The organism is Pseudoalteromonas sp. 13-15, assembly GCF_001468205.2.
Lineage (GTDB): Bacteria > Pseudomonadota > Gammaproteobacteria > Enterobacterales > Alteromonadaceae > Pseudoalteromonas > Pseudoalteromonas marina.
In genome coordinates, this window is record NZ_CP019163.1 from 115343 (window position 1) to 230685 (window position 115343).

The following is a 115343-nucleotide window of genomic DNA, read 5'->3' on the forward strand; positions in this document are numbered from 1 at the left end:
GTTTATTTTCTGAGTTAACTAAAATGTGTCGGTTTTGTTTGTCGGTAGCTAAATAAACCATACTTTGATCTTGATATATAACTCGGCTACCAGCTAAAGAGGGTCCCACGTCAGCCACGTAAGACTTAACCAAATGTTGTGCATACAGATTTGGCGTGCGCAAATATAAGTCGGCCAAAGCTTGATAAAAACTTATGTGCTTTTTAGCAGGGGTATGAGTTATATTCATTGCTATTATATTAGCTAATGCAACAAGCGTAATTCCACCATCGTAAAGCATTGTTTTAGGCGTGTTTACAAGGGCTTGCTTATATTTATTTAGTTTAGCGAGTATATGTGTAATAGGGGCTGCGCTATTGCCGCAGCTCAACATTATTTTTGCTGCAAATTGGTGGCGAAGCTGCCAAATTTTTTTATCATTGGCACTAAATTTAGACTGTTCAGCTAGCTTATTTAACTGCGAACAAACACATATATGCTCCACAAGCGCAGCGCTAATATAAAGTTCGGTAAGTTTTTTATCGTAGTTTTGGCTAGCGCATAAGCCGGCGGTAATTACACATTGGCTTATAACTAAATTAGTCGAATAGCTGTATTGAGGATTAAATAACGTTAATTTAGACAACAGTGCATTAGGGCTGTGTTCGTATAAGATTCTATATTGTTCAGCTAATTTACAAGCCATAGGGTATAAGGCTTGCCATTGCTCTTTGTTATTATAGCCGGTTAAAAAACGCTGCGTATTTTCGTGCAGTTGCTTTAAACGATTCGCAAGAGGCTCATCCATTATGCCTTCACCTAACTTCTTCCTGATATTTACTGTACGCACTAGGTCCCCATAAAATGAGCTGGCCATTTTTAAATAATAAACCTGTGCATTCATCCATTGTCGTTATCCCGTCTGACGTAATATGCTGAGTACGATAAAAAATAATCTGTAATACTTGTTCGTTATCCCGCTTAGCAAATGTCAGGTCTGGGCTACCAAGATAATCAAGTACGGTATTGAGTGTAGTTTGAGAATCTAGCGAAAGTTTTTCAATGTAGCGCTTGTTAAATGACTCTCGATCTTGCCAAATCATAGCTTGAGGATCGTCTTTGTAAAAAGCAATCACCAAAGTTGCAATGAGCGCATATAGCCCCAATCCTAAAATTAAATACCGTATAAACTTTTTCAACACTATTTACCTTAAATACTACCACGGGTATTAGTATACGTTTTGCTATAAATACACGCTATTTACTTGCGACTAATTAAGCCTGAGCTGCTTTAAACTAAACCCTAAATTTATATCTGTTCTTAAACTAACCAATTGTTTGGAGATAACGTACATATCCATATTGGTTTCAAGTTTTTTGCGTAGTCCTGAATTAAGTAATTCATCACTCAATGCTTCATTTATAGAGGTGTAATTATTAACAAGCTGTTGAGCTGATTTTATACCAACGCCTTTAACACCAGGTATATCATTCGTTTTATCGCCTGCAAGCGCCCAAAAGTCGACGAGTTTATTCTTATCTACCCCAAAGCGTTCATGTATTGCAGGTTCATCTAAATGCTGCCTTTTAAAGTAATCGTAAATATGTATTTCACTGTTTAAATACGGTAAAAATCCCTTGTCAGTGGATACGATAGTACTCGTGATTTTATTATCAGCAGCTTTACAAGCAAGGGTAGCAATAATATCGTCAGCTTCATCATTTATTGGTTCAAAAACAACAATACCGGTTTCCTCTATTGCTGATTTAAAATGATGCAACGCACTTTTTAGCGTTTCAGGCATTGGGGCTCTTGAGTGTTTGTAATGTTCATAAAAGTGATAACGCCAACTTTTATCCCCATCAAATACCGCAATAGCATGTGTTGCATCCGTTATGCGAAGCATTTTTTTGCATGCTTGAGCTACACGCTCGCTGCAAGTAAGCACTAATTGCTCTTCGTTGATATGTTTTTGATTTGCGTCAACTGCGTAAATGCGCCTAATTAAATTAAGCGCATCAATTAATAATAAATGGGGTTTCAAACTGTACGACTCATGCTTTTATTTTGTAACACGGAATATACTTACTACCAGGAAGTTTCATACGACCTTGATCAACAAATGCTTGTAAAAGTACATCCATATCTTGCATTAGGGCAGGCTCGCCGCTGAGAGTGTAAGGTCCATGTTGTTTAATAGCGCTTACACCCTCATCTTTAACATTACCGGCAACAATACCTGAAAATGCACGTCGTAAATTTGCTGCAAGCTGTTGTTTTGGTTGATCCAAATGTAGGTCTAAGCTTGCCATATTTTCATGTGTGGGTGCAAAAGGCTGCTGAAAATCGTGATCAATTTTAAGCGTCCAATTAAAGTAATACGCATCGCCTTCACTTTTTCTATACTCGCGTACATTGGCCATTTTAGATTTTAGCTTTTGACCTACTAAACTCGGATCATCAATAATCACTTCAAATTTGTCTAATGCTTCTTTGCCGAGTGTCATTTCGATAAATTCACAGAGTTTTTCAAAGTAATCTTTACTTTGTTTTGGTCCTGTTAAAATAACGGGCAAACACTGCTTTTCGTTATCAGGATGCAATAAAATCCCTAGTAAATACAATAGTTCTTCGGCAGTGCCCGCACCTCCTGGAAAGATAATAATTGCATGAGCTGTGCGTATAAATGCTTCCAACCGTTTTTCTATATCTGGCAAAATAACGAGTTCGTTTACTATTGGGTTAGGGGGTTCAGCTGCAATAATGCTGGGTTCTGTTAACCCTAAATAACGATTGTTTTTAATACGTTGTTTAGCATGGCCAATGGTGGCACCTTTCATTGGACCTTTCATTGCCCCAGGTCCACAACCAGTACAAATATTCAATCCACGCAAGCCAAGTTCATAACCCACTTGTTTGGTGTACTTGTACTCAGTTTCGTTTATTGAATGTCCACCCCAACAAACCACCATATTAGGCTCGCTGTTTACACGAAGTGCATGCGCATTTCTGAGCATATCAAACACCATATGAGTTATGGCTTTTTGTTCTTGCAGGTCTTTTTCGTACTTTTGACAAATAAATAAAATATCGCGGATAACTGAAAATATGTGTTCGTGTATACCGGTGATTATTTCACCATCTACAAAGGCTGTTTTTGGAGGGTTTTCAAGTTCAATTTTTATACCGCGCTCTCGGCTGAGCAAGCGAATATCAAAATCTTTATACTTGTCGTATATTTGTGAACTTTCGTCTGTGTGGCTGCCTACATTGAGTACCGCTAACACACAATTTCTAAATAATTTATAACGTTCGCTGGTAGAAGATTGTTCTAATAAATCAACCTCTAACTGAGATAATAAATCTAATACACCAGTTGGGTTTAACTGTATTAACATGGGCGTACTCCTTGCTATTTATGTAAATTACTACTGAGTCATACATTTACAATATTTATAATCGAATGACATTATTTACTTATACAAAGGCGGTCTCTACCTGAATTTTTGGCTTCATACAGAGCGTCATCGGCTCTATCAAAAGCTTTAATTGGCGTATCACCTTTTTTTAATTGCGTAGCGCCTACGGAGATAGTTATTTCAATTTGCTTGTCTTTAAATTTAAACGGGATACTTTTTATAACCTTTCTGAGTTTTTCAAGCGGTGCAACTGCATTATCAACAGTGGTTTCGCTCATTAATAGCACAAATTCTTCACCGCCATATCGTGCTATAAAATCAGATTTTCGTATCGACTTTTGTAATGCTTTTGCAATAACTTGCAACGTTATATCGCCAGCTGTGTGGCCAAACCTATCGTTTATTGACTTAAAGTGGTCAACATCGATAACGACCAGCGTAACATTTGATTGCTGAACATTAAATAAATGCATTTCGTGATTGTAGCGTTCGTCAAAAGCGGCTCTATTAGGTAATTTTGTTAACCCGTCCAGCAGGCTTTTAAAACGTTGATCGTTTAAGCGTTTTTTGTATTTGGTAAGCTTTGTCTCAAGCGTGCCAATACGGCCATTAATCTCACTAAAACTAGATACAAGTATTTCTCTGTCTTCGCGTTCTAGTTTTTCTTTTGCCATAAAGTCTTGAGTTAACGACTTTAACTCATTATCAACAAGCTCTTTTAATGATGAAATAGAAGTCGCAGATTGTGTTTTTTCGTTTAAGCTTTCTATTTTACTTTTAATACTTTTATTTAGGTTTTCAAACTCAGTCCCCATTGAGGTTGAGTGCTTACTTGTAGCGACTATTGATTTGTGTAGTTCTTCAATTGTTTGGTTAAGCGACGATAAAAAGCTTTGCGCTGATTCTCGTTCTTTATTTATATTTTTAACAACAACAGTAATTATATTTATGGCCGTATCGAGCAAAGACCCTAAATTATCGCTTTCAGATATAATGCTCTTAATACGTTTAATTTCTACAGTTGCTTCATCTTCAAGAACTAAATCGTTAGCGAGTTCAAGCAGCTTTTGCGCTAGTGCAGGCGTGGCCTCACAGCTAATATTGCTATCAGCACGTAGCTTTGTGTTTAACGCCTGATGATAAAAGCTTATTAATTTTTCTAGTAGCGGAATAAAGTCATGAGTGGAGTGGACGTTATTCATTTCGTGATCAAGTAAGTTTCTTAACGAGCGGCGTGTACCCTCTGGCAAGCCTTTGGTTTTTTGTAGTTGTCTGCCAGCAGATAAAACACTTTCTTGCAGGTCACGTTGCTGCGATAGTTGTATGGCTTCTTGCTTTTTTAACAGCTCTATTGTTTCGTCGATTAAAGGGGATAAATCGTCAAAACCAACGCCTTTATTTAATGCGCTTCTAAAGTTAGCAAGTCTGTTATCAAGCTCCGTGTCTAGACCCTTACAGGCTAAAGATAGTTTAGATGAGAAAATAGAGAGGGTGTCTACTTGATGTTTTCGCGCGTCTTCAAGTGCCATGCGCGCACCAATTGCTTGTTTAAGTTTTTTCTCTGTAGCAGTAGATTTTTCTGACACCTAGGCAAGCCACCATGATTTGTAATTTTATTATTCTAAGTCTACAACAAATTTATATTAAGTGTAGTTATCTCGGTAAAAACTCTATAATTTTATTAACCTAGTGCGTACAAACTCGTATACATGAGTGTTTATCGCTTTTAATTCACATTTAAATGTACGCTTGTTAACCTTGAGCACAATTAAGGTCTTAATTAGGTTTCTATGAAAAAGTTATTAGTTTTATCAATTTGTGCTGCGTTATCTGCATCTGCATTTGCAGATGTTAACTATTCATTGAGTATTGACGAGCCCCAACACCATCTTGGTGATGTGCGCGTTCAATTCCCTAAATCAGCACAAGCCCATCTTGATATTAAATTACCTTCTTGGCGCACCGGCCGTTATGAAATACTAAATCTTGCCAATGGCGTACGTTACTTTAACCCAACAGATAAAGAGGGTAATCCTTTAAAGTGGGAAAAAATTGATCACAGCACATGGCGTGTTCACATTGATACACCAACAGAAGTAAGTGTAGGGTATCAGGTCTATGCAAACGAGCTTGGTAAACGTGCTCGCCATATTGATGATAGCCACGCTTTTATAGACGCTTCTGGCTTTTTTATGTTTAGCGAATCATTTCGACAAGAGCCTGTAACGGTTAATTTAGATGTTCCGAAACAGTGGCGTTCAGTATCTGGAATGGATAATTTAGATTCCACTCATTCGTTCAAGGCAGCTAATTACGATGTGCTTGTGGACTCGCCTATCGAAACAGGTACTAACCAACTTCACTCATTTAACGTTGATGGACGTGAGTACGAATTAGTTATTTGGGGAGAGGGTAACTACGACGTTGAATTAATGCTGCGTGATCTTAAAAAGCTAGTAACAACCGGTAATGTAATTTGGGATAGTTACCCATATGAGCGGTATGTATTTATGGTGCATGCTACTTCTGGCGCTGGTGGTGCAACCGAGCATTTAAATTCGACCATAATTCAAAGGCCGCGTGATCGATTTGGCTCTCGTGAAGATTATTTAGGTTTCATAAGCACAGCAGCTCATGAATTTATTCATACTTGGAATGTAAAAGCATATCGTCCAAATGGATTGGTACCTTACGATTACACCAATATGAATTACTCAAAATTACTTTGGATTGCAGAAGGCTCAACAAGCTACTTTGAGGATCATTTATTAGTGCGTTCAGGCATTGAAACGACAGATGAGTTTTTTAAAGGCCTAACAAAAACCATAAATCGACACTTACAAACACCAGGCAGAGAAGTTCAAAGTGCCAGTGAAACGAGTTTTGATAAATGGATTAACCAAGGTGGGGATCACGGACGCAACTACAGTACCAACATATATTCAGAAGGCTCATTGTTATCAATGGTACTTGATATTGACTTACTAGAAAAAACAGCGGGTAAAGTAAGTTACCGTGATGTGCATAAAGCACTATATAACAATCATAAGCTACCAGCGGGCTTTGATGAAAAAGACGTACTAAGCATTTTACAAAACCTGACAGGTCTCGATTATTCAGACTGGTGGGAAGGGCATGTGGACTCACCTGCAAATATTAATTTTGACGAGTTGCTTAATAAAGTAGGTTTGACTTTAGAGCGACCGAAAGGTGCTAAGGCTATTGCCAGCATAGACGCAGTGGCTAAAAATACCGGCCAGCTTTTAACATTAACGCATGTTCAACGCGGTGGTAGCGCGTGGAAAGCAGGCTTAACAACTAACGATAAAATTGTAGCTATTAATAAGCTCCATGTTGGTAAAGATTTAAAGTCTAGCCTTGAGACGTTTAAACCTGGAGATAAAGTGGTTATTGACTTTATTCGTCGTGATGCACTACAAAGCCTCACATTAGTATTAACTGAAAAGTTTGATAAACCTAAAAAGTTAACTGCTAATTTACAAGCAAGTGAGAAACAAAAAGCCCTTTTCAAAGCTTGGATGGGTGTTGAGCACCCCAATGATACTAAATAGCATTTAAAAATAATAAAAAAGGAGCTAAGGCTCCTTTTTTATTGTTCCAACAATTAAAAATAAACCTAAGCTTATTTTTTAAATATATGTGTATGGAAATTCAACAATTAACTTCTATTATAAAATAAGGAAATTTTAAAGGAGATAGTCACAGCATGACTGCCAACTCAATTGTGAATCAATTATCTAAACAGTTTGTAACTAACGATTCATTGCACCAATTATTTGAAAGTGTTAATTCAATCTCAGTGCAAGGTTATGATGATCAAAGACGAGTTGTGTATTGGAACAAAGGAAGTGAACTCCTTTATGGCTATAAACAAGAGGAAGCACTTGGAAAGAAGCTAGAAGAATTAATAGTACCAGCCCCTATGAGAGACATGGTAATTGAGGCTCATACAAAGTGGATCAATGAAGGCGTAGCAATCCCTGCTGCAGAAATATTACTTAAACATAAAAATGGAACTGATGTATACGTTTATTCAAGCCACGCAATGTTTGAAAATGAATTTAAAAACAAGCAAATGTATTGTATAGACATTAATTTGTCGGATGTAAAAAAAGCCCAAGCCATTGCCACATTTAAAGAACAAATGCTAAAAACCATTTTTGAAGCAATCCCAGATTTGCTTTTTTTAATGGACTATAACGGAATAATTATCGATTACCATGCTAATAATCAAGATGCCCTCTATGTCTCCCCTGACCAATTTGTTGGTAATAATATGCTTGATATTTTACCGAAGAGTGTTGCTAAAAAGTTTGAAGTTTACATAGAAAAAGCAATTGAACAAGATGAAATTGTAACGTTTAAATATGAGCTGTCCGTTCCTCAAGGGCAGGTGTATTTTGAAGCAAGAATTAACAAAGTTTTAAAATACGACCAAATAATGATAATTATTCGAGATATAACCGAACAACACCAATCAGAGCAACTCATTCGTAAACAAGCTTATTTCGATAGCCTTACACAATTACCAAACCGTTTACTCGCTCTTGACCGTTTATCACAGTTAACAGTTGAGGCGACTCGTAATGATGAAAAAGCAGCGGTATTTTTCTTAGATTTAGATGATTTTAAAAAAATTAACGATTCACTAGGTCATGAAGCAGGCGATAAAGTTTTAATTGAAACAGCCAATCGTTTACAAAGGGCATTAAGAAAAGCTGACACAATTGGTCGCTTAGGTGGCGACGAATTCATTATTTTGTCAAAAGGAATTTCCACTCAACAAAATGCTGTGGGTATTGCCGAAAAACTCCTGCAAAATTTTCGAGAACCTTTCACAATTGAGGGGCGAGAGTTAATGTTAACAATTAGCATTGGGGTAGCAATGTTTCCAGATAACGGAAAATCTGTGTCTGACTTATTAAGAAACGCCGACACGGCAATGTATCAAGCCAAAGCTCTGGGTCGAAATACATACTCGTTTTTTACTAATCAAATGAATACTGTAATCCAACGACGCTTAACAATAGAAGAGCAAATGCGAGGTGCATTGCAGCGCAATGAATTCATTCTTTATTACCAACCGCAATTTGATGTTAAAAAGAACGAAATTATAGGGGCAGAAGCATTACTCAGGTGGCTAAACCCTGTACTAGGCAGTGTGGCACCAGATGAGTTTATCCCTATTGCAGAGAAAACAGGCGTGATCATATCTATTGGTGAGTTTGTTATTAAAGAGTCACTTAGTTTACTCAATCGATGGAAGAACGTAGAACAGCTCAACAGAAATTTTTCAATTGCAGTAAATTTATCTCCTAGCCAATTTAAAGACCTGAGCCTGTTCAACTTTATCAAAACATCGTTATCAAATGCGAACATTGAACCTCAAAGTCTTGAACTTGAAATTACAGAAGGTGTTTTAATGAGTGGAGAGTCCAGCATTACTGACACATTAAACGATATAAAAAATTTAGGTGTTATATTGTCAATGGATGATTTTGGCACAGGTTATTCCTCGTTAAGTTATTTAAGGAAGTACCCGTTTAATGTACTAAAAATAGACCGTGGTTTTATAAATGGGATTACAAAAAATAATGAGGATTACAGTTTAGTAGAAGCAACAATTGCCATGTCACATGGTTTAGGGTTAAAAGTTGTCGCTGAAGGCGTAGAAACAAAAGAACAACTCACAATATTAAAAGAACTTGGTTGCGATCTAGCTCAAGGATATTACTTTAGTAAACCAATACCTGAGCAGGACCTCATTGATTTTTCGATACGTTTTTATAGTTAACTTGCAGTAAACCTTGTAACGGGTGCGATGTAACTACCGTGTTTAAATAACATTTTTTAAATGGTTTTCTAATTCAAACATAAATCGATTTAAGACTTCGTTTAATTTATTACTTCCATATACAGCAGCATGAAGGCGTATTTGTTGGGTTTTTACTGTGCCATGGCTCTTAAATCGGTCGAGTTATATTAGCACTTCACATTCAGCGTCTGCTATGTATTGAGGTGATAATTTAATAGACAATAAGAATTAACAAGTTTAGTTCATGCTCTAGTATTAGCTGGCAGGCACTCTAAAATAAAATTAACTAGTTTAATCTTAAATTGCGCCTTTATTGATTATATTATTCCTTAACTTTTGGTTTATATTTTTACGTGCATTTAATTACCCTTAAGTGGTATGTTTTAATAATTTACCAAAGGAATTAATTATGAAATTAGAGTCATTAGCACTGCACCATGGTTACGAGTCTGAAGAAACCACGAAATCAGCAGCAGTACCTATTTATAATACCTCATCTTACACGTTTGATAACACGCAACACGGTGCTGATTTATTCGACTTAAAAGTACCAGGTAATATTTACACCCGCATAATGAACCCTACTAATGCCGTGCTTGAACAGCGTATTGCTGCTATGGAAGGGGGCATTGGCGCGCTAGCGGTAGCCTCGGGCATGGCAGCTATTACCTATGCGATTCAATGCTTGTGTGAAGTAGGCACTAATATTGTCAGCACCAGTCAAGTATATGGCGGTACATATAACTTATTTGCCCATACATTACCCCGCCAAGGTATTGAAGCACGCATGATTAAAGCTGATGATTTTAGCGCCTTTGAAGACGCGATTGATGATAATACCCGCGCAGTATTTTGTGAGTCCATTGGTAACCCGGCAGGTAATATTGTTGATATTGAGCGTTTAGCTAAGATTGCTCATGGCAAAGGTGTCCCACTTATTGTTGATAATACTGTGGCTACACCGTATTTATGCCGCCCATTTGAGTTAGGTGCCGATATAGTAGTTCATTCACTGACAAAGTATATAAACGGACACGGTACAGCTATTGGCGGTATGATTGTTGATTCAGGTAAGTTTGATTGGAAAGCCAATGCCACACGCTTTGCAATGATGAATGAGCCCGATCCGTCGTATCACAATGTTGTTTATACCGAAGCCTTTGTTGAAGCAGCCTTTATTGGGCGTTGTAGAGTAGTGCCACTTAGAAATACTGGTGCAGCGCTTGCCCCTAAAAACGCATCTGACATTCTAATCGGCCTTGAAACCTTAGGCTTAAGAATGGATCGCCACTGTGAAAACGCGCAGCAATTGGCTGAGTATTTAGAAAATCACTCTAAAGTGCTTTGGGTTAATTACGCGGGTTTAACATCAAGCCCTTATAACGCAATGAGTAAAAAAATTACCAGTGGTAAGGCCTCAGGCATTTTAAGTTTTGGTATCGCGGGCGGACTTGATGCAGGCACGCGTTTTATTGATGCGCTAAATATGATCCTGCGTTTAGTTAATATTGGCGATGCTAAATCGCTGGCTTGTCACCCAGCGTCAACCACACACCGCCAATTAAATGATGAAGAGCTTGCAAGCGCAGGTGTGAGCCGTGATTTAATTCGCCTTTCAGTCGGTATTGAAAACATTGCTGACATAATTGCGGATGTAAGCCAAGCGCTCGATAAAGCATAGTTACCTCACAGCCTGTCATAAAAAGCTTAAAACATAAAAAGCGTTAGTTGAAAATATACTCTTGTTTTTTATGTTTTTCTAAAATCAATTAATAAACATACCTCCTTGTATTATAGGCCTTTATTATAAAACCTTCCTAAGGGCTTTATATTTCTACCGTTTATTTTTTATTCATATGACAATTTTGTATTGACACTTAGATTACTTACTACTACATTTGTAACAGTACAACTACAAATGTAGTAATAGGAGCGACAATGAAACTTAGTGATTTTGAAATGGATATTATGCAGCTGCTCTGGCAGGAAGAACCCTGTACTGCGAGTCAACTACATAAAGTACTTTTATCAGATAAACAAAAAGATAAAAAAGTAGCTTATACAACGGTTAAAACCATTGTTGATAGGCTAGAGCAAAAAGGTGCTATAGAGCGCTGTGGGCTTGAAGGGCGAGCTATCGTATTTAGAACAATCGTGACTCAAGACACGTTATCGGAGCAAGCTATGCCTAGTTTTATGCAAAGATTTTTTAAAGGTAATTCTCGTAGTTTAATTGCCCACTTTATCAAAGAAGAAAAGTTAAATGATGAAGATATAGAATACTTACAAACGCTTTTAAAAAATAAGAAGTTAGATTAAAGGAGAGGGTAATGACGGATTATTTACTAACTTGCACGCTTATTAGCTTATGTATTTTACTTACAGTAAAAGGATTAAAAAATGCCCCTGCACGATTAAACTTTTACATTTTAATGATTGCCTTGGCATGTTGGTTTGTCCCTTGGCAGTACTTTTCCCAGCTACCGTTATTTGAAGGGACAAATCGTTACACATTCAACGTGGCGCAATTAATTCCCGATGTTAAAGCATTAATACCAAACGCTGAACAAGTAGCAACTAAGGACGAATTACAAAGCGATATGGGTATATGGGACTTATTGCCATCACTTAGTAATGTTTTTATGGTTTTAGTTTTAGCCGGTTTTGGATTGTTTTTATTACGCATGGGCTTATATGTAAAGCTTATAAAAAATCTATACATTAACTCAAAGCCAAGTCCTGAACTTAAACACATCAACAATCAGTATCCAATTAGGCTAACAACCCATACGGAGCCAGCTTTTGCTACCGGATTAATAAAGCCTGTTATTTGGTTAGAGTCGACGATGATAAATCGTGAAGAATTAGATTCAGTCATTCAGCACGAGGCAACCCATTTACAACAAGGTGATATTTATTGGACGTGGCTTATTTGTTTTATAGAAAGCGTTTTATGGTGGAATCCTATCTGCTTAAAGTTAACTGGTTTAGCGCGAGAACAACTTGAACTGAGCTGTGACGAGTTGTGTATGCAAAAGCTAAAAGATAAATACCAATTAGATTTAGCCAGCTTATTACTTAAAAAGCAAAACGTTATAAGTAAAAACAACTTTTTTACCCCCCCACTTTTGAATATTGCTCATTCTAAGAGCTTTAATATTCAGAGGATCAAAATGTTAAACAAGGAAAAAACAATGAAAAGTAAATATTTGGTTATGGTCGCGGCGGCAATGTCTTTTAGTGCTTTAGCTGCAGCGCAAATTGTAGATGGTAATACGAGTAGTAAACAGCAAAGTAGTAAAACTTCTCAGGTACCTGTAAAAAGTGAAGCTTATAATCAACAACTTGCACAACTTCTTAAAAGTGCAGCAGGGGCAAAAAGTGATAACTCTGAACTGTTAACCCAAGCTGCGCAAGGCATTCAACAATGGCACTTAAATAGAGATAAACTTGCTGGTTTTGAAGAAGCTGAAATCAAACTACAAAGCTTTAGGCTGCTAAATCACGTTTACTCTAAACTCGAGCAATATGAAGATATATTGAGTGCTTACGAAAAATGGTATGAGCCTGGTAATAACCCGCCTTACTTTTTAAAAAATTCACTAGCAACCGCGTATATACAACTAGGGCGTTATGAGCTTGCAGTTGTAGAGCTTGAAGATTTATCAAAACAGCTTGGAGGGAAACTACATGTTGGATCTGCTGATAACTTAGCACTGGCATACATTTACCTTGCTGATTACGATAAGGCTTTAAAAACTCTAGAGCAGGTAGATGCAAAAAATGATGTATACGGAAATATCCTTAAATACTATGTTTATGATAAACAAAATAACCGCAAAAAAATGAACGAAATCAGTAGTAAAATCCCAGAAGTATTTGCAGTTACCCCTGCGTTATTACCGCAAACTGGCATACCAGGTTCTCAGCTTTTAAGGATGTTATAAGCGTTGAGTAATTAAACTTGGAGCCTTTGAGGCTCCTTTTTCATTATGTTTAAATTTTTTTACAAAGGCGCTGGTATAAACCTTATTAAAGATACAGCTTTTAATTTGTTGTGCTTTACGCCTCAAAAAAGCTTTTTTAACCTTGGTTTTAGTAGCGCAGGTTGCAATATCGCTCTGTATGTCGGTATTTTGTGAAACAGGGTATGGCATAAGCGAAAAACCATTTACGTGGGTTTCCCAAATATGTTGTAAGTCGCAATCTACAGGGCGGCCAAATTGAGCTGTGGCTTTAAGTAATCGCTTAGCGCCTTCATAGCTTATTGCTGTGGCGCAGCAGCCGGTCATTAGTTTTTTATGTATGACTAACTGCTGGTGGTTATTTAATTTTTGCTGATAGGCGATAGGGCGTGTGCGGTTTTCATAGGCTGCAAGTTTAATAAGCTGCCAGGGCTGCTGTAGCTGCTCAATATTTTTTATCGCATTATGAATGCTGTCATCAATATAAAAATCATCCTCTAGCACAATCGCGTATTTTAATTTCTCATCAACTATTTTTTGCCATGCTTTACGGTGGCTTAAATAGCAGCCAATTTGGCCATTGCTTAGCGGATAGTGATACTGTTGTTTATTCAATTGCGGGCTGTAATGTAGGTACTTTTGTAGTGTACTCAATTGTGCGCCATCTACGGCATCAATACGTTCAAAAGGCAAGCTAACACGTGCCAGTTGCGTTTGAGTATTTGCGAGTCGCTGCGTTGAGCGCGCTAAGTTTATTACAAATAATGCCGCCATGATGTTCACCCCCTAGCGTTTTCAGCAATACTAAAGAGGGGCTGTTACACGCAAATGGCAAATTTATGGATTTTTTAAGTCAGCTCGCGGCTGTGCTAAAATGGCGTTTTTTTCTTCTTGAGAGAGAATGATCCAATCAAATATTTCTTCATTAGTTCGACCGCACCCAGTGCAATAACCGCTGCGACGTTCACATATGCCTAAACAGTCGCTTTTTAATTTAGATGTGTTTTTATTCGTTTTTCGCATTATTAAAATCCTAACGGTGGAGCAATTTCAAAGCGAGTAGAAAACCCATTACCTTCTTGATTTGTAGACAGTGTAATAACCGGATTTTTAGTATCAAGTACAAAGGTGTTGTAAATTGAACTGGCTGTTTCTTTTTGGCTTTCAAACCAACCTGTTTTTGATAGGCATTGGCGTAACTGTTCAGCAAGTGTTTGATGCGAATTTACTGCATGCGTTTGCGCTTTAACAGGTGTTTGGCATTGGTAACTTACTTGCTCAGACTTATTTAAAGTAATTGTACAGGAAGATCCAATGATATGAGTATTAGTATGCCATTGGTTTGAAAACGGGTTATTCACATTATCTGTTTTGATTGAATTAAAACCAAACTCATAACCATTTATTAGTTTATTTATGCTGCTACATTCATCGGATGTGACTGTGGTTTTTACAGACTGATTCGTTGTAGTAGCTTTGGTTGTAGTCTGATTAGTTTTGCTTGTACAGCCCGCTAAAATAAACACGATAATAAGAAGGATAATATAGTTTTTCATAGTTCACAGTAACCGATAAATTGAGCCATGCACTATAACACACATCATTTATTCAACTAAAAGGGAAAATAAAAAGGCCCATAAAATATGAGCCTCTTTTTAATTTACTTTAGCAGGCGCTATTTATGGCGACCTTGTAGGCATTTTACAACGTCTTCTAGGGCTAAGCCTTGGCGTTGTAGTAATACAGTAAGATGATAAATTAAATCAGCCGATTCGTTAGTAAGCTCATCGTTATCGTGTTTCATTGCGGCAAGCGCTACTTCTACGCCTTCTTCGCCCACTTTTTGACAGCTACGGCTTAAGTCTTTAGCAAATAATGAAGCGGTGTAGCTTTTTGCTGGGTCATCATTTTTACGCTCAACAATCACATCTTCTAATTGTGCTAAAAAGCTTAGGCTAGGTTTTGCATCATCACCAAAGCAGCTTTGTGTGCCTAAGTGACATGTTGGGCCTTCTGGGTTAGCCAGTACTAAAATTGAGTCGTAGTCACAATCGGTATGCACCGATACTACGTTTAAGTAGTTTTCTGATGACTCACCTTTGGTCCATAAACGTGACTTTGAACGCGAGTAAAAGGTTACTTTGTTACTTTCAAGCGTCGCTTTTAGTGCTTCGCTGTTCATAAAGCCTTGCATTAAAATAACACCAGAGCGAGCATCTTGAACAATCGCAGGGATCATTTCGCTTTTAGCAAAATCTACTTGAGTTTGGTTTTGTTGTGTTACTTGCATAGTCTTGCTGCCACTTGGTTATCAGTTAAAAATTGTTTTAATTCGCCAATGTTAATCACATTTTTGTGAAAAACGCTTGCTGCTAATGCGCCATCGACTTCGCTTAGTTTAAATACATCAACAAAGTCTTGCATGCTGCCTGCACCGCCTGATGCGATTAAAGGAATATTACACAATGCGCGCATTTTACTTAGCTGTTCATTGTCGTAACCGTTACGTACGCCATCTTGGTTCATACAGTTTAAAACAATTTCGCCTGCGCCTAAGTCTTGTACGCGTTTAACCCATTCCTCGGTTTTGTAACGTGTACGGCTTGATGCATTAGGATCGCCGGTTAATTGATACACTAAATACTCGCCGGTCACTTCATCGTAAAAGCTATCAATACCTACAACAACACATTGCTTACCAAATTCATCGTGTAGCTCTTTTATAAGCTCAGGGCGGGCAATAGCAGGGCTGTTAATACTTATTTTGTCAGCGCCACGCTCTAGTACACGTGCTGCATCGGCTACCGATTTAATACCGCCAGCCACACAAAATGGAATATCGATGTGGCGGGCAATGCTCTCTACCCAATTTACATCAAGTAGGCGTTTTTCAACACTTGCGCTGATTTCATAAAAAACCAGTTCATCGGCGCCGGCATCGCTGTATGCTTTTGCCATTGTTAAAATATCGCCCACTATTTCGTGGCCTTTAAATTTAACGCCTTTTACTACTTGGCCGTCTTTTACATCTAAACACGGGATTATGCGTTTTGATAACATGCCAACGCCTCCTCAACACTAAATGCGCCATCAAGTAGTGACTTACCTAAAATAACGCCACCTACACCAAGCTCTTTAAGCTTTTTAATGTCATCAAGTGAACTTACGCCACCCGAAGCTTGCACTTTAATGCTGCTGTTATGGCGAGTTAAATCTTCGTAAAGCTCAAACGATGGGCCAGTCATGGTGCCATCTTTACTGATGTCCGTGCATAAAAAGTCAATAACGCCCAAGCTTACATAAAAATCTACAAGCTCAAGTAAACCAAACTCAGATTCACTTAACCAACCATGGGTTGCAGGAGCCCAGCCCGTGGCTGTTTTATTTACATCAAGGGCAATAACAAAGTGCTCTGCGCCAAATTGTTCAATCCAGGCTTTTACTTGCTCGCGTTTTTCTACCGCCATAGAACCAATAACAACTTGGTTAGCGCCGGCTTTTAGCCAATCGCTTACATCTTGCTCTGAGCGAATACCGCCGCCCACTTGGTACGGTACGTTAAGCGCTTTAGTTGCAGCTTGTATATGTTGCCACTGTTTTTTACTTGGATCGCGTGCGCCTTCTAAATCTACAAGGTGCAATTTACCTGCGCCGCTATCGGCGTATTCTTTTAAACGTGCGCCAAGCTCAAAAGGGTAAAACTGAGCAGTGTCGTACTTACCTTGGTATAAACGAACAATTTGATTTTGTAATACGTCTAATGCTGGGATAATCACAAATAATCTCTTTATTGTTGGTTAATGGGCCGTTTATAACTGCCAATCAACAAAATTTTGTAATAAACGAGTGCCTACTTTTGCACTGCGCTCTGGGTGAAACTGCATGCCAGCATAGTTGTCTTTTGCAACTATGGCTGAAAAGGTTTGGCCGTATTCGCCGCTTACAAGTGTTGCATCGTTTACGGTGTGCGCAAAGCTATGTACAAAGTACACTTGCTCGTCTTGTGTTAAGCCTTTTGTGAGTGCATGCTCTTTATTTACGCTTAAGTTATTCCAACCCATATGCGGCGATGTTAAATTGCCAACATCAAGGGCTTTTACTTGGCCTGGTATTTTACCTAAGCATTGAACGTTACCTTCTTCGGTGCTTTCGCACAGTAACTGCATACCTAAGCAAATACCCATAAGAGGGCGCTGGTATTCATTTATAGCTTGTTGCCAGCCGTTATCTACTAAACGCTTCATGGCAACAGATGCATGTCCAACGCCTGGTAATATAGCACGCTCAAAGCCGGCTAATTGCTCTGGCGAGGTAATGACCGTTGGCGTTTGACCTAAGCGTTCAAACGCAAAACGAACTGAATTTATATTGGCACACCCGGTATTAATTATAGCAATCATAAACATCCCTTAGAGCTGGCTGTTTGTTGGGTCGTGTCTTGTGCTACTGCCATACGAAGGGCACGTGAAAATGCTTTAAATAAGCCTTCTACTTGGTGATGACAGTTACCGTCGCTCACCGATAAAATAAGGCTAATAGCGGCATTATCGCTTAAGCTTTTGAAAAAGTGCTCCACCATTTGTACGTCTAAATCGCCTGCTTTTTCACGGCTAAAGTTAGCGTTTAATACAAATGAAGCGCGGCCCGATAAATCAATTTGTGCTTCAGCTTTACACTCATCCATTGGCAGTGCAAAACCATAGCGCGCTATTTGCGATTTAGTGCCAAGCGCTTGTTTAAGCGCGACACCTAGGGCAATACCTATGTCTTCAACAAGGTGGTGCTCGTCTATGTGTAAATCGCCTTTCGCTTTAATGTTTAAACCAATGTTGGCGTGGGTGCGAATTTGATCAAGCATATGATCAAAAAAGCCAAGGCCTGTTTCAATGCTGCCGTTTTTAGTTTGATCTAGGTTTATGGCTACATCAATTTGGGTTTCTTTGGTGTTACGCGTAACACGGCCTTCGCGATTGGCCGTGGTTAGCTTTGTAACAATGGCAGGCCAGCTGCCATCATACAAAATGCCTTCACAACATAAGTTTTGTGCAAGGCCAATATCTGTTTGGCGATCGCCAATTACATATGAACGTGCTAAATCAACTTTGCCAGAGCGCATAAGTTCAGTTAATAAACCTGTTTTAGGTTTACGGCAATCACAGTTTTGCTCGTCAAAGTGTGGACAAATTAATACCTCGTCAAAGCTAATGCCTTGGCTTTGCATTATGTCCATCATTTTATCTTGGGCTATGTCAAAGTCAGCAGTCGGGAAGCTGTCTGTGCCTAAGCCATCTTGATTCGATACCATAACTAAACGGTACCCTGCGGCTTGTAACTGTAATAAAGCCGGGATAACACCAGGTAAAAACGCTAATTTTTCTAGGCTGTCTACCTGTTTGTCGGTGATTGGCTCTTCAATTATGGTGCCGTCACGGTCAATAAATAAATAGGGGTTACTCATGATACTTCTTGTCCTGATAAAAGAGGTGAGGTTGCTGGCTTATCAAGGCCATCTAACCAAATTTTTACTTGCTCAAGTTCTTGCTCATTACCAATGGAGATACGTAGCCAATCGTCTTCACCGTATAGGGTAAACGCGCGCATCACTAAGCCTTGTTCAAGTGCTACTTTAAAGTAGTTTTTGTCGGCTAATTTTAAGGTAACAAAGTTACCTTCACCAGTGAGAATTTTTAATGCAGCAGGGGATGCGTTTAACCACTGGACAAGCTTAGCCTTTAAACTATTTAAAATAGTCACTTGGCGGCGCATTGATGTAATTGCATCAGGCGCTATGGCTTGTGCAGCAATACTTGCTACCACGCCCGATACCGGATACGGCGCAATAACTTTACGAATAGGTGCAAGTACACTTTCTTGTGCAAGTGTAAAACCGGTTCTTAGCCCTGCAAGCGCAAACGCTTTAGATAAAGTGCGCAGTACCACTACATTACTATATTTGTTAATCAGCGCTGTAGCACTTTGCTCAGGGCAAAACTCAATATAGGCTTCATCAACAATAACTAAGGCTTTACCGGCAAGCGCTGTTGCCAGTGCTTTTACTTTTTCAAGGGGGGTTAAGCTACCAGTTGGGTTATTTGGGTTACAAATAAACACCAGTTTTGAGCTGCCCACTGCCTCAACTATTTCATCAACACTGCCATCAAGTAATAGCGCTTGGGTTAAGCCATTGATTGCAACGTTATGCGTATCAGCGGTTACTTTGTACATACCGTAGGTTGGCAAAAATAACGCAATGCTGTCTTTTGCAGGTTCGCAGTAGGTACGTACTAAAAGCTCAATGCCTTCATCGGCGCCGCGCGTCATTAATACGTTTTCGCTTTCAAGCTCTGCATACGCAGCATAGCGGTCAATAACCAATTGCGGTTGTGGATCTGGGTAGCGATTTAAATCTTCAATACTCAGTTCAATATTTTTAGCGTACGGGCTTTCATTGGCATTTAACCACGTTGACCCTGTTAGCTTTTCACTTTTAGCAGAGCTGTAGGCAGCAAGGGCTGCAATATTTTGTGGTAATAAGCTAGTCGCTTGTGCGCTCTCATTGCTCATTTTTAATTGCCTCTAAACGAATTGAAACCGCATTTGCGTGTGCATCAAGGCCTTCTGCATCTGCTAGTGGTAAAATAGCTTTTGACAGCTGTGTTAGGCCACTTTTACTTATAGTTTGTACTGTGTAAGTGCGGAAAAAATCAAGCAAGTTTAAGCTTGAATAGGTTGCACTGTAACCGTAGGTAGGTAACACGTGGTTAGTACCCGATGCGTAATCGCCCGCTGATTCTGGCGTGTAGTCGCCAACAAATACCGAGCCTGCATTTTTTACTTTATCTAAGTAAGGTGTTGAATCTGCTAATTGCAAAATTAAGTGCTCAGGGCCATATTGCGCTGATACGTCAAATGCTTGCTCAACAGAGTCCACTAAAATAAGTGATGAATTAGCCAGAGCTTGCTCGGCTGTCTCTTTGCGGCTTAATTTAACAAGCTGACGTGTAAGAGCCTGCTGCGTTTGCTCAATGATACTTTCGCTGTTACACAATAAAATAACTTGCGAGTCTGCGCCGTGCTCAGCTTGCGAGAGTAAATCTGCCGCTATAAATTCTGGGTTTGCACGCTCATCTGCAATAACTAGTACTTCAGAAGGGCCTGCTGGCATATCGATTGCCATACCAGGAATTGTTTGCGCAACAAGCTGTTTGGCCATCGTTACAAAGCTATTACCTGGGCCAAAAATTTTGTTCACTTTAGGCACTGATTCAGTGCCGTAGGCCATTGCTGCAATTGCACCTGCGCCACCACTTTCAATTAAAGTTGTAATGCCACATAACTTAGCTGCATATAATATTGCAGGGTTAATGCTTTCATCACCTTGCACAGGGGTTGCAAGTACGACGGTTTTAGCACCACTTAATTGTGCAAGTACACCTTGCATAATAACAGATGATGGCAGTGGAGCACTGCCACCTGGTACATAAATACCCACAGCTTCGATGGCCTGATATTTCAGTTCACATACAACGCCAGGTTGGGTTGATAACTTAATATCTTTAGGCAATTGCGCTTCGTGAAAACGTTTAACGTTTGCATAAGCGGTGTCAATTGCGTATTTAAGCTCTGCGCTTAGTGCTTGCTCTGATGCGTTTATTTCATCAAGCGGTACACGTAAACGAGGGTTAGCTCTATTATCAAACTTTTTAGCCATATCAAGTAAGGCTTTATCGCCTTGCTCTTTCACATCGCTCATAATTGTTTGGCATATAGCTTCAACCTTTGCGCTGGCAGAAACCGCAGGGCGCATTAGCGCCGCTGCTTGTACTTGTGAAGATTCCTCATTCCAACGAAGCATGGTACTTACTCCATCATTTTTTCAATTGGCATTACTAAAATAGAGTTAGCGCCTAGGGCTTTAAGCTGCTCCATTGTTTCCCAAAATAATGTTTCGCTGCTTACCATGTGAAGCGCTACGTACTCTTCGTTACCAGCAAGTGCAAGTAGAGTAGGTTGGCCAGAGCCTGGTAAAATTTCGCAAATTTCATCAAGTTTAGTTTTTGGCGCGTGTAGCATAATGTATTTGCTTTCTTTAGCCTGTTTAACACCACGAAGGCGCGGCATAAGCTTATTGATTAGCGCTAGTTTGTCTTCATCTTGCAGGTCTTTATTTTGAATTAAACACGCGTTTGATTCTAAAATTGTATCACCTTGAATCAAGCCGTTCGCTTCAAGCGTTGCACCGGTAGAAACTAAATCACAAATTGCATCAGAAAGACCGGCACGTGGGGCTACTTCTACAGAGCCTGTAAGCATTACAGTGCTTGCATTAATGCCTTCGCGCTTTAACCACTGTGTTAAAATTTCTGGGTAGGTTGTTGCAATACGTTTGCCTTCAAACCAGCTTTTATCACGTGGACCAAGCTCTTGTGGCCATGCAAGTGCAAGGCGGCAGTAACCAAAGTCTAGTTTTGCTAGTTTGCTAACTTCGCTTGGTACACCTTGGCGTTCACGTTCTGCTTGTACTTCTACTAGTACGTTTTCGCCAACAATACCTAAATCACAAACACCGTCCATTACTAAGCCCGGAATATCGTCATCGCGCACACGAAGTACGTCAATTGGCATATTAGTTGAGTGTGCAATTAAGCGTTGCTCACGTAGATTTAATTTAACACCTAGTTGCTTTAGTAAATCTTGACAATCTTTAGACAGGCGTCCGCCTTTTTGGATAGCGATACGTAGACGATTTGTGTTATTCATTATTCATTTTCCTTTAATTTAAAAACTAAAAACCCCGAGGGGAACCTCAGGGCGAAAATGAATCAATGTGTTTTGAATCGCCAGAGGTTCCTTTTAGGAATAACCTCTCAGCGAAAGACCTGACAGGTTATTCCGGTGAATGGTGGTGATGATGTACTGTTGTCAGGTTTAAGCGCATTTTATTTCCTTTGTGCTGCTCGTTACTAACGTAACGCTCAACAAATATCTGTTTTAATAAATTTCGCGATTATAAAAACATATTATGCACCACTATGGCAAGTGTTTTTTAAGCTTAATTAAAGCATATCTTATAACTGCCGATACTATAGATGTAACCGCATTAGTTTGTATTATATCAATTGGTTGATTTTCACTCACAACGAGGCTTTGGCTTTAAGGATGTATTAATGGATATGATGATCCCTTATTTGGGTAGAATAACGCGACTGTCAATTGAAACTAAAGGGGCATTCCATATTGCAGGTGTGCAAAGTAGCGCGGCGAGTGAAAAAGTAGAACTTGAAAACAAAAAAAAGAGAGAATTACAGAAAAAGAAAAAACTAAACGGTTTAAGTGATGAGACTCAACCGTCAACCCATAAAAAAAGCGTTAATAAAGATGACGATGGTATTGAGCATTTAGACACATGGGCCTAAATGCTCATAAAATTAAAACTTATTATTCATTTTTACGCCACTTTGCGGGTGTTAGCCCTGTGTTTCTTTTAAATAGGCGGGTGAAGAAGCTGCTGTTTTCGTAGCCTACGTTAATTGATATTTCGTTTACGGTTTTATCTGTAGATAGTAATAGTTTTTTGGCTTTGTCTATTCTCACTTCTTGCACGTACCTATTTATTGATATACCGGTTACTTGCGTAAATCGCCTCTTTAAATTGCGCTCACTAAAATTAAAGTATTTTGCTAACTCAACGATTGTGATTACGCTGCTTGAGTGATTATAAATCCAGTCTTGCACTTCACTAATTTTTTCGTCTCTGTGGCTACTATATTTTGGTAATGCAAAATTTAACTTACCAGAGTCAGAAATAAGTAAATGTGTGGCACATTGCTGGGAAAAGCGATCGCCTTTGTCTTTTGCAACTATTTCTAGTAGTACACTTATTCCCGCCTCAAAAGAGCCCGTTGTATAGATACTTCCCATTTTTAAATACGATTTATGATTAATAAACTGGCAGTCGGGAAATAGTTTACTCAATGGTTTAACCAAACTCCAATGAGTTGCAATGGCTGTTTTATTTAACTCGCCTGTGGCGGCTAAAAAATAAGAACCAGTGCTTAAGCTGAGAATAGACGTACTACTATTGATTTTAGGTATTAACCATTCAATTATTAATATACTGCTAGAGGGCATACTCTTTAATTTAGAGCCCTCAATTGGTGGAATAATCACTAAATCATACGGTTTGTCAGAAAGCGAATTATCGGCAACAACAATTGAATTACTTGAGCTTGTTATAGGTGCACCGTCTGTCGTAACTATTTCTACGTTATAACTTTGAGGTAATGAATAATGCGAGTCAAGTAACGAAACAATGGTAAAAAAGTCTTTAGCTAATAATACGCTGACTGCCCAGCATCCCTCGTAGGCAATAATTGCTATATTTTTCATAATTTCATTTGGCCCAATCGGACTGTTAAAAGTACCCGTGCAGACATATTATTTTAATTTTTGTAAAAGTAACATTAAAACCTACTTTAAATAGCGGTTATTTTTTTAAGTGATTGTTTTAAAGTTGTTTTGTTTCATATTAAATGCATTTCAAATATTTTAATTTATAAAAATCAGAGTCACAAAGGGGAATGGTTTGCAGCAGTATATACAAAATGATGCTTATTTTAATCAAAAGCACAGTGAAATAAATAACTGGTTGAAAAATGTTAAAGGCCATGACGATCGCACTAAGGCCATTTCAATTTATTATCTTGTAAGAGATGGAATTAAATATGATCCTTTTACACTTTTAGATGGGGCAAAGTCACTTAGTAGTGACTATTGCTTAGACAATAAAGCAGCATACTGTATTCCAAAGGCATCATTACAAATTGCATTGAGCCGAGCTATTAATATTCCTGCCCGCTTGGGTTTGGCAGATGTTCGTAATCATTTAAGTACACCTAAGTTAGACAAGTTACTAAAAAATGATGTGTTTACAATGCACGCTTATGTAGAGCAGTTTATTGAGGGAAAGTGGGTGAAATCGACACCTGCCTTTAATAAAGAGCTATGTGACCTCGTTAGTATAAAGCCATTAGAATTTGATGGAGTAAACCACTCTTTATTTCATCAATTTACTGCTGACGGCGAAAAGCATATGGAGTATTTAAAAGATCATGGGCAATTTGATGCAATGCCAACGACACTTATTAACAAAAGTTGTGATCACTATTACCCGCATTTAGCTCTCGATTTTTCAAATATTGGTAAGTAAATATTTTATATGGGTTGCTCCTTTTGCAGTCTTTATTACTTAATTTTAATTTTTTATATTTTGTTAGGAGGGGGATTTGCTTGCCCTTGGTTACAGCCTTACGTAAAATCGCGCTATTGTTTTTAAAATGTGATTGCTGTTATCAAACAATTGTTTAGTGCAACCGGCCCCTTAGCGTTATCTTTTGATGGCTACACACCACGTCAACCGCAAATTGATATGGCCGTTGCAGTTGCCCAAGCGTTAAAAAACAGTTCCCAACTCGTTGTTGAGGCCGGCACAGGTACGGGCAAAACGTTCGCTTACTTGGCACCCGCGCTTAAGTCTAAGGGTAGAACAATTATTTCTACTGGCTCTAAAGCATTGCAAGAGCAACTGTATCATCGTGATTTACCTCAATTAGTAAAGGCACTCAGTGCTACAAAAAAAACGGCTTTACTAAAAGGTCGCGCTAATTACTTATGTACTTACAGGCTAAATCAACATGTTGCGCATGTGCCTACAGACGATCCCGATGTTATGCATCAACTTGCCATGGTTGCTAAATTTGCAAGTGAAACACAATCAGGCGATTTAGCTGATTGTATTGGTATAGAAGATGACGCAAAAGTTTTACCTTATGTGAACTCCACTGCAGATAATTGTTTAGGTAAAGAGTGTCCAGACTTTCAAGAGTGTTACATACGAAAAGCGCGTTTAAATGCTGCTGAAGCTGACGTTGTTGTTATTAATCATCACTTATTTTTTGCAGATATGGCTGTTAAAGAAAGTGGCTTTGCTGAATTGATGCCCACAGCCGACGCTTATATTTTTGATGAAGCTCACCAACTTAGCGAAATTGCCAGCGACTATTTTGGTGAAAGTGTAAGTACTAAAAAGCTGGTGGATTTAATTAACGATTTACGCGCGATATACCGAGCTGAAATTCCTGATATGTTACAACTTGGTAAAAGCTTAAATAAATTAGAGACCAGTGTAGCTGATTTACGCTTGCAGTTTGGTGTCGATGGCAGTAGAGGTGATTGGCGAGAAAAGCTTAGCGATAAGCAAATATGTGCAGCACTGCATCGTGTCATTAGCGATTTGGACTTTGTTTATCAAGTACTAAAGCTATGCTTAGACAGAAGCGATAAAATAGAACACCCGTTTGAACGGGCTTTAGTATTTAAAGGTCAATTAGAGCGGGTTTTTGATACAGCACAAACTGGTTTTAGTTACTGGTATGAGACAACACGGCGCTTTTTAACTATAAATATTACGCCGTTAAATGTATCGGCAAAATTTTCACAAATGATGCAAGACACCGGTGCTGCATTTGTGTTTACCTCTGCAACGCTTTCGGTTGATAATAAGCTTGACCACTTTAATGCAAGCTTAGGGCTAAAACCAGCACAAAGCATGATGGTTGACAGCCCGTTTGATTACCCAAACCAAGCATTATTGTGTTTGCCAAGATACTTGCCAGAATCGCATGCTGATAATATGCCTCATGCTATTGTAAAATTAACCCTTGAGCTTATAAAATCAGCGCAAGGGCGCTGTTTTGTGCTTTTTACAAGTTACCGTATGATGCATTTAGTTGCAGAGGGGCTCACAACGCAAATAGACTACCCCGTTTATATGCAAGGGCAAATGTCTAAGCGGATTATTTTAGAAAAATTTACCCGCCATGGTAATGCAGTTCTACTCGGTACGGCATCATTTTGGGAAGGGGTAGATGTGAGAGGCAGTACATTAAGCTGTGTTATTATAGATAAATTGCCTTTTGCAGCGCCAGACGACCCCTTGTTGCAAGCTAAAATGCAGGATTGCCAAATGCAGGGAAAAGACCCATTTGCACATATCCAATTACCACAAGCAGTTATTGCCTTAAAGCAAGGTGTAGGGCGATTAATTCGCGATAGCAAAGATAAAGGCGTGCTTGTTATATGTGATAATAGATTAGTAACACGCCAATATGGTCAAGTGTTCTTAAAAAGCTTACCTGCAATGCGTCGTACGCGAAGCTTAGAAGTCGCTAATACATTTTTACAACAAATTAATTAGAGTAATAAAATGATCAAAAGTAATATTCTTGCCCTTGATGCTTCAACAGAAGCACTATCACTTGTTTTACATTATAAGGGAGAGACATTTCATCATTTTGAAGAGTGCCCTCAGCAGCATAGTCAAAAAATTCTACCTTTGATTGATGAGTTATTGGCCAAAGCAAATTGTAAATTAAAAGAACTGGATGTTATTGGTTTTGGCCAAGGGCCCGGTAGTTTTACAGGAGTAAGAATTAGTGTTGCTATAGCTCAAGGGTTAGCGTACTCAACTAATTTACCATTGGTAGGTGTTTCTACATTGGCTGTTATGGCGCAACAAGCATACGAGCAAAACAACAGCTCACTTGTTTTTCCAAGTATAGATGCGCGTATGGGTGAAATTTACTTTGCACAATACCAAGAAAATAATGGTTTAATGGAATTAGTTAATAACGAGTGTGTTATTAAACCTGAACTTTTAACTAATGAGTATATAACGAGTAACGAAGCATCAGTTGCAGTAGGCACAGGTTTTAAAACGTACCCTGATGCATTAGCAAACTTTGGAAACATCACTATTAATACAGACATAACATTACCAGATGCACGTTTTATGCTTGCCTTTGTTGATGCCGCATTTATTGCAGGCCAGGGCGTTCAAGCAAGTGATGCCCAACCAAAGTACGTTCGTGATACCGTAACATGGAAAAAGTTACCAGGGCGCGAATAAAACAGTACCGCGTTAATTTGCAAATTGATTGTTTTTAAATCATAATTTTAGCTATGTTTAAGGTTGGAGAAGCGTGATGACGCTGCCTATTGGCTCAGGTTTTTTTACAGGTGATATTCCTGGTAGAGTAATCCCTGCTAAGGGAGTAACTGCAAGACCACAAGGTTTGGCAGATCAAGCTGCTGCTCAAAAAACAAATACTGATTATGTAAAAACCAGTGCCGAGGGCGTTGAGCTTGCTAATCGATTGTTCAAAACTAGCGCAAAGGGTGATAACTTCAGCCAAACAATTTACGACCAGCCTAGTGCAAAAAATAGCAAAGCCATTTCTACCTATACTGAGTTTGCAAATTTAGAACGCAGAGCTGAAGTACAAAATTTAATTGGGGTAGATATTTACGCTTAAAAGTAATCAACCTTTAATAAAAAAACCGAACATTGTTCGGTTTTTTTTGCTTTATACGTATTTTACTGTTCTATAAAGTGTATTAACTTATCAGCTATATCTGTATTATTTTGAGAGCCAACAAATTGTTCACTCCCTTTACCATAAGCAAAAACTTGTACGTCTACTGCAGTATGGCCACCCGTAGTCCATCCAGTAAAGCTTGTGTCACTAATAATACTTTTAACGGCTAAGTTGAGTGCTTTGTCACCCATAGATTTAGCTTGCTCAAGTTTTATTTTGTTTTCAGGGGTAAATGCAATGCTGGTATATTTATTCCACACTGATTTTAAATCATCAGACTCAAGTAAGTGTTGTGTAATAGTACCCGCTGTTGCTTTTACGCCATGCACAACATCTGCTTCCCACTTATATTGGCCGTGCGCACCCAATGTTAAGCCACCTGTAGAGTGATCAGCAGTTATAACTAATAAAGTATCTTTATTTTTATCAACATACGCTTTAGCTTTTTCGATAGCAGATGCAAAGTCATCCATTTCGGCCATGGCACAGGCTATATCATTTGCATGCCCACACCAATCAATTTGGCTACCTTCAATCATTACAAAAAAACCATCTTTATTTTGATTGTCTAGAAGGTCGAGTGCTTTAGAAGTAAGCTTAGTTAACCTTGTTGGGTTTTCGTCTAACGCAAAAGGTAAGCCTTTAGCGGCATATAAACCGATAGCTGGAAGTTGCGTAATTTGATTAAGGTTTTGAATATCGTCACCATACTGGTAACCCGCTGCTTTAAATTCGTCAACTAAATTTCTATCGTCTCGAATAAAGTATTTAGTACCACCACCCAGCATTAGGTCAACGGGTAGTTTGCCTGCAATTTTATTATCAATATAATCATTAGCAATTTCGTCGTAATTATTACGTGATTCATTATGAGCGGCAAAGCTTGCTGGTGTAGCGTGGTTTATTTGTGATGTAGCTAATAGGGCTGTAGTCATGCCTCGCTGTTTAGCGATTTCAAGCATTGTTTTAAGTGGTTTTTTATCAGTATCTACGGCAATTGCACCATTATAACTTTTATGCCCGCTGCTCAACGCTGTCGCACTTGCGGCGCTATCGGTTACAACTGTGTGATCGTCAGGGTAAGTACGCGCCATTCCTGTCAGCATGGTATCAAAAACGGTTTGCTCAACAGACTTTGTAGTGGGGTCATCTTTAAAATAACGATAAGCAGTAGTATAAGCAGGCCCCATGCCATCACCAATCATATAAATTACATTTTTAGGTGCAGTTTCGGCCATTGCACCAGATGCAGTGCACATTAGAGCTAACACACTTAATTGTTTTTTCATGTTTTATGTACCTTTTGAGTGTACTTTATTAATAGCTAAATTATTGTATACCTTAACTATGATAAATAAATTAATAGATTGCGACAAATGATGATTTAGCTATATATAAGCGATTATTGTGCGTAAAAATTATTGTAAAGCCGTTAAAATATCTATTAGGAAACACCAAATAACAAAAAATACACACATAATAGTCGAGCTAAATTAAAAATAACATTATGAATAAATGACGGTTTTTATTTATTCTTCTAGGTTGCAGTTGTAGCCTCAGCGACTAAAATAACAAACATTTAGTGAAACTATTTAGTGGTCTGACAACTTGTATGTTATATATTTACAAAAATAAAAAGAGGTTTATGTGCGGCCATTTAATATTCAAACACGTAATTTAGATATTCATGGTTTAAAAATAGGCTCTGGTGAAGAGGTAGTAATAGCACTTCACGGTTGGTTAGATAATTGTAAAAGTTTTAAGCCCATGCTTGATGGCCAAAAGCCAGAGCAAACTTGGTACTGTATTGATTTTTCTGGACATGGTTTAACATCGTGGCGCAGTGATGACGCACATTACTATTTTGTTGATTACATCGATGATGTTTATCAATTTATTGAAGCCATTGGTGCTGACAAAGTTCATTTAGTCGGGCATTCTATGGGAGCTATGGTCGCGGGTTTTTTCGCGAGTTGCTTTAGTCAAATGGTTAAATCGGTAAATTTTATTGAGGGTATTGGCTGCGTAACAACACCCAGCGAGGAAGTTACGGAGCAACTAAAAAATGCTGTGCTTAATCGTGCAAGAACGCATAATAAAAAAACAAGAATATATCCCTGTAAAAAAGATATTTACGAGGCACGGTCTAAAACAACCGACTTAGATGTTGAATTAATTTCGCTATTGATGGAACGAAATATCAAAGCAGTCTCTAAGGGTTTTGCACTAACAACCGATCCTAAGCTCAAAAATCATTCAGGTTTTAGGTTTGATGAAGTGCAATGTATTGGTGCAATAAAAGAATTAATTGCACCATGCCAATTAATTTTAGGTAACCAAGGTTACGTGTTTGTAAAACAAAATTTAGAAAAGTATATTAATTATTACAATGACTTGAGTGTAATTAATGTGGAGGGTGGGCACCATTGCCATATGCAAAGTAGCAAAGAATGTTATGAACACATTCAAGCATTTATGGTGCAAAGTGGTGCACGTTAATTGTATATTGACGTTAAATGTGGGATTATTCCCGCATTAGAGTATTTGCTCAATTGTTAAAGTGCCTTACTTAGATTAAGGTTAATAAAAATATAACTATAAACAGGGGCTAAGAGTGGAAAAAATCTGGCTTAAGCGCTACCCAGAAGGTATGCCTGAAACAATCGATCCTGAGCATTACAACTCGTTACTCGAAGTGTTCGAAAAAAGTTTTTCTGATTACAAAGATTTACCTGCATTCACAAACATGGGTAAAACGTTGTCGTATGAAGAAATAGACACAGCAACTAAAAAAGTTGCCTCGTATATTCAAAATGATTTGGGACTCAAAAAAGGCGACAAAGTTGCCGTAATGATGCCTAACTTATTACAAACACCTATTTCTATTTTAGGTATTTTACGAGCAGGGTGTGTGGTAGTTAACGTTAACCCTTTATACACTGTACGTGAGCTCGAACATCAGTTAAAAGATTCAGACACAAGCGCCATTTTCATTCTTGCAAACTTTGCAGATACTCTTGAAAAGGCTTTAGGTAAAACAGACGTTAAACACATCGTGGTTACACAAGTTGGTGACATGGTGGGTGGCCTTAAAAAGCACATTGTTAACTTTGTTGTTAAGCACGTTAAAAAAATGGTGCCTAAATACAACTTACCAAACACGATTAAATTTTCAGATTTGTTAAACGCTGACGAAAATGCTTACACACGCCCTGAATTAAATTTATCTGACCTAGCATTTTTACAATACACAGGCGGTACGACCGGTGTATCTAAAGGTGCTATGTTGAGCCATGGTAATATGGTGGGTAACCTTGAGCAGGTGTCTGGTTGTTTAGATAAGGTACTAAACCGTGGAACAGAAGTGGTTGTTACTGCACTTCCGCTTTACCATATCTTTGCACTTACGGCTAACTGCTTAACGTTCATGAAATATGGTGGTTTAAACTTATTGATTACTAATCCGCGTGATATGCCGGGTTTTGTAAAAGAGTTAAGTCAAACTAAATTTACAGCAATCACCGGTGTTAACACATTATTTAATGGTTTACTAAACACACCAGGTTTTGATGAACTTGATTTTAGCCACCTAAAAATGTCGTTAGGTGGTGGTATGGCGGTTCAACGTCCTGTTGCTGAAAAGTGGCAAAAAGTGACGGGGTCAAAACTGATGGAAGGCTACGGCCTTACTGAATGTGCTCCACTTGTTACAATTAGCCCTTACGACTTAGAGTCTTATAATGGTTCTATTGGTTTACCTGCACCAAATACTGACATTAAGCTAATGCTTGAGAATGGTGAAGAGGCAGCTAAAGGTGAGCCTGGCGAATTATGCGTTAAAGGCCCTCAGGTTATGCTTGGCTACTACAAGCGCCCAGATGCCACAGCCGAATGTTTACAAGACGGTTGGTTTGCAACAGGTGACATTGCTACATATGACGATGAAGGCTTCTTCTATATAGTAGATCGTAAAAAAGACATGATCATAGTATCTGGCTTTAACGTTTTCCCAAATGAGATTGAAGAAGTTGTTGCAATGCACGACGGTGTGCTTGAAGTGGCGGCTGTTGGTATACCTCATGATGTCAGCGGTGAACAAGTTAAAGTTTTTGTTGTTAAAAAAGACCCTTCTTTAACTGAAAAAGATATAATAAACCATTGTCGTGATAATTTAACTAATTACAAGGTTCCAAAACTCGTTGAGTTTAGGGATGAGTTACCTAAAACAAACGTAGGTAAAATACTCAGACGAGCCTTGAAAGATTAGAAAACTATAAAAAAGCCGGCATTAGCCGGCTTTTTTATTGTAGGAGACTAAGTGCAATATCAATTAATTCAAACACAAGTTCAGCTTAATACCTTTGTTGAGCAGATCCAAAATAAGCCTATATTAGCTATTGATACCGAGTTTATGCGTCGTCGCACTTTGTATCCAGAAGTTGCACTGATTCAGGTTTTTGACGGTGAGCATTTAGCACTTATCGATCCTTTAGCTGAGCTCTCGTTATTTGATTTTTGGCAGGTTTTAAAAGACCCCGCAGTTTTAAAAGTGCTTCATTCACCATCTGAAGACATTGAAGTATTTCAAAAATATGCTGGGTTTGTTCCTGCACCATTGTTTGATACTCAATTTGCTTTGCAATTGCTTGGTGAAGGAAACTGTATGGGGTTTGCCCTTATGGTTAAAACACTCCTAGGTATTGAAATAGATAAAAGCGAATCACGTACCAATTGGCTACAACGACCGCTAACTACTAAGCAACTTGATTATGCTGCCGCTGATACATTTCATTTATTACCGTGCTTTGAATTAATTATCGATCGCATCAACAAAGCTGACTTGTTTGAGATTGTGTTGGATGAGAGCGAATTAATTGCTAATAAGCGAGCTTTTCAAACACCGGATGAATTGCTCTATAAAGATATTAAAAATGCTTGGCAGTTAAAACCACATGAATTAGCTGTATTAAAAGAGCTAGCTATATGGCGCCGTAATAAAGCAATACGTAAAAACCTTGCTCTCAATTTTGTGTTGAAAGAACATAACATGACCGAAATCGCTAAGCGAGGGCCATCTAGTTTAAATTCATTGCGTCAAATACCGGGTGTAGAATCGATTGAAGTTAATCGCTCAGGGGTTGAGATTTTAAAGTGTATAGAAAAAGCTAAAGCAATTGCCGTTGACGAGCACCCGCAAGTGTTGAAGCGTTTAATAGATTTTCCTAATTATAAACAAACGGCAAAAGATATTAAGCAAAAAATAACGAAAGTTGCTAAAGCTAATAATATTCCTGAGGACGTTTTAGCATCTAAAAAACAAGTTAATCAATTAATCAGCTGGAATTGGAAGTTGACGGCAAAGCAAAAAATGACACATATAAAGCCAGATTTATTGAGCTCTTGGCGTTATAGCTTTATTAAAGAAGCTTTAAAAGAGTGGGATACCTAAAAGGTTAATATTTTAGTAGTTGTTAGTTATAAAGAGGGCGCTTAACGCGCCCATTCTTCAATTATTTCTTTTCTTCGTCAGGTAAAGTTACGTTTAGCTCTAATACAGCTAAGTCGTCTTCATTCTGATCAAATTGTACCTGCACTGCATCACTATTAACGTTCACATATTTTCGAATTACATCCAAAATATCTTGTTTTAATTGTGGTAGGTATTCAGGTGTTCCACGCTGAGAACGTTCGTGTGCGACAATGATTTGCAATCGCTCTTTTGCAAGAGACGCACTGTTTTTCTTTTCTGAGCGGAAATAGTCAAGTAACGACACATTAGCCTCCAAAAATCCGTTTAAAAATGCCTTTTTTCTCTACATCTAAGAAGCGAAAATCGACGGTTTCACCAAGTAAGCGGTTTATGGCATCAGCATATGCTTGACCAGCATCTGATTCGCCATCCAATATTACCGGTTGACCTGAATTTGATGCACTCAATACTGCTTGTGACTCAGGAATAACACCTAACAAATCGATAGCTAATATGTCTTGTACGTCTTCTACCGAAAGCATTTCACCTTTAGCAACACGCTCAGGGTTGTAGCGTGTTAATAATAGGTGTTCTTTGATATTTTCAAGGCCTTCTTCAGCGCGTTTAGATTTGCTATGCAAAATACCTAAAATACGGTCAGAATCTCGTACAGATGACACTTCTGGATTGGTGGTTACAATCGCTTCATCAGCAAAATACATTGCCATCATCGCACCCGCTTCAATTCCTGCTGGTGAATCACATACAATATAATCAAAGTCTTCTTTTAGCTCGTTTAAAACGCGTTCTACACCATCACGAGTTAGTGCATCTTTATCACGCGTTTGCGATGCTGGCAGTAAAAATAACTTCTCAACACGTTTGTCTTTGATAAGTGCTTGGTTTAGGTTTGCTTCACCGTTTATGACGTTTACAAAGTCATAAACAACGCGGCGCTCGCACCCCATAATTAAATCAAGGTTACGTAAACCGATGTCAAAATCGATAATAACCGTTTTGTAGCCTTTTAATGCTAAGCCTGTGCCTATTGCGGCACTTGATGTTGTTTTACCAACACCACCTTTACCCGAGGTAACGACAATTACTTTTGCCATGAGATTTATCCTTTAACCAAAGCTGAAATTTCTAATGATTCATTTTTTTGTTGTATTTGCACTGCACTGCCCCAAAACTCACCTTGTAGAGAGTCACTGATCCAGTAGTTGCCATTTATGGAAACAAGTTCTGCTTCTAGCTTTTGGCAAAATATATGTGCGTTTTCTAATCCTTTTGCGCCCGCTATTGCGCGACCACGAAGGGTTCCGTAAATATGTACGTTGCCATCTGCTATTACTTCTGCACCATGACTAACAGCGCCTAATACAATAAGGTCGCGGTCTTTTGCATACACCTGTTGACCCGAGCGTACAGTACCGTTAATTATTTGTGCTGGAAGTATAATATTTTTTTCGACAATTGAAGTGTTTGGTTGCTTTTCAACGGGCTCTGCTTTTACGTCTTGCGAATAATTTAATACTGAAAAGCCAGCTTTTTTGGCATTTGTATGCTGCCCATCAGAGCCATTGCATACACCCACTGCGTTGAAGCTCATTCGCTCGATAAGTGACTTTAAATGAACAAAGTCTAAAGAACTGCTTTTTACTTCTTCTAAATTGACAACAATAGGGGCTCCTTCAAAAAAACGAGGGGCTTGGGCTATTTTTACGTACAATTGTTCTGCTAAAAGGTTTATATCAGCACTATAAAGATGTAAAACTGATAACGTAAAAAGATTCCCTTTTAACTCAAAAATTTGGTCCGACATACACGCTCAATTGAATTGTATGATAAGAAATTATAATTAGATAAACACAGGCTGAATAAGGCCTTAATCAAAATTTCTAATCTAAATTTTCTAACTTATTATTACTCTCATGGTATAGTGTGCAGCATTGTTGTGCAAGAATTTATAGGGTCATAATGTTAACTGCGGTATATAAAAGTAAGAAAAAGACGGATACCTTCTTATTTGTTGAAAAAAGAGATGATTTTAGCAAAGTTCCAGAACCTCTAATGGCTATGTTTGGCAAACCTCAATATGTGATGCTCATCAACTTAGCTAAACGTGAGCACCTAGGTGGTGCGGATTTGGAAACCGTTAAGGGTGCATTAACCGATCAAGGATACTATTTACAACTTCCACCACCGGAAGATAATTTGCTTACTGAACTAAGAAAACAAAATGGAGCCGATCGTGATTAAAAAACTGGCAGTTGTATTATGTGGTTTATGCTTGAGTTCGTCAGTTGTTGCCAAAACACAAGCCGAATTTAAAGATTACTTAGTAAACCTAAAAGAAGAAGCAATCGCAAAAGGCTACGAAACGTCGTTAATTGATAGTGCATTTGCGACTGCGACGTATAAAGAAAAAGTGGTATCAGCTGATAAAAACCAGCCTGAAGTGAAAGAAACACTCGAGACCTATTTACCAAAACGTGTACCACAATGGAAAATTGACCGTGCTCGTAAACTTTATGCTGAGAACAAAGATATTCTTGAGCAAGTAGCTAAAGAGTTTGGCGTACAAGCACGCTTTATAGTCGCTTTATGGGGTCTTGAAAGTAACTTTGGTACTATTCAAGGCGGTCACAATGTTATTTCATCATTAGTGACACTTGCCTTTGATGGCCGCCGTGAAGCACTTTATAAACGTCAGTTGTGGGCGGCTTTAGACATTTTAAAATCGGGTCATATTACTTTAGACAAGTTTAAAGGTTCTTGGGCTGGGGCTATGGGGCAAACTCAATTTATGCCAACGTCTTTTAATGCTTACGCAATTGATTATAACAATGATGGTCGCAAAGATATTTGGACTACAAAAGAAGATGCGTTTGCTTCAATTGCTAATTATTTAAAGCAAGAAGGGTGGAACGACTCATTAACTTGGGGTCGTCAAGTTATGCTTCCTGATAACTTTGACAATAAATATATTTTAGTTCGTGGTACTAAAACACGTAAACAATGGCTTGAGTATTGGAATGATTCTGAACGTTCACTCGATGAGTGGCAGGCTTTAGGGGTGAGAAGAGCAGACGGTACTGCGTTGCCTAACGTTGATGTACGAGCAGCACTGGTTATGCCCGATGATATCAACGGCCGTATGTTTTTGGCCTATGATAATTACAAAGTGTTAATGCATTGGAACCGCTCTTATTACTTTGCAACGAGTGTGGGTTATTTGTCTGATAGAATCGGATACCCAAAAATATAGTTCAATAAAAAATAAAGCCGCAAAATGCGGCTTTATTCTTTTTTAAAAATTTTGTCTTTTAAATCGATGACCTTGCCAATTCCTGATCCCAGTTTCATAAGTTTGTTGAGCTGCTCGGGAGTTAAACGCTGTAACTCAGACGACCATTTAGTGACCGTTTCAAGTAGGTTGTGAATTTCTTCCATTTGCTTTTGGGCATACACTTCTTCTTCGTTATTCGCTTCGTCGAGTAAGTTATCTCGCAAAAGGCTGAGCGTTGGATCGATTTCACGTTTTTTTCGCTCTTCAAATACTCGATTAGCCATATCCCAAATATCGCCTGCAGGCGCATAATACTCTTTACGATCACCCGGAATGTGCTGAACTTTAATTAATTGCCAAGATTGCAGCTCTTTTATGCCCATACTCACATTACCACGAGAGATACTTAGTGAGTCGGCAATTTCATTCGCTGTCATCGGGTTTTTAGTAATGATTAGTAAACCACACATTTGGCCTATTGTACGGTTAAAGCCCCAACGGCTGCCCATTTCGCCACAATGCATCACAAAGGTAAAATTCTTTTCAGATAAAGTCATATCATTAACTTTCAGTAATTTCAGAAATTAAATGCTAGCATGTTGATTTGCGATAGCAAGGCATTAAGTGCACTAAAATAATCTTAGTTTGGCTTAAATACAATTTAAGCCATTTTATGCATAGTTTTTAAATATTAAGGGCGCTTGTAAATACAAGCACCCATAAATTTTAACCGCTAAAGTGTGTAACTAAAACTTAATTTAGCATTACGCTCTTCACCAGGCATACCGCCTAAAAACATCGCTTTAGAATAATACTGTTTGTTAAATAGGTTGTTTAAATTAAGCTGCATGTTCCACTGTTTAGTTGTATACGAAATTGCAGCATCGTACACAGTGTAGCCAGGTACATAGCCATCAGGAATACTAAATGAACTTGAGTTAGTACTTCTGTTATCAACGTAAGTAATACCCCCGCTAATATTAACTGACTCGGGTAAATTAAATATGTTTGCATAGTAAGTAACCCATGTGCTTGCAGTTACATAAGGCACCCCTTTTTGACGAGTGTCGTAAGCGCTACTATTGGGGTTAGATTTATCACGCGCGTCTTGATATACGCCGTTAACATTTATTTTCCACTGCTCATTTAAATACGCATTTAAATCAAGCTCAACGCCTTTGGTTTGCTCTTCGCCGTCAAAGTAGCTTTCTACTATATCAGGGCCAGACACACCAGCTTCATACAGTGGGTTACTGTATTCAAGATTTGTACGAGCGCTTTCAAACACAACTAAAGTAGCTAGTAGCTGGTCGTCAAATGCTTTATACCTAAAGCCTAAGTCATTACTTATTGATTCTGAGTCTTCTCTATCTGCTTCGTTACCAGCAACAGAGCCTAATACACTGTATGCGGTTCGGCCTTTAGAGTGATTAACAAACACAGAAAAATCTTCAGTAGGCTGATAAGTAGCACCTAAATTATAGGTTAAACCTGAATCAGATGTGTTTGCCTCAGGGGTTGGCTCTGCACGGCTTGAACTGTATCGTTCATCTACACCATTATGTTCGTAGCTCTGCTTAATACGGTTATAGGCGACTCCTATGCGTGTAGTCAGTGTGTCATTAATATAACCTACATGCTGAACGCCCATTCCCCATGCTTGAACCTTTTTATTATAATCACTCGTTTTTAGCGGGTCGTAATCGTCAAAGCCACCGATTGGCCAATTTGGTTGCCTCATGTCATAGATATAGGGCAAAGCACCTTGATAAAGCACATTACCAGCAGTGTCGTAAATTACTTTATCGCTGTCATAAATAGAGTATTGTTTGAAACCAATATCTCGGTCTTCATAATTTGCATTAACTAAGAGTTCGTTATCAATATCGCCTATCTCAAAGTCGTATCTTAAATCTAAAAAGTACTGCCATGATTTTTCATCTGCTTCTACTTGGCGATACTCTTGGCGCCTAGCTGCAAATGGATAAAGTACATCATTTTCAACTAAAGGAGCACGAGGGTCTTGATTAATAACGCCACTGCGAGTTGAGTACACGTAATTAAAAGCCCCTGTTTGACGAGCAAAGCTTGATGTGTAATTACGGAACTGTAGTTGCTGGTTTAAGAATAAGTCATCAGTAATAAAGTAATTATGCGTAAGCTTAAATCGTAATTCTTCACCTTCATTATCATCGGCCATTGGTGAAATAATCCCATTGGTACCAAAGTCATAGGGTGTTAAACCATCTGTTGCAGAAAGAGAGTTCGCTAATTGTAATTGCTGTTCACTTGTCAGTTGTAAGCCACTGCCTGTCGGATCGTTTGCTAAGTCTGCAGCAGTTACTTCACTAGCAGTTAAGCCATTCGCTGTCTCTGCGTTGTATATGCGAATAGGGTGGCCAATTGAGTCAACAGCAATTGAATCCTTAATATAGGCAGCAGAGAGCATAACGTCTTGTTTATCGTTTAACACATACTTAAGTGATGTATAAATTTCATCACGCTCTTCTTTTAAATCACGAAAGCCATCGCTTGATGCTGTTTTAGCCATTACGCGATACGCTAAGTTCTCGCTAAGTGCATTTGTGCTGTCAAACGCAAGAGAGTAGCTGTCCCATTGACCAAGCTCTAAAGCGACTTTATGCTTTTCTTCAAATTCAGGTTTTTTTTCAATTAAATTAATTACACCACCAGCGCTACCAATACCATATAAACCTGTTGCTGGGCCTTTTAACACTTCAACCGACTCAACATTGGTTAATGAGCGAGTTGGATTAAAGGTGTTTCCAAGTCCAGCTCCCCCATACATACCATCATAAGTGTAATTGGCGTCAAGACCACGAATAACCAGGTTATCGCCAATGCCATAATTATTACCCGCTTGGGTTAAACCACTCACATTACGGACAAGTTCTTGTAGGCTGTCTACGCCCTGTGATTCAATTAATTCACGATCAATAATAACAACAGGAGCAGGGGTTTCCATTAAGGACATATCTGACTTTGTGGCAAGGCCCGAACTCATAACAACTTGATTTTGTTTTTGATAAACACTTATGTGTTCAATATCTTGTTCTGCAGTGGTTGATGCTAAAGCGGCTTGTGCATTTAAACAAGCAAGGGTGAGGAGTGAGTATTTAAACTTTTTCATTATGATAACCATTCGCATTTATTTAATTGCGGTAATGGTAATGATTATTATTTGCAAAATATACTAAAAGTTCAATAAATATTAGATTAAAACAACTGTTTGCGTGTTTTTTATACAAATAGGCCGGCTTAGTTAATAAAAACCAAACAAATATAAAGAAGGGGACGAATTTGGCAATTAAGAAAAACAAATTGTAATATGATTTTCTTTAACAACTCTCCCAAATTAAGAGTAATAAACTAAAAGTGACAATAGAGATCAGGTAAAACAATGCTATTAAAGCTTTAACACATTGTTTTACTCTGCTTTTAATTTGAGTGTTTTTAGGATTGAGAATTAAAATTTAATGAATTTTAACGTTAAAAGTAAAGGCTAACACTATAAAGCCAGCCTTAACTTAGATTTAAATTTTATTTTTCAGTTTTATAAACAATACCTGCTTTCATCACAAACGGTATTTGCTCTAATATTGAAATGTTTTTTAATGGGTTTCCTTCAACAGCGATAATATCGGCGGCATATCCCGTTTTTATTTGCCCTAGTTTGTTATGCATTTTCAGCAGTTTAGCGCTGTTAATGGTAGCTGATTGAATGGCTTGCAGTTCAGTCATGCCAAATTCAACCATACGTGAAAACTGCTTTGCATTATCACCATGTGGGTAGATGGCAGCGTCGGTTCCAAATACCATGTTCACACCAGCTTTTACAGCTCGGCTAAAGCTATCTCTTTGTTTTTTAGAAACTTGGCGTTCTTTGTTTAGGTTTTCTTCGTCTACACCATTTTGTTCGCCAAAGCTTAATGTGTATTCTGTGTTGTATATATCCATAGAAAGCCAAGTGCCATGTTTTTTAGCCAGGGCTATGGCTTCATCGTCTAAAAAGCTTGCGTGTTCTACGCTGTCAACACCTGCAATGATGGCTGTTTTTATGCCGCTTGTGCCGTGTGCATGCGCTGCAACGGGTAGGTCGCGCATGTGCGCTTCTTCAACAATGGCTTTCATTTCTTCAAGCGAATATTGTTGTACACCTACTTTGGTACCCTTTGAAAAAACACCACCTGTAGCACAAAACTTTATAGCGTTTGCACCGTACTTTATATTTTCACGTACTTTTGTTCTAACCGCCCATGGCCCGTCTGCTACACCTGTTGAGGTATATTTTAGCTCAGGCGGTAAACGGTTATTGTCACAGTGCCCGCCAGTTATACCCAGTGAAGGACCTGCAGCCCAAATTCGTGGGCCTACAATGTCACCCGCATTAATACCGTCTCGCACCGCAATAACGCTATAACCATCTGCGCCCACATTTCTTACGGTAGTAAAACCTGCTTCAAGGGTCTTTTTAGCAAAATAAGCCGATTTAACTGCCATGCGTGGGATTGATTGACCCAAGCGCTCACTTCGAGAAACAGTAGGATCACTCGTTAAGTGTACATGCATGTCCATCAATCCAGGGACTAGTGTTAACTGTGGCAGATTAATAAGTTCATCATTTTTACCTAGTTTCGGCTTTTTATTACTCTCTATTGAGGTGATCACACCATCATCAATAGTAATTAATGGCGATTGAATGAGTGTGCCATTCTCTACATCTAACATGGCTTTTGCAGAAATGTAGGTGACTGCCTGGGCAGGTAGACTGCTCAAACATAATATGGCTATTGAGGCTGATAATAGGTGCTTTTTCACTTTTTAATTCTTTTATATGAAAGTTACGTTGTTTTGACTTTACCAAGCTCAAGTAAAAGTGCAATAAAATAACGACTAAGTTACTACTTTATTTAGCTTAATTTAAAGCTCATAATCGAGCTGAGTTTTTTATAAGGATTAATATGAAATTATTAAAATTAGCACTGGTCGCTTCTTCAGTGATCGGTGCGCTAATGGGCTGTAGTAGCACAACGTCTCAACAAAATAATAGTAAACCGGTTTCATCATCTATAAATGCTGTGGTTTCAGAATTATCGGCCGAGCAGCAATTAGACGTGCTTGTTGATCAATACTACAACGAGTCGCTTGCATTTTCGCCAATCAGGGCAACATATAGCGGTAAAAATGAATTTAATGATCAGTTCACGCCTGAAATTTCAGCGACAAATCGTAACAAAAAGGCGGCTTTTTATAAAAAGTATCAACAACGCCTTGCTTACATTGATTCACAACAATTAACAGGGCAAGCGCTATTAAGTTATGAGATTTTAAAACGTGACCTTGCACTTAACCTCGAGGGGATGCAATTTCCAAGCTACTTTCTGCCTATTAATCAAATGTCTGGAGCACATAATGTGTTTGCTGGATTTGGCTCTGGGCAAAGTGCACAACCTTTTAAAACAGTACAGGATTATGATAATTTTTTAAAACGTAGCGATGGCTATATCAAATGGCTTAAAAGTGTTGAGCTTTCTATGGCTGAAGGTATAAAACAAAATATTGTTTTACCTTTGCCACTTGCAAAAAAGTTAGCCCCACAATTTAGTGCGCATGTTGTAAATAAGCCTGAAGACTCACTGTTTTGGGGACCTATAAAAAACTTACCAAATTCGTTTACAGCTGAGAAAAAACAAGAAATAACAGCGCAATACCGCGATTTAATCATGAAGCAATTAGTGCCGGCTTATCAAAGCATGCACACATTTTTAATTAACGATTATATACCTAGTAGTCGTGTGTCAGTTGGCTACAGCGATTTTACCAATGGTAAAACTTGGTACGAATACCAAATAAAGAAAAACACAACGCTTAACTTATCTGCTGACGAAATTCACAATATTGGTTTAAGCGAAGTATCGCGTATTTTGAGCGAAATGAAAAAGGTAAAACACACCGTTGGCTTTGACGGCGATTTGCCTGCATTTTTTACTCACTTACGTGATTCAGATGAGTTCTACTTTAATACCGCTGATGAGCTTATTGAAGCGTACGAAAATGTGAAGAAAAAAATTGATGCCAAAGTACCGCAGTTATTTGATGTGGCTCCTAAAGCGCCTTACATTGTAAAACCAGTAGAAGCTTATCGTGCTCAGTCTGCGGCGGGTGCTTCTTATGCAGCCCCTGCACCAGATGGTTCTCGTCCGGGTATTTTTTATATCAATACCTTTAATTTAAAAGCACAACCTAAGTTTTTACTCGAAACACTCTCGATTCATGAAGCGGCACCTGGTCATCATTTTCAAATCGCTCTTCAGCAAGAAATAGACGGCTTACCTGATTTTCGTAAATTTGGTGGGTATACGGTTTTTGCTGAAGGGTGGGCACTGTATGCAGAAAGTTTAGGAAAAGAGCTTGGATTATTTACCGATCCTTATATGTGGTATGGGCGTTTGGCTGACGAGCAATTACGGGCAATGCGTTTAGTACTCGATACTGGTTTTCATGCAAAAGGGTGGACGCGAGAGCAAGGTATACAATACATGCTTGCTAATTCATCAATGGCTGAAAGCGATGTAGTGGCAGAGGTTGAACGTTATATTGCGTGGCCAGGGCAAGCACTTTCGTACAAATTAGGGGAGTTTAAAATTAAAGAACTTCGCGATTATTGTAAAAAAGAGCTAGGTTCTCAATTTGATATTAAGGCGTTTCATACGCAAATACTAATAGATGGCGCATTACCCATGCCTATTTTGGAGAAAAAAATAAAGCGTTGGGTGCAATCGCAGCGTTAATGAATAGCGCAAAGTGATTATCAAATTGAGGTATTCGCTTTGCGCCATTTAGTGCAATACGTTAGAATGCGCGCTCTTAAAAGGGCGCGAGTACACTATGTTTGATCAACAGTTAGCAAATACACAGTTTTGGCTTACAAAAAGCTTGAGCGAAATGAGCCAAAATGAATGGGAAGCTATTTGCGATGGCTGTGGTAAATGTTGTTTAAATACGTTTATAGATAGTGAAGACGAAGACGATTTTTCCCCCACAGATCAGCTACGTGAAGGTGAACAGCTCATTTTCACCAATATTGTTTGTCAGTATCTAGATAATAATACCTGCGGGTGTAGCGAGTACGAAAACCGCCAAACACTTGTCCCTTCTTGCGTAAAACTAACCAAAGAAAACCTTAAAGATATTTTCTTTATGCCGCAAAGCTGCAGTTACCGCCGCCTACATGAAGGGCGTGGTTTAGCTTCGTGGCACCCGTTATTAAATAACGGCGATAAAACACTTATGCATGATCTCAATATTTCAGTTAAAGATAAAACAGTCAAAGACAGTAATGTAAAATTAGATGATTTTGATTTATACATTGCTGAGTGGCCAACAAAGGACTGCGATTAATGAGCAAGTTAAAAGCGAGTATTGGTTTAATAAACCCGAAGAGCCCTACTAACGTTGGCGGTGTGTTACGAGCTGCTGGGTGTTACGACGCAAAGCAGGTTTATTTTACGGGTAATCGATATCTTAATGCGCAAAAATTTCATACCGATACTAAAAATGTGGTTGAACGTATTCCATTAACCTCTACTGATAGCCTAGAAAAAGTAAAACCTGAAGGGGCAACCGTTGTTGTCGTTGAGTTAATTGAAGGGGCTACACCGCTCCCTGAATTTAAGCACCCAGAAAATGCATTTTATATTTTGGGCCCAGAAGACGGTTCTGTTCCTAAAGAAGTACTAAAGTGGTGTGATGAAGTAGTTTACATTCCTACTATAGGGTGCATGAACTTAGCTGCAACCTGTAATGTAGTACTTTACGATAGGCTTTCTAAATTAGGTGGTGTTAAAAGCAGTGATGACACAATAATAAGTTCGCGCGATACCAATAATAAAATGAAATGGGTTAAACCTGCTTTATAACTTTTGTAATGCCAATTAAATCTGCTAGTTGGCATTAGACACTGTCTATATTCAATTTCACGTTCTACCAATTTTTCATTCTCTAGATTTATTTTTCCTTCAAAAGTGTAAATAACGCCTACACTTAACTGACTATTAGTTTGACGATAGCTTTATTATGCGCATTGTAGTCTTTTTGTTGTCCTTTATTAGTTGTTTTAGTTTCGCGAGTCAAAGCGTAACCTTCATTCATAAAAATAGCCTTAAAACTGTAGAAGGGCAGCGTTATAAATCGGGGCTTTTATATAGCGCCCAAAATAGTAAACGCACATTACATATTGTTACCTTAGATTGGCCGCCTTATATAAGTAACGACTTATGTAACAAAGGGTGGGTCTATCATTTTGCCGTTGCTGTTCTTAATAGTCAGGGTTACAGCGTTTATTTAGAATTTTTACCTTGGGCAAGAGCTGTGCGTAATGTGGAACTTGGAAAAGCCGATATTTTAATGCCTGAGTACTTTATTGAAGACACTGCGCCTTCAGACTATGTTAAAAATAAAATGCGAAGAGAGCTGCTTGGTATTTCAAATTCGTTTCAAGGTGGAAATATTGTATTTCTAAAGCGAAAAAACGCACCTGGTATTTTTACAGGTAATCTAAACTCATTAAAAGGCTCAACAATAGGTGTTGTAAGAGGATATCAAAACACGCCTGAATTTGATGCAATGATGGATAATGAAGAGTTTAAAGTTATTAGTGCGGTAAACGATTTGCAGTTAATGCAATTACTTTTTGCCAAGCGGGTCGATCTTATTATAGGCGATCCTTCCGTGTTAACCCATTCAGTTACGTTTTCTGAGCTTAACCAAAGTGAAAAAATAGCACTGCTTAATGCTGTTGAGCAAGATGGCAAACCACTACATTATAACTCATTGTATTTTGCTATAAGTAAGCTAACACCTAACTGGCTTGGAGTGCTAGATGATATAAATCAAGCCTTATATATATTTTCTAATAGCGGTGAAACTGAGCGTTTAATCAATACTGTTTCAGAAGAATGTGCAGTTTGAATATGTATGATAATTTGGAACGTTCTAATTACCTTGTGCCCAAACAACTTATTAACAATGTAGAATCAGTTTAACTTGTTAATGGAGTGAAAATAAAAATGAGCACACTGAACACACATCACGATTATGGCGTTAATAAACAGCACAACAAAAATTATCTGTTTCCCCTAACTGCAATGACAACCCTGTTTTTTTTATGGGGTTTTATTACAGTATTAAATGATGTATTGATTCCACGATTAAAAGGCGTATTTGATCTTAGCTACTTTGAGGCAATGCTAGTGCAGTTTTGCTTTTTTGGTGCCTATTTCATTGTATCTATCCCCGCTGGTATTTTAGTTAAACAGCTTGGCTATAAAAAAGGTATTTTAACGGGGCTTATTATTGCTTCGATTGGTTGTATGCTTTTTTACCCTGCAGTAGCAGTGCATGAGTATTGGTTGTTTTTAGGCGCATTGTTCGTGCTTGCTGCTGGTATAACCGTATTGCAAGTATCAGCTAATCCATACGTTGCGGCTCTTGGTCCTGATAAAACCGCCTCTTCACGATTAAACTTAGCACAAGCGCTTAATGCCTTGGGTACTACAGTAGGACCGTATGTAGGAGGCATTCTCTTTTTCGGTACTGCTGGTACATTGGCTGCGTCTGCTGCATCGGCAGAATCAGTAAAAGTGCCTTATTTAATGTTGGCTGCAGCACTTTTATTAATTGCCATTGTGTTTGCATTTATAAAGTTACCTGAAATTGAAGCCCATAAGGAAGACAGTACCGATACTGAAACTCGCTCTTTAATGCAAGCACCTCACCTTACTATGGGGGTTGTAGCAATATTTTGTTATGTAGGCGGTGAAGTAGCTATAGGTAGCTTTTTAGTTAATTACTTTGGTGAAGCACACATTGCTGGGCTTGAAGAGCATGCTGCCGCGGCACTTATTAGTTATTATTGGGGCGGAGCAATGGTTGGGCGTTTTGTAGGCTCTGCGTTGTTACAAAAAATTGCGCCTTCTAAAGCAATTGCCTTTAATGCTATCAGTGTTATTGCGTTGTTATTAATCACTATTTTTACACAAGGTGATGTCGCTTTGTATTCAGTATTGGCAATCGGGTTGTTTAATTCCATTATGTTTCCAACTATATTTTCTGTTGCGATTGAAAAATTAGGCCCGTTAACAAGTAAAGGCTCTGGTTGGCTATGTTTAGCGATTGTAGGTGGTGCATTAGTGCCTTTATTACAAGGGTATATTGCCGATACCGTAAATATTCAAGATAGCTTTTTCGTGCCTATGGTATGTTATGTATTTATAGCTTGGTATGGTTTAAATGCTGTTCGTTTAGCTAAAAAATGGTAAAAAATGTATTGAATAATAATGGCTGAATACGTATTCAGTCATTATTATTTTCTTTTGGTTTGGAACATTCCAAATCTTGTTATCTATTGAACATTATTTATGTAAAATTAATTACTTAAAATTTGTAATTAAGTTTGCCTAGTCCTTTTTTATTGTTTTTAGCTGCTATTTTCGGAAAAACCGAAAATAGCTAAGACAATGCTCACAATATTTGCTAAAACTAGAATGCTAAAAATAAATTAAAGGGCATTTATGTTTGGGGCATTCAAATTTACTACAAAAGTCACAATAGCAGCGTCTGTTGTACTCGTTTTGGTATTAGGGTTATTCACTGTAAATAACTACTTTACCTTAAAAAACCAAACACAAAATCAGCTTGCTCTCGTGTTGCAACAAAACTCAGAATCTGTTTCTCAAAATATAGCTAGCTGGTTAAATGCAAAGCTGGCCATTGTTAGCGCGTTTGCTAAAACCCACCAACCATCAGATCCAAATACGCTTACATTACTACAATTAAACACAGCAGGGTTAGCAGGTAGTTTTAAAAACACCTATATTGGCCAATCTAACGGTAATTTTATTTTAAATGATCAAAGCATCGTTTTACCGCCAGATTTTGATGCAACATCACGTCCTTGGTATAAGCTAGTCGAAAACAAAACCAATACTGCCTTTACTACTCCCTATATTGATGTAACAACTAACGAGTTAACTATATCTGCTGTTGTGCCTATAAACCAAAATGACCGTTTTGTTGGTGTTGCTGGTGCTGATATTGATATGCAAACGGTGACAGAAATTATTAATAATATTGATTTTTTAGGGCTGGGTTATGGTTTTTTACTCGATGACAGCGGCCAAATATTAAGTCACCCACAAAGCAATGTTAACCTAAAAAATATCGCTGAGTTATTTGGCACCAAGCCATTACTTAGTAGCGAGTTTGTTGAATATCAAATAGCTGGCGAAACTAAATTAGTTTCGTTTAATAAAATACGTGGTATTGAAAATGTTAATTGGTATTTAGGGGTTGTTATTGATCAACAAAAAGCATTTGCTAGTGTATCTAGTTTTGGTGAAACGGCATTTATTTACTTAATTGTGGGTACAATCGTAATTGTAATTTTAATGCAATTTTTACTTCGTTATTTAATGCGTCCAATGAATCGGTTAAATGACGCTATAAAAGATATTTCACAGGGAGAAGGTGATTTAACACGTCGTTTAGAGATAGAAAATAACGATGAGTTTGGTGAACTCAGCCATTCATTCAATGTGTTTATTGAAAAAATTCAATCATCAATCGAACAAGTTAAAGATACAACAATACTTCTTGATGACGTAATAGCCAGTCTGCTATCACAAACACATTCTTCACTTGCTATGTATGACGATCAAAGTATGCGTACTGATAGCGTTGCAGCTGCAATTAATCAATTTACAGGGATGACATCAGATATATTCAATAGTGCGTCTGACGCATCAACACTTGCAAAAGATGCGAATAAGCACTCTACACAAAACCAGGAAATATTAAGCACTAATGTTGCAGGGATCCATGAGCTATCTGCCAATATAGTGCAAGCTCAACAAACTATTAATAGCTTAAATGAACATACAGAAAGCATTGGTAATGTTTTAGAAGTGATTAAAGGTGTGAGTGAACAAACCAACTTACTTGCATTGAATGCAGCTATTGAAGCAGCTCGCGCAGGTGAAGCAGGGCGTGGTTTTGCAGTAGTGGCAGATGAAGTTCGACAATTAGCTCATCGCACCAAAGAATCAACGCAAGAGATTGAAGAAACAGTCATAGAATTGCAAAAAGGGTCGACTTTGGCTGTGGAGTTAATGAAAACAAGTTTACAAGGCAGTGAAAAAAGCGTGTCAGAAGCTGATGCAGTTGGAAAATTAATGCAGCAAGTTATAGAAGATATAAAACAAATAAGTGTTGCCAATCATACCGTTGCAGACGCTACAGAAGAACAAAATCAAGTTGTTAAATCACTAGATGCAGATATACAAACTATCAGTGAACTATCTATTCAAAGTAAAACCAACCTAAATAATACGCTAAACGAATGTACAAAACTGAGGCAACAATTCGGTGATTTAGAACAAATGGTCCAAAAGTTTAAAGTATAGATATGGAAGAGGAAAAATTAGCTAAGTCAAATTGGCGCAATTTAATTAACATAGATAGCGTTTACAATTCGGACAGGCAACGCCAAGCACTTTCATTATTTACAATGATAGCCTTTGCTATTCTTATATTGGGTTTTTTACTTCTATCTAATTATGATGTGTATTCGCCCATCTTAAGTGTGGCTTTGCTCGTTGCTAATATGACGATCATTGCCTGCACTGTTTACTTCTTCAAAACCGGTAAGCTAGAGGTTGTGTCTTTAATAACAATGCTAATCATTTTTATTATGTGTATTGCGCTTATTTACACAGGTGGTAAAGAGAACACAGCGTTGTATTGGCTTATGTTTTATCCAGTTGTTACCTTTGCTACTCTCGGTGTTAAATTAGGGTTATGGCTTAGTGGGTTTTTATTGGTTTGCTGTTTAGGTCTATTATACGGTCCTAATTTTGGGCAGGTCGATTACGGTTTTGTAGAAAAATCACGTTTTATGGCTTCGTTTAGTTTGGTGTTTATTTTTTCGTTGATTGGTGAATTTTTTAGATATAAAAGCCATCAATCTATTGCTGAAATAACTTTGGCACAAAAAAAGGATGCGTATACCGATCAGCTAACAGGGGCTGCCAATAGGCGTTTTGTTACATCTCATTTTTTTAAGCTGGTTAGCGATAATCCCGATAATTATTTACCGTTCTCAATTTTACTTTTGGACTTAGATCACTTTAAATCCATTAATGATAACTATGGTCATGATTGTGGTGATACTGTCCTAATAGAATTTACTAAAATGCTGGAGTCACACTTCAGTAGCGATTCAATAAAAGCGCGTTATGGTGGTGAAGAGTTTGTGGTTATTCTCCCAAAAGCGACTATTCAAATTGCAGAGCACATTGCTAACAACTTTAGAGAAAGTGTTGCCAATACAACACTTTTGAATGTTGATAGTAAAAACGTAGCACTTACCTGTAGCATAGGTGTAGCACAAGTAAATAAACTTTCAGATTACAATGATGCTTTAAAACAAGCCGATCGATGCCTTTATAAAGCAAAGGAAACGGGTCGAAATAAAGTTGTTTCAGCTTTTATGTAGGAGTTGTTATGTTTCAAAGTAAGTTAATTTATATACACGATCCAATGTGTAGTTGGTGTTGGGGCTATGCACCTACGTGGCTAAAATTAAAAGAACAACTTGAGCATAAAATTATTGTTGAATATAAAGTGGGCGGCTTAGCTGCCGATAGTCAGCAGCCTATGCCAAAAGCAATGAAAGAAATGCTTGAAGATACGTGGCACAAAATACAAAAGCAGTTAGGTACCCAGTTTAATCATGACTTTTGGCGTAATTGCGAACCTCGACGTTCTACTTACCCGGCTTGTAGAGCAGCTCTGATCGCGCGTAAAACCAATAAAGAAGCGCAAATGATAGAAGCAATCCAGCGTGCTTACTATTTAAATGCGCAAAACCCTTCTGAGGAAGCCACCTTGGTAGCGCTCGCTAAAAGCATTGGTCTAGATGAAGAGGGATTTGCAAATGAATTAGTCAGTTCATCATTAAATAATGAATTGAGTGACGAGTTGGCATTTGTTAATGCGTTGCCTATTAATGGCTTTCCTTCCTTGGTACTTATTCATAACAACAGCTATTATCCTATTGGCGTTAATTACACTGATTGGCAAAGTACTTACAGCCAAATTTTAAATATTATTGATTAGGCAGCGTTAATTTTAACGCTTCGACCGTCTTTATTCTGCTATAAGTCCTAATTATGACAGCTGTCATAAAAGCGACTTTTTTGCGCAACATCCTTGTCATCTTTTATCTATAAACTTCCCTTCATTGAATTATTCAAGCCACTAAAGCTCTGTTTATTGGCTTGAAATACAACCTAGCAAATCCGCTAATTAACGAGTAAAGGTGTATGCGATGAAAGGCGTTAAACCATTAATCTTAGCTGGTATTGTGGCCGCAAGTGCAGCAGTACACGCTAACGATTTAGATAAGGTTATTGATAAAAGCAGCGAAATTAATAAATCAGCTGCGCAATCACAAACAAAAATAGACAAGATTGCAGATTCAATGCAAGGACGTTTACAGCAATTTAAAACGCTCAATAAAGAGATTGACGGTTTAGCTGTTTATAACGCGCAGTTAAATAAACAGCTTAATAATCAAATTGAAGAAATGGAATCGCTTAACCTATCAATGGATCAGGTTTCTATTATTGAGCGCCAAATTACACCACTTATGATGCGAATGATCACAGGTCTTGAGCAGTTTGTATCGTTAGATATTCCCTTTTTGCAAGACGAGCGCGCTAAGCGTTTAGTATCACTTAAAGCCATGATGGACCGCGCTGATATCACCTCGAGTGAAAAATTTCGTCGTGTGCTAGAAGCTTACCAAGTAGAGGTAGATTACGGGCGCACTATTGAAGCTTACACCGCATTGTTAGATGTAAACGGTAAAGAGCGTGAAGTTGACTTTTTACGCATTGGTCGATTAGAGCTGATTTACCTAACACGTGATGGTAAGCAAGCTGGTAGCTATAACACAGAGACTAAAACATTTGAAACATTACCAGATTCAACAATTAGTCAAATCAATAAAGGTTTACGTATTGCGCGCAAGCAACTTGCCCCAGATATGCTAACTCTGCCAGTACACGCAGCAGAATAAGAGGTTAAAAATGAAATTGTTTACTCAAATGACAAAAATGGCATTGTTTGTTACAAGCCTCGGTTTTGCAGGCGTTAGCACTGCGGCAGAAACAATGGATCTTGATTCATTATTAAAAACATTAGAAAACGGCAAGACCGTTCAAAGTGCGCAAAATAAACAACGAGAGCAGGAGTTTACTTCTCGCCAAAACCAGCAAGTTCAAATGTTAAATGATACAACTGCAAAGCGTAACCAAATGCTTGTTGAATCAGAGCGCCTTGAAACACAATTTGAAGAAAACGAAGTTAAACTAGCAAACTTAACCGATACCTTATCTAAGCGAATGGGATCACTTAAAGAGTTATTTGGGGTATTACAGCAAGTTGCAGGGGACTCTAGCAATAAGTTCGCTACTTCGGTTGTATCAGCAGAATTACCGGGCCGTAGTGACTTTATGGACGAGTTAGCTCAAAAAATGGGTTCAACGTCTAAGCTTGCTTCAATAGAAGATATTGAAAAGGTGTGGTACGAGCTGCAACGTGAAATGACTGAGCAAGGTAAAGTCAGTCGCTTTAATACTTCAGTAATTGTTGAAGGTGGAAATAAAGCAGAGCAAGAAGTTGTTCGTGTTGGTGCCTTTAACTTAATTTCACAGGGTCAATACTTAGAATATAACCCAGGAACAAACACGCTGAGCGCGCTTACTCGCCAACCAGTGTCTCGTTATACCGCTACAGCTGCTGACTTACAAGATGCTAAAAGTGGTGTTGTACAGTTTGCATTAGACCCAACAGGTGGCTCTATTTTAGGCTTACTTGTTCAAGCACCAGATACATCAGAGCAAGTTCATCAAGGTGGTGCGGTTGGTTATGTTATTTTAGGTGTTGGTTTGCTTGCTTTATTAATTGCAATTGAGCGCTTTATTTCATTGTTACTTGTTGGTGGAAAAATTCGTCGCCAATTAAAAGATTCAGTAGCGCGTGACGACAATCCGCTAGGTCGTGTAATGAAAGTAAAAGACGACTACCCACATGTTGCTTACGACACGTTAGAGCTTAAATTAAGTGAGGCAATTTTACGTGAAATGCCAAAAATCACACGTAACTTAACGCTTATAAAAATCATCTCTGTTGTTGCCCCATTACTTGGCTTGCTAGGTACAGTTACCGGTATGATTAACACGTTCCAAGCAATCACATTATTTGGTACTGGCGACCCTAAACTAATGGCTGGTGGTATTTCTCAGGCACTAGTTACGACCGTACTTGGCTTAGTTGTGGCAATCCCAACAGTGTTTATATACACATTACTAAACACGCGTTCAAAAGGCTTACTGCTTATTTTACAAGAGCAAAGCGCAGGTATCATTGCTGAGCGAAGCGAGAAGGGAGAATAAACCATGGTGCTATTGATTGACTCAATCAATGCTATCCGTGATTTTCTCGACACCGGTGGCCAAGTACTCTTGGTCATTGGGGTGTTAATCTTCGCGATGTGGTTATTGATACTCGAGCGATTTATATACTTTTTCAACGGGTTTCGCGGATACAAAAATAGCATTAAAGGAACATGGTCAACCCGTAACGAACGCAATAGTTGGAATGCTGAGCAAATACGCCAAGCTATGATTTCGCGAGCAAGTATGCGTTTAAATGCAAACCTTCCGCTTATCAATGTCATGGTGGCTTTGTGTCCACTACTTGGGTTGCTTGGCACAGTAACGGGCATGATTGAAGTGTTTGATGTAATGGCTATAACAGGCACCGGAAGTGCGCGCTCTATGGCGTCAGGTGTATCTAAAGCCACAATCCCGACAATGGCGGGTATGGTAGGGGCGTTATCTGGTGTATTTGCCTCAACGTACTTACAACGAAAAGCCAAACGTGAAGTAGAACTACTTGAAGATAGCATGTTGCTAGATCACTAAATAAGTTTTATGAGCGGCTAAACATACCCGCTCATATCAGGAGAATAAAAATGAGAGCGCCTTTAGGTAATTTAATGCAAGAAGATGAAGCTGAAGAAATAAACATGACACCCATGCTAGATGTTGTATTTATTATGCTTATCTTCTTTATTGTAACAGCTTCATTTGTTAAAGAAGCAGGCATTGACGTAAACCGCCCTGAAGCCGCAACTGCGGTTAAAAAAGAAAGAGCCAATATTTTAGTTGCTATTTCAGATAAGGGTGAAATTTGGATTAACAAACGCCAAATAGATGTTCGCGCAGTGCAGGCGAATATTGAACGCTTAAAAGCTGAAAACCCACAAGGTAGCGTTGTAATTCAAGCTGATAAAAAAGCAACCACCGATACGTTAATTAAAGTAATGGATGCCGCACGCGCTGCAGGTGTGTTTGATGTTTCAATTGCGGCTCAAGAAGCGTAAGGGTAAGTAATGCGTTATTTAGTAGCATTAATTGTTGCCGGTGTAGTCACGTTTATGCTGTTTTTGGGCATGCAAGCACTTATAACCGGCGGTGAAGGGGCAATGAGCGAACCAGCTAAAGGCAATGTACTTGATTTTGTTCGTTTGAAAAAAGAAGAAAGTGTTCAAAAGAAAGAGCGTAAACCACAAAAGCCACCTACGCCAAAAGAGCCGCCACCACCAATGGAGTCGCCACAAATGCAAAGTAGTGATGCTAATGCCAACGCTAACAACTTTGACTTTGGTGCTAATGTTGATGCGGAAGTGAACCTGGCGGGTGGATTAGCACTGGAAACGAGCGATGGCGAATATTTACCCATTGTAAAAGTTGCACCAGTTTATCCGCGTCGAGCGCTATCGCGCGGTATTGAAGGGTATGTGATTGTTGAATTTACAGTGACAAAGCAAGGTACCGTTCGCGATCCGCAAGTTTTAAAAGCAGAGCCTGAGTCGTTATTTGATCGGGCTGCAATGGACGCTGCTCTTAAATTTAAATATAAACCGCGTGTTGTCAACGGTGAAGCTGTTGAAGTAGCGGGTGTTCAGAACAAAATATCTTTTCAAATTGGCGGATAGTAGCTAACTAGAAAAGACCGTGAGGCGATTATGAAATTATTAACCAAAACTAAACTTTTAAAAGTAACACTACTTTGTACCACTGCGATAGGGTTCAGTATTGTTACACCCAGTGCACTAACGTTGTTACCTGGCGTATCAATCGCAAGTGCTCAAGCGGCGCAGGAACAAAAAACAAAACGTGTTCCTGCGCTTCGTGAAAAAGTATACAGCCAACTGGCTCGCGCACAAAAATTGGCAGACGATGGCGATGTAAAAGCTGGACTTGAAGCGCTCGATAGCATTAATGAACGTTCTTCAAGTATGAACTCGTACGAAATAGCCATGATGCATAATTTTTACGGGTTCATTTACTACAATCAAAATGACTTACCAAAAGCGATAGCTTCATTTGAACGCGTTGTGGCAGAAGAAGGGATCCCTGAAACATTGCGTTTAAGCACCACTTTTAGTTTAGCGCAGCTTGCAATGGCAAACAGCGATTACGATAAAGTCATTGCCTTTTTGGATAACTGGGATGAGATTAACACTCAGCCAATACCTGAAGGGTATTACTTACTTCGTGCACAAACGTATTACCAGTTAAAAGACTATAAGCAAGGCCTAGACTACATCACTAAAGTTATTTCATTAAGTGATGACGAAGGTAAAACCCCAAAAGAAAACTGGCTTGTATTACAGCGCGCTATGTTTTATTCACTAAATCAAACTAACAAAGTGGTTGAAGTGCTTGAACGCATGGTTAAGCTTTATGATAAACCAGAATACTGGGTACAGCTTTCGGGTATGTATGGTGAAACAGGGCAAGAGAAGAAGCAATTAGCTGTTATTGAAGCTGCCTATCAGCAAGGGTTTTTAACATCAAGAGCCGACTTACGCCAACTTGCTCAAGTTTACTTATACAATGGACTTGCTTTTAAAGCGGCAGAAGTTATGAGTAAAGCAATAGATAACGGCATTGCCGAAAAAACAGCTAAAAACTATGCGTTTGTAGCCGAGGCGATGATCCAAGCAAAAGAAGATGAAAAATCGATAGAGTATTTTGTTAAAGCCGCCAATTTATCAAATCATGGGCAATACGATCAGCGTTTAGCTGAGGTGTATGTTAATACAGAGCACTATGAAGATGCTGCGGATTCAGCGCGTAAAGCGCTTGATAAAGGGGGACTTGATTTTGAGTCAAATGCCTTTGTTGCACTGGGTATGGCGCAGTACAATTTGCAAAATTTCGATGCGTCTATTTTAGCGTTTGAACAAGCTGAAAAACACAAAAAATCACAGCGTTTGGCTAAGCAATGGATTAAGTATGTTAAACGTGAAAAAGTACATGCTGAAACGTTAAGAACCGCTCTGCTTTAAATTTTAAAACAACAAGTCACTACTTCGTTGGTGCTTGTAATATCAATTTCATAATCGCACTACGCAAGCCGGCTCAATAATAATTGAGTCGGCTTTTTTTATTGCCTTAGCAATTAAGTTATTGAATTTTAATAATATAGTTTTGTCATGTTATGTTTATTAAAGTGTAACTCCAGTGTCATATAGCTCCCGTAAGGTAAGCCCTGCTGATAACTCAAGTGACCTTAACGCATTATTAAGTGCTTTAAAGTGACTTGAGTTTTTATAAAGCGCTAACAAAATAATTAAATACTTTAACGGAGTGAACAATGAAATTATCTGACTTATTCAAAGTTAGTTTGATTGCAACTGCAGTATCTTTAGCGGGTTGTGGTGGTGACTTAGTAGTATCTGAAGGCGACACAACAATTAACGAAGGCGATACAATAACAAACGTTGTTGAAGGCGGCTCAGACACAGGCGGTGAAACGTCATCTCGTGATGATTCACAAAACGGCACAACTGGTTTTCCTACCACAATTGATAACGCATTTGTTCAAGGCTTAGCCACAGACGTATCAAGCGAATTTCCGGAAATTACTGATAAGCCAGTGTATCGCCTAACAGCAGATACAACGTTCACTACCGATGCAACACTTACAAACGACGCGCATTGGATTGTAAATGGTCGTACAGCAGTAGGTAATGACCGTGCAGATAACGCAAAGCTTTATATTCAACAAGGCACAACAATTATTGGTGAATCTGGCGATGACTTTTTAGTCGTTCGTCGTGGTTCACAGCTTGAGTCGGTTGGTACGGTAAGCCAGCCAATTACTATGACCTCTATTCAAGATGTAACAGGTGGTGAAACAGCCATTGGTCAATGGGGTGGTTTAGTATTACTAGGTAATGCACCTGCTAACTCATGTGGCGACCAACAAGGTGAAGCAACAGCCGACGAGCTAGCTAACTGTGGTGTATCTGCTGAAGGTGACGCAGGCCAGTTTGGTGGCGATGTTGCAGATGATAACTCAGGTACATTAAAGTATTTAATCGTTAAGCAAGCAGGTAAAACTCTGGGTAATGGCGATGAGCTGAACGGTATTTCGTTTGCCGGTGTAGGTTCTGCAACAACTGTTGATTACATTCAAGTTCACGAAAACCTTGATGACGGTATCGAGTTTTTCGGTGGTACAGTTGATGTAAGCAATGTTGTATTAACCAGCATTGGTGATGATTCACTTGACTGGTCGTTCGGTTGGACAGGCTCTGCAACTAACGTATACATTCAACAAGCTGCAAACGTGGGTGATAATGCGATTGAAGCAGATAACTCTGAGTTTGATTCAAGTGCAACACCACTTACAATGCCAACTGTTTCAAACGTAACAATTGTAGGTGCTGAAGGTAACAACGGTATTCGTTTACGTGCAGGTACTGCGGGCGCATTAAGTAATGTATTCGTAACGGGTCCAGCTACTTATGAAAATTGTTTACGTGTGGGTTCAGACTCTGTACCACGCGCAGAAGACGGTTCATTAACTATCACTAATTCAGTTGTTGCATGTCAAACAACAGCTAACAACTTTGGTAGTGAAGCGATTAATGGCGGCGATGTTAAATCATGGTTTGAAGCTCAAGACGGCAACCAAACGCTAACTCCAGCAGATTTAATGCTTGATGATAATGGTTACACACCACTGCCGGGTTCACCGCTTATTGCCAATGGGCAAATTGGTGCATTTAATGGTACAACTAACTGGATGGAAGGTTGGACAGTAGGTATTAATGGTGGCTTCCCAACAGATATTTCAAATGCATTGGAGCAGGGTTTAGCGACCAATGTATCAAGTGAATTTCCACAAATTACCGATAAGCCTGTTTACCGTTTAACACAAGATACAACATTTACAGCCGATGTAACGCTTACAAACGATGCACATTGGATTTTAAATGGCCGTACTGCGGTAGGTAACGATCGCGCTGATGCAACTACACTTTACGTTCAAGCGGGCACTACGCTTATCGGTGAAACTGGTGACGATTTCTTAGTTGTTCGCCGTGGTTCACAAATTAACGCTAATGGTAATGCAACAGCACCTATCACTATGACATCTATTCAAGATGTAACGGGTGGCGAAACAAATATTGGCCAATGGGGTGGTTTAGTATTACTTGGTAATGCACCTGCTAACTCATGTGGCGACCAACAAGGTGAGACAACACCAGAAGAACTCGCTAACTGTGGTGTATCGGCAGAAGGTGATGCAGGTCAGTTTGGTGGTGATATCAACGATGATAATTCAGGTGTTCTTCGTTACATTGTTGTAAAACATGCTGGTAAAACACTGGGTAATGGCGATGAACTAAACGGTATTTCGTTTGCTGGTGTAGGTTCACAAACTAAGGTTGAATATATCCAGGTTCATCAAAACCTAGACGACGGTGTAGAGTTTTTTGGTGGTACAGTAAATGTACGTAACATTGTACTGACTGATATTGGCGATGACGCATTTGACTGGTCGTTTGGTTGGACAGGTCGTGCACAAAATATCTACATTCAACAAAGTGCTGTTGAGGGCGATAATGCCATTGAAGCCGATAACTCTGAATTTGATTCAAATGCAACGCCATTGACTAAGCCACTTATTTCTAACGTAACTATTGTAGGTGCAGATGGTACTAACGGTGTTCGTTTACGTGCTGGTACAGCGGGTGTGCTTCGTAATGTTGTTATCACTGGCCCAGATGGGTATTCAAACTGTTTACGTGTAGGTTCGGACTCGGTAGCAAATGCAGAATCGGGTGAGCTTTCTATTGAAAACTCAGTAGTAGCCTGTAATGAAGATAATAACTTCGGTAGCGAAGCAATTGCTGGTGGTAACGTTCAATCGTGGTTTGAAGGCCAAACAGGCAACCAAACACTCACGGCTGCAAACCTAAGCTTAGCAACTGATGGATATACACCTAAGTCGAGCTCACCTTTACTAGGTGCTGGTGTTGATACCTCTGGCCTTGATTCGTTCTTCACTAAAACCGATTACATTGGTGCGTTTGACGGTGATAATAACTGGATGGAAGGGTGGACCGTTGCTATTAAACCTAGCTTCCCTACAGATATCCAAAACGCATTAGAGCAAGGGCTAGCAACAGATGTGTCTGCAAGTTTCCCAGCTATTACCGATAAGCCTGTTTATCAGTTAAATTCAGATGTGGTATTCACAGCTGATGTAACACTAACAAATGATGCACATTGGATTTTAAAAGGGCGCACAGCTGTTGGTAATGACCGCGCAGATAACACAACATTGTATGTTCAGTTTGGTACAACATTAATTGGTGAATCGGGTGATGACTTTTTAGTTGTTCGTCGTGGTTCAAAAATTGAGGCCGTAGGCACAGCAACTCAGCCTATCACCATGACTTCTATTCAAGATGTAACGGGTGGCGAAACAACGATTGGCCAATGGGGCGGCTTAGTATTATTAGGTAATGCACCGGCTAACTCATGTGGCGACCAAGAAGGTGAAGCAACAGCTGATGAACTTGCAAACTGTGGTGTATCTGCTGAAGGTGATGCTGGCCAATTTGGTGGTAATGACCCAGAAGATAACTCAGGTACATTAAAGTATGTTGCTGTAAAACAAGCCGGCAAAACTTTAGGTAATGGTGATGAACTAAACGGTATATCACTTGCTGGTGTAGGTAGCCAAACAGAGCTAGATTACATCCACGTTCATGAAAACCTAGATGACGGCGTAGAGTTTTTCGGTGGCACAGCAAACATCAGCCACTTAGTGCTTACAAATATTGGTGACGACTCTTTAGATTGGTCATTTGGTTGGACGGGTAAAGCGCAATACGTACTTATCAAACAATCAGGCTCTGAGGGCGATAACGCGATTGAAGCTGATAACTCTGAATTTGATTCAGATGCATCACCGCTTACTATGCCTACTATCTCTAATGTAACCATTATTGGTGACGCAGGCGTAAACGGTATTCGCTTACGTGCAGGTACTGCGGGCATACTTAAAAACGTAGTGGTAACGGGTGGCGCAGATTACGCAAACTGTTTACGTGTAGGTTCTGACTCAGCACCACGTGCCGAAGACGGTTCACTTACTATCACTCACTCAGTGGTTGCGTGTGAAACAGCTAACAACTTTGGTACTCAAGCAATTGGTGATGGCAATGTTGAGTCTTGGTTCTTAGGTCAAGCTGGTAACTCAGTGCAAACAGCTGCAAGCCTTGCACTAGCGAGTAACGGTTACATGCCTTCAAGTGAATCATTACTACTCGGTGCAGGTTTTGATTCTTCTAGCCTAGATAGCTACTTTGATACAGTAGATTACATTGGTGCAATGGATGCACAAACAGACTGGACAGCGGGTTGGGTAAAAGTAGGTCTTTAACCTTAAACGCTTTAGGCCGGGCGAAAGCCCGGCTAATGTCTTGTTTTGTTTCGGAGTATAAAAATGAATTCTTATAAACCCTCTAAACTTGCCTTATCAACATTAAATTGCGCCGTTTTGGCTGCACTATTTGGTTGGTCGGTAAATACTGCTGCTGCAGAAGCCGACATTCAAGAGCAAGAAATAGAAGAAGTGGTTGCAGTAGGGCAACGACTCAAAGGGAGCGCAGGTGCAGTACTGCAAGAACGCCAAAATCAGGCGTTTGTTGCTGATATTATGGGTGCCGACCAAATTTCACGCACCGGCGATGGTGATGCTGCATCGGCTCTTCGCCGTGTAACAGGCTTAACCTTAGTTGACGGTAAATTTATATATGTGCGCGGTTTAGGTGAGCGTTACTCAAGTACACAATTAAATAGCATGTATGTACCAAGCCCCGATCCTACCCGCTCGGTTGTGCCACTCGATTTATTTCCATCTGAAATAATCGAAAGCTTAAGTGTGCAAAAATCATTTTCACCAGATATGCCTGCGCATTTTGGTGGTGGTAATGTAAACATTCGTACCAAGTCTATTCCGTCTGACTTTTTATTTAAAGTTCAAGTAGGCTCATCGTATAACACGTCAAATAGTGATTCTGGCTACTTTTACGAAGGCGGTGATGATGATTGGATGGGCCGTGATGATGGCACACGTGCGCTATCTAGTGTATTTACTACAGCACTTACCAGCGACGCAGGCCTTGAAGGCAATATTAATTCTACGCTTGAAGAGCGCAAAAACCTTATTCAATCGCTTGATTGGAATGCAGGCATTAGCAAGGAAGATGTTGACCCAGCTATGAGCTTTTCTGTTGCCGTGGGCGACAGACTAGAAAGCGAAATAGGCACCTTTGGTGTGCTTGCGGCTGTTTCTTATGACAACGAATGGGAAGTTGTTCAAGAACAAAGTGGTTCAAGCCTAGGTAGTTTGGGTTGTGAGAACAAATGTTTTGCACAATATTACGATGGTACATCGACTGAACAAAATGTTCGTTGGAGCGGAACGTTAAACCTTGGCTATGAGTTTAACTCAAACCATCGATTTGAGCTGACTAACATTGCATTACACGATATGAGCGATCGGGTTCGTAATCGTAACTATTACGATGCCAATGAAACCGAAGAGGGTGTGACTGAGCTTCGCCGTGTTGATATTAGCTACGAAGAACGTGAAATGTTTTCTTCTCAGCTTAAAGGCACGCATAACTTTCCAGAGCTAAATAATTTATTTTTTGATTGGTATGGTGGCTTAAGTAGAGCTAATCGTAACGCACCAGGCGGTTTAGATGTTGTTTTTCAACAAAACTATAACGACGGTGTATTTGAGTCAGAGCAGCTTCAAGATGTTGCAGCAACTAATATTACTCGTGAATACCAGGTACTTCACGATGACGTAGAAACATTTGGCTGGAACATGGGGTTACCTTTTTATGGGGACGGCTACGAGCTCGAACTTAAAATTGGCGGTGACTTTTCAGAAAAAAAACGTGATGCAAGCAATGTTAAATTTGGCATAACGCACCGTGGTATAAGCGATGAGTTTACGTTTGGTAATAACATTAGCGATATTTTTGCTGATGCAAACACATCAAATGACGCGTTTTACACAAGTGCTACGGGTTCAGGTATTTTTGATGATGGTACAACTGACGGTGACAAATACAGTGCAGCGCATAAGTTAGATGCTTATTACTTTATGGCTGACTACTTTTTTGAAAATACATGGCGTATTACCGGCGGTGTTCGCTGGGAAGATTTTAAACAAGTATCGATTGGCTATCAGGCACATTCAAACTTATTCGAAAACACGCTTGAAGAAATTCAAGACGTTGTCATTAACGAAGATACTTTTTTTCCATCACTTGCTGTTACGTACATCATGGATGAAGAAATGCAGTTTCGCTTAAACGTGAGTGAAACCACCATTCGCCCAGACTTACGTGATGTAAGTACCTCGTTTTTTGTTGACCCGCTGACTGAATTTTTGGTTCGTGGTTCGCCTAGCTTACAAAGCTCTGAGCTAACGAATGTTGACTTTAGGTTTGAGTGGTACATGCCAACAGGTAATAACCTGTCAGTTGCGTTGTTTTACAAGGACATAGAGAACCCAATTGAAATGGTTGAACTTGCAGGTGTAGGTGGTGCGTCTCCGCAATTACTTACGGCTAATGCGCAGTCGGGTAAGCTATCTGGTATTGAGGTAGATTTTTTAACTGACTTTGGTTTTATCAATAAAGATTGGTCGTCTGCATTTTTGTCGGGTAACGTAACGCTATCTGATTCGAGCGTCAATTTAGGTATAAATGACTCAGATAATGTCGATTCATTATTTGAAACGCAACTTAAAGAAGCACTCGAAGCCGATACCGTTTCAAACATTGTTACTAACAACAAACGCCGTTTAGTAGGCCACTCTGAATGGGTTGCTAACTTACAAATGGGTTACGATTCAGATGACGGCTTTCATTCAACATCGGTTATTTACAATGTGTTTGGGCCGCGAATTATCGTACCAGGTACGCGTGGAAATGAAGATGCTGAAGAAAAGTCATTTCACTCACTTGATTTAGTTTATTCTTACTTTCCTAACTTTAACTCTAAAGTTAATTTTAAAGTGAAGAATATTCTAGGCCAAGAGAAACAAATAGAGCAAGAAGGTTTAACCCTTTGGGGCCAAGAAACAGGCACCGAGTTTAGCTTAAGCTATAGTTATGAATTTTAGTTTTAGCTTGCGTTAAGCCTTGTAAATTCGCGCTATAAGCCCTGTATTAAATACAGGGCTTTTTTTATACCTTAATTTCGCATGAAAAATTTTTAAGTTCTGTTTTATTAACTAGTTTTAGCCGTCTAGCAGTGTTAGTTTGTTAACTTGAAAATTGAATCTCACGCAATGAATTTAATTTTTAATGTATTAAGGCATCTTTTATGAACAAAACAGTGGATAAAACAATGAAAAAAGTAGGTTTAGTCGGTTGGCGTGGCATGGTTGGCTCTGTGTTATTAGAGCGTATGGAAAAACAAAATGATTTTGCCAATATAGACACCACTTTTTTTACTACCTCACAAGCTGGACAACTTGGTCCTGATTTAGCGGGTGATGCAAAACCGCTACTTGATGCAAGCGATGTATCTGAACTTGCGAGAATGGATATTATTGTTACGTGTCAAGGGGGCGATTACACCAAAGCGGTTTACCCAAAGCTTCGTGAATCGGGGTGGGATGGTTACTGGATTGATGCAGCTTCCGCACTTCGTATGAGTGATGACAGCATTATTGTGCTTGACCCTGTAAATAAAGATGTCATTACTCAAGGTTTAGAGCAAGGCGTTAAAACTTTTGTTGGCGGTAACTGTACTGTATCGTTAATGCTACTTGCTTTAGGTGGTTTGTTTGAGAAAGACCTTATTGAATGGGTAAGCCCTATGACTTACCAAGCAGCCTCGGGTGCGGGTGCACGCAATATGAAAGAGCTGATTTCACAAATGGGCGCTATTCATTCAAGTGTTGCTCAGCAACTCGATAACCCAAGTTCAGCTATTTTAGAAATTGATAAAATAGTCAGTGAAAAAATGGCTTCAAGCGATTTACCACAAGATCAATTTGGCGTGCCATTAGCAGGTAGCTTGATCCCATGGATTGACGTGCCTATGCCAAGTGGACAATCAAAGGAAGAATGGAAAGCACAAGTTGAAGCTAACAAAATTTTAGGCTCTACCCAGCAGCCTGTACCTATTGATGGTTTATGTGTTCGTATTGGCGCAATGCGTTGTCATAGCCAAGCAATGACTATTAAATTACGCGAAGACATAAGCGTCGAAAAAATAGAAGAAATATTAGCTTCGCACAACGAGTGGGTTAAGGTTATCCCAAATGAGCGTGATATTACATCCACCGATTTAACGCCGGTTAAAGTAACAGGCACGCTAAGTATCCCAGTGGGACGTATTCGTAAGCTTGCTATGGGACCTAAATATATTAGCGCTTTCACAGTGGGCGATCAGCTTTTATGGGGTGCAGCAGAGCCACTTCGTCGTATGCTTCGCATTATTGTAGACGCTGAGTAATTTTAGTTTTTTAATTTGTTTATTTTATAGGGTTAGCATAGTGCTAACCCTTTTTAGTTTTTATTCCTTCCTTTTACACTCTTTTGTGGCTTTTAAATAACCTCCTGTGTGGCATAGCCATTGCAAAAGTTAAAATAGTATTTTGCGTGCACCCAGTAATTTAAGTACTTAACAGCGCAGTTGTGCTTATTTTTGTGTAGTTTTTACACATTGTCATGCTCATAATTACACAAATAAGGATGGTTATATGGCGTTAATTTCAAAGGTTCCTCGAGCTAAATGGTTTACTGGTTTTGTTTTAATCATTGTGCTTTTATTAATATTCCGTGTTGGTGCGCCCAATGCTATTCAATATTATGTTAATCAACAAATTAAACACACGCAGGGAATAACAGGCCACGTAGGTGACGTTGATTTATATTTGTACCGCGGTGCGTATGCTATTGACGGCATAAAAATTTATGCAAAAGAGGATAATTTAGCGGCTAAACCACTACTTAGCGTTGCAACACTCAATTTTTCGCTTTCATGGTCAGCACTACTGAAAGGGAATTTAGTGACAAATATGCAATTTACCTACCCTGAAATTGTGGTTTACGACAAAGCCCCTAATAAAACAGAGCAAAATAAACAAGTTAAAAATGAAACAACCTGGGTAGGGCTTGCTAATAATTTAGTCCCTTTTTCAATTGACACTTTAAGTATTGTTAACGGTAAAGTTTCGTTAGTAAATGCCACCAGCGAGGGTGATAAACCTACCTATATCTCAAATATTGATGCAGAGATTAAAAACATAACCAATGCTCAAAACCTTACAAAAACCTTAGTGACTTCGTTAAACGTTGAAGGGGATTTAATGGGCGAAGCTGCATTGTCTCTTAAAGGTCAATTAGACCCATTTAGTGAAAAAGCAAACTTTGACTTTAATGTAGAGGTTCAACGTTTTTCGGTTAAACATTTAGAAACGGTTTTTAAAGTGTACACCCCGTTTGACATTGAAGCAGGAGGCATTGATGGGGCAATGGAGCTTGCTGCAAAAGATAATGTTTTAAACGGCTATGCAAAGGCCGGTGTTTATGACTTGAGTGTTTTTTCGTGGCGTGAAGATATAGAAAAAGACGATGACGGATTGTTCACTGCTATTTTTGAAGGCAGCATAGATATACTCAGCGAATTACTTGAAAATGATGAATCTGAGTTAGTTGCTGCGCGTATACCGATCGATGGCACATTAAACAACACCGATATATCTACGTTTCAGGCAGTGGTGTCGGTATTAAAAAATGCGTTTTTAGAGGCGTTTAAAATGGAAGTGGACGACGTGATATCGTTTGAAACAGTAGAAAGTACATCAGATGAGTAACAGGCTAATTGAGTTTTAAGCCCCACAAACATATTTTGTGAGGCTTAAACTGTTACTTTTTACTCAGCAATGTTTTTAACTCTGCTATTTGCGCTTGTAATTCGTTAACTTGTCCTTGTGTTGCAGGAAGCGAGTCGTTATCGGCCTGTTCTTCTCGTGCATTTCGGTGTTCTTCACCCATTACTTCTAAAATTGCGCCAACCATCATATTCAAAAACACAAAGGCGGTTAAAAATATAAAGGTCAGGTAGTAAATCCAGCTTAGCTCGTACACCGCCATTGTTTCGTACATTATGTCGGTCCAATCTTCAAAGGTCGCTATTCTAAATAGCGTTAGCATTGAAATAGACACATCTTGCCAAAGTACGGGGTTAATGTCGGCAAACATCATACTGCCCATAGCGGCGTAAATATAAAAAATAACAAACATAAGTAGAGCTATGTAGCCCATTTGCGGGATTGCTTTGAGCAAGGAGTTAACGAGTAGTCTAAGTTCAGGGATCATCGACACTAACCTGAGCACTCTAAATATACGTAGTAAACGCGCTATTAGCATCGTAGAGCCCGCAGCGGGGTATAAACTACCCAATACAATAATGGTGTCGAATATATTCCAGCCCTTTGAAAAGAAGTCTTTTATGCCTTTGCTTGCAACAAAGCGAATAATCAGCTCAATTAAAAAGAATGCGGTTATGCCAATATCCATCCAGTTAAGTGCAAGCTCAACCGTAGGATGAAGACTATAGGTATGAGCGCCTACAGTAAGGGCAGAAACAATAATGACAGCTATAACAAATGATTGAAATATCTTGCTTTTGTCTATACGCTGAAACAAAGCTTGTAACTGCGACATCATAATAAGTGGTCCTGTAAATACGAAGATTTTTATGGCGCTAATATACAATATATTCGGCACAATTTAACGTCTTTTTAAACGCAATAGTGTAAGGAAATTTAATGGTTATTAATAAATTAAAAGTGTGTGCTGTATTTATAATCGGATTACCTATTTTAGCCGGGTGTAGTTCCGATGCACGCTTTGAACAATTACAATCAGCCCGCCTTAACGAATGTAATTACAAAGCCGATAAAGAATATTATGAGTGCCTTAAAGAGCAAGACTCAAATTACGAAGAATTTAAAAAACAACAAGCAGAAAAAAGTAAATAATCCTCCTCATGACTAAAACACAAAAACAACGAGACAAACAAATACGCGCAGCGCTGACTAAAGCCTGTGAGTCTATAAAAGACTCAGTGACCGATTTTGCATACCTTACTCACACTGTCGATTTAAATAACGAAGCTAACACCTTAAAAGTTAACTGCTATTTTGAAGATACTATAGCGCTTAATAACGCTGACTCTGAGATTGAACACCTTAAATCTATAATTATTACTCAACTAACGGGTATTAAATTGACGATAAAACCTTCACATATCGTGTTTTTTGCCAATTAAAATGGGTTTTGTTGGTTTGCCTGCAGTTGGGCGTTATAATTAAAAAAATTATATTTAGGGTTTAAATAATGGCTGTTCCTTCTCGTTCGCAAATATCACCAGGCACTGTAGTTAATATTGTTTTAAAAGAAGATCAACGAAGCGGTACATTAACCGAAGGCGTGGTAGAGCGTTTATTAACTAAATCACCAAACCACCCGCATGGTATTAAAGTGAGATTAGAAGATGGCCAAGTAGGCCGAGTAAAAGAGATTTTATAATGGCAGCGTTATCAGAGCAGGCTTTTTGGGAATTAGTGACTACACCCGACTTAGGCCTTGATCCGCAAAGTGTAAGCGACCACCTTAAAGCAAACCTAAGCAATTTAGACGATCAGCAACTTATTGCATTTGATAAGTTTTTTGGCATAAATATGCGTAAATGTTTTACATGGGATTTATTTGGCGCTGCGTTTGTTATGGCAGGCTGCAATGACGAATATGGTTTTAGTGAGTTTAGATGTTGGCTTATTTCACGCGGTAAAACAGTGTTTGATAACGCGCTCGTTAATGCCGACTCCATTGCATTATGTACACCTGTTTATCACTTAAATGAACAGCCTTACCCATATATTGATGAATACGACCTCATCGCCGGCTTATTATATGAAGAGCGCAACGAGGATGAATTACCCTTCGTGCCATCAGGCGATCAACCCGCAGGTAAACGCTTTAAAGACAAAGCAAAATTTTTAAAACAAGCCTACCCACAATTATTCTCAAAATATTGGCAGTAAATCTTATAGTAATGCGCTTATTTAGCGCATTATTTTAAATCGTTTTATTGTTCGATAACGTATCTTAAAGTGTGATAAATAATTACATGCCTTAATTTAGTTTTTTCTTTTTATATAGCCTTGTCTTCTAGTAGTAAATCTCTGTTATATTTAGCTATGTAATAAAGTTAAGCCATTTAGTATACGAACTAAAAAAATAATTAACGCATAAGGATACGTTTACTTAATGAAACACATCAAATTGACTTTATTCATGTTTGTTTTTGTCAGCGTCCACGTAGCCGCTGAGCCAAGCAATAAGGCACGCTTTATACCCCTTTTAAAATCAAAACTTGGTACATATAAGGTGGTTTCTGCTAATTCAGGGTTATGCGTAAACAGTGACTTGAGTTTAATTAATGCAAGTAACCCCAGTGAGGGGTTTAAGCTGGGTGAACAAATTGTGTTTGGCTCATTACATAACGGAACTCAAACTATACAAAAGCCAAACTTTTGCTTTATTACTAGTTCGTTAAAATATAAAAGTGATGGGCTTGATAATGGCTTACGAATGAGCCGTTGTGATGATCCAATAAACGAAAAAACAATTCGACAAAGCATTCGTTTTTTACCTAACGACATGCTTATTTACACATTAAGTTCAGCAAGTGTTGAGTGCAAGTTTAAAAAAGCTGTCCAGTAATATATCAACTATTAGCTAATCGCATTTTATTTTTGGTATATCTCGCCAACGGGTTGTGTACTGAGGCGATAAAAAATCTCTGTTCATATGCCAGCGATCGTTTAATTTACTACTTGCTAAGCCCAACATACCTTTGCCGTATCGGGTATTAATAGCATCTAAACAGCCCATTAACTTTGGGTTATCTTGTTGTGGTGCAAATAAGTCACTTTGCTGAAATTGCTCAGCAGTAAGTTCTAGTGCACCTACACCACATTTATAAAACCGCACGCCAGGTTGGTAAATTTTTTCAAACACCTCAGACACCGCATTGGCCATAACGCAAGTATCGTTTGTTGGCATGCTAAACTGATACATATAAGACTTTTTATAAAATACATCTTCATGAGATGAGCTAGATGCAAAAATATATAATTGCTTTGTTAGCGACTTTTGGGCTCTTAGTTTTTTGCCCACAATAGTGACATGGTTAATTAAAGCAGTTTTAAGAGCGGTTGGTTCATAAATACGCTCTCCAAAGCTACGAGTTGAGTAAATTTCGCGTTTATCTTGGCGTACATCATCCCAGTTTAAACATACTAAGCCATTAAGCTCGCTTACTGTGCGCTCTACCACCACACTAAAAGCGCGGCGCATAGTTTTTGGGTTTTGTTGTGCAAGCTGCCATGCGGTATTTATGTTCATTATTTTTAGCTTTTTAGCTAAGCGCTTGCCAATTCCCCATACATCTTGGCAGTCCATGCGCTGTAAAATAGCTCGCCGGCTTGCTTCGTCATTTATGACAGCAACACCGTCAAAGCCTGTTAATTTTTTAGCTGCATGATTTGCCGCTTTTGCAAGTGTAGGCGTTGGCCCAAACCCCACGCCAACGGGAAGTTTTGTTTCTCGCCATACGGTTCGTCTAATAAGGTGCCCGTAAGTATGCCAATCTTTTACAACGTTTTCGTAGCCGCTAAAGTGCAAAAATGATTCATCAATACTGTAAATATGCTGGGTGTCACAAAAGCGGCCAATCACACTCATCATTCGGTCGCTTAAATTAGCGTATAGTTCATAGTTACTGGAGCGTACAACCACATTGTTTTGTTCTAGTAACTGCTTAACTTTAAAATAAGGGCCAAATTTAGGAATATTTAAACGTCGCGCAATAGGGCATACCGCACATACGCAGCCGTCGTTATTAGTGAGCACAACCACAGGTTTTGAGCGAATGGCGGGATCAAATACTTTCTCGGCGCTGGCATAAAACGCCACGGCATCGACTAAGGCATACATGAAAGTAACTCAGGGCTTTGGCGATGCATACGAATTGACAAACTGACTACGCCTTCAAGCTGAAACTCATCGCTAGGCGTAATATTAACGGGTTGATATAAAGGCGAAGCCGATAGTAATCGAGCGTTTGTTTTATCAAGTAGCTTACACACAAATAAGCCGTTTAAATTAGCCACAATTACATCGCCATCTTTAGCGTGTTCTGCTCGGTCTACTACAAGTAAATCACCCTCAAAAATCCCTACTTCTTGCATAGAGCTACCCGACGCAATACCAATAAAAGTGGCATCAGGGTGCTTTATTAATAGCTCATCAAGGGAAACGCCAAGCTCAGTGTATTGTGCTGCAGGAGATTCAAACCCGCAAATACCTGCTTCTATATAAATAGGAATAACAAACATAAATAAATAACCAAAACACATATACTGTATAAGTGTACAGTATATGTGTTTTGTTTAACTTATGCCAAGTAATGAAGTAAAGATCATTGCATATTTTTGATCATTTGCTGAGCCGTGTTTAAAAAGTCATTGATTTGATTTGGGTTTAACGTTTTACACATTTGATCGTTTACATGCTTTTCAGCGGCCAGTAATTTTTCAAAAAGCACGGCACCCTGATCGGTAAACGTTAAAATAAAACAGCGCTTATCGTGTTCGCTGGCACACTTATTTATAAGCTTTAAAGCTATAAGTTCTTTTACAAGCCGCGCTATTTGAGCCTTATCTCGTTGGGTGTTATTCACAATGTCGTTTGCTGTGCACTGCGAGGTACTTGCAATAATATGTAAGCAACGTACATGCATTGCATTTAAACCGAGCTCGCTGGCATTAATGGCTTCGCGTATGGTTACCCGGTAGTTTTGCATTAACATAAATAGCGTATTGGCTAAAGAGGTGTTCATAATACATTCCAAATGGTTGACAAAGTCAATTAAATCTATATAGTTGATTTTATCAACCAATGGGGCGTTGTGCAATGTCTGCTTTATAAAGCAGTGATTTTTAATCAATGAGGTTAATTTATATGGCAAAAAAAGTACGCAAAGCAACAGTATTAAACACAAAGCAAATAACCCCGCATTTGCAACGTATAGTTTTAGGCTCTGAAGAGTTTACAGATTTAACTTCTGATCACATTGGAAGTTATGTAAAAGTGCTTATTCCAAAAAACGCTGTGGCCGACTTCAATTTAAAAACAGCGTGTATGCGTTCGTACACAATACAAAATGTAAATAAAAGTAATGGTGCAATTACGCTCGACTTTGTTATTAATATGCACCAAGGCCCTGCAACTAACTGGGCTAAAGCCGCTAAAGTAGGTGATGAACTGGCTATTGCAGGCCCTGGTCCTAAAAAGCTTGGAAATTACCAGCACTCACATTATGTGTTACTAGGCGATTTAACCTCAGTAAACGCTATAAAAGGCTACGTTAAGCAATTGCCAATAAACGCCAAAATTGACGCGTTTATTCACGCCCCGACTGAAGCGGATATAATCAGCTTAGACTCAACGCGCCAGGTCACTTGGTTAATAACTACAACGCCAGAGGTAGAGATGGCTAATGCATTAACCACACTACAGCATTATGAACAGCCGCCCATTGTATTTATGGCACTTGAGGCTGGGCTAGTGCGAGAGCTTAAAGAAGCATTAACTAACACGCTTTCTATACCAAGGGGCAACATAGTGGCATCAGGTTACTGGAAAAAAGGCTTAAATTCAGAAAACTACAAGTTAGAGCGCCAAGCTAATAAACAAACGGCTTAACTCTTTATAGCTAAGTAAAATAGGTTACTTAGCTATTTAATACACGCGTGAATACTCATTTTTATTTTAGTTAAGCAAGCGTACACCTAAGGCTTGTTAAAGTAGTGGCATCAATCAGTAATTTACAATTTAAATTAATTGATGTGATGCCTAAATATTTAAAATTAGAAATACGCATTAGTCATGATTAGTTAAATGTACTAATGGATGGTTTGCTGTTCTATTTTATCAATCAAACTGATTTAAACAATCAATTTTAAGGCATTACTTTAATTCTATAAAATGTATTTATTGAAACAAACATTATTTAATTAAAGGCAGGTACACCGTGAACTCTCTAAACAGCGCAACAGCTTCTTCAGTAACTAAAATAGCACAGCCTAAGGTTGCGTTAATTGCTGAAGGTGGCGGGCAGCGAGGGATTTTCACCGCAGGTGTACTTGATGCGTGGTTAGAACAAAACTACGACCCATTCGATTTATTTATTGGTACGTCGGCAGGTTCACAAAACTTAACAAGTTATTTAGCACGTCAAAAAGGTTACGCTAAACGCCTAATTAGAGGGCTGTCTCGTAATAAACGTTTTTTTCAACTAGGTCGCGGCCTAATGGGAAAACACATTGTTGATTTAGACTGGTACTTTGATAAAACAAAAGAAGTAAATAGAGCGATTGACTTTAAAACAGCTAAAACGTCTTTAGGTGAACGTGAGTTACTTATTACTGCTACAAACGCACGAGACAGAAAAGCGTATTACTTATCACCAACGGGTGAAGAGCATCAATGGAGAGAGCTATTAAAAGCGTCAAGTGCTTTACCATTTTTATACAAACAAGGTGTTAAATTAACGCCTTGGTTAAATGCGCAAGCAGCTAACGAAACCACGCAAATAAACAAAGCCCAAGAAGATTTTTTTCTTGATGGTGGGCTAGCAGCACCATTACCAGTACGCGAAGCGTATAACCGTGGGGCACGTAAAATTGTGGTTATTAGAACGGTAGATGCTGATTTTCAAGCGCAATCTGCATGGGTTCAAAAGCTTAGATCGCTTGCTACAGCTGCCGGTTACTGCCCAAAAACACTCGACTACCTAATTCAGCACGAACAAGCTTACTTAGACGAGCTAAACTTTATGGCAAACCCGCCAAGTGATGTAGAAATTATACAAATTTTTGCAGACGAAACACTGCACAGCAAATTATTAGGCAGTACAAACGACGATCTACGTAAAGATCATAAGCTTGGTGTAAAAGCAGGCCGAGAATACTTAAAAAGCCAAAATGCACGTATTGTAGATTATGCACACAGCTACGCCATGTAGCTGTGAAGCGAATAGTTTAGAAACAACCGTAAAATATTACGGTTGTTTAACTGAATAAGTCTTAGCTAAATCTGATAGTCACATATGTGCTGAGAGCAGACATTGAAGATTCTTAATGTGTGAAGTCAAGGTTTGACCGCATTCGCTTAAAGGAACTCATTAGTACAAACTTTACAAGAATGCTTTGCTGGAAAATAGTCGAAGCCTTCAGTGAAAGTTAGATGAAAATTTTTATCATCTTTTTCATAACAGACAGGGCAAAAAGGTACCTCATAATTCTCAGCCCAATACAGTTTCCCGTCAAATTTCAAAGATAACTTAGCTAATAACCTATTTTCCAACTCATTAATTTTATCATCTTTTGCTCTTAATTCATCTTGAAGCTCAGCTAACTCAAACTTCACATCTGTTAGAGCACTTATAAGTTCAGCAGCCTTTAATTTAGATTCAGCAGCAGTTAATGAAACATCACTATCTTTAATTAATTTAGCAATATCCGTTGCTGATTTTACACTTGAAATTATAGTACCTATTGAAGCTAGATCTGGCATTTTTCACCTGTAGTCGATAGAAATATAACGCATTAAATATGGGGATTTTAGGAGCGCTTTTTTAGCGAGTAAAATTCCCATCATTATTTTTTTGTTATATGCATTTTCGCTAATTTTATTTTTGATATTTCACAGCGCTATAAATAGATAAAAGAACAAATGTGACTAAAGCAATAAAAACGGGTTTATAAAAATCGAATTCATCTGTGGAGTTAAAAAAATATTGATAAATTGCATTTCCTGCTCCTACCCCCATAGCTAGGCTAAAGTTTTTAGTTAAATACTTTTTCATACTCAAACCTCAATGTGCTTATAACGAGACTGTAGAATAACTCCAACAGCCAAATTCAATTAAAAAACGAGCTCCTGTAATTAACTCTAAGCGCTTTTAAAGCATTAGGTTATGCATTTGGAACCCATAAAACACGCCGATTTTCTTTAAAAAGAGTAATTAAAATTGGTTGTACCTATGTTGAATATTAGATATTATCCTTTTAATTCAACTAGTTAGTTGTAAGGTAAGCTATTTATAAATGTTGTATATAGTTGTATAAGTTTTAATGCAGTGTGGTGGAATTGGTAGACACGCTAGATTCAAAATCTGGTTTCTTCGGGAGTGACGGTTCGAGTCCGTCCACTGGTACCATTAAAACTTTTTAAAGAACTTTTTCCGACAATCATCCCCCTAATAAGCCTTTTAATTTTAACGGGGCTTAAATTTGTAGTTCACTACCATATTATGAAAAACCGCCTTTGATGAAGTGACCCCAATAAGTTGGACTCATTTCTAAGCGGCAACCAAGGCCTGATTTCGATATTGTATCGGACTCAGGCCTTTTAGTTTTAGCTTAATGCGTTCGTTGTTGTAATAATCGATGTATTCTTTGATGTTTTCAATGAGTTCATTTGCGTCATTGAACGTCTCATTGTGATACATCTCAGTTTTTAATATGCCGAAGAAGTTTTCTGCAACGGCATTGTCTAAGCAGTTTCCTTTTCGAGACATACTTTGAATTAGCCCATGCTTTTTCAGGTGTTGTTGATATCGTTTATTTTGATATTGCCAACCTTGGTCTGAGTCGATGAGTGGTCTCTCATGCTTCAACAGCTTTGCTGTTGCGGCTTTAAGCATGTCAGTCACTAGTGGTAGCGTGACAGATGTCCTTACCTCATAGCTGACCACTTCTTGGTTAAATAGGTCTATTACCGGTGACAGGTATACCTTTTCTCTATTGACTTTAAATTCAGTGACATCGGTCACCCATTTTTGATTGGGCTTCTTTGCCGTAAATTCACGTTTGAGAACATTTTCAGCGATTCTACCGACTTCACCTTTGTAAGAGGTGTAGCGTTTAGGTCTGACTTTTGATTTCAAGCCAAGTTCGCCCATCAAGCGTTGCACGCGCTTATGATTAACCATCAAACCCATTGCTCTTAGCGTGCAAGTTACCCTACGGTAGCCGTATCGTCCTTTGTGCTTGTGATAGATATCACGTATTGTTTTGCATAAGTCAGTGTTGGAACAGGGCTGAACCAGTGTATTACGATGGTAATAATACACACTCTTGGGAAGCCCTGTGACCTTTAATAAGTGTTGTAAGCTGTATTTTGCCTTGAGCTCTTCGACAACTATCGTTTTGTCTTTGCTTTTTTCTTTCTGGCCTGAGCCAAGGCTTCTAACTTTTTTAAGACTGCGTTCTCTGCACGTAGATAATCCAATTCTTCCCTGAGCTCTTTTTCAGACATGTCTGCTGATGGTTTAGGAGTTGAAGAATGATTCGTCACGCGAGGCCTACCTTTTTTCTGTGGTTTTAGTCGGGTTATACCCCCGTGAGCATAAAGCTTTTGCCATTGAAATAAAATACCTGGGGATGATAAGTCGAAATAGGCGCTAGTATAACCCAAAGACCAATCATTAATTTCCATCGTCTCGAGCACATGAATTTTGAACTCGCCTGAATAAGGTAACTGTTTATGGATAAAACTCTTTGACCCATTAAGCAGGTAGACCTGAAACCAATAACGAATAAGCCGAGCGCTAATATTGTACTTTCTACTTAATGCTTCAGAGTTTTCCTGCTCAGCAAGTTGTGCGAGCTTTAACTTAAATATTCTTTTGTGCTTGGACATAAAAAGACCCCCAGTAATTGGATTGTCCAACTATTGGGGGTCACTTCATGATAGGCGGTTTTTTGCTTTCTTGCATTTAAAAATAATTATTGCCTTGCCTTGCCTTGCCTTGCCTTGCCTTGCATTGCCTTGCATTGCCTTGCCTGTATAATACTTTCGAGATTATTAATTTTTTGGTAGCGAGTAGGATGATGAATAAAAGATTTGAGGCATTGGATGCTTTTCGAGGAATATGTGCTTTATCAGTGGTGTTATATCATATGAACGTACTTGGTTCTGTCACTGAACTGGATTTCTTTAATAATAGTAGTATTTTCGTCGAGTTCTTTTTTGTTTTAAGTGGATTCGTCTTGGCTCACGGTTATGGGTCTAAAGAAAACCTTAATTTCAATACGTTTATGAAAGCGAGGTTTTTCAGGTTGTATCCATTGCACTTCTTTATGTTTTTGGTGTTTGTTATTCTAGAGTTTGGTAAGTTGTTTGCGTATAAGTTTGGTGGTTTTGTTTTTAATAATGAACCTTTTACTAATTCCGCTGCAGTTAGTGAAATGATACCTAATTTATTATTAATTCAGTCATGGACACCGTTCACAGTAAATATTAGCTTTAATGCACCTTCGTGGAGTATTAGTATTGAGTTTTATATGTATGCTTTGTTATATATATCTATTGTCTTATTTAAATCTAATCGAATAATATCTTGGTTTGCTATCTCATTCACTGCCTTTCTTCTTATGTATTTAGGTTCTGAAATATTAGTATCATCTGTGTTGAGAGGGCTTTCTTGTTTTTTTGGTGGTGCCTTTACTTATGTAATGTATAAAAAACTATCACATTTCAAACCATCTTATATTTTGGGAAGCATCGTTGAGACGTTACTACTTATATTGGTTGTCTTAATTGTTCAATCTACTTTTGAATATCGCTCAATTATTGCACCAGTGTTATTCTTTTTTACTGTATTATTTTTTGCTTTTGAGTGTGGTATTTTTTCACAATTATTAAAAATAAAACCATTGCAATATGCAGGAAAGCTATCGTATTCAATTTATATGACTCACTATGCAATACTTTTTTGTTTGTTATCTACTGCTATGGTACTTCAAAAAATTACAGGTATTGAAATGGCACCTATGATTGAAACAATAAGGTTTTTAAACTTTGGTGGTGCTATGATAAATAATTTAGTTGTCATTGTCATACTTGCTATAGTTATTTATATTTCAAGTCTAACTTATAAATATATAGAGATTAAGGGACAAAAATTAAACAAAAAAGTAGGGGCAGATAGTAGTACAGAGCAAACTAGAATCAGCGCTACTAGATCTTAAGCTTATTGCTTTTTGATGTATTCTATTAGGTCAAACTTCTCATTTAATCAACTTTTCTTACAAGCCTATCTAACGGGTAGGCTTTCCTTAAAACCTATCTAAAAAAGCAACTTAAGATACATTAGCTTTAATCTCATATTCTATTGCTCATTGAGCAAGCTCAATGAGCCGAACCAGAAAAGCGAGCTTGCTCGCAATGCTCTTCAAAATACTTTTTTAATAAAAACAAATCTCAATTCCGCTCTTTATTAAAGAATATATATTAGTTTTTAATATGTATTAATAGGGTGTCGAATTATGGGGTTTTAGAAAGCCTAGGGTCAAATCTTGACTTCAGACATTAAGATTTTGACTAACTACTTCTTGCTAATAGCTGTCTGCTAAATGAGGTCTAAATCTAATTACTTAAACTGTAAGATCAGACATGAGCAAGGCGATATTAATATTCACGTGTTAACATTAATGCTTAAGTAGATGATAATAATATACTGGTTTCGCTATTTAAAATGCCTTCTATTTCGCGCACTTGCCTGAGTACGCCATCAAACTCACCTAAATTTGCCGCCTGTATTTCTGCTACTAAATCCCAAGCGCCGTTAGTGGTATGTAATTTAGTGAGCTCTGGTATGCCGCGCAGAGTTTTAATTACCTGCGATGTAGATTTACCCACCACTTCCACCATCATTATTGCACTTACAGCCTCGGTTTCTATGTGTTCGTGTACACGCACCGTAAAGCCTAATATCGCGCCCGATGAAACTAAACGGTCTAAGCGATTTTGTACTGTCCCGCGCGACACCTTTAAAACATCGGCTAGGGCTGAAATAGAAGCACGGCCATCTTTTCTTAATTCGGCTATTAAGGCGTTATCTAAGGAGTCGTAAATGTAAGGGATCATTCGCTTACCTCTAATTAATTTCATACAAAATACTAAAACTTTACATTTATGCATAGCAAATTGATAAAAATTACTACTATTTGTATAAAGTATTGCCATATTAAATGGCATCTGTAGTCGATAAACTTATTTTAATTAGTTCATATTATTATTACAGAGGTAGTCATGAGTCATTTTATAGCAGAGCCAAAACAAGGCGTTCCATTTGTAAGTGTTCAAGCTATGGCTAAGCTAATAAATACAATAGGAATAGAAAACGTATTAGTTAGCCTAACTAAAACGTTAAAACACGACTTTGCTCGGTGGCATGAGTTTGATAAATCGCCGCGTTATGCAGCTCACTCTCCGGATGGTGTAATAGAGCTTATGCCGGTAAGTGATGGAAAAATGTTTAGCTGTAAATATGTCAATGGCCATCCAAAAAACACGTTTAAGGAGCTTCAAACGGTTGCGGCTTTTGGTATTTTGTCAGATGTTGATAGCGGCTACCCGGTAATGATTAGCGAAATGTGCTTATTAACCGCACTACGCACTGCTGCAACATCAGCGCTGGTGGCTACTTATTTAGCACCAAAAAACTCAACAACCTTAACTCTGATTGGCAATGGGGCTCAGTCAGAATTTCAGGCTTTAGCATTTAAAGCGGTATTAGGTATTACGCACATTCGTTTATACGATATAGACGAAGCAGCTTCTCAAAAAGCATTTAATAACTTAAGCAATAAAGGCTTAACCGTGACTATCTGTAAAAGTGTAGAGGAAGCAATAAAGGGCGCGCACATAATTACCACATGCACGGCCGATAAAACCAACGCAACCATTTTAACAAACGATATGATCCCACAAGGTGTTCATATTAATGCGATTGGAGGCGATTGCCCTGGAAAAACTGAGCTTGATTCAGCGTTGTTGGAGCGTGCTAATGTATTTGTAGAGTACGAACCACAAACTAGAGTAGAGGGCGAAATTCAACAAATGAGCAGGTGTTTTGCTGTAACCGAATTTCATAAAGTAATTAATAAACAGCACCTTGGTCGTACATACGAAAAAGAGCTTACTATTTTTGACGGTGTAGGCTTTGCAAGCGAAGACTTTAGCGCGTTAGTGTATATTCGCGAGCAGCTTATTAAGTCAGGAGAATACGAAATACTTGACCTGATCACTCAGCAGGGCGACCCGCGCAATTTATTTTCAGTTCTTGAAATACCGCATAAAGATAAAGAGAATGCAGCATGAGTCTAACACAACAAGCACCGAGCGCGGTTGTTATGGTTCGTCCGCATCACTTTACTTCTAATCCACAAACCATGCTCGACAATGCATTTCAAAGCGAATGTGCAGCAAAAAATGAAAGCGAGCAAGCATTTAAAGAGGTGACCCACGCGGTTGAGTTACTACAAAGCGAAGGTGTAACCGTTCATTTATTTGAAGATGAGCAAACACACACACCCGACTCGGTTTTTCCAAACAACTGGTTTTCTACCCATCAAAATGGGCAATTAATTATTTACCCAATGTTTGTTGAAAACAGAAGATTAGAATATCGTAAAGATATAATTGATTTTTTAACGGATCACTATAAAGTGGCGGTAGTGACTGATTATGCGCATTTAGCGAAAGAAAATTCATTTTTGGAAGGTACCGGATCACTGGTGCTCGATCACCAATATAAACTTGCCTACGCGGTAGAATCTAAACGCACAACAAGGTCGGTCGTTAATACGGTGTGTAATTTACTTTCGTTTAAGCCGGTTGTGTTTAACGCAACTGACGAGCAAGGTATAGCGGTGTATCACTCTAATGTACTAATGTGTGTGGCTAGCAAGTTTGTAATGATTGGCTTAAATATGGTGCCTGAAGACCAACGCAGTGAGCTGGTAGGGCATTTTTTACAAAGCCATCACGAAGTAATTGATTTGTCGGTTGAGCAAATAAATAACTTTTGCGGGAATGCCATAGAATTACAAGGTAAAAATGGCCGAATTTTAGCGCTGTCACAAACTGCTTATAATGCGCTAACAACCGAGCAAATTATTGCAATACAAAAAACGGCTAAACTGGTCCCTTTGCCCATACCTACCATTGAATCTGCTGGTGGTTCAGTAAGGTGTATGATTGCAGGGGTACATTTACAAAGCAAATAAGAAAAGCTAAAGGCAACATGGTTGCCTTTATAACGAATAAAATATTAAGCGTTGCCAGTACATTTTAAAATGCCTATGTTAAAGCGCATAACTATAAAAATATAATAAGGAATCTGCAATGTTCGATACGGTAGTAAAAAGTGTAAATAACCTTTTGTGGGGAGAAGGTCAGGTACTCATTTATATTTTACTTTTCACCGGCGTATGGTTTTCTGTGCGTTTAAAAGCAATTCAAATAGTTAAATTTAAGCATATGTTTAGCCTATTAAAAGGCAGCAGTAAATGTAATAAAAACGATATTTCTTCATTTCAGGCATTGTGTACAGGGCTTTGTGCTCGGGTAGGTACGGGTAATTTAGCTGGTGTTGCAGTCGCTATATCGCTTGGTGGCAGTGGTGCAATATTTTGGATGTGGGTCATTGCTATATTGGGCATGGCAACCGGATTTGCAGAAAGTATATTAGGCCAAGTGTATAAAATTCGCGATAGTAACGGCGAATTTAGAGGTGGCCCTGCGTATTACATTCAACAAGGGTTGGGAAGCCGTGCCTTTGCAATTGTATTTGCCGCGTGCTTATTTTTAGGGTACGGGTTTACTTTTAGCGCAATGCAAACCAATACAATTACTGATGCCCTAAACTACGCATTTGAAGTACCCACGTTTTACTCAGGTATTGTTATTACAGTCCTTGCAGGCTCAATTATATTAGGCGGCTTTAAAGCCATTGCCCGGTTTGCAGAGCGCGTAGTGCCCATTATGGGCATTATTTTTGTATTAGCCGCCGTTATTATTACCGTTATAAACTTTACTCAAGTACCGGCCATGCTTAAAGATATATTTTTGTCAGCCTTTGGATTACAAGAAGCGGGCGCAGGCGCGATGGGGGCTGCCATTAAAAATGGTATTCAACGCGGTTTATATTCTAATGAAGCGGGCGCAGGGAGTGTTCCGCATGCCAGTGCAAGTGCTAGCCCTATTCCTAATCACCCTGTAACACAGGGCTACATACAAATGCTTGGTGTATTTTTCGATACAATCGTACTGTGTAGTTGTACAGCCGTCGTTATTTTATTAGCCGATATAGACATAAGCGGCGAAATGGAAGGTATACGTTTAACACAAAGCGCTATGACCGCGCATTTGGCGCAAGGTGGCGTGTACTTTGTAGCTGCAGCCATTACGTTATTTGCCTTTACTTCGGTGGTAGCTAACTACGCCTACGCTGAAAGTAACTTACATCTATTTAAGCTTGATAACAAAGTAGGGCGTGGTATTTACACCTTACTATATTTATCAATGATGTTGTGGGGCGCATCGGCCACATTAAAAGAAGTATGGGATTTAGCTGATATTGCGTTAGGGTTAATGACAGTCGTTAACGTAATCGCTATCATACTGTTAACACCTACTATTTTGTCTGTAACGCACGACTACCACACGCAAAGAGACAAAGGTATAGAACCCGAATTTAAAGTAAAAGATGTAAAAGTTCAGGGAAAATGCGAAGACGGCATTTGGGATTAATTCATGTATTTTAGCTAACTTTAACTACAAATAGCGGTTTTATGGCAGCATAAAACCGCTTTTTAATTTTGCATAACTATTCATATTTGTAGCGCGTTAAAGAGTTAAAATACATATATAAAAGGTAAAAATACAGACATGATCGACATTGTCGCAGGGAAGAACGCAGCAAAAATAATAAACGAGCAAGGCTTTAAGCCTGAGCTATTTACTTCATTTTTAGGCGCAAGTGGTGGGCCTAAATGGTTTACTTTATTTGGATTAGACAAATATATTTTTGGTGAATTTTTTAAAAACCGAACCCAACCGCTTAATTTAATTGGCTCATCAGCTGGCGCATTTCGCTCTGCGTGTTTTGCACAAAACGACCCTGTTGCCGCCATTGAGCGTTTAGCAACATCGTATTCGCAAACGCGTTATTCAAGTAATAAACCAACACCTGCTGAAATTACAATTAAAGCCCGCGCATTACTTGAAGATGTATTTGGCGATAATGGCGTGACCGAAATAATAAATAACCCCGTATTTAAAGCACATTTTATAGTCGCTAAATCTAATGGCTTTATTGCCAGCGAAAATAAATTAATTCAGCTTTTAGGTTTATCAAAAAGTTACATGCTAAACCGCGTAAACCGAAAATTATTAGGCTCGCAGTACGAGCGATTTATTTTTGGCGCGCCAAATAGTAATTTATCAATAACCGACAGTTATAATTTTAAAACGCAAAACATAGCACTTAACCAAACAAATTTAAAAGATGCCTTACTTGCGTCGGGCTCTATACCACTTGTAATGCAAGGTATAAAAAATATTGCAGGCTCGCCACAAGGCATGTATCGCGATGGCGGAATAATCGACTACCACTTTGATGTAAAAATTAATAACCCTGGCTTAATTTTATATCCACATTTTAACAGCGACCCAAAAGCAGGGTGGTTTGATAAAAACTTAAAACGCAAAGTAGCACCACAAAATTACGACAACGTGGTGATGATCACCCCATCAAAAGAATTTGTAGCCGGTTTACCTTTCGGAAAAATTCCAGACAGAAACGACTTTACCGATCTCGATGCCGACACGCGTATTAAATATTGGAATACCGTGTTTAGTGAAACTAAAAAATTGGCTGAAGCTTTTGATAAAAAATTGACCGCAAGAGAAAATTTTTAAACAAAGGCTATAAAGTCATACATTACGATATATAGATATAAAAAAGGGCGATAAGCCCTTTTTAATAATAGCTTACATTTTTGTCGGTGGTGACATTTTGGTTTAGTTACTACCTTTTAGATTAAAAACAGATATTGAAGAGTTAGGTGCTTTTGATGATCTTTCACAATCACCTTACATCATTGTTTTATTTCTATCTGTACGAGATACCAATTATTCATTAGACCAATAAGTGCATATTTCATTATTAGTTTTTTCGAGCATTATTGATTGTTTCTTGTTTTGAGGGGTTCTGTTTTGCAGTAGCTGCTTGATGGGTTCTTTTTTTAAAGCTTCGGTTTTTGCTCTTATTGCGGCATTATTACTTTATAACTATAAATTAGGCATAAAAAAACCGCAACAAGCGGTTTTTATAAAAAATATATACTAAGTAGAGGCAATAAATGTTGACTTCATTCTAGCTAAAAGATCTGTTTCTTTATCAGTGACAGTTACTTTATAAGGGCTTACAGAGTATTGACCAAGCTGATTCAGCTGCTGAATTTCTAAGCACGCGTCTACAGGGCTAGCGCATACTGCACCTTGGGCTTTTGCACTTTTATCCATTTCATCCATAATTTGTACTTGTTTCGCTAAAACTGTACGAGTTGCATTTTTACTCATGTTAATTTTCCCTCCAGTAAATAAGTCACCACCTTTATTTTTACAAGCCCAAAATACTTTATTCGACTCTTCAGGCGTAAGCTTATTGGATAGCACTTTGTTGGTTAACTCTACCATATCTCCTTTTTTTAATCCTGATAAATTTGCATTTATAATAGATCTTATAGGAATTTGAGCACTAGAATTACGTCTATTCTTTTTATACTGTTTACTATATTTTCCAGAACCAATTGCATAATAGTCTTTATCAATTATAGGATCTTTTGAAATTCTAAAAATTTCGCAAGGAACGGATGAGTCAGGATTTTGCGGAGAATAACAAAAAAGCCTTAATTCATCTATTTCATATCTAATTATAAAAAACTGAACTCTGTTTTCCTTAGCAAAAAGAACTAAAGTATCTAAAAGCTGTATTGAAGTGTCTCTTGATTCATAATATTGTAAAAACATTTTGAACATAACATTTGTACCAGCAAAACCATACATTACATCATCAATTGTAATAGTTTTTAAATAATCGTCAGAATCAAACCACTTATTTGGTATATTGCTTCCAGTATCTATCCACGATACTCGGCTATCACTAGCCATTTGCGCCATTTTTTTATTCTTTCTGAAAATCGTAGTAGTCAAAAATTACATCCATTTAAATATAAAAAAACATTTTACAATTAATTAGCGAAGATGTAAAAATTAATAGTTAGTTGCTTATAAGGATTAGTGATGCGTGTTTATGCTAACGCAGGTTTCACGTTTAGCAAGTAAAAAAAGAACGTACTTGTTTATATTAATTACCCATAAATTACGTTATGTTAAATTAAATCATTAATAATAAAGCGAGCGTGATTATACAAATCAGCCCGCTTTTAGGAGAGTTATTAACGGTTAATTTAGCTCAGAATCTACCCAAAATTTAGTCCCTTTTAGAATAGCTTGTAGAGCAAGTCCATTTTCGGTTACAGAATAGACAGTAACTTGGTCTGCAATGGCTTCGGCCACCAATGCTCCACCTTTATCTTCGTATTTTGCTGCAGCATCTGCGTTCCCACCAAATGCCCAACCGTGTTCAATAAATCTATTTACTGCTGCTTGAGTATGAAAAACCATAACTACATTAAAATCTTTAACGCCTAAACCTAACCCTAAACCAGCTTCACCCATGTTCATGTAAGTAGATTTACCTGTTAGGTTATTTTTTACTACGCCATAACCACCACCAAAACTAGCAAGAATAACGTTAACATTCGCGTTATCAAAAACAGCATAACCAGCAGAGTTTGCTATTTGCGTTTTAACATCTGGCTTTTTAGTATAAAGTTTACTAAGTGTGTTACTTTTCATACTTTGTACTAAAGAACGTTTTTCACTAGGAGATGCACTACCAGTAGTCGCACAACCTGTGAGTATTAACGAGAGTGTAAGTAAAAATAATATACTAACTTGTTTCATAACTTTTCCTTAATAAGGTTTGGCATGGCCATTTAAGCATAGTCAAAATAAACAGTTATTTCCTATGTCCAATACTAGACAGTATCGGACTTAAAGGTTATTCTGTAACTAACTTATTTAATTGAATATTTATATACTATGCTTGTTGCGTTGGTCGATACGTTAAAACAATTAAGATATCAAATTGCTCATCTTGATGACGGTACTCTTAATTCGGAATACCCAGAACTTGCAACCTTTATACAGCAAGTTGCCTTGACTGTAACTGAATCAGAATCGGATCTTAAATTTTTATATCAATTTTTATATGTCTATGGCCGAAAATCAGAAGCAACATACAGTCGATTTAGAAACGAACTTGAACGATTTTATTTGTGGTCGTGGTTAATTGCCGAAAAGTCAGTATTCGAATTAAAACGTGAAGATATTGAAGCCTATGTTGATTTTATGGTTGAACCCGATAAAAAGTGGGCATCAACTTCTGTTCAGTGGCGTTATAAAGACGAGCAAGGGATTCGCCGATTAAATCAAAATTGGCGCCCTTTTATGCTTAAAGAATCTACAGCTAGCCAACAAACATTGTCGGCTATGTTCACAGCGCTTAATGTATTTTATAAATTTTCATTACTTGAAGAAAAAACGTTTGCTAACTTTGTACCAGTAGTGAAAAAAAATAGCCCGTATTTAGTTGTGCAATCTCAAATTCAGATCCCAGACACATTAAGCGATATACAATGGGAGTATGTGTTTGGAGTAACTCGCGATTTATGTGAACAAAACCCAGATTTAGAACGAAACTTATTTACCCTAGCGTGTTTAAAGGGATTGTATTTAAGAATTTCTGAATTATCGGAGCGACCTCAGTGGTCACCGGTTATGTCTCATTTTTGGCAAGATAACGACGGCTTTTGGTTTTTACGAATAATGGGTAAAGGTAACAAGCTACGAGATGTTACGTTAAGTGATGATTTTGTTGAATATTTAAAACGTTATAGATTATACAGAGGACTGCCTGCCCTTCCCCGCGTTGATGAAGCCGAGCCACTGGTTCATAAAATTAGAGGCCAAGGTGGTATGACTGTGAGGCAAATTAGGCGATTAGTTCAACAAAGTTTTGATTATGCGCAACAATCATTGTTGGATGATGGTTTTAAAGATGATGCGGAACAACTAGGTGCAGCAACTGCCCATTGGCTGCGCCATACGGGAGCAACACACGACGCGCAAACGCGACCACTTAAGCATTTATCTGAAGATTTAGGACATGCAAAAATTGCGACCACCGATCAAATTTATATTCAAACAAATATTAAAGAGCGAGCAAAATCCGGAGCTAAAAGGAAAATTTAATGACCTACTTAGTGATAGCGTTTATAGGCGCTTTGTTTTTAATATATTCATTGACGCTTCGCCAACTAGAAAAAACAGAAGTAACTGGCCCAATGTTTTTTGTTATTGGCGGTATTACATTAGCCAATTTAGTGCCTAATAATGGTGGTGAGTTAAAAGCGGGCGTTGATTTATTACTGCCGTTTATAGAATTAACTTTGAGTATATTTTTATTTTCGGATGCGGCTAAATCTAAACTAAGTGTATTAAGGCATAGTTTTCAATACCCTGGCTTATTATTATTTATTGCCCTCCCCTTAACATTATTACTGGGAATTGCGGTTGGTTTATTTTTGTTTGCTGAGCTTTCGTTAATTCAAGCGGCATTAATTGCTATTATTTTAACGCCAACAGATGCAGCACTTAGCAAAGGGTTACTATCAAGCAGTGAAGTACCCGAAAAAATTCGTGAAGGGATCAATACCGAAAGCGGATTAAATGATGGATTATGTGTACCCGTATTTTTAATATTTATTTTATTGGCAAAAAATCCTGAGTCAGCAATAACTACCTCTCATGTAGTGAGTGTATTTTCAAGAGAGTTAGGTATTGCATTACTTGTTGCTATAACGAGTATTTCGATTTTTATTCCGAGTTTAAATTTTGCAATGAAGCGGCATTACTTTGCACAAAACACTAGCCCATTTTTGTTATTAGGTTTTGCAATGGCGGTATTTTCTGTTACCCAATATTTTCATGGCAGTGGCTTTATTGCTGTGTTTGTAGCGGGTTTATTGTTTGATAAGTTTTCAACTAAAACAGTGCGTACTGAATTAATAGAAGATTCAGAACATATTGCTGACTTTACGTCTCTGATGATTTGGTGTTTATTCGGTTATGCGTGTGCTTATTTAGTCTTGCCAAAATTAAATTTTGAAATAGTAACGTATGCATTATTAAGTACTACATTGATAAGAATTATACCTGTAATGTTGTCACTACTTTTTACATCTTTAAACTTAAAAGAGCGTTTTACTTTTGCATGGTTTGGGCCAAGAGGATTGGCCTCAATTGTGTTTACGCTTATGGTGATTGACGAGCAAATAGAAAATAAATTTCAGATTGCGAGCATTGCCATGACTACAATTTTGTTTAGTGTATTTATTCATGGCATTAGTACAAAACCGATTGCTGATAGTTTTAAAAATGCAAAGTAAAATAAAAAAGGCGTAACTAAATTTAAGTTACGCCTTTTAAATATGTTTAAAAAAATTTTTAACTTAGTACATGGGCAAGTAATTCGATAGGATGTTTAGGCTTAAACTTTTCATAGCGTTTTACTTGGCTACGGCACGAAAACCCAGTTGACAAAAGTTGCTCTGATTTAGTTTTTTCAACTATGGGTTTCCAACTCATTTCGTAAAGTGCGCGTGAGTTATCTTGATTTTGTGCTTCATGTCCGTAAGTACCCGCCATACCACAGCAACCGGTATTAGTTGTATTTAAAGTTAGTCCGATATCTGTAAATATAGTTTTCCAAACATTAGCTGCTTTTGGCAAAGATGTAGTTTCTGTGCAGTGACTTAATAATGTAAATTCAGTTTCATCATTATTATTTGCAGTTAGCCCTTTAAAAGATTGCGTTTCTAACCATTCGTGAGCAAGTTGTACGTTAAAATCGCCGCGGTTATTTTCTAAAATTGTGTTGTATTCATCGCGATAACACATAACCAAAGACGCATCTAATCCCACTAGTGGCGCATTAATATCGTTTAACTGATTTAAAAATTCTGCGGCATTTTTGGCAGTCACTTTAAATTCGTGCAAAAAACCTTTTACATGTTGCGGTTTACCATTGGGTTTAAAGGGTAACAACATTGGCTTTTTACCAAGTTGAGCAATTAAGGTTATAAAACTTTCAACTAGTTCGGCTTCATAAAAGCTAGTGAACGGGTCTTGAACTATTAAAACGTATTCACTTTGCTGTTCGGCGGTTAAATTATTTAAAAATTCAAAATTAAATTGCTGTGCTTTGTTTATCCGATTTGCTAGTGACGGAATACTAAGTTGTGGTGTATCAACATAACCCACCGTGTTTTTAATTATGCTGCTAACAAATTTTGTTTTAACAATTGGATTTATTATTTTACCGAATTTAGCCATAAGTGGCGCGCTACTTTCAATGTTACCCACTAAGTAGTCTTTGAGTGGACGCGCATAATAACTGTGATAATAATTTAAAAAGCGGGCACGAAAAGTAGGTACATCTACTTTAATAGGGCAAGCAGTTGTACATGCTTTACAGGCTAAACATTCATCCATAGATACTTTTACTTCGTGTGAAAAATCGTAAATGCCTTTCTTTTTTTCGCGGCTATGTACAAACCTTTCCCACCAGGTAATTACTTCACCTTTATTTAATTCTTTTTCTACACCCAGTAGATCTATGTTTTTAGATTCTTGAAGGCGTAGCCATTCACGCATTAAACTTGCTCGCCCTTTTGGTGAGTTACGGCGATCGCCAGTTACTTTATACGACGGACACATTGGCGAGTTTTCATCATAATTAAAACAAATACCATTTCCGTTACAGGTCATGGCGTTGTTGAAACTCGTTTTAACATCGATTGAAATTTGTTTGTCGAACCACGATCTTTTTTGCCCATCAACACTAACTAGTGAGTCTTCACTATCGATAGGTGTGCATATTTTCCCTGGGTTTATTCGGTTATATGGGTCGAACGCTGTTTTAATTATGCGCAGTTGGGTAAATAAATGTTCACCAAAAAACTCAGGTCCATATTCACTGCGGTAGCCTTTACCATGTTCGCCCCACATTAAACCGCCGTACTTGGCTGTGAGTTTAACCACTTCATCTGAAATGGTACGTAAAAGTTTTTCTTGTTCAGGATCGCACATATCCAGTGCGGGTCTTACATGTAAAACACCGGCATCAACATGGCCAAACATACCATATTGTAAATTATGACTGTCGAGTAAGGCTCTAAACTCAACTATATAGTCGGCTAAATTTTCAGGCGGTACTGCAGTATCTTCTGCAAAGGCCAATGGCTTTTGGCTGCCTTTTACGTTTCCAAGTAAACCAACTGACTTTTTACGCATTGCGTAAATTTTTAAAATGTCACTTTTATCATTTGTTAGCTGGTAGCCTATTACACCATTGGTTTGATTGGCTACACATTCATCTAACAATGTACAAAGCGTGTCTACTTTGTCTTTTATATCGTCGGGTGATACTGCATTAAACTCAACCATGTTGAGCCCTTGCATATTTTTATTTGGTACATCGGTTATTAAGTCCGATACTGAATGCCAAATGATATCTTCGCGAGCTAGGTTTAATACTTTACTATCGACAGTTTCAACTGAAGTTGCACGGGCATCAACTAAAAATGGAGAGTGTCGAAGTGCTGAATCAAAACTATCGTATTTAATATTTATAAGTGTTTTATATTCGGCAATCGGTGTAAGGTTTAATTTTGCCTCGGTGACAATACCTAGTGAACCTTCTGAACCTGTTATTAAACGGCTCATATCAAAAGTAAGTAAGTCATCACTTAGGACGTGTTCTAAGTCATAGCCGGTTAAAAAACGATTTAACCTAGGAAACTTATTTAAAATAGCATCACGTTCATCAATGGCTATATTAAGTACAGTTTTATATATTGTGCCAACTAACGTGTCTTGCTCTGCAATTATTTTTGCCTTTTCGACGTTTATTGGAGCGGTACTCATTGGTGTACCGTCTACTAAATAGGTTGTAAGGCCTAAAACATGATCACTTGTTTTACCGTAAACAAGTGAACCTTGCCCTGAAGCATCGGTACTGATCATACCGCCTATAGTTGCACGATTACTGGTAGATAAGTCGGGAGAAAAGAAAAATCCATAAGGCCTTAAAAAGTCATTTAGCTGATCTTTTATTACGCCAGTTTGAACCCGAACCCACCCTTCTTCGACATTAATTTCGAGAATTTGACGCATGTAGCGGGATAAATCAACAACGATACCCGGCGTTAAAGACTGACCATTAGTGCCAGTTCCACCACCGCGTGGTCCAAATGTTAATGATAAAAAAGGGTCCCGTGATGCAGTTTGCAAAGCAAGTTGAATGTCTTTTTCGTTTTTGGGAAAAATGACACCTTGAGGCAATTGCTGGTAAATACTGTTATCGGTTGAAGCGGTAATACGTGTTGCATAACTTGCATCGGTATCACCGGTAAAGCCTTGCTTTTGTAATGTATTTAGGTAATTTGCGACAAGGTCTGACGCGGCATCTTGCTGAGTAATTGTTGCGATCATAACGGCATACTTTTAGACATTTGGTTAATTATATCATGCTGATTGCTAATAGAAATTGAAGAATTTACAGTTTGTAACACTCTTTTTGCCGATTTAAGCACTGCTGTAATTATAATCAAGTTAACTACATGAGAGGTCATTTATATGAAAAAAATTGTATTACAGATCATGGGTGCGTTATTTATTTTATTAGGATTAATATTTGCGGTTGTACCGGGTCCATCACTTATATTTTTTATGGCTGGTTTATTGTGTTATTCGTTTTATTACCCAAAAGCGCGTTATTATTTGACCCTTTGCCAAAAAGCACTGACTAAATCTTGTCAGTATTTAGATAAAAAATTAGCACGCAGTTAAAATAGATTGACCAACAAAAAAGCCAGCAATATATGCTGGCTTTTACATAGCTATAACAGGTTACTTAGCTAATTTTTTAGCTAAGTATAACCAAGTTTCGATTACTGTATCTGGGTTTAATGATACAGAGTCTATACCTTGGTCAACTAACCATGCAGCAAAGTCTTCGTGATCTGAAGGACCTTGTCCACAAATGCCTACATACTTTCCTTTTGCTTTGGCTGTTTGAATTGCCATAGAAAGAAGCTTTTTAATTGCTGGGTCACGCTCGTCAAACAAATGAGCAATTAAACCAGAATCTCGGTCTAAACCTAGTGTTAACTGTGTTAAATCGTTAGATCCAATTGAAAAACCGTCAAAGTGTTCTAAGAACTCTTCGGCAAGTAATGCATTTGACGGAAGCTCACACATCATAATTACTTTAAGACCATTTTCGCCACGTTTTAGGCCATGCTCTTCTAGTAATTCAATTACACGTTTACCTTCTTCAAGTGTACGTACGAATGGAATCATGATCTCAATGTTAGTCATGTCCATAGTATTGCGTACACGCTTGATTGCTTCACACTCTAGTGCAAAACAGTCGCGGAAGTCTTCAGATATATAACGCGCTGCACCACGAAAACCAATCATTGGGTTTTCTTCTTCAGGTTCGTATTGTTGCCCGCCCACTAAGTTAGCGTATTCGTTTGATTTAAAATCAGACATACGAACAATTACACGCTCGGGAGCAAATGCACAACCTAGCGTTGAAATACCTTCAACAAGTTTTGAAATATAAAACTCTACTGGTGAATCGTAACCAGCAATCATGTCGGTTATTTCTTCTTTAAGGGCATCTGTTTGTGCGTCGAAATTTAATAATGCTTTTGGATGCACGCCAATCATGCGGTTGATGATGAATTCAACACGTGCAAGGCCAACACCTGAGTGAGGCAAACGTGCAAAGTCGAATGCGCGGTCCGGGTTACCCACGTTCATCATTACTTTCATTGGTAGGTTTGGCATTTCGTCAACACGTGAAGTAAGCACTTCAAAATCTAAAATACCTTCGTAAATGAAACCAGTATCGCCTTCGGCACATGATACAGTGACTTCTTGACCAGCTTTGATTAGGTCGGTTGCATTGCCACATCCTACAACTGCAGGGATACCCAGTTCACGAGCAATGATTGCTGCGTGACATGTGCGGCCACCACGATTTGTAACAATCGCTGCTGCACGCTTCATGATAGGTTCCCAGTCTGGGTCGGTCATGTCGGTGACTAAAATGTCACCAACTTGCACTTGATCCATTTCATCAATCGAGTCAAGAACACGTACAACACCGCTACCAATTTTATGACCAATTGCACGACCTTCTACAACAACGTTACTTGAACCGTTTAACTGAAAACGCTCCATTACATTTGTATCTTCGTTTGAACGCACAGTTTCTGGACGAGCTTGTACTATATATAGTTTGCCGTCATTACCGTCTTTTGCCCATTCGATGTCCATAGGACGACCGTAATGTTTTTCAATGATTACAGCTTGCTTGGCAAGGTCTTGTACTTCTTCATCTGTAATCGAAAATTTGTTAGAAAGTTCAGGGTTTACGTCAACTATTTCTACTTGTTTACCATGTGCTTTGTCGTTTGAATAAATCATTTGAATGGCTTTAGAGCCAATATTACGACGCACTACAGATGGCTTATCTTTTAGTAATGTTGGTTTATGTACATAAAATTCGTCTGGGTTAACAGCACCCTGTACAACCATTTCACCTAAACCGTAGCTTGAGGTTACAAATACAACATCTTCAAAGCCAGATTCAGTGTCGATACTGAACATAACGCCAGATGCTGATTTATCAGAGCGTACCATACGCTGTATGCCTGCTGATAATGCAACACCACGATGATCGTAACCTTGGTGAACACGATAAGAAATTGCGCGGTCGTTAAACAAAGATGCAAATACATGCTTTATAGCAACCATAACCGAATCGATACCAACAACATTTAAAAATGTTTCTTGTTGGCCTGCAAAAGATGCGTCTGGCATATCCTCAGCGGTTGCTGATGAACGTACAGCAAATGACACATCAGCTGATGTATCACCATGAAGTTGGCTGTATGCATCGCGAATTGCTTGGTCTAAATTTGGTTGGAATGGTGTATCGATTATCCATTGGCGGATATCGGCACCTACTTTGGCGAGTGTATTTACATCATCAACATCGAGTGTATCTAGGATGTCATGAATTTTGGCATTGAGTCCTGATTGATCTAAAAACTCATTAAAAGCATCGGCGGTTGTTGCGAAACCACCCGGTACTTGTACACCAGCGTTAGCTAGGTTAGAAATCATTTCACCAAGAGAGGCGTTTTTACCGCCAACTCGAGGAACATCTTGCATACCAAGCTCTTGATACCAGAGAACGTATTCTTGCACGGGTCTTTCTCCAAAAAACAAATTGTAGTTGAAACTGTGAGAGTTAAGAAAGAAAACCTTTTATAAAGGCCACCTTCATTCTACACTGGCAACAGTCCTCGCGTAAACCGTGAGTAACCCATTTTAGGGATTAAAAGTAACAAAAAGGTTAATTATGAGAACTGCATTTTATATATCTGATGGAACAGCAATTACATCAGAAGTGTTTGGGCATGCAACGTTATCTTTGTTTCCAATCGATTTTAATCACAAAACTATTCCTTTCGTAGAAACAGAAGAAAAAGCACACGAAATTAAAGCGTTAATAAATGCAACAGCTGCAAAAACGGGTGAAAAGCCCTTTGTGTTTTTTACATTTGTTAATCATAGTTTGAGCGAAATCATAAAGTCAGCGGATGCTATCCCATATGATTTTTTGACCACGTATAGCGAAAAAATTGAAAAAGAATTACAGGTGGCACCTGTACCAAAAATGCATCGTACACACTCTATACATGAAAAAAGTTATGACTTTAGAATAGACGCGGTGAATTATGCTTTAATGAATGACGACGGCGGCAATATCAAAAACTTTTCCGAGGCTGATATTATTTTAATAGGTGTGAGCCGAAGTGGTAAAACCCCAACGAGCTTATATTTAGCGTTGCAATATGGCATTAAAGCAGCAAACTACCCTATTACCGAAGAAGATTTAGAAAGCGAAGGCTTGCCTAAATGTTTAGTACCTTATAAACATAAATTGTTTGGTTTAACTATTGACCCAGAGAGACTTGCTGCAATTAGGCATCGTCGAATGGCCAACTCTAAATATGCATCTATAAGGCAGTGTCGTATTGAAGTACGTGAGGTTGAAATGCTTTACAAGCGTCATAAAATTGCCTACTTCAATTCAACCCATCATTCGGTTGAAGAAATTTCTGCAAAAATATTGATGGATACGGATTTAGAACGTCGTAAGTACTAACTTAGTTAAATGTTTACGCCACAAAAAAGCCGCTGTTAAGCGGCTTTTTATACGTAAGAGTCTTTATTTACGTGCGTCTTTTAATAAATCAGCAACTAAAAACCCTAGCTCTAATACTTGGTCTGCATTAAGACGTGGGTCACACTGTGTTTTGTAGCGTTGTGCTAAATCGTCGTCTGATAGACCATACGCTCCGCCGGTACACTCTGTAACATGCTGACCGGTCATTTCTAGGTGAACGCCACCTGCATATGAACCTTCTGCTTTGTGAACAGAGAAAAACTGGCTTATTTCGCGCATTATATTGTCGAAATTACGCGTTTTGTATCCAGAAGTCGCTTTTTCAGTATTGCCATGCATTGGGTCTGAACTCCAAATTACCTTACGCCCTTCTTGTTGTACTTTACGTACGAGTGCTGGTAATTTCTCTGGCAGTAGATCTGCCCCCATGCGTGTAATTAAGGTTAATCGTCCTGGAATATTGTCAGGATTTAATGCATCAATTAGGCGGATTAATTCATCTGGGTCCATACCAGGACCTACTTTTACACCAATTGGGTTTTTAATTCCTTTAAAAAACTCAATGTGTGCGTGGTCTAATTGACGTGTGCGCTCACCGATCCAAACAAAATGCGCTGAACAGTCATACCAGTCGCCTGATAAGTGATCGCGTCGCGTTAGTGCTTCTTCATAGCCCAGTAACAATGCTTCGTGAGATGTGTAGAGATCTGTCTCTTTAAGGCTTGGTGCTATAGTAGAATTAATACCGCACACTTCCATAAACTCTAGTGCGTCTTGAATTTTATCAGCAAGCTGTTGGTACTTTTGCTTTTGAGGATTGGCGGCTACAAACCCCATGTTCCAGCGATTGACCTGGTGTAAATCTGCAAGGCCACCTTGTGCAAATGCACGTAGTAAGTTTAATGTAGCTGCACTATGGTGGTAAGCGGTCATTAAACGTTGCGGATCGGGTATGCGGGCTTCAGCTGTGAAGTCTATGTTGTTAATTATGTCGCCTCGGTATGATGGAAGTGAAACACCGTCAATAGTTTCTAAATCAGCAGAACGGGGTTTTGCATACTGTCCAGCCATACGGGCAATTTTTACAACTGGGCATTTACCGCCGTAGGTTAAAACTACAGCCATTTGTAAAATTGTTTTAAATGTGTCGCGAATGTTTGCTGCATTAAAATCACTAAACGATTCTGCACAGTCTCCACCTTGAAGTAAAAATGCACGGCCTTCACATACATCTTCAAGTTGCTTAAATAAACTACGAGTTTCTTCTGCAAAAACTAATGGGGGTGCAGTTTTTAATTGGCCTTCAACAGATTTTAACACGTCTTGATCTGGGTATTGTGGCTGCTGCAGTATTGGCAGCTCTCTCCAGCTATTTGGGTTCCACGATTGCATATTCTTTCCTCATTCCTACTTTACCTGATGTACTGAAATTAACGTATGCACGTACCTGTGTTCAAGTACTAAATTCACTATTTACTAATTATTTTGTTATGGGCTAGTTATAAACACCAATTAACAACTTTCCATATGTATATATTTCATAAATTAGCTTAATCAAACTATTATTAAAACCATTTATTATCAGTTAATTACACCTATAAATGTTAATTTCATAGAGTTCGAGAACACTAAGCTTAATACCAGATATTATATACAGAATAACAAGGAACACATCATACTTAACTTACAACAATTGTATTCTAAACTTTACAGTTAGATTTTAAAAATTATAATCATGAGGATTGTATTTATATTTATATATGCTATCGGAGCACAACCTAGTTTAAGCGGCCGAGCTATAATATTAATAATATCTAATATAAATAATAGCTTATATGCCAAACAGCAAAGAACACATCATACTATATTTGTAATCAATGTTTATCTTAGCAACAATAAATTTTGTAAAGATATAGCTAAAAAGGCAAAAGGTTAGTATCATTTCTGATTAAAGTAAGATGTGTTCTTGGTGTATGATGGTCTCTAAAATAAAAATAAGAAGTCAGTTTGATTTAATGAGTGAGCTTACCTCATTGTTAATTGATGAACTCAAACAATGTGAATACTCAAAAGCTGAATACTATAAATTGCCTGAGGTTCTTACTAGTGAAGAAAATAATGTCCCGCAAAGTATATCCGTTTCAAAACTAACGGGAGATAATGCCCTACGAGCTATTCTTAATTCATTTACTGATATGTATACAAAGTCAGGGTTAAGTAGCCGAGTACTTAAAAGGCATCCTGGTTTGTTAGTTATAAAAAATGCTAATAAGCAGGCACTCAATGATAGGATTAATCAGGTTAATAAAGCTAAAGCAGCATTTAAGGAATGTATTCTAAGTATTGATAACAACGACGCTCGTTTTGAAGCTGTTCATAATGCAGTACCAAATTTAATTACTTTAGCTGCATACAGAAAAATACACAGTGAGAGTGAATCACCTTTTTCTGTTAGATTTACATGGATGCACAAACATGCAACTAAAACCCTCACTAAAAAGATGGCTCTTGAAATGTTGAGTAAATCTGCAGGTTATACAAATCCAAGAATGATCGATCAGCAAAAGTGGCAATCTCTAGTCGCTCAAGAACAAATGAGGATTGCTAGCTTAGGTGAGAAGGAAAAACTAAGAATAAGACGCCCTACTCGAGTTAGTCCTCAAGTAAATATCAGATACACTGCACAAAATCGTTACCACGTTAGTGCTGCATTACCATTTATATTAATAAACCCAGAGCCCGATGTTAAAATAGGAACCTTACCAGATTACGAAAAGCCAGAAAGTCATCCTCGAAAACGAGATTATGATTTCCTGGTTGATAGGCTTTACCTTGAACAAGTAACAAATTAATTATGTTAAAAAGGCCACATTTAGTGGCCTTTTAGTATTTGTATAGCAAAGATAAATAATAAACTATTTTTCGACTATTTCTTCTATTTTATCTTCATCTATTAAAACGGCATTTTCAACTATGCGTTTACCGCCTTGAATTTCTATACGTTTGTTATGCTTATTCAATGTAAGTATTTCATCACAAAATTGATCTGACGGATGCATTTCATAGGTGTAATCTATAATATTACCGGTCTTATCGTCTTTAACATTGGTAATGCTGTATTCTGAAATGGCACCCTTTTCTATAAGGTCTTTCATGGTAGTTGTCATATCACGACGTAATGCTTTTAATTTGTTTTCTGTTATGTTGTCGGTTGAATATATCGAACCATATTTTTCCATAATAGAAAGTAATCTAAAATGATATGTTTTACCTGGTGCCGCGTAGCGCCATAAATGATACAAACGCAGCATCATCCAACGTGATAAACCACGCTTTAGTTCTTGTGCACTGTTAAAATAATAACCTTTATATTCTAAGTTATCGATCATGTTATGAACGAAAGCATTTAAACAGGCAACACATTTAACATTACCGCCCTGACCTTTTTTCCCACTAAAATGCAAAGACGATAAAAAATTCATGTTTGACTCGTAGAATGAATCATCAATATCTGAATTTTTAGTATCTGTTGCAGAGTATTTAAATGAAAGTTTTGACCCTTGAAGTGCTTCAAGTGATTCTTTAATCGCAGGATATGGCATGGACTGACCAACGGCTTTAAGTTCTTGTGCTAATTCGTTCATCGAAAAAACAACGGCATATTGAATACCGGACTTAAAATTTATTTTTACTATTTTACCTTTTGAGGCTAAACGGATAAGAGCTCGTTCTACTTTTTCTTCTCTATCTGATGGCCATACTAGGTATTCAATATCTTCACCGTCTTTGCGGGTACTAACAACAGCGGGTGTTATTTTTATTTCGCCATCGTATAAAATACCATCTACTTTTTCTGATATTTTACGTGTAATGATTGTTTTTTTAGGCGCTTCTTCTAATGGAAGTTTTTTATGACCCGATCGAACAAAACGTCCCCATAAATCGTAATGATTAAATGTATTTGAATAGGCACGTAAACCATGAGCTGCATTCTCAATAGAAATGCGAACATCTTTGTTATCTGTAAATAGTGCTAAACTTTCATTATCAACTGCACTCTCCACCCCGTGAATTTGGCCTCTTAGTGTATCAGGCAAGTTATCTACCGAGATGTTGACCTTTCGGCTCATTGTTCTTATTTCCATTTATTATTGCGACAGCTAATAACAACACATAAAACAAAAAAAGTTAAATGTTTAAGTTAGTATAAAAGTGATCTGGCTCTAATTAATCTCCTCAGATCAGTTTTATACTAAGTACTAGCATTTTTCTTTAATTTAAGATCATTATTATACTAACACGTGCATTTCAAATCTCATTTTTACTAACTCAGTTATAAATTTGTCCACTGCTATGCTAAATTTAGACTGCAAAGCACGACAAATTTGCTCTTTTTCATACTAGCCTGTGGATAAGGACTTAGTTAGTTAGCATAGATCTGATCTGTACTTACTACAGATCAGATCTATACCAATTGATTACTGCTTTTTCTACATTGAACGGTGCATAACATTCTAATTTACTTAGTAAAAGCATGATCTTAATCGACCTATTTGTTCATAACCTTAAGGGTAAGCTGTGCATAACTATAAAATTTATTTAGCAGTTAATAAAATGCTGATCTGTTAGTTATTAAAGATCTGATCTTAACCACGTATAATGCTGATCTAACTTTTTATAGTTTATTTATATTTATCATATAGTTAAACTACACTTTTAACCTCTTAACCTTTATTACCTTATATATTTAACCACCTTTAAACTTCTTTATTTATACTAAGCAATATTAAAGGTGTAAATTTATATTATGATGTCTTCTTTTTAAAAGACATGTCGTCATAAATAGTTGTTTACAGGTATTTGAATGGACATTATACTAATTGCTTAACTTTGAGGAAGGAAAGTATGTCAATTAACAATAATGCGCTTGATACCTATCGACTCTTAAAAGCAACTGCCGAAGTTGCTGAAAAGTCATTAGAAGGACGTATTCAACATTATCGCGCTCATCTTAAATCAGAAGAAAAAGAATTAAGAACATACACCCAAAAAGCAGCCGCTGATTTATTAGGATGTAACAATCGTACACTAAAACGTCGTCATGATAATGGCGATTTTGACGATTTGAATATTAAACGGGGCGCTAACGGCCATTATGCTTACACATTGGTTAATATATTTGCAATGGCAGATATTATGGACATAAAGCCAGATCACCGTTCTGATAATGATAAACTACAAGTTATTGTTATTAATTCACTCAAAGGGGGCTGTGGCAAAACAACCAGTATGGTTAATATTGCAGCGGCACTTGCCACCACTAATATTAAGCGATACCGAATTGGGATTATAGATTTAGACCCTCAAGGTTCTTCATCTAGTTTTTTCCCATCGAGTGAGCACGATCCCATTACTGTCGGAGATCTAATGCGCGATTGTATCGACTTAGACGACGGTGAAACCTGGCCAGAATTTGTTTCAAGTTCATTTTTACCAACACATATTCCTAATATTCGTGTTTTACCTTCAGGTATGGATGACTTTTACTTTGAACACGAAACCGCAACTTTACTCAAAGACACATCAAATTATGAAGAAACACGTCATTATCATAAATTACTCGAAAAAGTAATTGATCCGGTAAAAGACGAGTTTGACATATTACTAATCGACACTGCCCCTACCCTCAACTTTATGTTTTATAATGCATTAATGGCATCTACAGCTATGTTAATTCCTGTTCATCCAGAAGCTGTTGATTTTGATGCTAATAATAAATATTTAAAACGTTTAGGTGAGATTTATCATACTGTTGCCGCACTTGGCCATGAAGGTTGGGACTTTATGCAGTTTTTAGTTACTAATTACGTAAAAGGTAACCATTCACAACGTGACATTGTTAAAGATGTACGTAGTGCTTTTGGTCGCCAAGTAATGAGTTACCCAATTAACCATAGTTCAGCTATCACGGCGAGCTCATCATCGTTTAATACCATTTTTGATCAAAAAGCATCAGACAGTTTAGCAAGTCGCGAGTCTCTTATGCGAGCACAAGAAAATATTAAAGACGTTGTTGACGAACTTGAAATGCTGATCCGATCAAACTGGCAGTCTACTCAATCAAAATTAAATACACCTAAGTAAGGATGTTAAATAATAATGGCTAAAAAACGTAAAAACGACACCCGCTTAGACCCATTTGCAACAGCTGTAGGAAATAGCAGTCTTGATGCGCTTTTAGAACAAGCTAATGCTGGCGATGTAATTAAAATGCCAGCACCGAGTGATTCTTCGCGACAAATTACCCTTGTTTGTAAAGTAATCTCACATGCTGATATTGAAAAAACGACTCATGTTTATGGCAAAAACCGTCGTGTTCAGTCGCTTTTAAACGAAAAATCGGTGTCGGATATTCTTCCTGCTATTCGTGAAGACGGACGAAATCAGCATCCTGCTCTGCTTTGGGAGCAAGGAGATACAAGTTTAGTACTCGCTGGTTCTCGCCGCAGAATGGCGTGTATTTTAGGTAATGCAGATTATCTTGTTTTAAGTTCAAGCGATTTCACAGAGCAAGATGCTAAAATTTTAGCTGTTTCGTCTGACCAATATATAGCACCCAGCTTGTGGGAATTAGGTCAAGCTTATCAACAAACCAAAAACGAACTTCTTGAACAAGGTAAAAAAGGATCGTATCGCGAAATTGCAGCCATTGAAGGTGTATCCCACACAGCAATTGCAGATGCAATAAAAGCGTATGAGCAAATACCGTCTTCTGTTATTGCTTTGTACCCAACAGCAAATCACGTTGGTAGAGAAGTCGCTAAAAAGCTTGTTATTGCCAAGGAGCGCGATGCTGAGAGCTTTAACCAGTTAGTAGCTAATGTTGCTAGTAACACTGAGGTAAACGCCATCACAAGTGACGACAAGCGTGCTATGGCTATCACTAAGTTATTGACTGCTGAACCTCAAGCACCTTCAAAGAAAGAAGCGGTGTTGGAAAACGAGTATGTAATGTTGCAACGAAATTTAAAAAGTGGCGATGTATCGATTAAAATTAATAATAAAGTGATGACAGACAAACGTTTAGAGCAGCTGACTAAGTTATTAAGTGCATTTAATTAGTTAGTAAAATAACGATCTGCTAGGTCCTGTCAGTTAGTTAAAACATGATCTAGCAGTCTGTCTAGTTAGTAAAAATTTGATCCATGTTCGTGTTGTCATAGCGATTTTACTTAAATAGCATTAATGAGATCATTTTTTTACTAACTATTTTCCACTTCCCAGTATTTTTTCTGTCATTAGCTTATCTCTTAGTAAAATTATGATCTGTAAAGCCCCTACGCTGTGTGTAAGGTGTTTATATTTTGTTTGTTATTTGTGGGTTACTGTTTGTTTTTTTATTACGCTGCTGTTTAACATCATAAACCGAATTTTTACTAACCTATCAACTCCAACCAGTTTACATTACAGTGAATAGTGCTTTAGCTCAGCGCTTATAAGGCATATACTGGGAAAATTATTTTAAAAAATTAATCCTTTGAGTGACATGTCTGCTAACTTATCAAAAAATGATTTACTGGCTATTTTTGAAGAAATTAAAAATGAGCAGGCTACCCAGTTTCCTCTTTCTGAGCGTTTTATAAATAAACTGTTTAAGCCAAATGTGTTGGCAAAGGGTAAAGCGTATTATAAAAATGGTAAAATCGCCTGGTTAGAACATAACAGTGACTTTTCGGTGATAGACTCAACCGTTCAAAGTGATACCGGCGCCTCTTATAATCAGCGAATTGAGATCAGTAAATTACCAACGGGTTATTCTGTTGATACCCACTGTACCTGTAATATCAAATCAAAATGCCTACACCTAGCAGCCATTTTGTTAAAGCTTAAAATTGAGCACTCCGGTGAGTATGGCGAAGACTATTTTATAAATGATTGGTTCAGTGAATTAAGTACACTCAAAAGTACCGAATCAACAACACCGTCTCAAGTATTACTTTTTGTGTTAAGTGTTGAAAATAAAAAAGTATTTATATCTCCTAAAATAGCTAATTTCGATAAAGATCAAAATTATACCTTAGGGCGCAATCTAACAGACCAGCAATTAAATAGCTTTATAACGCCAAATGATTTACTTGAAAGCGACTTTAGACTTTATAGTTGGATTCGTTCACAAAATGCAGTTGGTAGTCTCGAGTTAAAAGGTCAATGGGGATTTAGTGCGTTACAGCAGTTGATTGCAACCGAGCGCTTATTTTTGCATCGTTCTCGAACTGCAATAAAGCCTCAAAGTGGCCAGGCGCTTAGTTTTAATTGGCAACAAGAAAAAGAGCTTACAAAATTAGTCGTTAATTTAGAACAAAGTAAAAACTGGGCGGTACTCAAAACTACACCTCCTACATACCTAGACCTTGACCACTTAAAAGTTGGCCGTATACGCACACCGTTAAGTGGCGATGAAATAGCCCACTTACAAACCATGCCTGCAATACACAGCCCTAATTTCGACCGTATTTATAAACAGCTTGCAGATAACTTTGGTGCGGGTGTTATTCCCCATCCGACCAATACGCAATCTGTTTTACCGCATACAGCAAGTAATGCAGTAATTAAAGTTTCTATGGAAGAGGCTGGTTTAAGGCTATCTTTATCATTTAAGTATAAAAATAAACATTACCCCGCAGGTACAGCGCCAAATAATTTAATTAACAGCGCGTTTGAAAACACAGTAACCAATGAGCTTGTTAATTTAGGTTTTGAGTTTTGTAAAGGGGGTTTACAAAGTGAGTTTACTTTTAATAAGCAATCAGCAATTCATTTGCACTGGTTAACTTACGAGGTATTTCCGAGCTTTAAAGAGCATGGTTGGAAAGTAACTGTTGGTAAGATGGATATCGTCAATCCGCAAAGTGAAGTTACACTGATTGCTAATAGAGCTGCAGGGCATCAAATGCACTGTAAAGTGCTTATTAACAGCAGTAAGCTTGCACAATTGTTTAGCAACGAAGATTCACTTTATCAATCGTTAAATCGACAAAGTCAGTTATTTCATTACTACCCTGTTGGCCGCCAATTTGGTGTTATTAATAAGTCAGCCATGAACGTTTTGTCTGATTTTAAGCAACGTTTTGAGTTTGTAAAAACACGTGACGAATTCAATATACCGCTTTCGTACTTGCCAGAACTTGTAAAACACACTGCAATTAATGTTGAGCTGCACGACGACTCACTCGAGCTCTATCTTGAGGAGCTTAACAATACACATAAAACAATGCCGAGCGTATCGTTGCATGGTTTAAATGAGTCTGTCGAACTTAGAGAGTATCAACAGCAAGGTGTTGATTGGCTTAGTTTTTTAAAACGCCACAAACTTGGTGGCATCTTAGCTGACGATATGGGGTTGGGTAAAACACTGCAGGTCATTGCGTTTTTAACGAGTACGTACAATCGTCCGCAGGCAGGTCCTACACTAATCGTGTGTCCAACCAGTTTAGTGAGTAACTGGCAAAACGAAATACTTAAATTTACCAAAGGATTAAAGGTAACCACCATATTTGGGTCTAATCGTAACGAGCCACTGCAACACCTAGCGCAAGCACAGTGCATACTGACTACTTACCCTTTGTTAAAACGGGATATAGCTTATTACTCACCGCTTTTTTTTGAAAATATAGTGCTAGACGAAGCGCAATATATTAAAAATGACACGGCGCAAGTATCTCGATTGGTAAAACGACTTAATGCTGATTTTAAATTGTGCTTAAGCGGTACCCCAATCGAAAACAACTTGCTTGAACTCAAGTCTTTACTCGACTTTGCTATGCCCTCTCTTTTAGGCTCTCAGGCTCATTTTAAACAACATTTTCAAACGCCTATTGAGCGTGAGGCCGACATGCAGCGTGCAGAGCAATTAAAAGCACTCATAATGCCGTTTATACTGCGCCGAACAAAAGCACAAGTGGCGCAAGAACTGCCGCAAAAAACAGAAATAACTAAAGAGTTTGAGTTTGAGCCTAAACAAAAAGAAATGTATCAAGGGATAACACGTGCCCTTGAAGAAAAGCTCATTGATCTATTTGCTGAGCAAGGCGTTCAAAAAAGTAAACTTGCCTTTTTAGAGGCTTTACTGAAGCTAAGACAAATTTGTTGTCATCCAAAGCTCATTGAACCCGACACACAAGCCGGGTCTGCCAAATTAGAATGGTTATCTACTCACCTCCCTTTAATGCTAAGTTTGGGGCGTAAAGTAATTATATTTAGCCAATTTACATCAGCATTAGATTTAATTGCAAAGCAATTAAGTGAGTTGGATATTAACTTTAGTTTATTAACAGGCCAAACTCGCCATCGCGATAAAGTTATAGATGAGTTTACCAGTGGCAAAACGTCTGTTTTTTTAATTAGCTTAAAAGCAGGCGGCACTGGGCTTAATTTAACGCAAGCCGATACGGTTATTCATTTCGATCCATGGTGGAACCCCGCAGTAGAAAAACAAGCCACCGATCGTGCCTATCGTATTGGGCAAACAAACCCAGTTTTTGTTTATAAGTTGATTATGAGTCATTCAATTGAACAAAAAGTATTTAAAATGCAAGAAGATAAACAAGCACTTGTTGATGCATTATTTACAGACAAATCAATGAGTTTTACACAGTTCGATGAGCAACAAATGCTGTCACTTATAAAAAATTAATTTATTTTAAAATTAGTGCGATCTTTTTTGAACTTATTTAACTGCAGGGCGTCTACTATTACGCTTGTTGATTAATTGCAGTTAACACAAGTTTTCATGTTGATTCCCTATTTAGTTACTAATTTTTAGTAATGATTAAGCCAGTTCATTTTGAACTGGCTTTTTTTATGCCTGTTTTTAGTGTTTAGTTGGTTATTAGTCGGGGCTTAAGTTATTTAAATTAATTTGATCTTTTTTTTGAACTTATTTGAACGCACGGCGTCTACTATTATGCTTGTTGATTAATTGCAGTTAACACAAGTTTTCATGTTGATTCCCCCCCATTTAGTTACTTATTTAGTAATGATCAAGCCAGTTCATTTTGAACTGGCTTTTTTTATGTTTAATTTTTACCGTTTAATGCTTTATTTGCCAAAGATCAGTTTTTTAAAATAATTTGATCTTTTAATGAACTTAATTCAAAACAGGGCGTCTACTATTGTGCTTGTTGATTAATTGCAGTTAATTCAAGTTTTCATGTTGATTCCCCTGTTGTGTTACTTATTTAGTAATGGTTGAGCCAGTTCATTTGAACTGGCTTTTTTTATGGCTGTTATTTGTTACCCCCTACTTCTACTCAAACTTATTCGTTATGATGGCATGTCCATAAATTTTATAAGTTTATTTTATGATTACTCAAATACTCACCCAAATTGATTGGGTAAGCACAGCAGCAGGGTTTACGGCAGGTGTTGTGCTTTATAGTGTTATTGGTATTTTGCCTCGCAGAAAATTAAAAAAAACAATTAACGAGCAACAACAGCAACTCTCTTTATTACAAAGTCAGTTCGATAACAAAGCTGAGCAACTTAGCGCCTTACAAGATGAACATGAGTTGCTTGAGCATAGCCACCAAGAACAACGCGACGAAGCGCAGCATTTTAAAACGCGCTGCAGTGAACAAGAAAAACAAAGCATGCAATACAATCAGTTTTGGCAAAAAGCCGAAACCGAAATAACGCAGTTGCGTGCACAATATAATCAACGCGATGTAGAGCTTAACTCCATGCGAACTATGCTTGAGCAAAAGCAGCAAAGCTTTACTGAGCAGTTAGCTCAAATAGAAGAAAGTAAAAACGTACTTAAAAAAGAGTTTGAAAATTTAGCCAATAAAATCCTCGATGAAAAAACCCAAAGCTTTAAAGTGACTAACCAAGAAAGTATTGAACAACTGCTTAAACCCGTTCAAGGTGAGTTAAAAGGCTTTAGAGATAAAATGGAATCAATTCATGTTGAGGACTTAAAACAGCGTGCACAATTAAAAACTGAGCTTTTACATTTACAAGCCAAAAGCCAATCCATCACAGAGCAAGCCGATAAGCTAAGTAACGCCTTACAAGGGCAAAAGAAAACCCAAGGTAACTGGGGCGAACTCATGCTTGAAAACGTGCTTGATAGCGCAGGCTTACGCGCGGGTACCGATTACAAACGCGAGGTCTCGTTTAATACCGAGGACGGTCGTTTGCGCCCAGATGTTGTAGTGTACTTACCACAAGAGCGACATTTAGTTATAGATGCAAAAACATCCCTTAATGCCTACACCCGTTATGTAAATGCTGAAAATGAACTTGATGCTAATCAAGCTATTAAAGAGCATGTAAATGCAGTTACGGCTCGAATAAACGAACTAGCCAGTAAATCATATGACCGCCTCCCGGGATTAAATTCACCAGAGGTTGTCATTATGTTCGTACCTATAGAGTCAGCCTTTGTAGAGGCGCTTAAATATCAAAGTGATATTTATCAACAAGCGATAGAAAAAAATATTCTGGTCGCTACTCCCACTACGCTGTTAACCAGTTTAAATATTGTTAAACAGCTGTGGCGTTTTGAAGAGCAAACTAAATATTCAAAGGAACTGGCAAATCGTGCAGAGCGCTTTTACAACAAATTAAATGGCTTTTTACTCAGCATGGAAGGTGTTGGTAAACAATTAGACCGAGCAAAAGAAAGTTACGACAAGGCCTTTTCTCAGCTTTACAGAGGTAAGGGAAACTTAATTAAACAAGCCGCCGAATTTAAAGAGCTTGGTGTATCTGTTCAAAAAGAGTTGCCCAACGAGAGCGTAGAGCGAGCACAGTTAGAGTTAGATTAGTCCTTTTAGCTTTATAAAAGCGCTTACAAATTGTAAGCGCTATTGCTCACATTTTTTTCAGGTCAATACACCTAATTATTTGGCTAAAACACACATACAAAAATCAATAAAAGGAACAACGCGAATGAACGCTAAATTTATTATTTTTGCCTTAAGCCTATTAAGCTTTTTTGCTCAAGCTTCAAATGAAAAAGCGTATCAGCCAACAGAAGCTGATTATAGTGAAGGGGAAAAGTGGGTATGGAAATATAAAGGGGTAACACCTAGCAATGAAATACGTGCACAAGGCACCGATACTAAAAAAATAGTCAGCAAAAATGGCGCACTTAGTATGTTAACGGCTAAGGGATCTACGTTACTAAAGGTATTAACAAAACCAAATAACAGCAAAACCTCGCGTTATTATTGGCCGTTATATGTAGGCAAAACATGGGTATTTGAAGAGCACTGGGAAAGCGAAGATGGCACCAAAGGCTCAACAATTCAAAACGCTAAAGTTGTCTCTTTTAAAGATGAAAAAGTAGAAGCTGGCACATATAAAGCCTACACCATTGAGTACACGGGTAAAATTACTAATTCGAGAGGCTATTCAGCCGACACACAAGACATACACTTGTATGCACCAACACTAAAAACATTCATTAAGTTAACTCAGCGTCAAAAAGGGTATTTATACGTTGAAGAGCTAATTGAATATACCAATTAATAATTCATTTTTCCAATCGCTGCAGTATCTAAAAATAAATAAGTGAAATTAAAATGATCACTCAACTAAAAAATGCAGTTCCTTCTGTTGCCGAGCAAATTTATAACGTTTTTCAATGTGCTTATAAAACAGAGGCCCTGTTAATAAAGGCTGAACATTTTCCTCCTCTTAGCAGAACGCAGCATGCCATTGTGCGCAGCAACGCGCTATTTTATGGTTTTTATTATGAGAGTACGCTTGCGGGGGTTATAGAAATTACAGTAAAAAATAAGTGCTTAAGTATCGAAAGCTTAGCAGTGCACCCTTACTACTTTAAAAAAGGAATCGCAGGTAAGTTAATTGCTCATGCGCTTACTTTGCATACGTATAATAAAGCTATAGTAGAAACTGCTGTAGCAAATACGCCAGCAATAAATTTATATAAAAAACATGGCTTTTCTGAATATAAACAATGGTTGCCCGCACATGGTATTTTAAAAACAGCAATGCAGCTTGAAGTTCACTAACAAAATATGTGATTAAGTTTTCCGCTTTAATTAATAAGCCTGATAGGAAGAAAAAATGACAAAAAATAAACTAATTAAATTGGGTTTTATTATGGCTGCAGCCATGAATATAGGTGGTGTTTTACTGTTCTCACGGTTATTTACAAATTCCATAATAAACGAACTAGACCCTGTTGTTATGTCTAACTTTGGTTTGTTAATGATTGTTATATGGGGTTTAGCATATTTGGCTAGTGCTTTTATTACCTCCAATATAAAGTGGTTAGCTGGCGCTTTCGTAATTGAAAAACTGGTTTATGTTGTTGCTTGGTCATTATGGTTAGCAAACAATAACCTTGATGACGTTTACGATAAAGATTTATTCGCGGGAATTTTTTACAGTATTTACGGTATCAACGATTTTGTGTTTATGCTGTTTTTTGCTTGGGTATTCTTAACACACATCAAAGCGCCTAACCGTTAAAACTGAACCTCATCCAATAAATCACTCATTTGTTGTTGTGTTAAACATTGCCCATTTGACCAGCTTGCATTTAGTTGCGTGACTAAATCACCAATACGCTGCGACTTTTTTTGCAGCTGAGCAATCAGCGCATTCGCTTCGTTTTGCTTTTGCTGCAAACGCTCAATAATAACAGTGTGATCCAGATCGTTTTCTGGCGTTTTTAATGTTGGTATCTCCTCTAACGAAAACCCTAAACTTTGTGCAAACTTAATCATTTTTATTTGCTCAATGCTTGAATGCTCGTATTGCCTATAACCATTACTGTTGCGGCTGCCTTTTGGTAATAAACCTTTGCCTTCGTAATAACGAATTGTACTGGGGGCAACGCCAACAAGTTTTGCAAGCTCACTTATTTTCATAGTGGTCCTAAATTAGTTATAAATACTGCCTTGACCTTAAAGCTGACTTTAAAGTTATAGTGGCATTAATGTCAATTTAAACGGTTACTAACATGCCAAAAAATCAACAACAGAGCGTATTTACATCGGTTACTTTACCTAGCGGTTTAGTATTAAAAAATAGGCTAGTAAAAGCGGCCATGGAAGAAAACCTAGCAGATGCCGATCTCACACCCTCTCAAGTACTTAAAAATTGTTATAACGCATGGGCTAAGGGCGGGGTTGGTTTAATTATTACCGGTAATGTAATGGTTGATCACTTAGCTATGACTGGCCCCGGTGGCCTTGCGCTTGAGCATAATACCGATATAACGCCTTTTGCGGAGCTTGCGCGTTTAGGGCGGCAAAACGACAGTAAAATTGTGATGCAAATTAATCACCCAGGTCGTCAAGTGTTTAAAAAAATGGGGGGAAAGGTTCTTTCAGCCTCCAACGTGGCATTAAGCATGGGAAAACACTCTCATTTATTTGGCCAGCCAAAAGCAATGACACACAATGAAATTGATGATGTGATTGAGCGATTCACAAATACGGCATTACAAGCACAAAAGGCAGGGTTCGATGGCGTGCAAATACATGCGGCTCATGGTTACTTATTAGCACAGTTTTTATCGCCTTTAACCAATAAGCGTGATGATAAATACGGTGGTAGCCTTGAAAATCGAGCGCGTTTACTCACAGAAATAACGCAAAAGATTAAGGCTAGTTGCGCAAATAACTTTTCGGTATCGGTTAAGCTAAATTCGGCTGATTTTCAGCGCGGTGGATTTGAACCTAGCGACGCCCAAGCAGTAATTACCCTATTAAGTGACTTAAATATAGATTTTGTTGAGCTTTCGGGCGGTAGTTACGAAGCACCCGCCATGCAAGGTAAAACGGCCGATGAACGTACACTCGCTCGTGAAGCGTACTTTTTAGAATTTGCCAAAGCAATTAGTGAACAATCAAGTATTCCTATTATGACCACGGGTGGTATCAGTCGCCTATCAGTGGCTAATAATGTTATTGATTCTGGCGTAGCTTTGGCCGGTATTGCAACGGCACTTGCGTATAAACCTGATTTAGTCAGTATTTGGCAAAAACAACCCGAGTTTATTCCCGCAGCGCCAAACGTTCAGATTAAAGATAAAACCATAGCAGGCCTTGCCACCATGGCATTAGTAAAAAGGCAAATTCGTCGTATAGGCCAAGGCAAAGGTGCGAAAGAAAATGCATCAGCAGTGTTTACTTTAATTTGCGACCAAATTAGATCTCTCAAATTAACAAAGCGCTATAAAAAACATTATATTGAATAGTCTGAAACTTAGTTGATTAGAAATAGTCCCCATAGCCGCCGTTGTAGTCTCTATTAATTAGGTTTCTTAATTGTTAAAAATACGCTAAAGTTTAATTAGCATATTTATATGATAAAAAAATTAAAGGAGAACAGGATGCGGCTTAAAGGTTATCTAAAAAAGCTTCTATGCTTTGGGGGACTTTATTTATTAATAACTAGCTTGCCAAGCATTGCAATAGAACAGCAAGTTGCTCAGGCTTGGCAGGATCCAAGTATATTTAGAGTAAATAAACTCCCACCCCGCGCGTTCTATTATCCTACAGCAAATGAGCAAAACGCATTTACACTAGAGCCTTGGCAGTTAGATAGTTATAAATTACTAAATGGGCAGTGGAAGTTTAACTGGGTTGACTCGCCTAGTAGAAAACCAAATGGATTTGAAAAAGTAACCTTCAATGACGCAAGCTGGGATGAAATAGCCGTCCCTGCCAATTGGGAGCTAAATGGTTACGGTTCTCCTTTTTATCACTCTCACTACTGTTTAATACCTAATACTGAGCAAATTGAGCTGCCGCGTTACTATAATCCTGTTGGCTCATACCGAAAAATAATTAACATCGACGAAAGCTGGAATAACAAACAAATCCTTATTCATTTTGGGGCGGTAAAGTCTGCGTTCTATATTTATGTAAATGGTCAGCAAGTTGGTTATTCAGAAGATTCTAAAACTGCCGCCGAATTTGATATTACGCCATACGTTTCTAAAGGTGAAAATACTTTAGCATTACAAGTTTACCGCTATTCAACAGGGTCTTACTTTGAATGCCAAGACATGTGGCGTATGAGTGGTATTGAGCGCGATGTATATTTATATGCAGCGCCAAAAGTGCGTATAAGTGATTTTGAAGCTAATACCACTTTGATTGACAATTACACAAACGGTGAACTAACGCTAACCACAACAGTACAAAACCACACTAAGCAAACCCAAATTAACTTTGACTTACTTGTTTCACTTTTAGACGCAAACGATAAGGTAATGAGTACTAAAACATTGTCAGTTCCTAAAATAAAAAAACAACAAAGTACGCAAGTAAAAACAGTGTTTAAAGTAAATGATGTACTGCCTTGGAGTGCTGAAATTCCTAACCTTTATAAATTAAAAATAGGCTTACGTAATAGTAATGATAAGGTTGTTGAGTGGATTGGAAAATCAATAGGCTTTAGAAGCAGTGAATTAAAAAATGGTAATATTTTAGTTAACGGCAAACCAGTTTTATTTAAAGGTGTAAATAGACACGAGCACGACCCAGAAACAGGGCACGTCGTTTCTAAAGAGTCTATGGAAAAAGACGTTGCATTAATGAAGGCCTTTAATATTAATGCAATACGAATGGCTCATTACCCGCAAGATCCGTACATTTATCACCTTGCAGACAAATATGGCTTATACGTTATGGACGAAGCTAATATTGAGTCACATGGAATGGGAGCCGCAAACCAAGGTAAGTACGACCCCTCGGCACACTTGGTAAATAAGCTTAGTTGGCAAAATGCATACATAGATCGCATTTCAAACATGTATCACCGTTCTAAAAATAATCCATCGGTTGTAATGCGCTCACTGGGTAATGAATCGGGCGATGGTATTAATTTAGAAGCGTCGTACGATTGGCTAAAGCGTCAAGCCCCAGGGTTTCCAGTTGTATCTGAACAAGCACAGTTAAGGCGCCACACCGACGTATACGGTCAAATGTATGCGCCAATCCAATCGGCTATTCGCTATGCTAAAACAATGCATGATGTATCAAGACCCATGATTTTAATTGAATACGAACACGCAATGGGTAATTCGTTAGGTAACCTTGAAGAATATTGGCAGGCCTTTGAAAAATACTCACAGCTACAAGGCGGTTTTATTTGGGACTGGGTCGATCAAACTTTTGCCATGAAAAACAGTAAAGGTGAGCTTTTTTGGGCATATGGTGGTGACTTAGAGCCTCCATTTGCAGTAAGCGCAAAAAGTTTTGCTGCAAATGGGTTAGTTTACGCCGACAGAACGCCCTACCCTTATTTGTGGGAGGTTAAACAAGTACAGCAAAACATCGACTTTGAGTTAACGAGCAAAACACCTTACGAAATAAATATAATTAACAAACAGTTTTTTGCCGACCTGTCTGACTTTACTTTGTCATGGCAGCTAATGGCCAACGGTGTTGAAGTAGAGCAAGGTGCTAACCTTGGTATTAATGCCAAACCACAAACATCTCAGCGTGTTAGTTTGCCAATTAAAACAAAACTAAAAGCAGGAATTGAATATTTTTTAAATGTACAAGCCGTTCTCAAAAACGCTAAAAATACATTGCCAACGGGTCATGTGGTTGCGTCAGAGCAACTAGCATTAACAGGCTTTGCACTGACTAATAATACAAAATCAGCCTCGTTAAAAGTAAAGGATTCTGAAAATTCTTTAGCTTTTTCTACTAAAAACGCTCAATTTACGTTTAACAAAAAAACAGGCTTATTAAATGAAATTAATGTCTTTAGAAAGCCATTACTAGCCAATAGTGTAGACCAACCTGTGCAGCCTAACTTTTGGCGTGCGCCTACCGATAATGATTTACCGCAAAAGGGATATGGTGACTCGTTTGCTGTGTGGCAACACGCGGGATCAAATACAACACTGACTAGTTTTAGTAGTAAAAAAGTATCCTCAACACAATACAAAGTCGAAACAGAGCACACATTAAATAACGTTGAAAGTCGGTACTTCACAACATACACAATAAATGGCAATGGCGTAGTTGATGTAGATGTTTACTTTTATGCTGCACCTCATAATTCGTACTCAGCCTTACCCAGATTAGGTATGCAGTTTGTTGTGAACGAGAACTTTAAAAACGTACAGTGGTATGGCCGAGGGCCTCACGAAAACTACGACGATCGTAAGTCATCGGCTTTTGTTGGCTTATATCAATCTGACGTTGACTCTTTACGTGTACCGTATGTTCGCCCGCAAGAAAACGGTCACAAAACGGATGTACGGTACGTTACGTTTTATGATGATAAAGGAATTGGTGTTAAGTTCTCTGGCGATCCCTTAATTGGCTTTAATGCATCTTTCTACGATATGCACGACTACGATAAGAGTACTGAACAAGTTAATAGGCGCAATATGCACCCATCAGATTTAACCAAAGCCCCGTACATTTTTGTAAATATAGATTACAAGCAGCGTGGTGTGGGTGGAACGGATTCGTGGGGTAGTAAACCCTTGTACGAATATGAGCTCCCATGGTTAGACTACAAATACAGCTATAAAATTGAAGCTGTTAAGTTAAACGCTAAAAAATAGCTATACATAAAGCTTTAAATGACTACCCTAAGCCCGCTTTTTCCCCTTAAATAGTGGGCTTTTTTTATGTAAAACATGCTAATTTAAACGTTTGAAATAGAAGGAACGCTAAATGAACATAGGTATTTATATATATGATGATGCTGAAGTACTCGACTTTTCAGGCCCATTTGAAGTATTTAGTACTGCTCAACGTTTAGCTAAAAACGAGTGGAATATATTTTTAGTCGCGCAACATAATCAGCCTGTCAATGCGCGAGGTGGTTTTAGTGTAAACCCCCATTACAGTTTTGCTGATCATCCTCCTATAGATTTATTGTTAGTGGTTGGCGGTGTTCACAATAATGAGCTTACTAAAGCACCTGTTATTGATTGGATAAAGCGCACAGCTCAGTTAGCTCCTGTCGTTGCATCGGTTTGTACTGGCGCATTTTTATTAGCAAAGGCAGAGCTATTAAATGGTAAAAATGTAACAACTCACTGGGAAGACATAAACGACCTAGCTGTGATGTTTCCTTTACTCAACGTAATAAGTAATAAGCGCTGGGTTAAGCATGATAAGTTTACAACCTCGGCGGGTATTTCGGCAGGTATCGATATGAGCTTACATTTAGTCGCTGAACATATGAGCCCTGAACTTGCAAAACTTACAGCAAAGCAAATGCAGTACACATGGCACAAAAATATTTAAATACGCCTTAACTCCACATTACTGCCTAACCAAGGCTGATAAGTTAGTCAAAAGTGAAATATTGTTTATTATTAAAAGCAAAACGGCTTAAATGTACCTATTTTGCGATAAGTGTGCTGATATAAAGCCAATAATTTTGATAAATTAAGGTTAGTAGTACGAGTATGTATTACTAAATCAACTTATTGCAAAACTCATAAAATAATAGCGGTAAGTAAATACCACTTTAGGGACTCACATGAAATTACTTAAAACCTCAGTGCTTGCTTTTTCTATATTAGCGGGGCTGTCTTTATCTGGTTGTTCTATGACTCAAAATACCTCATCTACTTTAGCCTCGTCTGAAATAGACACGCCACTTTCACTCGCGCAAATTTATAAAGATAAAGAATTTAAAACCCAGCGAAGCACTTACTTTAAGTGGCTAGACGATGGTACCGGCTACACCGTACTTGAAGAGCGCGAAAGCGAAAAAGAAAAAGCAGACGATAACAACGCCGATGACGAAAAAGAGCACGGCGTAAAAGGCAACGACATTGTATTTTACAATGCTGACGGCACAGGCCGTAAAGTATTGGTTGAGTTTGAAAAGCTATTGCCAGAGGGCGCAGACGAGCCATTTGCAATCGAAAGTTACCAATGGTCTAAAGACGGTAAATGGCTGATGGTATTTACCAACAGCGAGCAAGTTTGGCGCTCACGCAGCCGAGGCGACTTTTGGTTACTTAACCTTGAGAC

At 38.2% G+C, this 115343-nt stretch carries 101 protein-coding genes (2 of these 101 running past the window's edge); 61 read left to right on the forward strand and 40 right to left on the reverse strand.

From position 1 onward, the window contains the following. The 5 genes from ATS72_RS16060 to ATS72_RS16080 form a co-directional block, all read right to left on the reverse strand. A protein-coding gene (locus tag ATS72_RS16060) for a hypothetical protein (RefSeq protein ID WP_058429240.1) crosses the window boundary here: on the reverse strand, positions 1–787 show its beginning. 902 nt of this gene lie to the left of the window's left edge; 787 of the gene's 1689 nt are visible here — the first part of the coding sequence; its start codon is at positions 785–787; the stop codon falls past the left edge of the window. Between the two features lie 7 nt (positions 788–794). Continuing rightward, positions 795–1181 carry a DUF3192 domain-containing protein gene (locus ATS72_RS16065; protein WP_033019488.1) on the reverse strand — a complete coding sequence of 129 codons (387 nt, stop codon included), beginning with the start codon at positions 1179–1181 and terminating at the stop codon, positions 795–797. Positions 1182–1250: 69 nt separating this feature from the next. Then, entirely contained in the window at positions 1251–2024 is a 774-nt protein-coding gene (gene xni, locus ATS72_RS16070; RefSeq protein ID WP_058429241.1) for a flap endonuclease Xni, read from the reverse strand. A 10-nt stretch (positions 2025–2034) separates the two neighbouring features. Beyond that, positions 2035–3378 (reverse strand): nucleotide 5'-monophosphate nucleosidase PpnN, encoded by a 1344-nt coding sequence (gene ppnN, locus ATS72_RS16075; protein ID WP_058429242.1) that lies wholly within the window; start codon positions 3376–3378, stop codon positions 2035–2037. A gap of 71 nt (positions 3379–3449) precedes the next feature. Next, a complete protein-coding gene (locus ATS72_RS16080) occupies positions 3450–4985 on the reverse strand; it encodes a GGDEF domain-containing protein (RefSeq protein ID WP_058429243.1) in 1536 nt (511 codons plus the stop codon). A gap of 204 nt (positions 4986–5189) precedes the next feature. Here ATS72_RS16080 and ATS72_RS16085 point away from each other — a divergent pair, with 204 nt between their 5' ends. From ATS72_RS16085 to ATS72_RS16105, 5 genes are all read left to right on the forward strand, one after another. Further along, positions 5190–6971 (forward strand): M61 family metallopeptidase, encoded by a 1782-nt coding sequence (locus tag ATS72_RS16085; RefSeq protein WP_058429244.1) that lies wholly within the window; start codon positions 5190–5192, stop codon positions 6969–6971. Between the two features lie 155 nt (positions 6972–7126). Continuing rightward, positions 7127–9214 (forward strand): sensor domain-containing protein, encoded by a 2088-nt coding sequence (locus ATS72_RS16090; RefSeq protein ID WP_058429245.1) that lies wholly within the window; start codon positions 7127–7129, stop codon positions 9212–9214. Positions 9215–9644: 430 nt separating this feature from the next. Then, positions 9645–10916 (forward strand): O-acetylhomoserine aminocarboxypropyltransferase/cysteine synthase family protein, encoded by a 1272-nt coding sequence (locus tag ATS72_RS16095; RefSeq protein WP_058429246.1) that lies wholly within the window; start codon positions 9645–9647, stop codon positions 10914–10916. Between the two features lie 257 nt (positions 10917–11173). Then, positions 11174–11554 carry a BlaI/MecI/CopY family transcriptional regulator gene (locus ATS72_RS16100; RefSeq protein ID WP_039037384.1) on the forward strand — a complete coding sequence of 127 codons (381 nt, stop codon included), beginning with the start codon at positions 11174–11176 and terminating at the stop codon, positions 11552–11554. An 11-nt stretch (positions 11555–11565) separates the two neighbouring features. Further along, complete coding sequence (locus ATS72_RS16105) at positions 11566–13182, forward strand: M56 family metallopeptidase (RefSeq protein WP_058429247.1); 1617 nt, start codon at positions 11566–11568, stop codon at positions 13180–13182. On the opposite strand, the gene ATS72_RS16110 is transcribed toward ATS72_RS16105, so the two are convergent. From ATS72_RS16110 to hisG, 11 genes are all read right to left on the reverse strand, one after another. Next, on the reverse strand, positions 13177–13974 hold the full coding sequence (locus ATS72_RS16110) for a glycosyltransferase family 25 protein (RefSeq protein WP_058429248.1): 798 nt from the start codon (positions 13972–13974) through the stop codon (positions 13177–13179). The two genes, ATS72_RS16105 and ATS72_RS16110, sit on opposite strands and share 6 nt — an antisense overlap. A 63-nt stretch (positions 13975–14037) precedes the next feature. After that, positions 14038–14223: a DUF1289 domain-containing protein gene (locus tag ATS72_RS16115; RefSeq protein WP_006793440.1), complete on the reverse strand. Its 186-nt coding sequence runs from the start codon at positions 14221–14223 to the stop codon at positions 14038–14040. A gap of 2 nt (positions 14224–14225) precedes the next feature. Next, a complete protein-coding gene (locus ATS72_RS16120; RefSeq protein ID WP_058429249.1) occupies positions 14226–14756 on the reverse strand; it encodes a hypothetical protein in 531 nt (176 codons plus the stop codon). Between the two features lie 119 nt (positions 14757–14875). Next, complete coding sequence (gene hisIE, locus ATS72_RS16125; protein ID WP_006793442.1) at positions 14876–15490, reverse strand: bifunctional phosphoribosyl-AMP cyclohydrolase/phosphoribosyl-ATP diphosphatase HisIE; 615 nt, start codon at positions 15488–15490, stop codon at positions 14876–14878. Continuing rightward, a complete protein-coding gene (gene hisF, locus ATS72_RS16130; protein ID WP_058429250.1) occupies positions 15481–16260 on the reverse strand; it encodes an imidazole glycerol phosphate synthase subunit HisF in 780 nt (259 codons plus the stop codon). Before hisF ends, hisIE begins: the two co-directional genes overlap by 10 nt. Continuing rightward, positions 16242–16976 carry a 1-(5-phosphoribosyl)-5-[(5-phosphoribosylamino)methylideneamino] imidazole-4-carboxamide isomerase gene (locus ATS72_RS16135; protein WP_004586383.1) on the reverse strand — a complete coding sequence of 245 codons (735 nt, stop codon included), beginning with the start codon at positions 16974–16976 and terminating at the stop codon, positions 16242–16244. The genes hisF and ATS72_RS16135 overlap by 19 nt, the downstream gene beginning before the upstream one ends. A gap of 33 nt (positions 16977–17009) precedes the next feature. After that, complete coding sequence (hisH, locus tag ATS72_RS16140) at positions 17010–17600, reverse strand: imidazole glycerol phosphate synthase subunit HisH (RefSeq protein ID WP_004586382.1); 591 nt, start codon at positions 17598–17600, stop codon at positions 17010–17012. Beyond that, on the reverse strand, positions 17597–18658 hold the full coding sequence (gene hisB, locus ATS72_RS16145; RefSeq protein ID WP_006793446.1) for a bifunctional histidinol-phosphatase/imidazoleglycerol-phosphate dehydratase HisB: 1062 nt from the start codon (positions 18656–18658) through the stop codon (positions 17597–17599). Before hisB ends, hisH begins: the two co-directional genes overlap by 4 nt. Next, positions 18655–19764: a histidinol-phosphate transaminase gene (hisC, locus tag ATS72_RS16150; RefSeq protein ID WP_008129147.1), complete on the reverse strand. Its 1110-nt coding sequence runs from the start codon at positions 19762–19764 to the stop codon at positions 18655–18657. Before hisC ends, hisB begins: the two co-directional genes overlap by 4 nt. Continuing rightward, positions 19754–21055, reverse strand: coding sequence for a histidinol dehydrogenase (hisD, locus tag ATS72_RS16155; protein WP_058429251.1), 1302 nt, complete (start codon positions 21053–21055; stop codon positions 19754–19756). Before hisD ends, hisC begins: the two co-directional genes overlap by 11 nt. A 5-nt stretch (positions 21056–21060) precedes the next feature. Beyond that, positions 21061–21960, reverse strand: a complete 900-nt coding sequence (gene hisG, locus ATS72_RS16160; protein ID WP_008129142.1) for an ATP phosphoribosyltransferase — start codon at positions 21958–21960, stop codon at positions 21061–21063. Between the two features lie 407 nt (positions 21961–22367). On the opposite strand from hisG, the gene ATS72_RS16165 reads away from it, so the two are divergent. Then, positions 22368–22616, forward strand: a complete 249-nt coding sequence (locus ATS72_RS16165; RefSeq protein WP_058429252.1) for a hypothetical protein — start codon at positions 22368–22370, stop codon at positions 22614–22616. 22 nt (positions 22617–22638) lie between these two features. Here the strand turns inward: ATS72_RS16165 and ATS72_RS16170 are convergent, their stop codons facing one another. Next, a complete protein-coding gene (locus tag ATS72_RS16170) occupies positions 22639–23589 on the reverse strand; it encodes a GlxA family transcriptional regulator (RefSeq protein ID WP_058429253.1) in 951 nt (316 codons plus the stop codon). Positions 23590–23785: 196 nt separating this feature from the next. Here ATS72_RS16170 and ATS72_RS16175 point away from each other — a divergent pair, with 196 nt between their 5' ends. The 4 genes from ATS72_RS16175 to ATS72_RS16190 all read left to right on the forward strand — a co-directional run bounded on the left by ATS72_RS16175 (position 23786) and on the right by ATS72_RS16190 (position 27572). Then, positions 23786–24409 (forward strand): transglutaminase-like domain-containing protein, encoded by a 624-nt coding sequence (locus ATS72_RS16175; RefSeq protein WP_058429254.1) that lies wholly within the window; start codon positions 23786–23788, stop codon positions 24407–24409. A gap of 129 nt (positions 24410–24538) precedes the next feature. Then, entirely contained in the window at positions 24539–26455 is a 1917-nt protein-coding gene (locus ATS72_RS16180) for an ATP-dependent DNA helicase (protein WP_058429255.1), read from the forward strand. A 9-nt stretch (positions 26456–26464) separates the two neighbouring features. After that, positions 26465–27166 (forward strand): tRNA (adenosine(37)-N6)-threonylcarbamoyltransferase complex dimerization subunit type 1 TsaB, encoded by a 702-nt coding sequence (tsaB, locus tag ATS72_RS16185; protein WP_058429256.1) that lies wholly within the window; start codon positions 26465–26467, stop codon positions 27164–27166. 76 nt (positions 27167–27242) lie between these two features. Continuing rightward, a complete protein-coding gene (locus ATS72_RS16190; protein WP_010556199.1) occupies positions 27243–27572 on the forward strand; it encodes a hypothetical protein in 330 nt (109 codons plus the stop codon). 62 nt (positions 27573–27634) lie between these two features. On the opposite strand, the gene ATS72_RS16195 is transcribed toward ATS72_RS16190, so the two are convergent. After that, complete coding sequence (locus ATS72_RS16195) at positions 27635–28924, reverse strand: alkaline phosphatase (RefSeq protein WP_058429257.1); 1290 nt, start codon at positions 28922–28924, stop codon at positions 27635–27637. A 358-nt stretch (positions 28925–29282) separates the two neighbouring features. Here ATS72_RS16195 and ATS72_RS16200 point away from each other — a divergent pair, with 358 nt between their 5' ends. From ATS72_RS16200 to rnd, 3 genes are all read left to right on the forward strand, one after another. Beyond that, positions 29283–30134 carry an alpha/beta hydrolase gene (locus ATS72_RS16200; RefSeq protein ID WP_058429258.1) on the forward strand — a complete coding sequence of 284 codons (852 nt, stop codon included), beginning with the start codon at positions 29283–29285 and terminating at the stop codon, positions 30132–30134. A 115-nt stretch (positions 30135–30249) separates the two neighbouring features. After that, positions 30250–31902, forward strand: coding sequence for a long-chain-fatty-acid--CoA ligase FadD (gene fadD, locus ATS72_RS16205; protein ID WP_006793459.1), 1653 nt, complete (start codon positions 30250–30252; stop codon positions 31900–31902). A gap of 51 nt (positions 31903–31953) precedes the next feature. Beyond that, positions 31954–33084, forward strand: coding sequence for a ribonuclease D (rnd, locus tag ATS72_RS16210; RefSeq protein ID WP_058429259.1), 1131 nt, complete (start codon positions 31954–31956; stop codon positions 33082–33084). Positions 33085–33145: 61 nt separating this feature from the next. Here rnd and minE read toward each other — a convergent pair whose 3' ends face one another. From minE to minC, 3 genes are read right to left on the reverse strand one after another with little or no spacing between them, the layout of a single operon-like run. Continuing rightward, complete coding sequence (gene minE, locus ATS72_RS16215; protein WP_006793461.1) at positions 33146–33409, reverse strand: cell division topological specificity factor MinE; 264 nt, start codon at positions 33407–33409, stop codon at positions 33146–33148. A gap of 1 nt (position 33410) precedes the next feature. After that, positions 33411–34220 (reverse strand): septum site-determining protein MinD, encoded by an 810-nt coding sequence (minD, locus tag ATS72_RS16220; RefSeq protein ID WP_006793462.1) that lies wholly within the window; start codon positions 34218–34220, stop codon positions 33411–33413. A 5-nt stretch (positions 34221–34225) separates the two neighbouring features. Continuing rightward, positions 34226–34930 carry a septum site-determining protein MinC gene (gene minC, locus ATS72_RS16225; protein ID WP_058429260.1) on the reverse strand — a complete coding sequence of 235 codons (705 nt, stop codon included), beginning with the start codon at positions 34928–34930 and terminating at the stop codon, positions 34226–34228. Positions 34931–35085: 155 nt separating this feature from the next. Here minC and ATS72_RS16230 point away from each other — a divergent pair, with 155 nt between their 5' ends. Together ATS72_RS16230 and ATS72_RS16235 are read left to right on the forward strand one after the other, a co-directional pair. Further along, positions 35086–35367, forward strand: coding sequence for a YcgL domain-containing protein (locus ATS72_RS16230; RefSeq protein ID WP_006793464.1), 282 nt, complete (start codon positions 35086–35088; stop codon positions 35365–35367). Beyond that, positions 35360–36376 carry a lytic murein transglycosylase gene (locus tag ATS72_RS16235; RefSeq protein WP_006793465.1) on the forward strand — a complete coding sequence of 339 codons (1017 nt, stop codon included), beginning with the start codon at positions 35360–35362 and terminating at the stop codon, positions 36374–36376. The genes ATS72_RS16230 and ATS72_RS16235 overlap by 8 nt, the downstream gene beginning before the upstream one ends. Before the next feature lie 32 nt (positions 36377–36408). On the opposite strand, the gene ATS72_RS16240 is transcribed toward ATS72_RS16235, so the two are convergent. The 3 genes from ATS72_RS16240 to ATS72_RS16250 all read right to left on the reverse strand — a co-directional run bounded on the left by ATS72_RS16240 (position 36409) and on the right by ATS72_RS16250 (position 41236). After that, positions 36409–36954, reverse strand: a complete 546-nt coding sequence (locus tag ATS72_RS16240) for a GbsR/MarR family transcriptional regulator (RefSeq protein WP_010556194.1) — start codon at positions 36952–36954, stop codon at positions 36409–36411. Positions 36955–37130: 176 nt separating this feature from the next. Continuing rightward, positions 37131–39548: a TonB-dependent receptor gene (locus ATS72_RS16245; RefSeq protein ID WP_058429261.1), complete on the reverse strand. Its 2418-nt coding sequence runs from the start codon at positions 39546–39548 to the stop codon at positions 37131–37133. Between the two features lie 410 nt (positions 39549–39958). After that, positions 39959–41236 carry a Xaa-Pro dipeptidase gene (locus ATS72_RS16250; RefSeq protein WP_058429262.1) on the reverse strand — a complete coding sequence of 426 codons (1278 nt, stop codon included), beginning with the start codon at positions 41234–41236 and terminating at the stop codon, positions 39959–39961. 143 nt (positions 41237–41379) lie between these two features. Here ATS72_RS16250 and ATS72_RS16255 point away from each other — a divergent pair, with 143 nt between their 5' ends. The 18 genes from ATS72_RS16255 to ATS72_RS16340 all read left to right on the forward strand — a co-directional run bounded on the left by ATS72_RS16255 (position 41380) and on the right by ATS72_RS16340 (position 65767). Then, complete coding sequence (locus ATS72_RS16255; RefSeq protein ID WP_058429263.1) at positions 41380–43209, forward strand: DUF885 domain-containing protein; 1830 nt, start codon at positions 41380–41382, stop codon at positions 43207–43209. Between the two features lie 97 nt (positions 43210–43306). Then, complete coding sequence (locus ATS72_RS16260) at positions 43307–43819, forward strand: YcgN family cysteine cluster protein (RefSeq protein WP_058429264.1); 513 nt, start codon at positions 43307–43309, stop codon at positions 43817–43819. After that, a complete protein-coding gene (locus ATS72_RS16265; RefSeq protein ID WP_058429265.1) occupies positions 43819–44337 on the forward strand; it encodes an RNA methyltransferase in 519 nt (172 codons plus the stop codon). Before ATS72_RS16260 ends, ATS72_RS16265 begins: the two co-directional genes overlap by 1 nt. 157 nt (positions 44338–44494) lie before the next feature. Continuing rightward, a complete protein-coding gene (locus tag ATS72_RS16270) occupies positions 44495–45388 on the forward strand; it encodes a substrate-binding periplasmic protein (RefSeq protein ID WP_058429266.1) in 894 nt (297 codons plus the stop codon). A 98-nt stretch (positions 45389–45486) separates the two neighbouring features. Beyond that, positions 45487–46737, forward strand: a complete 1251-nt coding sequence (locus ATS72_RS16275; protein ID WP_058429267.1) for a sugar MFS transporter — start codon at positions 45487–45489, stop codon at positions 46735–46737. A 252-nt stretch (positions 46738–46989) separates the two neighbouring features. Then, a complete protein-coding gene (locus ATS72_RS16280) occupies positions 46990–48879 on the forward strand; it encodes a methyl-accepting chemotaxis protein (protein WP_058429268.1) in 1890 nt (629 codons plus the stop codon). Positions 48880–48881: 2 nt separating this feature from the next. Next, the gene (locus ATS72_RS16285) at positions 48882–49970 is read left to right on the forward strand and encodes a GGDEF domain-containing protein (protein WP_058429269.1); all 1089 of its coding nucleotides are present in this window, start codon (positions 48882–48884) and stop codon (positions 49968–49970) included. Positions 49971–49978: 8 nt separating this feature from the next. Continuing rightward, the gene (locus ATS72_RS16290; RefSeq protein WP_058429270.1) at positions 49979–50593 is read left to right on the forward strand and encodes a DsbA family protein; all 615 of its coding nucleotides are present in this window, start codon (positions 49979–49981) and stop codon (positions 50591–50593) included. 211 nt (positions 50594–50804) lie between these two features. Then, positions 50805–51557, forward strand: a complete 753-nt coding sequence (locus tag ATS72_RS16295; protein WP_058429271.1) for a DUF3450 domain-containing protein — start codon at positions 50805–50807, stop codon at positions 51555–51557. A 10-nt stretch (positions 51558–51567) separates the two neighbouring features. Further along, positions 51568–52935: a MotA/TolQ/ExbB proton channel family protein gene (locus ATS72_RS16300; protein WP_006793479.1), complete on the forward strand. Its 1368-nt coding sequence runs from the start codon at positions 51568–51570 to the stop codon at positions 52933–52935. A 3-nt stretch (positions 52936–52938) separates the two neighbouring features. Beyond that, positions 52939–53466, forward strand: a complete 528-nt coding sequence (locus ATS72_RS16305) for a MotA/TolQ/ExbB proton channel family protein (RefSeq protein ID WP_006793480.1) — start codon at positions 52939–52941, stop codon at positions 53464–53466. Between the two features lie 50 nt (positions 53467–53516). Continuing rightward, the gene (locus ATS72_RS16310) at positions 53517–53927 is read left to right on the forward strand and encodes an ExbD/TolR family protein (protein ID WP_006793481.1); all 411 of its coding nucleotides are present in this window, start codon (positions 53517–53519) and stop codon (positions 53925–53927) included. A 9-nt stretch (positions 53928–53936) separates the two neighbouring features. Beyond that, positions 53937–54542, forward strand: a complete 606-nt coding sequence (locus tag ATS72_RS16315; protein WP_006793482.1) for an energy transducer TonB — start codon at positions 53937–53939, stop codon at positions 54540–54542. Positions 54543–54572: 30 nt separating this feature from the next. Beyond that, entirely contained in the window at positions 54573–55901 is a 1329-nt protein-coding gene (locus ATS72_RS16320) for a tetratricopeptide repeat protein (protein WP_058429272.1), read from the forward strand. Between the two features lie 308 nt (positions 55902–56209). Then, a complete protein-coding gene (locus ATS72_RS16325) occupies positions 56210–60298 on the forward strand; it encodes a hypothetical protein (RefSeq protein ID WP_058429273.1) in 4089 nt (1362 codons plus the stop codon). Positions 60299–60361: 63 nt separating this feature from the next. Next, positions 60362–63061 (forward strand): TonB-dependent receptor domain-containing protein, encoded by a 2700-nt coding sequence (locus tag ATS72_RS16330; RefSeq protein ID WP_058429274.1) that lies wholly within the window; start codon positions 60362–60364, stop codon positions 63059–63061. Positions 63062–63264: 203 nt separating this feature from the next. Then, on the forward strand, positions 63265–64404 hold the full coding sequence (gene asd, locus ATS72_RS16335) for an aspartate-semialdehyde dehydrogenase (protein WP_058429275.1): 1140 nt from the start codon (positions 63265–63267) through the stop codon (positions 64402–64404). 247 nt (positions 64405–64651) lie between these two features. Further along, positions 64652–65767, forward strand: a complete 1116-nt coding sequence (locus ATS72_RS16340; RefSeq protein ID WP_058429276.1) for a DUF748 domain-containing protein — start codon at positions 64652–64654, stop codon at positions 65765–65767. Positions 65768–65819: 52 nt separating this feature from the next. Here the strand turns inward: ATS72_RS16340 and ATS72_RS16345 are convergent, their stop codons facing one another. After that, positions 65820–66623, reverse strand: a complete 804-nt coding sequence (locus ATS72_RS16345) for an ion transporter (RefSeq protein WP_006793489.1) — start codon at positions 66621–66623, stop codon at positions 65820–65822. A gap of 101 nt (positions 66624–66724) precedes the next feature. On the opposite strand from ATS72_RS16345, the gene ATS72_RS16350 reads away from it, so the two are divergent. The 5 genes from ATS72_RS16350 to ATS72_RS16370 all read left to right on the forward strand — a co-directional run bounded on the left by ATS72_RS16350 (position 66725) and on the right by ATS72_RS16370 (position 68684). Then, the gene (locus ATS72_RS16350) at positions 66725–66937 is read left to right on the forward strand and encodes a hypothetical protein (RefSeq protein WP_008131755.1); all 213 of its coding nucleotides are present in this window, start codon (positions 66725–66727) and stop codon (positions 66935–66937) included. Between the two features lie 8 nt (positions 66938–66945). After that, a complete protein-coding gene (locus tag ATS72_RS16355) occupies positions 66946–67227 on the forward strand; it encodes a hypothetical protein (RefSeq protein ID WP_058429277.1) in 282 nt (93 codons plus the stop codon). A 68-nt stretch (positions 67228–67295) separates the two neighbouring features. Beyond that, positions 67296–67487 carry a YwbE family protein gene (locus ATS72_RS16360; protein ID WP_006793492.1) on the forward strand — a complete coding sequence of 64 codons (192 nt, stop codon included), beginning with the start codon at positions 67296–67298 and terminating at the stop codon, positions 67485–67487. Beyond that, entirely contained in the window at positions 67487–68002 is a 516-nt protein-coding gene (locus ATS72_RS16365) for a DUF4240 domain-containing protein (protein ID WP_039037357.1), read from the forward strand. Before ATS72_RS16360 ends, ATS72_RS16365 begins: the two co-directional genes overlap by 1 nt. A 226-nt stretch (positions 68003–68228) precedes the next feature. Beyond that, positions 68229–68684: a hypothetical protein gene (locus ATS72_RS16370; protein WP_058429278.1), complete on the forward strand. Its 456-nt coding sequence runs from the start codon at positions 68229–68231 to the stop codon at positions 68682–68684. Between the two features lie 15 nt (positions 68685–68699). Here ATS72_RS16370 and ATS72_RS16375 read toward each other — a convergent pair whose 3' ends face one another. The 3 genes from ATS72_RS16375 to ATS72_RS16385 all read right to left on the reverse strand — a co-directional run bounded on the left by ATS72_RS16375 (position 68700) and on the right by ATS72_RS16385 (position 70863). Then, the gene (locus tag ATS72_RS16375; RefSeq protein WP_058429279.1) at positions 68700–69959 is read right to left on the reverse strand and encodes a Y-family DNA polymerase; all 1260 of its coding nucleotides are present in this window, start codon (positions 69957–69959) and stop codon (positions 68700–68702) included. Next, the gene (gene umuD / locus ATS72_RS16380; RefSeq protein WP_010556176.1) at positions 69947–70360 is read right to left on the reverse strand and encodes a translesion error-prone DNA polymerase V autoproteolytic subunit; all 414 of its coding nucleotides are present in this window, start codon (positions 70358–70360) and stop codon (positions 69947–69949) included. Before umuD ends, ATS72_RS16375 begins: the two co-directional genes overlap by 13 nt. A gap of 83 nt (positions 70361–70443) precedes the next feature. Further along, entirely contained in the window at positions 70444–70863 is a 420-nt protein-coding gene (locus ATS72_RS16385; protein ID WP_058429280.1) for a MarR family winged helix-turn-helix transcriptional regulator, read from the reverse strand. Between the two features lie 122 nt (positions 70864–70985). Between ATS72_RS16385 and ATS72_RS16390 the strand changes: the two genes are divergently transcribed. Together ATS72_RS16390 and ATS72_RS16395 are read left to right on the forward strand one after the other, a co-directional pair. Then, positions 70986–71729, forward strand: a complete 744-nt coding sequence (locus ATS72_RS16390; RefSeq protein ID WP_058429281.1) for a siderophore-interacting protein — start codon at positions 70986–70988, stop codon at positions 71727–71729. A 328-nt stretch (positions 71730–72057) separates the two neighbouring features. Beyond that, on the forward strand, positions 72058–73050 hold the full coding sequence (locus tag ATS72_RS16395; RefSeq protein ID WP_058429282.1) for a patatin-like phospholipase family protein: 993 nt from the start codon (positions 72058–72060) through the stop codon (positions 73048–73050). 146 nt (positions 73051–73196) lie between these two features. Here the strand turns inward: ATS72_RS16395 and ATS72_RS16400 are convergent, their stop codons facing one another. The 4 genes from ATS72_RS16400 to ATS72_RS16415 form a co-directional block, all read right to left on the reverse strand. Further along, entirely contained in the window at positions 73197–73601 is a 405-nt protein-coding gene (locus ATS72_RS16400; RefSeq protein WP_058429283.1) for a hypothetical protein, read from the reverse strand. 115 nt (positions 73602–73716) lie between these two features. Further along, the gene (locus tag ATS72_RS18885) at positions 73717–73893 is read right to left on the reverse strand and encodes a hypothetical protein (RefSeq protein ID WP_161936498.1); all 177 of its coding nucleotides are present in this window, start codon (positions 73891–73893) and stop codon (positions 73717–73719) included. A 495-nt stretch (positions 73894–74388) separates the two neighbouring features. Further along, on the reverse strand, positions 74389–75321 hold the full coding sequence (locus ATS72_RS16410; protein WP_139295591.1) for an IS3 family transposase: 933 nt from the start codon (positions 75319–75321) through the stop codon (positions 74389–74391). After that, positions 75231–75731 carry a transposase gene (locus tag ATS72_RS16415; protein ID WP_058429285.1) on the reverse strand — a complete coding sequence of 167 codons (501 nt, stop codon included), beginning with the start codon at positions 75729–75731 and terminating at the stop codon, positions 75231–75233. Before ATS72_RS16415 ends, ATS72_RS16410 begins: the two co-directional genes overlap by 91 nt. A 188-nt stretch (positions 75732–75919) precedes the next feature. Here ATS72_RS16415 and ATS72_RS16420 point away from each other — a divergent pair, with 188 nt between their 5' ends. Continuing rightward, positions 75920–77062, forward strand: coding sequence for an acyltransferase family protein (locus tag ATS72_RS16420; protein ID WP_235591554.1), 1143 nt, complete (start codon positions 75920–75922; stop codon positions 77060–77062). A gap of 466 nt (positions 77063–77528) precedes the next feature. Here the strand turns inward: ATS72_RS16420 and ATS72_RS16425 are convergent, their stop codons facing one another. Next, on the reverse strand, positions 77529–77960 hold the full coding sequence (locus tag ATS72_RS16425) for an Lrp/AsnC family transcriptional regulator (RefSeq protein WP_058429423.1): 432 nt from the start codon (positions 77958–77960) through the stop codon (positions 77529–77531). A gap of 165 nt (positions 77961–78125) precedes the next feature. Here ATS72_RS16425 and ATS72_RS16430 point away from each other — a divergent pair, with 165 nt between their 5' ends. The 4 genes from ATS72_RS16430 to ATS72_RS16445 all read left to right on the forward strand — a co-directional run bounded on the left by ATS72_RS16430 (position 78126) and on the right by ATS72_RS16445 (position 82799). Continuing rightward, entirely contained in the window at positions 78126–79196 is a 1071-nt protein-coding gene (locus tag ATS72_RS16430; RefSeq protein ID WP_058429286.1) for an ornithine cyclodeaminase, read from the forward strand. Further along, entirely contained in the window at positions 79193–80104 is a 912-nt protein-coding gene (ctlX, locus tag ATS72_RS16435; RefSeq protein WP_058429287.1) for a citrulline utilization hydrolase CtlX, read from the forward strand. Before ATS72_RS16430 ends, ctlX begins: the two co-directional genes overlap by 4 nt. 118 nt (positions 80105–80222) lie before the next feature. Then, positions 80223–81629 carry an alanine/glycine:cation symporter family protein gene (locus ATS72_RS16440; RefSeq protein WP_006794782.1) on the forward strand — a complete coding sequence of 469 codons (1407 nt, stop codon included), beginning with the start codon at positions 80223–80225 and terminating at the stop codon, positions 81627–81629. Between the two features lie 138 nt (positions 81630–81767). Beyond that, on the forward strand, positions 81768–82799 hold the full coding sequence (locus ATS72_RS16445; RefSeq protein ID WP_058429288.1) for a patatin-like phospholipase family protein: 1032 nt from the start codon (positions 81768–81770) through the stop codon (positions 82797–82799). A 426-nt stretch (positions 82800–83225) separates the two neighbouring features. Here ATS72_RS16445 and ATS72_RS16450 read toward each other — a convergent pair whose 3' ends face one another. Together ATS72_RS16450 and ATS72_RS16455 are read right to left on the reverse strand one after the other, a co-directional pair. Next, the gene (locus tag ATS72_RS16450) at positions 83226–84095 is read right to left on the reverse strand and encodes a hypothetical protein (protein ID WP_139295592.1); all 870 of its coding nucleotides are present in this window, start codon (positions 84093–84095) and stop codon (positions 83226–83228) included. Between the two features lie 252 nt (positions 84096–84347). Then, positions 84348–84911: a YSC84-related protein gene (locus ATS72_RS16455; protein WP_058429290.1), complete on the reverse strand. Its 564-nt coding sequence runs from the start codon at positions 84909–84911 to the stop codon at positions 84348–84350. A 138-nt stretch (positions 84912–85049) separates the two neighbouring features. On the opposite strand from ATS72_RS16455, the gene ATS72_RS16460 reads away from it, so the two are divergent. Beyond that, positions 85050–86261 (forward strand): tyrosine-type recombinase/integrase, encoded by a 1212-nt coding sequence (locus ATS72_RS16460; protein ID WP_058429291.1) that lies wholly within the window; start codon positions 85050–85052, stop codon positions 86259–86261. Further along, the gene (locus tag ATS72_RS16465) at positions 86261–87457 is read left to right on the forward strand and encodes a cation:proton antiporter (protein ID WP_058429292.1); all 1197 of its coding nucleotides are present in this window, start codon (positions 86261–86263) and stop codon (positions 87455–87457) included. The genes ATS72_RS16460 and ATS72_RS16465 overlap by 1 nt, the downstream gene beginning before the upstream one ends. A 58-nt stretch (positions 87458–87515) precedes the next feature. Here the strand turns inward: ATS72_RS16465 and ydiJ are convergent, their stop codons facing one another. Beyond that, positions 87516–90563, reverse strand: a complete 3048-nt coding sequence (ydiJ, locus tag ATS72_RS16470) for a D-2-hydroxyglutarate dehydrogenase YdiJ (RefSeq protein WP_058429293.1) — start codon at positions 90561–90563, stop codon at positions 87516–87518. Between the two features lie 144 nt (positions 90564–90707). Here ydiJ and ATS72_RS16475 point away from each other — a divergent pair, with 144 nt between their 5' ends. Beyond that, positions 90708–90920, forward strand: a complete 213-nt coding sequence (locus ATS72_RS16475; protein WP_008131796.1) for a PGPGW domain-containing protein — start codon at positions 90708–90710, stop codon at positions 90918–90920. Between the two features lie 60 nt (positions 90921–90980). Here ATS72_RS16475 and ppsA read toward each other — a convergent pair whose 3' ends face one another. Continuing rightward, positions 90981–93356 carry a phosphoenolpyruvate synthase gene (gene ppsA, locus ATS72_RS16480; protein ID WP_058429294.1) on the reverse strand — a complete coding sequence of 792 codons (2376 nt, stop codon included), beginning with the start codon at positions 93354–93356 and terminating at the stop codon, positions 90981–90983. Positions 93357–93510: 154 nt separating this feature from the next. On the opposite strand from ppsA, the gene ppsR reads away from it, so the two are divergent. Next, on the forward strand, positions 93511–94320 hold the full coding sequence (gene ppsR, locus ATS72_RS16485; RefSeq protein ID WP_006793240.1) for a posphoenolpyruvate synthetase regulatory kinase/phosphorylase PpsR: 810 nt from the start codon (positions 93511–93513) through the stop codon (positions 94318–94320). Between the two features lie 63 nt (positions 94321–94383). On the opposite strand, the gene ATS72_RS16490 is transcribed toward ppsR, so the two are convergent. Next, entirely contained in the window at positions 94384–95733 is a 1350-nt protein-coding gene (locus ATS72_RS16490; protein WP_058429295.1) for a class II 3-deoxy-7-phosphoheptulonate synthase, read from the reverse strand. 584 nt (positions 95734–96317) lie between these two features. Here ATS72_RS16490 and ATS72_RS16495 point away from each other — a divergent pair. Then, positions 96318–97193, forward strand: coding sequence for a DNA replication terminus site-binding protein (locus ATS72_RS16495; RefSeq protein ID WP_058429296.1), 876 nt, complete (start codon positions 96318–96320; stop codon positions 97191–97193). 63 nt (positions 97194–97256) lie between these two features. Here ATS72_RS16495 and ATS72_RS16500 read toward each other — a convergent pair whose 3' ends face one another. Beyond that, a complete protein-coding gene (locus tag ATS72_RS16500; protein WP_058429297.1) occupies positions 97257–98471 on the reverse strand; it encodes a hypothetical protein in 1215 nt (404 codons plus the stop codon). Positions 98472–99246: 775 nt separating this feature from the next. On the opposite strand from ATS72_RS16500, the gene ATS72_RS16505 reads away from it, so the two are divergent. From ATS72_RS16505 to ATS72_RS16535, 7 genes are all read left to right on the forward strand, one after another. Then, positions 99247–100485, forward strand: a complete 1239-nt coding sequence (locus ATS72_RS16505; protein ID WP_058429298.1) for an AAA family ATPase — start codon at positions 99247–99249, stop codon at positions 100483–100485. Positions 100486–100500: 15 nt separating this feature from the next. Next, a complete protein-coding gene (locus ATS72_RS16510; RefSeq protein WP_006793245.1) occupies positions 100501–101463 on the forward strand; it encodes a hypothetical protein in 963 nt (320 codons plus the stop codon). Positions 101464–101887: 424 nt separating this feature from the next. Further along, positions 101888–105034 (forward strand): DEAD/DEAH box helicase, encoded by a 3147-nt coding sequence (locus ATS72_RS16515; protein ID WP_058429299.1) that lies wholly within the window; start codon positions 101888–101890, stop codon positions 105032–105034. 667 nt (positions 105035–105701) lie between these two features. Then, positions 105702–107168: a DNA recombination protein RmuC gene (rmuC, locus tag ATS72_RS16520; protein ID WP_058429300.1), complete on the forward strand. Its 1467-nt coding sequence runs from the start codon at positions 105702–105704 to the stop codon at positions 107166–107168. 124 nt (positions 107169–107292) lie between these two features. After that, the gene (locus tag ATS72_RS16525) at positions 107293–107874 is read left to right on the forward strand and encodes a hypothetical protein (protein ID WP_058429301.1); all 582 of its coding nucleotides are present in this window, start codon (positions 107293–107295) and stop codon (positions 107872–107874) included. Positions 107875–107927: 53 nt separating this feature from the next. Next, entirely contained in the window at positions 107928–108380 is a 453-nt protein-coding gene (locus ATS72_RS16530) for a GNAT family N-acetyltransferase (protein ID WP_058429302.1), read from the forward strand. A 55-nt stretch (positions 108381–108435) separates the two neighbouring features. Further along, positions 108436–108843 (forward strand): hypothetical protein, encoded by a 408-nt coding sequence (locus tag ATS72_RS16535; protein WP_058429303.1) that lies wholly within the window; start codon positions 108436–108438, stop codon positions 108841–108843. Here ATS72_RS16535 and ATS72_RS16540 read toward each other — a convergent pair. Then, on the reverse strand, positions 108840–109244 hold the full coding sequence (locus tag ATS72_RS16540; protein WP_058429304.1) for a MerR family transcriptional regulator: 405 nt from the start codon (positions 109242–109244) through the stop codon (positions 108840–108842). The two genes, ATS72_RS16535 and ATS72_RS16540, sit on opposite strands and share 4 nt — an antisense overlap. Positions 109245–109336: 92 nt before the next feature. Here ATS72_RS16540 and ATS72_RS16545 point away from each other — a divergent pair, with 92 nt between their 5' ends. The 4 genes from ATS72_RS16545 to ATS72_RS16560 all read left to right on the forward strand — a co-directional run. Continuing rightward, positions 109337–110578, forward strand: a complete 1242-nt coding sequence (locus ATS72_RS16545) for an NADH:flavin oxidoreductase/NADH oxidase family protein (RefSeq protein WP_058429305.1) — start codon at positions 109337–109339, stop codon at positions 110576–110578. Positions 110579–110713: 135 nt separating this feature from the next. Continuing rightward, positions 110714–113914, forward strand: a complete 3201-nt coding sequence (locus tag ATS72_RS16550; RefSeq protein ID WP_058429306.1) for a glycoside hydrolase family 2 TIM barrel-domain containing protein — start codon at positions 110714–110716, stop codon at positions 113912–113914. Between the two features lie 112 nt (positions 113915–114026). Continuing rightward, on the forward strand, positions 114027–114605 hold the full coding sequence (locus ATS72_RS16555) for a DJ-1/PfpI family protein (protein ID WP_058429307.1): 579 nt from the start codon (positions 114027–114029) through the stop codon (positions 114603–114605). Positions 114606–114843: 238 nt separating this feature from the next. Beyond that, positions 114844–115343 carry the start of a S9 family peptidase gene (locus ATS72_RS16560; protein WP_058429308.1) on the forward strand. It continues 1834 nt past the right edge of the window, so 500 of the gene's 2334 nt are visible here — the first part of the coding sequence; it begins with the start codon at positions 114844–114846; its stop codon lies beyond the right edge, outside the window.

Bases quoted from the DNA above. Each gene is read 5' to 3' on its own strand.
- ppnN (WP_058429242.1), bottom strand. From the start codon at position 3,378: ATGTTAATACAGTTAAACCCAACTGGTGTATTAGATTTATTATCTCAG.
- ATS72_RS16085 (WP_058429244.1), top strand. From the start codon at position 5,190: ATGAAAAAGTTATTAGTTTTATCAATTTGTGCTGCGTTATCTGCATCT.
- ATS72_RS16090 (WP_058429245.1), top strand. From the start codon at position 7,127: ATGACTGCCAACTCAATTGTGAATCAATTATCTAAACAGTTTGTAACT.
- ATS72_RS16095 (WP_058429246.1), top strand. From the start codon at position 9,645: ATGAAATTAGAGTCATTAGCACTGCACCATGGTTACGAGTCTGAAGAA.
- ATS72_RS16100 (WP_039037384.1), top strand. From the start codon at position 11,174: ATGAAACTTAGTGATTTTGAAATGGATATTATGCAGCTGCTCTGGCAG.
- ATS72_RS16105 (WP_058429247.1), top strand. From the start codon at position 11,566: ATGACGGATTATTTACTAACTTGCACGCTTATTAGCTTATGTATTTTA.
- ATS72_RS16110 (WP_058429248.1), bottom strand. From the start codon at position 13,974: ATGGCGGCATTATTTGTAATAAACTTAGCGCGCTCAACGCAGCGACTC.
- ATS72_RS16115 (WP_006793440.1), bottom strand. From the start codon at position 14,223: ATGCGAAAAACGAATAAAAACACATCTAAATTAAAAAGCGACTGTTTA.
- ATS72_RS16120 (WP_058429249.1), bottom strand. From the start codon at position 14,756: ATGAAAAACTATATTATCCTTCTTATTATCGTGTTTATTTTAGCGGGC.
- hisIE (WP_006793442.1), bottom strand. From the start codon at position 15,490: ATGCAAGTAACACAACAAAACCAAACTCAAGTAGATTTTGCTAAAAGC.
- hisF (WP_058429250.1), bottom strand. From the start codon at position 16,260: ATGTTATCAAAACGCATAATCCCGTGTTTAGATGTAAAAGACGGCCAA.
- hisH (WP_004586382.1), bottom strand. From the start codon at position 17,600: ATGATTGCTATAATTAATACCGGGTGTGCCAATATAAATTCAGTTCGT.
- hisB (WP_006793446.1), bottom strand. From the start codon at position 18,658: ATGAGTAACCCCTATTTATTTATTGACCGTGACGGCACCATAATTGAA.
- hisC (WP_008129147.1), bottom strand. From the start codon at position 19,764: ATGAGCAATGAGAGCGCACAAGCGACTAGCTTATTACCACAAAATATT.
- hisD (WP_058429251.1), bottom strand. From the start codon at position 21,055: ATGCTTCGTTGGAATGAGGAATCTTCACAAGTACAAGCAGCGGCGCTA.
- hisG (WP_008129142.1), bottom strand. From the start codon at position 21,960: ATGAATAACACAAATCGTCTACGTATCGCTATCCAAAAAGGCGGACGC.
- ATS72_RS16165 (WP_058429252.1), top strand. From the start codon at position 22,368: ATGGATATGATGATCCCTTATTTGGGTAGAATAACGCGACTGTCAATT.
- ATS72_RS16170 (WP_058429253.1), bottom strand. From the start codon at position 23,589: ATGAAAAATATAGCAATTATTGCCTACGAGGGATGCTGGGCAGTCAGC.
- tsaB (WP_058429256.1), top strand. From the start codon at position 26,465: ATGATCAAAAGTAATATTCTTGCCCTTGATGCTTCAACAGAAGCACTA.
- ATS72_RS16190 (WP_010556199.1), top strand. From the start codon at position 27,243: ATGACGCTGCCTATTGGCTCAGGTTTTTTTACAGGTGATATTCCTGGT.
- ATS72_RS16195 (WP_058429257.1), bottom strand. From the start codon at position 28,924: ATGAAAAAACAATTAAGTGTGTTAGCTCTAATGTGCACTGCATCTGGT.
- minD (WP_006793462.1), bottom strand. From the start codon at position 34,220: ATGGCAAAAGTAATTGTCGTTACCTCGGGTAAAGGTGGTGTTGGTAAA.
- minC (WP_058429260.1), bottom strand. From the start codon at position 34,930: ATGTCGGACCAAATTTTTGAGTTAAAAGGGAATCTTTTTACGTTATCA.
- ATS72_RS16230 (WP_006793464.1), top strand. From the start codon at position 35,086: ATGTTAACTGCGGTATATAAAAGTAAGAAAAAGACGGATACCTTCTTA.
- ATS72_RS16240 (WP_010556194.1), bottom strand. From the start codon at position 36,954: ATGACTTTATCTGAAAAGAATTTTACCTTTGTGATGCATTGTGGCGAA.
- ATS72_RS16245 (WP_058429261.1), bottom strand. From the start codon at position 39,548: ATGAAAAAGTTTAAATACTCACTCCTCACCCTTGCTTGTTTAAATGCA.
- ATS72_RS16255 (WP_058429263.1), top strand. From the start codon at position 41,380: ATGAAATTATTAAAATTAGCACTGGTCGCTTCTTCAGTGATCGGTGCG.
- ATS72_RS16260 (WP_058429264.1), top strand. From the start codon at position 43,307: ATGTTTGATCAACAGTTAGCAAATACACAGTTTTGGCTTACAAAAAGC.
- ATS72_RS16265 (WP_058429265.1), top strand. From the start codon at position 43,819: ATGAGCAAGTTAAAAGCGAGTATTGGTTTAATAAACCCGAAGAGCCCT.
- ATS72_RS16270 (WP_058429266.1), top strand. From the start codon at position 44,495: ATGCGCATTGTAGTCTTTTTGTTGTCCTTTATTAGTTGTTTTAGTTTC.
- ATS72_RS16275 (WP_058429267.1), top strand. From the start codon at position 45,487: ATGAGCACACTGAACACACATCACGATTATGGCGTTAATAAACAGCAC.
- ATS72_RS16280 (WP_058429268.1), top strand. From the start codon at position 46,990: ATGTTTGGGGCATTCAAATTTACTACAAAAGTCACAATAGCAGCGTCT.
- ATS72_RS16285 (WP_058429269.1), top strand. From the start codon at position 48,882: ATGGAAGAGGAAAAATTAGCTAAGTCAAATTGGCGCAATTTAATTAAC.
- ATS72_RS16290 (WP_058429270.1), top strand. From the start codon at position 49,979: ATGTTTCAAAGTAAGTTAATTTATATACACGATCCAATGTGTAGTTGG.
- ATS72_RS16295 (WP_058429271.1), top strand. From the start codon at position 50,805: ATGAAAGGCGTTAAACCATTAATCTTAGCTGGTATTGTGGCCGCAAGT.
- ATS72_RS16300 (WP_006793479.1), top strand. From the start codon at position 51,568: ATGAAATTGTTTACTCAAATGACAAAAATGGCATTGTTTGTTACAAGC.
- ATS72_RS16305 (WP_006793480.1), top strand. From the start codon at position 52,939: ATGGTGCTATTGATTGACTCAATCAATGCTATCCGTGATTTTCTCGAC.
- ATS72_RS16310 (WP_006793481.1), top strand. From the start codon at position 53,517: ATGAGAGCGCCTTTAGGTAATTTAATGCAAGAAGATGAAGCTGAAGAA.
- ATS72_RS16315 (WP_006793482.1), top strand. From the start codon at position 53,937: ATGCGTTATTTAGTAGCATTAATTGTTGCCGGTGTAGTCACGTTTATG.
- ATS72_RS16320 (WP_058429272.1), top strand. From the start codon at position 54,573: ATGAAATTATTAACCAAAACTAAACTTTTAAAAGTAACACTACTTTGT.
- ATS72_RS16325 (WP_058429273.1), top strand. From the start codon at position 56,210: ATGAAATTATCTGACTTATTCAAAGTTAGTTTGATTGCAACTGCAGTA.
- ATS72_RS16330 (WP_058429274.1), top strand. From the start codon at position 60,362: ATGAATTCTTATAAACCCTCTAAACTTGCCTTATCAACATTAAATTGC.
- asd (WP_058429275.1), top strand. From the start codon at position 63,265: ATGAACAAAACAGTGGATAAAACAATGAAAAAAGTAGGTTTAGTCGGT.
- ATS72_RS16340 (WP_058429276.1), top strand. From the start codon at position 64,652: ATGGCGTTAATTTCAAAGGTTCCTCGAGCTAAATGGTTTACTGGTTTT.
- ATS72_RS16345 (WP_006793489.1), bottom strand. From the start codon at position 66,623: ATGATGTCGCAGTTACAAGCTTTGTTTCAGCGTATAGACAAAAGCAAG.
- ATS72_RS16350 (WP_008131755.1), top strand. From the start codon at position 66,725: ATGGTTATTAATAAATTAAAAGTGTGTGCTGTATTTATAATCGGATTA.
- ATS72_RS16355 (WP_058429277.1), top strand. From the start codon at position 66,946: ATGACTAAAACACAAAAACAACGAGACAAACAAATACGCGCAGCGCTG.
- ATS72_RS16360 (WP_006793492.1), top strand. From the start codon at position 67,296: ATGGCTGTTCCTTCTCGTTCGCAAATATCACCAGGCACTGTAGTTAAT.
- ATS72_RS16365 (WP_039037357.1), top strand. From the start codon at position 67,487: ATGGCAGCGTTATCAGAGCAGGCTTTTTGGGAATTAGTGACTACACCC.
- ATS72_RS16370 (WP_058429278.1), top strand. From the start codon at position 68,229: ATGAAACACATCAAATTGACTTTATTCATGTTTGTTTTTGTCAGCGTC.
- ATS72_RS16375 (WP_058429279.1), bottom strand. From the start codon at position 69,959: ATGTATGCCTTAGTCGATGCCGTGGCGTTTTATGCCAGCGCCGAGAAA.
- umuD (WP_010556176.1), bottom strand. From the start codon at position 70,360: ATGTTTGTTATTCCTATTTATATAGAAGCAGGTATTTGCGGGTTTGAA.
- ATS72_RS16385 (WP_058429280.1), bottom strand. From the start codon at position 70,863: ATGAACACCTCTTTAGCCAATACGCTATTTATGTTAATGCAAAACTAC.
- ATS72_RS16390 (WP_058429281.1), top strand. From the start codon at position 70,986: ATGGCAAAAAAAGTACGCAAAGCAACAGTATTAAACACAAAGCAAATA.
- ATS72_RS16400 (WP_058429283.1), bottom strand. From the start codon at position 73,601: ATGCCAGATCTAGCTTCAATAGGTACTATAATTTCAAGTGTAAAATCA.
- ATS72_RS18885 (WP_161936498.1), bottom strand. From the start codon at position 73,893: ATGAAAAAGTATTTAACTAAAAACTTTAGCCTAGCTATGGGGGTAGGA.
- ATS72_RS16415 (WP_058429285.1), bottom strand. From the start codon at position 75,731: ATGTCCAAGCACAAAAGAATATTTAAGTTAAAGCTCGCACAACTTGCT.
- ATS72_RS16420 (WP_235591554.1), top strand. From the start codon at position 75,920: ATGATGAATAAAAGATTTGAGGCATTGGATGCTTTTCGAGGAATATGT.
- ATS72_RS16425 (WP_058429423.1), bottom strand. From the start codon at position 77,960: ATGATCCCTTACATTTACGACTCCTTAGATAACGCCTTAATAGCCGAA.
- ATS72_RS16430 (WP_058429286.1), top strand. From the start codon at position 78,126: ATGAGTCATTTTATAGCAGAGCCAAAACAAGGCGTTCCATTTGTAAGT.
- ctlX (WP_058429287.1), top strand. From the start codon at position 79,193: ATGAGTCTAACACAACAAGCACCGAGCGCGGTTGTTATGGTTCGTCCG.
- ATS72_RS16440 (WP_006794782.1), top strand. From the start codon at position 80,223: ATGTTCGATACGGTAGTAAAAAGTGTAAATAACCTTTTGTGGGGAGAA.
- ATS72_RS16445 (WP_058429288.1), top strand. From the start codon at position 81,768: ATGATCGACATTGTCGCAGGGAAGAACGCAGCAAAAATAATAAACGAG.
- ATS72_RS16455 (WP_058429290.1), bottom strand. From the start codon at position 84,911: ATGAAACAAGTTAGTATATTATTTTTACTTACACTCTCGTTAATACTC.
- ATS72_RS16460 (WP_058429291.1), top strand. From the start codon at position 85,050: ATGCTTGTTGCGTTGGTCGATACGTTAAAACAATTAAGATATCAAATT.
- ATS72_RS16465 (WP_058429292.1), top strand. From the start codon at position 86,261: ATGACCTACTTAGTGATAGCGTTTATAGGCGCTTTGTTTTTAATATAT.
- ydiJ (WP_058429293.1), bottom strand. From the start codon at position 90,563: ATGATCGCAACAATTACTCAGCAAGATGCCGCGTCAGACCTTGTCGCA.
- ATS72_RS16475 (WP_008131796.1), top strand. From the start codon at position 90,708: ATGAAAAAAATTGTATTACAGATCATGGGTGCGTTATTTATTTTATTA.
- ppsR (WP_006793240.1), top strand. From the start codon at position 93,511: ATGAGAACTGCATTTTATATATCTGATGGAACAGCAATTACATCAGAA.
- ATS72_RS16490 (WP_058429295.1), bottom strand. From the start codon at position 95,733: ATGCAATCGTGGAACCCAAATAGCTGGAGAGAGCTGCCAATACTGCAG.
- ATS72_RS16495 (WP_058429296.1), top strand. From the start codon at position 96,318: ATGGTCTCTAAAATAAAAATAAGAAGTCAGTTTGATTTAATGAGTGAG.
- ATS72_RS16500 (WP_058429297.1), bottom strand. From the start codon at position 98,471: ATGAGCCGAAAGGTCAACATCTCGGTAGATAACTTGCCTGATACACTA.
- ATS72_RS16505 (WP_058429298.1), top strand. From the start codon at position 99,247: ATGTCAATTAACAATAATGCGCTTGATACCTATCGACTCTTAAAAGCA.
- ATS72_RS16510 (WP_006793245.1), top strand. From the start codon at position 100,501: ATGGCTAAAAAACGTAAAAACGACACCCGCTTAGACCCATTTGCAACA.
- ATS72_RS16515 (WP_058429299.1), top strand. From the start codon at position 101,888: ATGTCTGCTAACTTATCAAAAAATGATTTACTGGCTATTTTTGAAGAA.
- rmuC (WP_058429300.1), top strand. From the start codon at position 105,702: ATGATTACTCAAATACTCACCCAAATTGATTGGGTAAGCACAGCAGCA.
- ATS72_RS16525 (WP_058429301.1), top strand. From the start codon at position 107,293: ATGAACGCTAAATTTATTATTTTTGCCTTAAGCCTATTAAGCTTTTTT.
- ATS72_RS16530 (WP_058429302.1), top strand. From the start codon at position 107,928: ATGATCACTCAACTAAAAAATGCAGTTCCTTCTGTTGCCGAGCAAATT.
- ATS72_RS16535 (WP_058429303.1), top strand. From the start codon at position 108,436: ATGACAAAAAATAAACTAATTAAATTGGGTTTTATTATGGCTGCAGCC.
- ATS72_RS16540 (WP_058429304.1), bottom strand. From the start codon at position 109,244: ATGAAAATAAGTGAGCTTGCAAAACTTGTTGGCGTTGCCCCCAGTACA.
- ATS72_RS16545 (WP_058429305.1), top strand. From the start codon at position 109,337: ATGCCAAAAAATCAACAACAGAGCGTATTTACATCGGTTACTTTACCT.
- ATS72_RS16550 (WP_058429306.1), top strand. From the start codon at position 110,714: ATGCGGCTTAAAGGTTATCTAAAAAAGCTTCTATGCTTTGGGGGACTT.
- ATS72_RS16555 (WP_058429307.1), top strand. From the start codon at position 114,027: ATGAACATAGGTATTTATATATATGATGATGCTGAAGTACTCGACTTT.